This window comes from Terrabacter sp. NPDC080008, assembly GCF_040702505.1.
GTDB lineage: Bacteria > Actinomycetota > Actinomycetes > Actinomycetales > Dermatophilaceae > Terrabacter.
The window spans coordinates 1-111,999 of sequence record NZ_JBFBLC010000008.1 but is presented as its reverse complement, the minus strand read 5'-3'; the positions used below and the strand labels follow the sequence as shown (position 1 = coordinate 111,999).

Here is a 111,999-nt window from a genome sequence, read left to right as displayed (position 1 = left end):
CACCATCGACGCGTCATCGGTGACGTCCATGGCGAACGGGATGACGCCACGCGGCTCGAGCGAGGCCATCCGCTCGACGCGGCGGGCGACGGCATACACCGTCCACCCCGACTCGACGAGGTGCAACGCGATGGACTCGCCGATCCCGGACGACGCGCCGGTGACGAGGGCAACCTTGGTCATGTCGTCACCGTATGCGGCCACGCGCGTCTCGCAAGCCCCGCTCCTCTGCGCCCTCCCGACCCCACCCCCAACCGTCGAGAGGCCACGAGTGGCCCACCGTCACACGTCGAGAGGCCAGTCCTCCTGAGGGAGAACTGGCCTCTCAACTCTGTCCTGTGGGCCAGACGTGGCCTTTCGACGGTGTCAGTAGGGCCAGACGTGGCCTTTCGACGGTGTCAGGAGGGCCAGACGTGGCCTTTCGACGGTGTCAGCGCGGGGCGGCCTGGGCGGCGGCCTGCTCGGCGAGCCGGGCGTTCTGCCGGTCCACGAGGTAGGCGGCGCCGAGGTCGTCACCGACCGACGAGAGCAGCCGGATGTCGACCGCCTCGTGCCGCTCGGCGACCGTCGGCTCGACCGTGGTGAGCACGGTGCGGGAGTCGCGCTCGGCCACGGCCGTGGCCAGCTCGCGCTTGAGCGCCTCGTCGAGCACTCCGCCGTCGGCCCTGGCGCGCGCCGCGACCTCCACCGCGAAGCGCTCCGTCTCGGCCGCGAGGGCCGGGTCCTCGGTGGTCAGCATGCGGGCGGTCCGGTGGAGCAGCGCCGCACCGGCGTCGAGATCGCCGTCGCCGATCCTGGTGACGGCGCGGGTCAGCAGCGGTCGGTCGCCGCGCAGTGCGGAGTCGGCGAGCAGACCCAGGCGCAGGCCGAGCAGGCGCTCGTGCGTACGCGTGTTGCCGGCCTCGCGGCCGAGCGGCACCTTGAGCTCCTCGTCGGCCGACTGCGACAGCGTGTCGAGCAGCTCGACGCCGGCCTCGTCGGCCGTGTGGACGGTGTCGCGCAGCGGCACCTCCTTGATGAAGAGCGCGGCGAGCAGCGCGAGGGCAAAGGGCGCCAGGCCCCAGACGAACACCGTGTGCAGCGAGTCGGCGAGGCCCTGCTTGACACCGTCGGCGATCTGCGGCGGCAGCTTGGCCAGAGCCGAGGGGTCGAGGACCGACCCGGCGCTGATCTGCTGGCCCGAGGACTGCATCTGCTTGACCACCGACGCGGGCAGGTGCGAGGCGATGTTCGCAGCCAGGCCGCTCGTCATGATCGTGCCGAAGACGGCGGTGCCGACCGTGGAGCCGACGTTGCGGAAGAACTGCGTCGACGCGGTGGCGACGCCGAGGTCCTTGCGCTGGGCGGAGTTCTGGATGATCAGGGTGAAGACCTGCAGTGCCATGCCGAGCCCGACACCGAAGACGATCATCGACAGCGTCAGGTCGGTCTGGCTCGAGCCGTAGTGCAGCTGGGTCAGCAGCCAGAAGCCGACGCCCATGATGAGGATGCCCGCGATGGTCTGCAGCTTGTAGCGGCCGGTCTTGGTGATGACGAGGCCGGCGACGATCGACAGCCCGATCATGGCGACCGACATCGGCATGAGGATCAGCCCCGAGTTGGTGGCCGAGGCACCGAGCACACCCTGCGCGTAGACGGGCAGGTAGATCATCGCGCCGAACATCATGACCGAGACCATGAACGCCGCGATGTTGCTGAGCGTGAAGAGCGAGCTCTTGAACAGGCGCAGCGGCAGCACGGGCTCGACGGCCTTGCGCTCGATGGCGATGAAGGCGACGAGCGCGACGATGCCAGCGGCATACATCCCGATGATGGCGGGGGAGCCCCAGTCGAGGGTTGTGCCGCCGAGCGAGGTGGGCACGAGCAGCAGGATGAGCGTCAGTGACAGCACGCCGATGCCGGCCTTGTCGACGACGGTCTCGCGCGGCTTGTGCTCGAGGTGCAGGAAGCGGCTGATGCCGAAGAAGGCGAAGACGCCGACCGGCAGGGTGATGAAGAAGAGGTAGCGCCAGCCCCAGTTGTCGGTGACGAAGCCGCCGACCAGCGGGCCGAGGATCGAGGAGAGCCCGAAGACGCCGCCCATGAGGCCCTGGTACTTGCCGCGCTGGCGGGGCGGGATGATGTCGCCGATGATCGTCTGCGACAGCGGCATCAGGGTGCCCATGCCGGCGCCCTGGATGGCGCGGGCGCCGATCAGCCACCAGAAGTTCTGGGCGAAGCCCGACAGGACGGAGCCCGCCATGAAGACGACGAGGCCGCCGAGGTAGAAGCCGCGCCGGCCGTAGAGGTCGCTCATCTTGCCGACGATCGGCACGGTGATCGCGCTGACGAGCATCGCGGCGGTGGCGAGCCAGGAGTAGTGGTCGATGCCCCCGAGCTCGGCGACGATGCGCGGCATGGCCGGGCCCACGATCGTCTGGCTGATCGAGGCGACGAGCATGCCGAGCATGAGCGCGATGAAGATGTTGCGGGTCGATGAGTCGAGCCCCGCCTTTGCGGGCTGGGACGCCGGCCCCGCGGTCACGGCTGCAGGCTGCGAATTCGATGGCATGGACCTGAGAATACGCGGTTCGTGCAGTCACTGCAAAATTGCAGCCACTGCACCTAGGTGTGGCACCATGGAGGCATGAGCACGGACCTGCTGCCGGACGAGGCGTGCGGCCTGCGTGAGCGCAAGAAGCGCGAGACCCGCCGCGCGCTCAACCTCGCCGCCCTTGACCTCGTCGAGGAGAGGGGCTTCGCCGCCGTCACCACCGAGGAGATCGCGGCCCGCGCGGGCGTCAGCGCCCGCACCTTCTTCAACTACTTCCCCTCGAAGGAGGCCGCCGTCATCGGCAGCACGAGCGAGGAGCTCGAGTCGTATGCCGCCGCGGTCGAGGAGGACGTGCCCGGTGAGCCGCCGATCAGGTCACTCCACCGCATCATCTCCGGGATGCTCGCCCCCGCCTCCGTGGACCCGGCGCTGCGCGCCAAGCGCCGCCGGGTCCTCCTCGGGGAGCCGTCACTGGCCCCGGCGCTGGTCGGCAACAACATCCGCATCGAGAACGCCCTGACGGCGGCGCTCGAGCGGCGGCTCGGTCTCGCCCCCGGCGCCTCGCTCGAGCCGCGCCTCACGGTGGCGCTCGCGATCGCCGCGGTGCGCGCCTGCATCGAGCACCAGCAGAACGGCGGGGAGGGCGAGCTCGAGCACAACATCGACCTCGCCTTCGACCGCGTCGCCGCCGGCGTGCACTGACGGTCAGCCGCCGAAGCCCAGCCGCGGGAACCTCAGCGCTGCAGGGCAGCTCCCGCGTGCGTGATGCACGTGCGCGCGGCCGGCCGGGCCCGCAACCGCTCGTCCGCGATGTCCTCGCCGCACACCTCGCACCGTCCGTAGGTGCCGTCGTCGATCCGCGCCAACGCCGCGTCGATCTCGGCCAGGTGCCGCTCGGCCTGGGTGATCAGGGCCGCGATCTGGGTGCGCTCGTAGGCGATGGTCGAGCCCTCGGGGTCGTGCTCGTCGTCGCCGATGTTGGCCTCCGACGCCTCGACGACCTCGTCGAACTCGCGCCGCAGCCCGGCGATGCGCTCCACCTCGTTGGTGCGGTCCGACGCCAGCTCCGGCCCCAGCTCCGCCGCGAGTGCGGCCGTCCTCGTGCTCATGTCCCCATCGTCCTCCACTCCGCCGTCCTCGGCGGGCACGACCCGGAACGAGTGGCACAAAGCACGTGACCGGACGCGCCGGACCTCACGAGACGGTGATCCGCCCGCCCGCCCGGCCCTCGGGCAGGATGAGCGCATGAGCGACCCCAGCGGAGTGGTCTTCCCCCTCGACCCGGCGTCCGGACGCCGTAGCACGACGGCAACCGGCCGCGCCGTCGTCGCCGACGCCCTGCACGCCGTCGACCCCGTGGGTGCCGCCTCCGCCGAGCGCGAGACGAACTGGCGCCAGGGCTACCTGCCGCACTTCCGCCGCCTCGTCGAGGCCGGGCTCACCTCGCCCGACGCCGCCTGCGACATCGCGCGTCGCGGCCTCAGCTCGCTCCACGACCGGATGCGCTGGGTCGACGCCGCCGGTGACCAGTCGCTCGAGGCGGCCTTCGCGGACGCGCACGGGTCGTCTGGTCCCCTCCGCTCGGAGACGATCCGTGGCCAGGGCGAACGGGAGCGGGCCCTCACGGTGCCGTATGCCGGCCAGCGCCTCTCCGGGGACGCGCTCCGTCGCCGCCTCGACCTCTGGGTGGAGGCGGGCACCGTCGAGCCGTCGTGCGCCGAGGCCGTCGGCCGCGTCGTCGACAACCCCGACTGGCTCGACCTGTCCGACCGCACCGTGGTCGTGCTCGGCGCCGCCGCCGAGATGGGGCCGCTGCGCTCGCTGCTGCGCTGGGGCGCCGACGTCGCGGCGGTCGACCTGCCCCGCCCCGACCTGTGGGGCCGGCTGCTCGAGGACACCCGCCGTCTCGCCGGCTCGGTGACCGTCCCGGTCCGCGCCGGCGACGAGCCACTCGCGGCCCGCGCCGGCGGTGACCTCGTCCACGAGCTCGGCGCCGTCACCCGCTGGGTCGCGGCCCTCGAGGGGCCGCTGGTGCTCGGCAACTACGTCTATGCCGACGGCGAGACCAACGTCCGGGTCTCCACCGCCGTCGACGCCCTGACGCAGCAGGTCGTGGAGGCCAAGGGCCGGGAGGACGTCGCCCTGGCCTTCCTCGCCACCCCGACCGACGTCTTCGCGGTCCCGGGTGCGGCCGTCGAGCGGTCGGTCGACAGCTACGCCCACCGGCGCACCTCCAAGCTGCTCCGCGTCCCGCTGCGGACGGTCAGCGGCGGCCGGCTGCTGCGCCGCAACTACGTCCCGGGCCAGGACCCGGGCATCAACGACAGCGTCGTGCTGCAGCAGGGCCCCAACTACCTGCTCGCCAAGCGGCTCCAGCGGTGGCGCGCGACGGCATACCGCGCCGACGGCGGCCTCGTCTCCTTCAAGGTGGCGCCGCCCACGCGTACGCGGTCGGTCCTGAAGAACCGCGCGCTCGCGGCTGCCTATGCCGGCGCGCACCGCTTCGGCGTCGAGGTCTTCGAGCCGGGCACCGCCAACACGCTCATGGCGGCACTGCTCGTCCACGACCTGCGCACCGGCTCGCCGACCCAGCCCGCGCCGTGGCAGGACGAGGCGTATGCCGCCGCGCACGGGGGGCTGTGGACATGCGCCTACGACCCCCGCAGCGCCCTCGGGATCGCCGCGCTCCTCGGGCTCGGCGCCGCCCGCTGACGGCGGGCCGCCGCGTCGAGCCGGACGGCATGTGGCGCCTGTCACCCGGAGGCTGAATGCTGTCCTCCATGGGTGAGCGAGTGGCGCAGCAGCCGCGCGTGGACCGGTCGCGGGCGCGCGGCCTCGGCGCGCCCGGCCTGCCCCGCACGCTCGTCCCGGCCCTGCTGGCCGCGATCGCCTATGTCGACCCCGGCAACTTCGGCGTCAACATCACCGCCGGCTCCGAGCACGGCTATGCGCTCGTCTGGGTCGTGGTGTTCGCGAGCTGCTCGGCGATGGTCATCCAGTACCTCGCGGCCAAGCTCGGCATGGTCACCGGCAAGAGCCTCGCCGAGCACAGCTCCGAGCGCTTCCCGGGCATCGGGCGGGTGCTGCTGTGGCTGCAGGCCGAGCTCGTCGTCGTCATGACCGACCTCGCCGAGATCGTCGGCGGCGCCATCGCCCTGCGGCTGCTCTTCGGGATGCCCGTGATGGCGGGGGCGGTCTGCGTGACCGGCTTCAGCCTCGTGGTGCTCGCGCTGCGGATCCGCGGCCGCAGCCAGTTCGAGTCGGTCGTCCTCGTGCTGCTCGCGGTCATCCTCGCGGCGCTGGCCTGGCAGGTCGCCATCGCCGACGTCGACAGCGCCGCGCTGCTGCGTTCGCTCGTCCCCGGACCGCTCGACTCCTCGGCCGCCCTGCTGGCCGTCGGCATCGTCGGGGCGACGGTGATGCCGCACGCCCTGCACTTCCACTCCGCCGCCTCCCGAGGCCCCGACGCAGCCCTCGGCGGTCCCGCCACGAGTGAGGAGCGCCTGGGGCAGCGCCTGCGGGCCGGCCGACGCACCGTGCGCAGCGTCGTGATCGCGATGGCCGTCGCCGGCGCCGCCAACGTCAGCCTCGTCGTCCTCTCCGCCGCCCTGCCGGCAGGCTCGGGGGCGAGCATCGAGAGTGCGTATGCCGCCCTGTCGGCCCACGCTGGCCAGCTCGCCGCCACGGTCCTGGCCGTCGCGCTCCTCGCCTCCGGCCTGGCCTCGACGCTCGTCGGCGTCCAGACCGGTGACATCGTCTTGCAGGGCTTCGTGCGCCGACCGATCGCCCCGCTGCTGCGCCGGCTCCTGGCCGTCCTGCCGACCCTGCTCGTGCTGTGGCTGGGCGTCCAGCCGACGGACGCCCTCGTCTGGAGCCAGGTGGTGCTCTCGTTCGCGCTGCCGGGCACCCTCGTGCCGCTGCTGCTCTTCACGCGCGACCGCCGTCTCATGGGCGGCCTGGCCAACCACTCGGCGACCACGGCCGTCGCGGCCCTCATCACCGCGGTCATCGTCGGCCTCTGCGCCTACCTCGTGGTCACCGGCCTCTGACCCGACCTCGAGCCGAGCTCTGGGAGCCCGCGGGACGGCATACGCCCTCACACCCGTCGGAACGGCGTGTGGGAGAGTGGCGCACGAACCGCTGCGACGTCGCACGAGGGAGGTGGGCATGTCGGCCAGACTCGTTCCCCCGGGAGCCAGGGAGCTGCCCGCGCTCACCGAGCTGCGCCTCGAAGTGCGCGCCTTCCTCGCCGAGCAGGTCGCCGCGGGGGCGTTCGTCCCGCACGTCGACACATGGCTGACCCGATGGGACCGCGACTTCACCCGCGAGCTCGGCCGCCGCGGCTGGCTCGGCATGGTCATCCCCACCGAGTACGGCGGGCAGGGACGCACCTATCTCGAGCGCTTCGTGATCACCGAGGAGCTGCTCGTCGTCGGTGCCCCGGTGGCCGCGCACTGGATCGCCGAGCGCCAGATCGGCCCGTCGCTGCTGCGCTACGGCACCGAGGAGCAGAAGCAGGCGTTCCTGCCGGGGATCAGCCGCGGCGACATCGTCTTCGGCATCGGCATGAGCGAGCCCGACTCGGGTTCCGACCTGGCAAGCGTGCGCACCCGCGCCGAGCGTGTCGAGGGCGGCTGGCGGCTCACGGGCACGAAGGTGTGGACCTCCGGCGCCCACGAGGCCGACGCGTTCTTCGCGCTCGCCCGCTCGGCACCGCTCGACCCCGACCACCGTCACGCCGGCCTCAGCCAGTTCATCGTCGACCTGCACGCGCCCGGCGTCACGATCCGCCCGATCATCTCGATGGGCGGCGACCACCACTTCAACGAGGTGCACCTCGACGGCGTGCTCATCCCCGACGACCGGGTGCTCGGCGAGGTCGGCCAGGGGTGGAGGCAGGTCACCTCCGAGCTCGCCTACGAGCGCAGCGGCCCCGAGCGGGTGCTCTCGACGTTCCAGCTGCTCGCTGCGGCCGCGCAGGCCATGGACGACGGCCGCCTGCCCTCCGACCCCGGCCTCGGCCGGCACGTCGCCCGCGTCGCGGCACTGCACCACATGTCCTTCGCGGTCTCCACCGCGCTCGAGGCGCACGCCGACGCCGACACGGCGGCCGCCGTGGTCAAGGTCCTCGGCACGACCGAGGAGGGCGACATCGCCGACTACGTCGACACGCTGACCGCCTCCGGCTGGGCCCTCGACGACGAGCTCGACACGCTGCTGCACGCCGCGATCCTCCAGCGGCCGGGCTTCACCCTGCGCGGCGGCACCAACGAGATCCTGCGCGGGGTCATCGCGCGAGGGCTGGGGATGCGCTGATGGCCGAGCACCACGACCTGTCCGAGCTGGCCGCCGCCACGACCCCCGACCCCGACCTCGTCGCGGTGCTCGAGGAGCTCTTCAGCGACTACCGCGCGACCCGGGCCACGCCGACCGCCGTCGTCGACCTCGACCGTGACCTCTGGCAGCGGCTCGAGGAGCTCGGCCTGACCCGACTCACCGGCACCGAGGCCGCCGGTGGCAGCGGGGGCGGCTGGGTCGACGCCGCCGCGCTGCTCGGTCTCGCCGCCGCAGCCGCGGCACCGGTGCCGCTCGCCGAGCACGACGTCCTCGGTGGGTGGCTGCTCGAGGCGGCCGGCCTGCCCAACGAGGGCGGCATCCGCACCGTATGCCGTCCCGACCCGTCCGGGGTCGCCCTCAACGTCACGTGGGCCCGGGACTCGAGCCGCATCGTGGCCCTGTGGGAGGACCGCGACGAGTGGCGGGTCGCCGACGTGCCCGTCGACCGGGTGGCCGTCGAGGAGCGCCGCAACCTCGCCGGGGAGCCCAGCGACACGGTCGAGTTCGACCTCGACGACCTCGAGGCGGGCACCGTCGTCGCGCACGAGATCGGCGAGCAGTTCCACCTGCGCGGGGCCCTCGCCCGTTGCGCCCAGGTCACCGGCGCCATGGAGCGGGTCGTCGAGGTCGTCCTGACCCACGTGCGCGAGCGCCAGCAGTTCGGCCGCCCGATCGGCCGCTTCCAGGCGGTGCAGCACCTCGTGGCCGACCTCGCCGCCGAGACGGCGCTGGCCCGCACGGCCACCGACGCCGCCGTCGCCCGGGCGGCGGCCTCCGACTGGCGCGACCCCGGCATGCTCTTCGCCGTCGGTGTCGCCAAGTCGTGCGTCGGGCACGCGGCCTCGGTCGTGGTCCGCGGCTCGCACCAGGCGCTCGGCGCCATCGGCACCACGCTCGAGCACGAGCTGCACACCCTGACCCGGCCGATCCTCGCCAGGCGCAGCGAGTACGGCTCGCTGCAGGACTGGGACGAGACCCTGACCGCGCTGGCCTCCTCGGCCGGCCACGACCGGCTGTGGACCCTCATCACCACCGGCCGGGCCAAACCGGCGAAGGAGATCCGCCCATGACCGAGGTCCGCTACGAGACCCGCGACGGGGTGGCCGTCATCACCCTCGACGCGCCCGAGCGCCGCAACGCCCTGTCGGTCGAGATGTCCCGCGAGCTGATCGACGCCGCCCGCACCGCCGAGGCCGACGAGTCGGTCGGGGCGGTCGTCGTCACCGGCGGTGCCCACTTCTGCGCCGGGGCGGTGCGCAGCGTGCTCGCCGACACCGGCCGCGACCCCGTCGAGGACGAGGCCTACCGCAACCTCGAGACCGTCTACGCGGCGTTCACCACCGTCGGGTCGATCGCGGTGCCGACCGTGGCGGCCGTCCGCGGCGCCGCCGTCGGGGCCGGGCTCAACCTGGCCCTCGCCACCGACCTGCGCATCGTCTCGCGCACCGCCCGCCTGCTGCCCGGCTTCGCCCAGATCGGCATCCACCCCGGCGGTGGCCACTTCACCCTCATCGACCGTGTCGCCGGCCGCGAGGCCGCGGCCGCGCTCGGCCTCTTCGGCGAGGAGGTCGACGGGGAGCGCGCGGTGGCCCTGGGACTGGCGTGGGCGGCATACGACGACGGGGACGTGCTCGACCGGGCGACAGAGCTCGCCGCCCGCGTCGCGAAGGACCCCGCGCTGGCCCGGCGGACGGTCACCAGCTTCCGCCGGGAGACCGCCCCCGGCGGCATGCCGTGGGACGTCGCCGTGGAGCTCGAACGCTCGCCACAGATGTGGTCGCTCCGCCGCAAACACGGCGCCTGACACCCCGCGAGTCCCGAACCCGGCATTTCGTCCGGGTGGGGGGCGTAGTGCGAGTATGGGGAGGTTGCCCGTCCCCGACCGACAAGGAGCACCCGTGCTTGCGTCCTACCGACCTCTGTTCGAGGTACCGGGGGCGCGCCGCTTCATCGCCGGGGGAATGGTCGCGCGCACCGCGGGCTCGATGTTCGCCGTCTCGGTTGTGGCCATGGTCTCCGCACGCACCGGCTCGTACGCGCTCGCCGGTGCCGTCGTGGCGGTCGGCATGGTCTCGCTCGCGCTCTGTGCACCGTTCCTCGGCCGGCTGGTCGACCGCTACGGCCAGCGCCGCATCGCGATCCCGTTCTTCCTCTGGTCCGGCTTCTGGGTCGTGATGACGCTGCTGGTGTCGTGGCGCGGCTGGCCCTCGTGGCTGCTCTTCATCACCTTTCCGCTGTGCGGCGCGATCCCGAACCTCGGCACCATGGCCCGCGCGCGCTGGTCGCACATCTTCGCGAGCGACCCGAAGAACCTGCACGCCGCCATGTCGTTCGAGCAGGTGATGGAGGAGCTCACCTTCGTCATCGGGCCGGTCCTCGCGATCTGGCTGTCGACCGCCCTCTTCCCCGAGGCCGGCTTCCTCTTCGCAGCGATCGCGTATGCCGTCGGCGTGCTCGTCTTCGTCTCCGCCCGCTCCACGGAACCGCCCGTCGTGCCGCACCACGAGCGGCCCACCGAGCACGCCTACACCGTGCCGGGCCTCGTCCCGCTCGCGTTCATCATGGTCATGACCGGGGCGATCTTCGGGGTGAACGAGGTCGTCACGCTCGCCGTCTCGAAGGAGTTCGGCGCCGCCAGCGCCGCCGGCGGCATCCTCGCGCTGTATGCCGTCGGGTCCGCCACCGCAGGCCTCGTCTTCGGGCACGTCTCGCACGGGCGCAGCCTCGTCAAGCTGCTCGTCGCCGGGACCTTCGGCATGGCGGTGCTCGAGATGCCGGTGCTGCTCGCGCCCAACCCGTGGGCCCTGGCCGGCCTCATGCTCGTCGCCGGCATGGCGACGGCGCCGACCCTCATCACGACGATGAACCTGATCGAGCGCATCACGCCCAAGGCGCAGCTCAACGAGGGCATGACGATCGTGCTGACCGGGATCATCGTCGGGGTCGCGGCCGGCTCCGCCGTCTCCGGCGTGGTCGTCGACCATGTCGGTGCCCAGCACGGCTACTGGGTCGCGATCATCGCCGGTGCGTTCGCCTTCGTCATGGCGCTCGGCACCCGCGCCTTCCTCACCCGGCGCGAGCTGCACACCCTCCGCTGACACCCGTCGAGAGGCCAGAGTTCGCGGGTCCCGTCGCGTCGAGAGGCCACGTCTGGCCCTTCTTCAACCGTCGAGAGGCCACGCTTGGCCCCTCTTCAACCGTCGAGAGGCCACGTCTGGCCCACCTCGGCCGGTCGAGAGGCCACGTGTGGCCGGCTCGCGCCCGGCACGCCCGATGACCGTGATGAGTCAGCACATGGTCCTGCGTCTGGTGTGGTGGTCACCCCACCAGACGCAGGACCATGACGCACACCACCCGCCGCTTCACGGTGGGCACGGCGCAGACCGGGCCACCCGGCATACGCCCTCGGGGTGAAGCGTCGAAAGGCCACTTCCCAAGGGCGGGAAGTGGCCTTTCGACTGATGCCAAGGGGCCAGTCGTGGCCTCTCGACGGGTGGAGCGAGGGGTCAGTGCCCGGCGGGGACCGCCACGGCCTCGTCCTCGGGGGCGTTCGCCGCACCCGGCTTGGGGCCGAGGTCGACGTGCGGGAGGAACAGCGAGGCGATGAAGGCCAGCACGAGCACGCCCGCCGCGACGACGAACACGGTCGACATGGCGTCGGAGAACCCGACGAGGAACGGCCGCGCCAGGCGCGGGTCGAGCTGGTTGATGAACGAGCTGTCCGACAGGGCCGAGCCGCCCATGCCGCCACCGGCGCCGCCCGAGTGCTGGGCCGCCTGCATCGACTGGATGAAGGCCTTGTTGGTGGCCGGGTCGCCGCCCGTCGGGTTGCGCAGCGCCGCCTGGAACTGCGCCGTCGGGGCGATGCTCCGCATGGCGTCGCCGATCTTCGTGCCGGCCTGCGAGAACAGGATGGAGAGGAAGACCGCGGTGCCCAGGGTGCCGCCGATCTGACGGGTGAAGGTCGCCGACGACGTGGCCACGCCGATGTCGCGACGGTCGACGGCGTTCTGCACGGCGAGGGTCAGCGGCTGGAAGTTGAAGCCCAGGCCGATGCCGAAGAAGAACATCCCGATCATCGTCTTCCACAGCGGGGTGTCGGCCCCGACGTAGTGGAAGCCGAAGAGCGAGAGCACGAGGATGGCCGCGCCGATGATCGGGAAGTGCCGGTAGCGGCCGGTGCGGCTGATCATCTGGCCCGAGAACACCGAGCCGGCCATGATGCCGAGGGTCATCGGCAGCAGCTGCAGGCCGGCCTCGGTGGGCGTCGAGCCCTTGACGATCTGCAGGTAGAGCGGGATCGCCGCGAGGCCACCGAACATGCCCATGCCGATGAAGACCGAGCTGACCGAGGCGGCCGCGATGGTCCGGTTGGTGAAGAGGCGCAGTGGGATGAGTGCCTCCTCGCCCATGGCGCGCTCGACGACGAAGAAGGACACGAGGCCGACGACGCCGATGACGTAGCAGAGGATCGACTGGCCGGAGCTCCAGCCCCAGTCGCGCCCCTGCTCGGCCACGATGAGCAGCGGCACGAGGGCCACCGACAGGCTGAGCGCGCCCCAGTAGTCGACGCGGTGGTCGCGGCGGGTGTGGCGCAGGTGCAGCGTGCGGGACACGACGATGAGGGCAGCGATCGCGATCGGCACGTTGACGAGGAAGACCCAGCGCCAGCCGGTGACGCCGAGCAGCGTGCTCTGTCCGGCGAAGAAGCCGCCGATGACCGGGCCGAGGACGCTCGAGGTGCCGAAGACCGCGAGGAAGTAGCCCTGGTACTTCGCGCGCTCCCGCGGCGGGACGATGTCGCCGATGATCGCGAGGGCGAGCGAGAAGAGACCGCCGGCACCGATGCCCTGGACGGCGCGGAAGGCCGCGAGCGAGGGGATCGACCAGGCGAGCGTGCACAGCATGGAGCCGATCGTGAAGATCGAGATGGCGAAGATGAAGAGCTTCTTGCGCCCGTAGATGTCGCCGAGCTTGCCGTAGAGCGGCGTCGCGATCGTGCTCGTGATGAGGTATGCCGTCGTGACCCAGGCCTGTCCGGCGAGGTCGTTGAGGTCGTCGGCGATGACGCGCATGGCGCTCGCGACGATCGTCTGGTCGAGCGCGGCGAGGAACATCCCCAGCATCAGACCGATGAGGATGGTGATGATCTCCCGGTGGGAGAGCGCCGGCGCGCCCGCCCGGGCGTCGGCTGGCGACGGTTCGGCGGTGGTGTCGGACATGTCAGTCCTCTTTCTGCTTCAGGTCCTTGGTGGCGTGAAAGGGCATGGGGGGCGACGCTGCACCCCTGTCCCTGAGGTGGGCGTCGAGCGCGTCGCCGAGCTCGCGCAGGCGGGTGACGAAGTCCGCGGTGGCCGGGCCGTCCCAGTGGCGCAGCAGGCCCTGGAACCAGGCGGCGCGACCGTCCTGGATGCGCACGAGCGCCTCGTGGCCGGTGTCGGTCAGCGACACGACCCAGGCGCGTCCGTCGTTGGGGTCGGCGCTCTTCTCGAGCAGACCGCTCGTGACGAGGGCGCTGACCTGGCGGCTCACCGTCGAGACGTCGTTGTGCAGCGTCGCGGCGAGCTCGGAGATGCGCACGGTTCCCGCGCCGGCGACGACGAAGAGCACGGGGTATGCCGTGACGTCGACGCCGTCCTCGAGGCGGGGGGCGGTGTGCTTGGCGGCGACCAGCAGCTTCTGGACGCGCAGCAGCCCGAGGAACACCTCGTTCGCGTCGTCCTTGCTGACCCCCACGGCCACCCTCCCGTCCATCTATTTGCTTGCAGCATGCAAGTATTTGGCTGGTGAGTGGTTCTTGTCAACTTCGATGTACAACGTTTGTCGAAGGTGTCGCACGGCCCGGCTTCTCGTATGGTTCTGCGTGCTCGCACCATCGGGGAGGTGCAAGGATTGCCGTGAGCCTGATCCGCCCGACAGAGCGCGGCGCAGGACCCGAGTTGCAGGAGTGCCATGACGAGCGACGTCCCCGTCGACCCGACGATCAACGATGCGTTCCATCGCATGTCGGCGCTGATCTATGCCGGTGCCGACTCGGGGTCGATCCACCGCTCGCTCGTCGACTGTGCCGCGCACCTCGTCGAGGGCTGTGACCGCGCGTCCCTGCTCCTGCGCACCCGTGACCGGTTCGTCACCGCGGCGAGCACCGATGCCATCGCCCGTCGCATCGACCAGATCGAGATCGAGATCGGCGAGGGCCCCTGCGTCGACGCGATCGTCTCCGAGGCCTACCAGCACGACGCCGACCTGACCGACGCCACGAGCCCCTGGCCGCGCTTCACCGAGCGCATCGTCGCCGAGACGCCGGTGCGTTCGGCGATCGGCTACCGGCTGCTGCTCGACGGCGACAAGGTCGGCGCCCTCAACCTCTACTCCGACACCCCGGGCGCGCTGACCGGGCGCTCCGCCGACTCCGGCGCGGTGATCGCCTCGTTCGCGTCGGTCGCCCTGATGGCCATCCGGGCTCGTGAGGAGGCGGCGACGCTGCGTCAGGGTCTGCAGAGCAACCGCGAGATCGGCAAGGCGGTGGGCCTGCTCATGGCGGCCCACCACATCTCGGGCGAGGAGGCGTTCGAGCTGTTGCGCACCACGTCGCAGGAGCTCAACATGAAGCTGGCCAAGCTCGCATCGCAGATCGTCGAGGGGCAGGAGTCCCAGTTCGCGCCGTCCGGCGAAGCCCCGTCGAGCATCAGCGCGGGCGGCGCCGCGGACGCCGGCTAGTCAGCCGCCGTCCACGGCCCCCGCACGCGACCAGAATCAGCTGTGGGTGACCCCGTCGGCGGAGAGCTGTCCCCGCAGCGCGTCGAGGGTGCGCCGCAGCAGGCGGCTCACCTGCATGGCGCTCAGTCCCATCTCCTCGGCGATCTCGGCCTGCGTCATGTCGCCGGTGAAGCGCAGCTCGACGAGCCTGCGGTCGCGGGGTGAGAGCCGGTCGAGGGCGGTGCGCACGACGATGCCGTCGTCGAGCCCCGGGTCGGAACCCGGGTCGCCGTGGGCGTCGAGCATGTCGAGCACGGGCCGCCCGCCGTCGCTGGTCGTGGCGTCGAGCGAGGCCGGGCGCAGGTTGCTCGCCGCGACCTGCGCCTCCTTGACCGAGGCCAGGCTGAGGTTCAGCTCCTCGGCGAGCTCGCCGGCGTCCGGGTCGTGGCCCAGTCGCTGCTCGAGGTCCGAGCGGGCGTCGGTGACGAGCTGGCGCCGCTCCTGCAGGTCGCGCGGCGGGCGCACCAGCCAGCCGTGGTCACGGAAGTGGCGGCGCAGCTCGCCGGTGATGGTGGGTGTCGCGTAGGCGCCGAACTCCGTCGGCTGGGAGAGGTCGAAGCGCGAGATGGCCTTGAGCAGGGCCAGGAAGGCGACCTGCTCGAGGTCGTCCCGGTCCAGGCCCTTTCCCGAGTAGCGGTGGGCGAGCGCGCGTGCGAGCGGCATGTGCAGCAGCGTCACGGTCTCGAGAGCGGCGGCGCGGGCGGAGCTGGACTCCGATGTGCGCACCTGCTCGATGAGTTCTCTGGTGCGCGCATCCTTGCGCGGACCCGTGGATGGGTCGGTCATGTCTTCTCCGATGACTCGGATCTTGCCGAAGCGGCGCTGGCTTGACCGACTCCTCATGACGCTAGGCGCTCTGCGTCCAATACACAAGGCAGCGGGGCGAACGCAAGTACCCCGGCTCTGGTGTTACGCGCGCGGGTCTGGCCGCGCGCTCCGTCAGTGCGTCACGACGACGAGAGCATCGAGCAGCGTGCGCGCGATGCCGTCGTCGCCCGTCACGGCGTAGTGGATCTCGCTGGTGGGGCGGCGCCCCGCGGCCCTGCGGGTCAAGGCGTCGGTCGTCAGCTGGATGCTCGTGACGTCGAGCTGCTCGTCGCCCTCGGGGCGGTCCTGTCCGCTGAAGAGCTCCTCGCCGTAGGGGCGCCCGTCCTCACCGACGCAGATGCGCACTCCTCCGCGAGCGACGACGGGGCCGGTCACGTCGAGGACGACCGCGTGGCCCGGGCCGATGTCGGCGACGCGGGAGGCGATGCGCGGCAGGGCCGCGAGGATGTCGGCGGTGAAGACGGCCGCACTGGCGGAGTCGAGGTTGCCGGGGCGGTCGAGCGCCGCCCGGATGTCCTGCTCGTGCACCCAGGCGTCGACGATGCGTCGGTGCAGGTGCTCGCCGAAGGTCGTGTCGGGGCCGAAGAAGCCGCCGATGACCGTGTCGACGTCCGCCTCGGACGCGCGCAGCTCGGCCATCCGGCGGGGGTGGAACTCCGCGAGCTCGGCCACCACGTCCCGGCCGGTGACGCCGCGCCGCGCCTCGACGTCGACCTCGACGAACCGGGCGAAGTCGCTGCGCAGGTGGGGGTAGTCAGGCACCTTGAGCTGCGGCCGCGGCAGCCCGGAGAAGGACTTCTCGGCACCGACGACGTGAGCGATCTGGTCCTTGACCGTCCACCCCGGGCACTCGGTCTGCAGGTCGAAGTCCTCGTCGCGGCAGGAGTAGCCGAGGTCGATGATCGCCCGCACGGTGTTGTCGAAGGCGTCGATCAGTCCGTTGCGGTCGTCGGGGGCGGCCGGGTGCATGGGCATGTCTTCACACTACTTACCCTTGAGACATGCCAACCCTGCAGCGAGACGGCTTCGTCGGTCCGCGAGGGGAGCCTGCCGGACGGGGCGCGACCTCGTCACGGGCGCTGCTTCCGGTCGCGGCCGTCGTCGTCACGGCCCTGCTCGCCAGTGTCGTCGCTGCGCGCTTCACCGGGGCGGCGAACCCGCTGCCTGCCGGCTTCACCGACGCAGGCCCGGTGGTGCGCTGGGCCCTGCCGCTGGTCCGCGCTGTGCACGACGTCGCCGCCTCCCTCACCATCGGCTCGCTGCTGCTCGCCGCCACCATGATCCCCGGCCGTACGCGTGCCGAGACGGCGTCCCTCGACGAGCCGCGCCGCGCCGCCGCCCTGCGCCTCGCGACGGTGGCCGCGTTCGTGTGGGCGGTCGCCGGGGCCGTCGGCGTCGTCTTCACCTTCGCCGACGCGGCCGGCATGCCGGTCAGCGCCCCTGGGTTCGGGGCGCAGCTGACCGGGTCGGTGTGGTCGATCGAGCCGCTGCGGGTGGGGCTGATCAGCACGGTGACAGCGGCCGTGGTGGCCTCGGTCGCAGCCGTCGCGCGCGGGCGCCTGGTCACCTTCGGGCTCGCGGCCCTCTCCGCGTTCGGGCTGCTCGTGCTCGGGCTGGCCGGTCACGCCGGTGGCTCCGCGGACCACGAGACCGCGGTCAACGCCATCGCGGTGCACCTGCTCGCCGCGGCCGTCTGGGTCGGGGGGCTGACCGCTCTCGTGGTGCTGCACCGCCGGCTCGGTGTGGCGCTGGGCATCACCGCCCGGCGCTTCTCCACGGTCGCGCTGTGGTGCTTCGTCGCGCTGGCCGTCTCAGGCGTCATGTCTGCGTCCACCCGCCTCGGCTCGTGGTCCGACCTCACCACCCCCTACGGGGTGCTCATCCTCATCAAGGTCAGCGCACTGGTGGTGCTGGGCGTCGCCGGGGCCTGGCACCGCAGGTTCACGCTGGATCGCATCGACGCCGTCGACGCCGCCGGTTCGTCCAGCAGCCGCCTCTTCCTGCGCCTCGCGGTGGCCGAGACGGTGGTCATGGGCATCGCCTTCGGCGTGGCCACAGCGCTCGCGCGCAGCCAGCCCCCCGTGCCCGAGATGGAGCCCGACCCGACCCCGGCGCTGTCCCTCACCGGGTTCCCGGCGCCCCCGGCGCCAACCGCACTCGCATGGCTGACGGCGTGGCGCGTCGAGTGGCTCTTCCTCGCCACGGGCGTGCTCGCCATCGGCCTCTACCTCGTGGGCGTCGTGCGGCTGCACCGTCGCGGCGACCGCTGGCCCGTGCTGCGCACGCTCAGCTGGATCGTCGGCTGGCTGCTGTTCGTCTACGCCACCAACGGCGTTCTCGGCATCTACGGCCGGGTCGCCTTCTCGTGGCACATGACGCTGCACATGCTCGAGGCCATGGTGCTGCCCATCTTCCTCGTCCTTGGCGCGCCGGTCACCTTGGCGCTGCGTGCGATCAAGAGCCGCCGGGACGGCACGTTCGGGCCACGGGAGCTGCTGCTGGCGGCGGTCCACTCGCGGTTCCTCGCCGTCCTCGGCAACCCCGTCGTCGCGGCCACGCTCTTCTTCACCAGCCTGGTGGCCTTCTACTGGACGGGCCTGTTCCAGCTGGCCCTGGAGACGCATACCGGGCACCTGCTGATGACCGCGCACTTCGTGCTCACCGGCTACCTCTTCGTGTGGAGTCTCGTGGGCATCGACCCGGGCCCGAAGAAGTGGAGCCCACCGCTGCGCCTCGTGGTGCTCTTCGCGACGATCTCCTTCCATGCGTTCTTCGGCATCGCGATGGTCACCGGGGAGACTCTGCTCGCGGGCGACTTCTTCCGGGCGATCTCGATTCCGTGGGTCCACGGGCTGCTGGCCGACCAGCGCTACGGCGGCGGCGTCGCCTGGGCCATCGGCGAGGTGCCCAGCCTCGTGCTGGCGCTCACCGTCGCCGTTCAGTGGTTCGGCCGCGACCAGGCCGAGTCGGTCCGTCGCGACCGGCGGGCCGACCGTGACGGCGACGCCGAGCTCAACGCGTACAACGAGCATCTCGCCGCCCTCGCGAAGCGGGATGCCGGACCGTCGCGCTGAGCGCCCCGGCGTAGGTGCGGTGACGCGGCCGTATGCGTGCGCCTCGCGCGTGCCGGACTGACCTTCTCGCCGAATCCTCTACTACGAAGCGTAGTGTTCGAGGTGAGGAGGACATATGCCGCAGCGACGAGCCAGCCCCAAGTGCCCGATCCGGCTCGGCGAGCCGTGCACGCTCTGCGTGCCGGGAGCCACTGGGCCCCACGACTGCGGCCTCGTCTACCTGGTCCGCAGCGACCCCGATCTGCGCGAGGAGCTGGCTGCACGACGGCGCAAGCGGCACGCCCAGCGGGCCGACTAGGGCAGGCTGAGACCGACTGACGCCGGAGCCGCCGGGCGTGTGAGAGTTGCCCCATGAAGGTTGCGCTCATCCAGCTGGCCTACGGCGACGAGGAGTCCGCCGCCGACCGCACCGCCCGCGTCGCCGACCTCGTGCGCGCCCAGGCGGGCCACGACCTCGTCGTCCTGCCGGAGCTGTGGTCGGCCGGTGGGTTCGACTACCCGGCGTGGGCCGAGCGCGCGGAAGCCCTCGACGGACCGGTCGTGCAGGCGCTGGCCGCGGCGGCCCGCGACGCCGGGGTCACGCTGCACGGCGGGTCGATCATCGAGCGGGGCGAGCCGGCCGCCGGCGGCGACGCGCGGGGGCTGTGGAACACCAGCATCGTCTTCTCGCCCGACGGAGAGCTCGTCGCCACCTACCGCAAGATCCACCGCTTCGGATTCGGCGAGGGCGAGCCCAGCCTGCTCGACGCCGGCGACCAGCTCGTCGTCGTCGACGTGCCCGTCGCCTCGGGCGGCAATGTGCCCGTCGGGCTCTCGACCTGCTACGACCTGCGCTTTCCCGAGCTCTACCGGCGCCTGCTCGACCGGGGCGCCGAGGTCTTCGCGATCCCCGCGGCCTGGCCGCGCCGGCGCGTCGGCCACTGGACGCTGCTGGGCCAGGCCCGCGCCGTCGAGAACCAGTGCGTCGTGCTCCAGTGCAACACCGCCGGCACCCACGCGCGGCACGAGATGGGCGGCCACTCGCAGGTCGTCGACGCCATGGGGAAGGTTCTGGCCACCGCCGGCCTTGACGAGGAGGTGCTGAGCATCGACATCGACACCGCCGCGACGCACCAGTGGCGTCGCGACTTCCCCGTGCTCCCCGACCGGAGGCTCTCGTGACCGCCGAGTCCACGACCAGCGGGCTGCGGGCGCGCGTCCGGGTCCGCGCCCCCGAGCTCGTTGGGCGCGGCTGGCTCAACACTGGCGGCCGGTCACTCTCGCTCGCCGACCTGCGCGGCCGCGTGACCGTCCTCGACTTCTGGACCTTCTGCTGCGTCAACTGCCTGCACGTCCTCGACGAGCTGCGCCCGGTCGAGGCGCGGTTCCCCGACGCCCTGACGATCATCGGCGTGCACTCGCCGAAGTTCGAGCACGAGGCCGACGCCGACGCCCTCGCGGCCGCCGTGGAGCGGTATGCCGTCCACCACCCCGTGCTCGACGACCCCGAGCTCGTGACGTGGAAGGCGTATGCCGCCCGCGCCTGGCCGACGCTCGTCGTGCTCGACCCGGAGGGCTATGTCGTCGCCTCGATGTCGGGGGAGGGCCACGGTCCGGGCCTCGCCGCGCTCGTCGCCGAGCTGATCGAGGAGCACCGCGCCAAGGGCACGCTCCAGCCCGGCGACGACCCCTATGTCCCGCCGCCGGCGCCCGACACCGCGCTGCGCTTCCCGGGCAAGGCGGTGGCGCTGCCCGACGGGTCGTTCGTCGTCAGCGACACCGCCAACCACCAGGTCGTCCACCTCGAGGACGACCTCGAGACCGAGCGGGCGCGCTGGGGTGGTGCCGGCGTGTTCAACGAGCCGCAGGGCGTGCTGCCCCCGGGGGCGGAGCTGTCCGAGCGACTCGGCGTCGACCTGCTCGTGGCCGACTCGGTGAACCACCAGCTCAAGGGAATCCGCTTCTCCGACGGGTCGGTTCACGCCCTGGCCGGCACCGGCTCGCAGCTGCGTGAACGCACCGGCGGAGGTCCGGCCCTCGAGCAGCCGCTGTCGACGCCGTGGGACCTCGCCTGGCTCGGCGACCGGCTCCTCATCGCGATGGCCGGCACCCACCAGCTGTGGGCCTGGACCCCCGGTGACACCGTCGAGGGCGGCCGCGTCGAGGTGGTCGCCGGGACCTCCAACGAGGGCCTCGTCGACGGCCCAGGACCCGAGGCGTGGTTCGCCCAGCCCTCGGGCCTGACGACCTCTGCCTCCGGTGACCGCGTCTGGGTCGCCGACTCCGAGACCTCCGCGCTGCGCTCGGTGACGACCGGCCCCGACGGCGCGCTGGTCGTCGAGACCCACGTGGGCACAGGCCTCTTCGACTTCGGTCACCGTGACGGCGACGCCGCTGGTGCCCTTTTCCAGCACCCGCTCGGCGTGACCGAGCTGCCCGACGGCACGGTGGCAGTCAGCGACACCTACAACGGCGCGCTGCGCCGTTTCGACCCTTCGTCGGGTCAGGTCTCCACCCTTGCCCAGGGGCTCGCGGAGCCGAGCGACGCCGTCGTCGAGACCGACCCGGACACCGGTGAGACGCGCCTGGTCGTCGTCGAGTCCGCCGCCCACCGGCTGACCCGGGTGCCGCTGCCGAGCGACGCCCAGCGCGTCGACGGGCCCGCCCACCGCACCCAGCGACCGGCCACGCCGCTGCCGGCCGGCGAGGTCGCCCTCGAGGTGACGTTCGTGCCGCCACCCGGCCAGAAGCTCGACCGCCGCTGGGGCGACCCGACCCGCCTCGACGTCTCGGCCACCCCCGACGCGCTGCTCGTCTCCGGCGCGGGCCGGGCCGAGGGCCTGACCCGCACGCTCGTGCTGCGCGAGGGCATCGGCTCCGGCACGCTGCACATCTCGGTGCAGGCGGCCGCCTGCGACGGTGACCCGGTCACCGGCGAGGTGCCCGAGCACGCGGCCTGCCACCTGTTCCAGCAGGACTGGGGCATCCCGGTCGTGCTCGACCCAGCCGCCGGTGCCACACTGACACTCGACCTGCGCGGGGTCCACGCCGGGGAGTGACCCGACCGAACCCCGGCGACCTCGATTGGAGAAGGTGGCAGACGTGGCGCGACAGGCATCCGGCGGACGCTCCTTCCTCTCGCTGCTGTGCGGGCTGCTCGCCGTCGTGCTGCTCCCCGTGGCGCTCGTCGGCTTCTGGGCCTCTGTGCTGCTCACCCGCACCGACGTCTTCGTCCAGGAGCTGCAGCCGGTCGTCGCCAAGCCGCAGGTGCAGCAGGCCCTCGCCGACGGCGTCGTGAACGGCGTGCTGTCGGCGGTCCAGCTGCAGCCCGCCATCGAGAAGGCGCTCGAGGTCCCGCTCCGCACGGAGGCGACCCAGCTCGTCGCGAGCCCCCAGGTCGCGACCGCGTGGACCTCGGCGCTGCGCGCCGTGCACACGCAGTTCATCGCGGTCATGCAGGGTCGGGGGAGCACCGAGCTCGACGACCAGGGACGGGTCGCGATGCGGGTCGCCATCCCGATACCGGCGCTGACCTCCACCCTCGAGCAGGCCGGGGTGCCCAACGCCGCGGCGATCGCTCCGGTGGTGACGATCCCCCTCGTCAAGGCCAGCGACCTGCAGACGGCGCAACGGGCATACCGCGTGGCCGACGCCTGGGGGCCGTGGGCTCCCGTGGTCGTCGCCGTCCTCGCGCTGCTCTCGATCGCGCTCGCCCGCCGTTGGCGCACGGCCACGACCCTCGTCGCCCTCGGCTGGATCGCCGCATCCGCCGCGCTGGCGCTGGTCGTCATGGTCGCGCGCGAGCCGCTCATGCGCCGCGTCGGGCAGCAGGTCGCCCGCACCGTCGCCGACGCCGCCTACGGCCTCGCGGCCCGCAACCTCTACTACGAGATCGCCATCGCCGTCGGGGTCGCCGTCGTCATGCTCGTGGTCTCGGCGGTCAGCCTCGCCTTCGGCCGCCGGCAGCGCTGACCGGCCGCTGGTCGCAGGCGGCACCCCGCGGGTATGTGAACCGCAGGCATGTGACGAAGCATGCCCTCACCAAGGAGGCCTCATGGGTATCGGACTCGGGATCTTCCTGCTCGTCGTCGGTGCCATCTTCTTCTTCACCAACATCGACTCGAGCGTGCTCAACCTCAGCAGCAGCACGGGCAACACGATCGGCGTCATCCTCATGGTCGCCGGCGCCCTGGCGATCATCCTGGCGCTGGTCATCAACGCCCAGCGCACGCGCACGCAGCACACCGTGGTCACCGACCGTCGAGGCGGTCCTGACGTCGTCGAGCGCGTGGAGCGCCGCGACGACATCGTGTGAGGTAGGCCGCAGGGCGGCGGCCTGAGCAGCGGGACTCATCTGCTCGGGCCGCCGTTCGTGCTTCCATCGCGCTGTGCGCCCACCCCGATCCGGCCCCGCGTCTAGTGCAATGCCCCGCTCGGCGTCTGCCGTGGAGGCTGCCACCCCGGCCGACCGGGACCGCTGGGTCGACACGCTGCGGGTGGGCTCGCTGCTCGTCGTCGTCCTCGGCCACTGGCTCATGGTCGCCCTGACGCCGGACGGCCGGATCACCAACGCACTGGCCGTCGTGCCGGCCCTGCAGCCGCTGACGTGGCTGCTGCAGGTGATGCCGCTCTTCTTCCTCGTCGGCGGGGTGGCCCACGCGCACACCCTCGAGTCCCTCGAGCGGCGCTCGCCGTCCGGCCGAGGACGGTATGCCGCGTTCTTCCGCAGGCGCGCGACCCGCCTGCTGCGACCCACCCTCGCCTTCCTCGCGGTCTGGGTCGCGATCGGGGTCCTCGCCGATCTCTCCGGCCTGACCTCGCGCCCGGGAGACGCCGGACGCCTGGCGCGCGACGCGCTCGTCACGGTGCCTCAGCTGCTGTGGTTCGTCGGCATCTACCTCGGGGCGTGCGCCTTCGCCCCGCTCATGCGACGCCTGCACCGGTGGTGGGGTCTCCGGGTGGTCGCCGTCCTGGTGGCGCTCGCCGTCGTCGTCGACGTGGTGCGCTTCGGTGGCGGTCCGGAGCTCGTCGGCAACCTCAACTTCGCGCTGGTCTGGCTCGCCCTGCACCAGCTCGGATTCGCCTGGCGCGACGAGCTGCTCACGACCGGCAGGGGGTGGGCGATGGCGGTCGCCGGCTACGGGGCCATGGGTCTGGCCGTCGCGCTCGGGCCCTATCCGACGTCGATGGTGGGCCTGCCCGGTGAGGCGGTCTCCAACATGGCGCCGCCGACGGCCGCGCTGCTCGCGCAGGGAGTCGGCATCTGCGGACTCGCCGTGGTGCTGCGTCCGGTGATGGCTCGCGTGCTGTCACGGCCTCCGGTGTGGCGCGGTGTCGTGGTGGCGGGCCCCTTCGCGATGACCGCCTTCCTGTGGCACCTGACCGCCCTGATGACGGTGCTGCTTGGGATGAGTGCTCTCGATGTCAGCCAGCCCCCGATCGCATCGGCAGCCTGGTGGCTGAGCAGGCCGCTGCTCTTCGCGGTGCTCGCCGCGGTGACCACCGTGCTGGTAGCGCTGTTCGTCCGCTTCGACCGCGCCCCGCGTCCGGAACCGGCTGCGCTCGAGGGGCGCCGGTGGGTCGACCCGTTGGCGGCGGCGTCCGCGGCGGTGCTCTTCTTCGGGATCCTCATGGTCTCGATCGTCGGCGTCGACGTGCTCGGCAACCGCCCGGTCTTCTTCCTCGTCGGCGACGTGACACCCGTCGTCGGCTTCGCCGTCCTGGCCATCGGCCTGCTCCTGCTCCGCGCCACCCGCCCCCGCGGCCCGCGCATCGACTGAGGGCTTGGACCAGGCGCCGAGCCCGGCCAGAAACTCGATGGCACGGCGGGCGACATCGCGCCTACCGTCGGGACATGGAGGTCACGCGCATCGACCTGCGCGACGACGACGAGTGCGCCCGCGCGTACGACGTCATCGTCGCGAGCAGGGCGCACGAGCGTCCTTGGTTCGAACCGCCCTCTCTCGCAGAGACGCTCGTCGAGTGGCGGCACGTCGACGAGGCGGAGCCGATGGAGCTGTGGGGCGCACGAGACGGCTCGGAGCTCGTGGGCGTGGCGACGCTCTGGCTGCCGATGACCGACAACGTCACCATGACCTGGGCCGACGTCCAGGTGGCGCCGGGACACCGGCGCCGCGGTGCCGGCACCGCGCTCGTGGAGCGCCTCGTCGCCCGCGCCCGCGAGGAGGGCCGAGCCACCGTGCTCGTCGAGTTCCACGTCCCGCCGGACTCGGACGGGCACGGCTACCGGCGCTTCGCCGAACGGCACGGCTTCGTGCTGGGCAACATCGAGGTCGTCCGCCACCTCGAGCTGCCCGTGGCCGCCGCGCTGCTCGACCGGCACGCCGCGCAGGCGCGACCCCGCTGGGACGGCGCCTACCGCCTCGAGACGCACGTCGGCGGCGTGCCCGACCACCTGGTCGCCTCGCTCTGCGACATCATGAACCAGCTGGCGGTCGACGCGCCCTCGGGTGAGATCGACTTCGAGGAGGAGTCGCTGACGCCGGCCCGCTACCGGGAGTACCTCGACGTCGAGAAGGCGCAGGCCCGCGTACGCCTGACCACCGTCGCCGTCCACGAGGCGAGCGGGCGCGTGGTCGCCTACACCGACCTCGTCCTTCCTGCCGGTGCGCCCGGGACCGCCTGGCAGTGGGGCACGCTCGTGCAACGCGAGCATCGCGGGCACCGCCTCGGGATGGCGCTCAAGGTGGAGAACCTGCGCCGCCTCCAGCGTGACCACCCCGAGCGCCGGCGGGTGGTCACCGGCAACGCCGACACCAACTCGTGGATGGTCTCGATCAACGAGGCCCTCGGCTTCCGGGTCGTCGAGCTCTGCCCGGCCTACCAGCGCTCCCTGGCCTGACGGCATACGCCCTCGGGGAGAGCGCCGAGTGCCCACCCCCCGCATCGGGGGATGGGCACTCGGGCAGGTGGCGCCGGTCAGAAAGCCGACTCGGGCACGTCCATGAGGTCGTTGTCGGTGGCCTCGGCGATGGCGCGCTCGGCAGCCAGGCGCGGGAGGACGTTCTTGGCGTAGAACGACGCCGCCGCCACCTTCCCGCGGTAGAAGTCGGCGTCCTTGCCTGAGGCAGCGCCGTCGAGCGCCTTCTGGGCGACCTCGGCCTGGCGCAGCAGCAGCCAGCCGACGACGAGGTCACCGGCGGCGAGCAGCAGGCGCGTGGTGTTCTGGCCGACCTTGTAGAGGTTGGCCGGGTCGCCGCCCGTGCGCGGGTCGCTCTTCATGAGGTCGCCGATCATGTGGCCGACGATGCCCTGGACGTCCTCGAGGGCCCGGCCGAGGAGCTCACGCTCGCGGTCGAGCGAGCCGCCGAGGTCCTTGGCGAACTCCTGCATCTGGCCGGCGACGAGGCCGAGCGCCTGCCCCTTGTCGCGCACGATCTTGCGGAAGAAGAAGTCGAGGCCCTGGATCGCGGTCGTGCCCTCGTAGAGGGTGTCGATCTTCGCGTCGCGGACGTACTGCTCGACGGGGTAGTCCTGCAGGAACCCCGAACCGCCATAGGTCTGAAGGGATTCCGTGCCGAGCAGCACCCACGCGCGCTCGGAGCCCAGGCCCTTGACGAGGGGGAGCAGCAGGTCGCTGACGCGGTTGGCGAGCTCGGCCGGCGAGCCCTTCTCGAGCGGCACGGTCGGGTTGCCGGCCTGCGCCTGGTTGACGGCGTCCTGCTGGCTCGCGGCGTAGATGACGAGCGCACGCAGGCCCTCGGCGTACGCCTTCTGCAGCATGAGCGAGCGCCGCACGTCGGGGTGGTGCGTGATGGTCACCCGCGGCGCCGTCTTGTCGGTCATCTGCGTGAGGTCGGCGCCCTGGACGCGCTCCTTGGCGTACTCGAGCGCGTTGAGGTAGCCGGTCGAGAGGGTGGCAATCGCCTTGGTGCCGACGAACATCCGCGCGTTCTCGATGACCTTGAACATCTGCGCGATGCCGTCGTGGACGTCGCCGAGGAGGGTGCCGACGGCGGGCTCGTGCTCGCCGAAGGTGACCTCGCACGTCGTGGAGACCTTGAGGCCCATCTTGTGCTCGACATTGGTGACGTGGGCGCCGTTGCGCTCGCCGAGCTCACCGGTCTCGAGGTCGACGTGGAACTTCGGCACGATGAAGAGCGACAGGCCCTTGGTGCCGGGGCCGGCGCCCTCGGGGCGGGCGAGCACGAAGTGCACGACGTTGTCGACGAGGTCGCTCTCGGCGCTCGTGATGAAGCGCTTGACGCCGGTGATGTGCCAGGTGCCGTCGGGCTGCTGGACGGCCCTGGTGCGGCCGGCGCCGACGTCGGAGCCGGCGTCGGGCTCGGTGAGCACCATCGTGGTGTGCCAGGCCTTGTCGACGATGTGCTTGGCCAGCTTCTTCTGGTCCTCGGTGCCGAGGTGGAAGAGGAGGTTGGCGAAGGAGTAGCTCGCGGTGAACATGTGCACGGCCGGGTTGGCGCCACAGACCATCTCGGCCACCGACCAGCGCAGCGACGCCGGAACGACCATGCCGCCGAGCTCGGCCGGGACGTCGAGGTTGCCCCAGTCGCCGTCGACGTAGGCGCGGAAGGACTTGCGGAACGACTCCGGCATCGTCACCGTCTGGGTGGCCGCGTCGTAGACCGGCGGGTTGCGGTCGCTGTCGAGGAGGCTGTCGGCCAGCTCGTTCTCGGCGAGGCGCGAGACCTCGTGGAGGATGTCCTTTGCGGCGTCGACGTCCACGTCGGCGTAGATGCCCTGACCCAGGACCTCCTGGCGGTCGAAGACCTCGAAGAGGTTGAACTCGAGGTCGCGCACGTTGCTCTTGTAGTGGCCCATCGGGGGACCCTCCGCGTTCTTCTCGCTCGTGCGGCCGCGCCGTCGCCGGCGGGCGCGCGAAGTTACTGGCCGGTTACCTCCATGATGCTACCGGCCAGTAATGCGCGCAAGGACAGGGAGGTATGCCGAAGGGCCCGGTCGCAGTGACCGGGCCCTTCGTCTGGAGCAGGCGGCACGAATTGCACGTACGTCTTCCTTCTGGAAGAAGGCTGTTCTGCTACTGAACTACGCCTGCGAGGCGTCGCCTACCGTAGCAACAGCCGGACCAGTCGTCCAAAACGCGCGCCGCCCGGCGCGGCGCCTAGGAACCGTCGCGCACGCGGCGGGCGAAGGCGGACGAGCGCAGCTGCAGCTCCTCGACCCGACGGGCCACGAGCGCCACCGGGTCGAGGCCGCCCTCCATGCTGTTCGGCAGCCGCCGCACGTGCGTCGAGCAGCTGAAGTCGGTGTGCACCAGGGTGCCGAGGCTGTTGCCCTCGCGGCCGGCGGCGCCGGCGCGCCTGGCCGTGAAGAGCTTGACGTCACTCGTGGCGATGACGTCCTCGCACCAGGCACACATCGCGCTGGACTTCCGCGTCCGCTCGGAGGCCCGCAGCAGGAAGCCGACGGGCTCGTCGTCGACGGGCACCACGGCATACGCGCGTTGCGGGTTGCTCCGGTCGGTCCAGCCGAGGTAGTCCAGCGACTCCCAGCGGTCACCGAGCCGCTCGAGGTCGGGCAGAGGTGCCTGCTTCGCCTCGCGACGGCTCGCGTTGATGAAGGACGCGCGGATCTCTTGCTCTGTCAGGGGTTTCACGGTCGTGCTCCTCGTCGGTTCGCGGGCATGACCGGATGGCCGGTCAGCCGGGAGTGGGGTGGGGGAGGGCGCGAGCCGCTCTGCCGGCCATGGTGGCCACCACCCTCTCCGGCCCTCGACGTAACAGTCGGTCCGGGCCTGCACACTGACGAGTCACCGCGCGCCACGCGCGGCCGGGTCCATCGTGCGCCCCTATTGGCGCCCCGGTCCACCCCTTTCGCCCGGTCCGTCGGAGGGCGCGTATGCCGTCCGCCACCTCTTGGGCGTCGGGACGCCCGGCGACGTGCCCGGGTTGGGCACCGTTTGTCCCGGCAACAGTTGCCGATATCCAGCGATGACCTATGGTTCACGGCCCCGCTCTGCCACCGTCGTGAGTGCTCATCGACCGGGGTCTTCCCCGGTCGGCCCGCGGCACGCCGAGTCCTGTCCGCCGTCGGGGCAGTCAAAGCATCACGTGGACAGGATCGGGAGACCCACTTCTGGGCCGGCAAGGACCGGTCCTCGGGGTGAAGCCGCCATGCGCGGCCGGGCTACCTCCGCCCGAACCCGACAGCTCATCTCGAAGGCGTGGGAAGGAACCCGACCATGCCCGCTACTACCCCTGCACGCCCTCCACGCAGTCTCCGACAACTTCGCTCGCTCGCCCTGACACCGCTGCTCGCCGCCGCCCTGCTCCTCGGACTGGGCGGCGCTCCTGTGTCCGGCACCGCTGCCTCCACTGGCTCGACCGGCTCCCCACCGGGATCGACGTCCGTGTCGGCGGTCACGGTCCACGCCACGCCGGCCTACGCGGTGCCGTTGCGCACCCAGGGCCTGCGCCTCACGGCCGCCCAAGTCGGCAAGTGGTACCGCTGGGGGGGCGCCGGCCCGACGTACTTCGACTGCTCCGGCCTCGTCTACTACGTCTTCCACACCCGGCTGCACCAATACCTGCCGCGCACGGCGAACGCTCAGCGCCTCGCGACGATCCGGATCGCCAAGGCGAACATCCTCCCCGGTGACCTCATCTTCTTCATGTCGGGCGGCCGGGCCTACCACGTCGGCGTCTACGCCGGTTCCGGCAAGGTGTGGCATGCGCCCCGTCCGGGCCAGCGCGTCCAGCTCTCGAGGCTCTGGACCACCGCCTGGGTCGCCGGCCGGGTCCGCTGACTCAACGACCAGCGCGTCCGGTGTCTGGACCCCACCCGCCAGGCACCGGGCGCGTGAAACCCCGCCGTTCGGACGTACGGCCGCTCAGGTCAGCGGCGCTCGCAGGTCCCAGCCGTCGAGGATGGCCTGAACCGCCCGGCCTGCGGACTCGTTGACGACGACAGGGGCGGCGAGGTTGACGGACGTGCCCGAGTCGCCGGGGGTGGCCACGACGAGGATGCGGGCGCGGTCGTCGGGCTCGAGGCCGACCTGCGTGCTGGCCGCCGTGACCTCGGGGACGTAGTCGGGCAGGTAGAGGGCGGCCTCGAGCAGGAAGAGGCGCACGTCCGGGGCGTCCTGCGGCTGCAGGCTGTAGACGCCGTCGGCCCCCTCCACCGGGTCCAGCTCGTAGACGGTGTGCGGGTCCAGGCCCGGCATCGGCTGCTCGAACAGCAGGGTGCTCATCGCAGGAACTCCGTCAGGCTCGGCTGGAGGACCTTCGCGGTGACGGCGAGGGCCGCCTGGTAGGCGGTCTGCTGCAGCTGCAGGTCGAGCACCGCCTGACCGAGGTCGACGTCCTCGATGGCCGTGCGCCGGGAGGTGAGCGATGTCGTGGCCTCGGTCGTGGCCTGGCTCGCGCGGTCGAGCAGCGCCGACCGGGTGCCCACCTCCGAGCGGGCGCTGACGACCGTGCTCATCGCGGCGTCGAGGGCCCCGAGCCGGGACGTCGGGTCGGTGCCGGCCCGCAGGTCGGCAGCGATCCCGTCGAGGACCGAGAACGCGGACGTCGCGCCGGTGCCGAAGACCGCGCGGCCGTCGGCGTCCACGGGGACGCTCTGGTCGGCGGAGATGCGGCGCGTCACGCTGCCGGGCGAACCGTTGAAGGTCGGTGGAGTCCCGTCGGTGAAGGCGGCCTCGGCGTCGGAGGTGCCGGCGAAGACGTTGCGCCCGAGGTAGCGGGTGTTGGCCGAGGCGAGCAGGTCGGCGCGCAGACCGTCGACGACCGAGGCGAGGGCGTCGCGGGCGTCCTGCGTCAGTGAGCCGTTGCCGCCCTGGATGACCGCGTCGCGGACCTGGCGCAGGACGCCGGTGGCGCCGTCGAGCGCCGAGTCGATGGTGCGCAGCCAGCCGGTGCCGTCGGCGATGTTGCGCTGGAACTGGCCCCGGGCGGCGAGCTCGGCGCGGACGCGCAGCGCCTCGCCGGTGCCGACGGGGTCGTCGGACGGGCGCGAGATGCGGGCGCCGGAGGTGGCGGTCTGCTGGGCGGCGGACAGCCGCGACTGCCGCTCGCCCAGCGCGCGCTGCGCGGCGAGGGACATCGACTGGTCGGTCACACGGATCATGGTCAGCGTCCTACGCTTCCGGTGCGGTTGATGAGGGTGTCGAGGGCTTCGTCGATGGCGCTGAGCACGCGGGCGGCCGCCTGGTAGGCGTGCTGGGCCGCCATGAGCCCCACGCTCTCCTCGTCGAGGCTCACCGATGCGCCCGAGACCTGGGCCTGCTTGGCGTTGCCGGCGGCGGTGTCGGCGATGGTGGCCTGCTGCGTCGCCGCGCGGGAGGCGCTGCCCGTGGCCGTCACGAATGCAGCCCACTGCGCGTCGGGCGATGCGCTCCCGCGGGAGAGCTGGGCGATGGCATCCGCGGTGGAGGAGTCGAGGGCACCTGACCCGACCGCTCCGGTCGCGATGCCGTCGGCGCTCGTGGGCACGACCGAGAGCCCACGGGCCGGCGGCTGCGTGGGGTCGAGGCGGAAGAAGTCGAGGCCGGTGGCGCCGGTCGGGGTCTGACCGCCGCGGTGGACGGCGTTGACGGACGAGGCGATCGACCGGGCGAGCGCGTCGTAGGAGGCCGCGGCCTCGGCGATGGCGCCGCCCGTGCCGTCCGCCTGCGCGGGCGCGAGGACCGAGAGGGCTCCGGCGATGGTGCCGCCCTCGAGCCCGACCTCGTGGCCGGGCTGGTCGGCCCACTCCAGCCGCGGCGGCGACGCGGCGGCGCCGTCCAGCGCACTCGCCCCCACCACGGCGACCGAACGGGCACTGTCGCCCCGGACGAGGGCGTTGCCTCCGAGGTAGACGGTGACCGTGCCATCGGGCTCGTCGCGGACCGCCGCGCCGGCGAGGGAGGAGATCGACTCGGTCAGTCTGGCGCGTGCGTCCACCAGCTCGTTGGGGGAGCCGCCCTGCGCGACGGCCGACCGGATCTGCTTGTTGAGGGCCGCCACCTGGGCGGCCGCGTCGTTGAGGGAGGAGACCATGCCCCGTGCGTCGGTCGCGGTGTCTGCCCACTGAGTCTCCAGGGCCGTGCGGCCTGTCGACAGCGTCGTCGCGACCTGGCCGGCCGCGCTGAGCAGGGCACTGGACGCTCCCGGGTCGCCCGGCCGGTTGGCCACGTCGTGCCAGGCCGACCAGAACGCGGTCAGGCGGGCGGAGAGCCCGTCGGTGCCCGGCTCGCGAAGGGTCGACTCGACGCGGCCGAGGGCCGACGACCGCTGGGCGAGGTAGCCGGCGCTCGACGCGGTCAGGCGCACCGACGCGTCCATCAAGGCGCTGCCGAGCCGGGCGGTGCGGTCGACGGAGACACCCTGACCGGCCTGCACACCGGTGGCCCCCGCCCAGCCCTGAGCGGGAGCGCTGATCGAGGACTGCTCGATGCGCTGGCGGGTGTAGCCGTCGGTGCCGACGTTGGCCACGTTGTGCCCGGCGACGTCCATCGCCTGCTGGGCGGCGGACAGCCCCCGGTAGGCGGTGCCGAGTGGGCCGAAGGTGCTCATCGTGGCCTTTCGAGGTGGGCGGGTCGTCGTGGTGGGTCGGGAGGTGCGGGCGGAGCTCGTGGTCGGGGGTGCGGTCAGAGGTCGCGGTCGAAGAGGTGCGCTTCGCCCGAAGAGGCCGCCCGCCCTCGCGCGTCGTACGTGGTGCCCGACGTGAGGTCGGTGGCGGCGAGCGTCTCCTGCGTCGAGCGGGCGGCGGCCCGTAGGAACTGCGCATTCGCATCGCGGAGCGCCCGGATGGTCGCGGACTGCTCGGTCATGGCGGCCAGGTGAGCGGAGAGGATCTCGGACCAGGCCCCGTCGGGGGCGCCGGCCGCGAGGTCGCGCAGCGTCGCGTCGGCAGGGAGTGACCACTCGTGGGCCACCGTGGCCGCCGCAGCAGCGCGCTCCAGGCCGGCGGCCCTGAGCCGCTCGAGCACCTGCTCCACCTCGCGCGTCGCGTGCGAGATCCACCGGGTCCGGCCGGCGGTGAGCAGCAGCTGCTCCTCCTCGAGCTTGAAGGTCAGCAGGTCCAGCAGCTCGCGCTCGTGCCACAGCCGGGCCGAGAGGTCCGAGACCGTTCCCACGTGGCTGTCTCCTCGCGTCAGCAGGGTCGCGCTGTCCATGGCTGGCTCCCCCTCCCGGAGATGTCGTGGACCGGCGCCTCGTGCCCGGTCAGTCTCCTCTATCGGCAGCGGTTCACGGCCGATTAGCCACGTGGTAAAGGCGGGGTAAAGCGAAGAATCTCCCGATCCGCGCTAACGCCGTCGGGATACCCGCCGATAGGAGCGGCTGAGGGCCCACGGACGGGCCCGGCAGCACCCACACCATTCATGGAGGAACCACGATGGCTCTGACCGTCAACACCAACCTGTCTGCCATGCAGGCGTACCAGAACCTCAGCCGCACCTCGGCGAGCATGGCCAGCTCGATGTCCAAGCTCTCCAGCGGCCTGCGCATCAACACCGCGGCCGACGACGCCGCCGGCCTGACGATCTCCGAGGGCCTCAAGGCCCAGGTCAACGGCTTCGGCGTGGCCGCCCGCAACGCCCAGGACGGCATCAACGTCGTCCAGACGGCGGACGGCGCGCTGGGCGAGGTCCACTCGATCCTGCAGCGCATGCGCGACCTCGCGGTGCAGGGCGCGAACGACTCGAACAACGCCGACTCTCGCGCAGCCATCCAGAAGGAAGCCGACGCCCTTGGTGCGGAACTCTCCCGGATCTCAGAGTCGACGAACTTCAACGGCATCAACCTCTTCCAAGGCGGGGCGACCAAGGGACCGGCGACCCTGAACTTCCAGATCGGCGCTGCTAGCGACGCCGCATCCCAGATCGCCGTCAACACGGTGGATCTGGGGACCGCCCTGACGAAGGTCGTCACGCTCACGGGTGGATCAGTCGTTTCGGCCGCCGCCGGTTTCGATGTCACCGACAGCACCAAGGCGCAGACCACGATCGGGAACATCGACGACGCGATCAAGAACGTCTCGACCGGCCGATCCGACCTCGGAGCCCAGCAGAACCGCCTCAGCCACGCGATGAACATCGCGAACATCGCGGCGCAGAACCTCGCGGCGTCGCAGTCGCACATCACCGACACCGACATGGCGGCGGAGATGGTCAACTACACGAAGTCCAACATCCTCTCGCAGGCCGGCACGGCGATGCTCGCCCAGGCCAACCAGTCCAGCCAGGGGATCCTCAAGCTCCTCGGCTGAGCAGGCTTGAACAGCCACGGGATCTAGCCGCCGGTGGCCGGGGACACTACCCCCGGCCGCCGGCGGTGCCCAGCCCCCACCCAAACGACAAGGCCGAGCGGCGCCCAACGTCCGCATACGGCCTCGCGCCCGATCAAGGAGCACCTCGTGGGAGTCTCGGTCAACGGCCTGGGCAGCGGCCTCGACATCACCTCGATCGTCAACTCGCTCATGGCGGCCGAGGCCCTGCCGCAGCAGCAGCTGAAGCAGGCGCAGAGTGACCAGCAGAGCCTGATGACCGTGCTGCGCACCCTCAACACCAAGGCCGCAGCCCTCGGCACGCTCGCCGCGAAGCTGGCGCTGCCGGCAGCGTTCAACCCCCTCACCGCCGCGTCCACCACCACCGGCATCACCGCGACCGCCGGCACCTCGGCCACCGGCGGCAGCTTCGACCTCACCGTGACGCAGCTGGCCCGCACCCAGGTCGACGTCACGGCGCAGCTCGGCGCGTGGCCCACCGACGGCACCGGCGCGCCCGCCACCCTGACCCTCGTCGACAGCGCAGGTGCCAGCACCGAGATCACCCCGGCGAGCGCCTCCCTCGACGACGTCGTCTCGGCCGTCAACGCCTCCGGCGGTCCCGCGCGGGCGCTCAAGGTGGCCGCCGGAACGGACGCCACCGGCGCCCCGCTCTACCGGCTCCAGCTGACGTCCACCCGTTCGGGAGCCGCCGGGTCCTTCGGCGCCTTCGAGGGGACCGCCGCCCAGGTGACCGCCGGCACCGCCACCGACCTGATGAGCCGCGCGGGCGCCGCCGTCGTCTCGCCCGCCCAGGACGCGAAGGCCCTGCTGTATGCCGGCACGCCCGCCGAGCAGGTCATCACTTCGGCGACCAGCACCTTCACCGACGTCGTGCCCGGTGTGTCGGTCACCGCCACCGCGGCGGGAGTCGGCACGGCCACGACGATCACCGTCAGCGCCGACACCGCGGCAGTCGCCAAGCAGGCCGGTGACCTCGTGACCTCCGTCAACGACCTGCTCGGTGCCATTGCGTCCAACACCAAGGTCTCCACGACCTCGGGTGCGACCGGCGTCTCGTCGGCTCAGGGCGGACTGCTCACCGGCGACTCGACCGTCCGCTCCATCAGCACCGCGATCACGGACGCCGTCTACCGGCCGACGAGCAACGGCCGCTCGCCCTCGGAGATCGGGATCGTCATCCAGCGCGACGGCACCTTCACCTTCGACCAGGACAAGCTCACCGCTGCTCTCGCCGCCGACGCCCCGGGCACCCGCGCGGCGTTGTCCGAGATCGCGGGGCGCGTCGCGACCGCCGCGAACAACGCCTCGGCGCCCGCGAGCGGCTCCATCAGCCAGCTCATCGCCGGTCGCCAGTCCGTGTCCAACGACCTCGGGACGCGCATCGCGACCTGGGACCAGCGCCTGGCCGACCGGCGCACGCAGCTGCTCGCGGTCTACAACGCCATGGACACGGCGCTCGGCACCCTGAAGTCCCAGCAGTCCTGGCTCACGAGCCAGATCGCCGGGCTCCCCAGCTTCGCCCCGCAGAACTCCAAGTGAGGACCGACGCGTGACCACCCCAGCCCATGCCGCCCAGGCCCGCCAGCAGTACGCCCGGGACGCGGTCCTGTCGGCGAGCCCGGCGCGGCTGCTGACCATGCTCTACGACCGGCTGCTGCTCGACCTGCGCCGGGCCGAGGCCGCCCAGGAGGCTGCCGACTGGCAGACCGCGAGCGACCAGCTGCTGCACGCCCAGGACATCGTGCTGGAGCTGTCCACGAGCCTGCGGCCCGAGCTGTGGGACGGAGCGGACGGCCTGCGCGGCATCTACGAGTATGTGCGGATGGCGCTGGTCAGTGCCAACATCCACCGCGACGTCGCCCGCACGCGCGAGGCCATCCGGCTGCTGACCCCGCTGCACGAGGCTTGGCACGCCGCGGCCGGCACGGCCCAGGCGCCGGCTCCGGCCGGCGCCGAGCGGACGGTGCACGTCGTTGGCTGAGAGCTGGGAGGTCGTCCTGGAGCGCCTCGGGTCCGAGCTGGCCGCCCTCGAGCGCGAGCTGGCGCAGCAGGCGCCACCCTCGGAGTCGACGGTCGCTGCCGCACAGCTGGCCACCTGGGTGCCGCCCCGAGGTCTCGGCCCGCTGCCGGACCACCTGCTCGGACAGGCACGCGCGCTCGCGGAGGCGCAGGCCCGCGTCGCGGCGCAGCTCGACGCGCTGCGGATGTCGGTGGTGCACCACCTGACGGCCCTGCGGACCTCGGCCCCGTCGCCCCAGCAGGCACCCGTGTTCGTCGACGTGCGGGGCTGAGGCCCTAACGTCCCGGCACCGCCTGCCGATAGTCCCCGTCGAGCACGGATTGCTCGCTGCATCAGGCCACGGATCGGCCGCCTCCCTCGCACGACCTGCAGGAGAACCGTGCTCGAATCCGTGACGTCCGCCGCGCTCACGAGTGCCCTCGACGGCCTCACCCAACGTCAGCGCGCCATCGCGGACAACATCGCCAACGTCAACACGCCCAACTACCACGCGCAGCGCGTCCAGTTCGAGCAGGCGCTCGCCGCGTCGGTGGAGTCCGGCGACGGCCGCGCGGCCTCGACGACGTCGCTCTCCGCCGAGCCGACGCGGACGAACGGCAACAACGTCAACCTCGACACCGAGACCCTGTCGAACATCGACACGGTGCTGCGCTTCCAGTTCGCGAGCCAGGCGATCAGCGCCCAGTTCGCCGGGGTGCGCGCCGCGCTGAGGACGAGCTGATGACCTTCGACGCGATCGGCATCGCCGGCACCTCCCTCACCGTGCACCGCAAATGGCTCGACGCCGTGGCGGACAACCTCGCCAACATCAACACGGCCGCGCCCACGAGCGGCCCGGCGTTCCAGGCCAGGTTCGTCGAGGCGCAGGCCGGCGCGGGCACCTCCGGTGTCTACGTGAAGGGGATCCGCGAGGGCGACGCCACCGGGCGCCTCGTCTACGAGCCGGACAACCCCATCGCCGACGCGGAGGGCTACGTGCGCTACCCCGACATCGACATGGGGGAGCAGATGGGCTCGCTCATCATGGCCCAGCGCGGCTACCAGGCCAACGCGCAGGTCGTCGACCGCGCCCGCTCGATGTACGAGGCGGCGCTCCAGATCGGAAGGCCGTCATGAGCATCACCCCGATCAACCCCATCGGCCCCGTCGGGCCGGTCCTCTCCACCGTGGCCCCCGCGCCCGCTGCGGGGGCCACCGGCAGTGGCTTCGCCTCGTCGCTCGCCGGTGCGGTCGACGACCTGCAGCAGCTCCAGTCGACGTCGAACCAGCTGGCGGTCCAGGCGGTCACCGGCAGCCTCGATGACGTGCACACGGCGACGCTGGCCGCCACGCGCGCCCAGGTGACCCTCGAGGTCGCGGCGGCGATCCGCAACAAGGGTGTCGACGCCTTCAACGAGATCATGAGGATGCAGGCCTGATGCCCCCGTTCGTGACGTCCGCGGCCTCGCGTCTCGGCGCGACCGTCAAGGGTTTCACCGCCGGCCAGCGCACCGTCGCCGCGATCGGCGTGGCCGTGCTCGTGCTCGGCGTGGTCGCGCTCACCAGCTGGCTGAGCCGGCCGAGCTACACCCCGCTGTTCAGCGGGCTGTCCGGGGCCGACGCCAGCGCCGTCGTGCAGCAGCTCGGCAAGGACGGCGTGTCCTACCAGCTGAGCGACGGTGGCTCCACGGTGCTGGTGCCGCAGGAGAGCGTCTACGACGAGCGGCTCAAGGCGGCCGCTGCTGGACTGCCGGCCGCACCGGCCTCCGGTTACTCGCTGCTCGACAAGATGGGGGTCACCTCCTCGGAGTTCCAGCAGAACGTCACGTACAAGCGGGCGATCGAGGGTGAGCTCGGGACGACAATCTCGCACCTGCAGGGCGTGCAGACCGCGACCGTGCAGCTCGCCATCCCGGAGAAGACCGTGTTCACGTCCGAGAAGGTCGACCCGACCGCCTCGGTGTTCGTGCAGACCCTGCCGGGCCAGACCCTGTCGCCCGACCAGGTGGACGCCATCGTGCACCTCACCTCGGCCGCCGTGCCCGACCTCAAGGCCTCGAACGTCTCGGTCGTCGACGCGACGGGCGCCGTGCTGTCGGCGGTCGGCCTCGGCACGGGGGGCTCCGGGGCCAAGCAGGCCAGCGAGTACCAGCAGCGCACCCAGGCCTCCGTCCAGGCGGTGCTCGACAAGGTGCTCGGCCCCGGCAACGCCACCGTCGCCGTCACCCCGGAGCTCGACACGAACTCGGCCCAGCAGACCTCCGAGACCTTCGCCGGCGTGAAGAACGCACCCCCGCTCAGCCAGTCGACCACGACGGAGAAGTACCGCGGGACCGGCGGCTCCAACATGTCCGGAGTGCTCGGCCCCGACAACATCGCGGTGCCCGGCGGCGCCGGCGGCAACGGCACCTACGACTCCACCAAGGACACCCGGGACAACGCCGTCAACAAGGTCACCGAGGAGCGCACGATCCCCGCCGGCAACCTCAAGCGCCAGTCGGTGTCCGTCGCGGTCAGCGCAGCGGCCGCCCGCAACCTCAATGTCCAGAACCTCACAAACCTCGTGTCGGCGGCGGCCGGCATCGACGCCAAGCGCGGCGACGTGCTCTCCATGCAGGTGATGCCCTTCAGCACCGCGGCGGCCGACCAGGCCAAGGCCGCGCTCGCGGCGCAGCAGGCACAGGACGCGGCGCGCGCCAGCCAGCAGCTGGTCACCACCCTCGTCTGGGCCGGCGTGCTGGTCCTCCTCGCCGTCCTCGGCCTGATCCTCTGGCTGCGCGCCCGGCGCCGGGCCGAGCGTGAGCCCGTCGACCTCGACGGTGAGCTGCTCGACGACGACCTGCGGGCCATCGAGTCCGGCCAGCCGGACGTGGCCGACCCGACCATGGTGCTGCCGGTCCTGAAGGTGACGCCCGAGCCTCCGGTCGTGCCCGAGCTGCCGGGGCCGAGCGAGGAGGTGCTCGACGCCGAGCGCCGCCGCGCCCAGGTCAACCAGCTGGGGGCGTCCGAGCCGCTCAAGACGGCCGAGCTGCTGCGGGCCCTCATGGACGAGCGGCAGCCGGTATGACCCTCGCCCCGAGCCCGGTGCTGGCCACCTCCAAGCACCTGACCGGCACCCAGAAGGTCGCCATCGTGCTCATGCAGATGAGCACCGAGAGCGCCGCTGCGGTCATGGGCCACTTCAGCGACGCCGAGGCCGAGGACATCGCCGCCGAGATCGTGCGCCTCAGCCGGGTCGACCCGGCGGTGTCGGAGGAGGTCATCGCCGAGTTCCACGGGCTGGCCGTGTCCGGGCGCCGGGCGACCCTCGGAGGACGCGACTTCGCGGCCGGTCTGCTCGAGTCGTCGTTCGGCCCCAACCGCGCCGCCGGGGTCATGGATCGCCTGGCCTCCACCATGGCGGGCAAGTCCTACGACTTCCTCGACAGCGTGGACCCCTCGCAGCTGCTGAGCCTCCTCGACGGCGAGCTGCCCGAGACGATCGCGCTGGTGCTGGCGCACCTGAGGCCCGAGCAGGCGTCCAACGTCATCGCCGGGCTCGGGACGGCACGCGCCGCGGACGTCGCCCACGCCGTCGCGACGATGGGCACCCCCACGCCCGAGGCGGTCCGGGTCGTCGCTGACAACCTTCGGGCCCGCACCGGCGCGGCCGTGTCGGCAGGGCCGCGCCAACAGCGGGCCCTCGGCGGCATCCAGCCCCTCGTCGACATCATCAACCGCTCCGACGCCGCCACCGAGCGCGCCGTCCTCGAGGCGCTGGCCCAGCGCGACCCGGTCCTGGCGGAGGAGGTGCGCTCGAAGATGCTCACCTTCGCCGACATCGTCAAGCTCGAGCGCAAGGACGTGCAGCTCGTCCTGCGCGGGCTGGACGCGGCGGTGCTGGCGCGGGCCATGAAGGGCGCCCCGCAGCCGGTGCACGACACCATCGTCGGCAACATCTCGGACCGCATCCGGGAGATCCTCGAGTCCGAGCTCGCGGCGCTCGGGCCGGTGCGCGCCTCGGAGGTCGAGGAGGCGCGCGCCGACATCGTGCGGTCGATCCGCGACCTCGAGGAGGCCGGCACCATCACGCTGCGCCGTGCCGAGGAGGACGACCTTGTCTACTGACACGTGGTCGCCCACGCTGCAGCCGGTCGTCTTCCCGGCCGTCGACCCGGGAGGCGAGTCCGAGGGCTGGACGCGCGGCCACGCCGCCGGGTATGCCGCCGGGCTGCGTCGCGCCGCCGAGGAGCTGGCCGTGTGCCGGGCCGAGCTCACCGCCGAGCACGCGGCCGTCGTCGCGGCCGAGCGGGCCCGGGGCGACCGCGCCGTCGCCGCCCTGGAGGCCGCCGCTCGGGCCTTGGAGGCGCGCACGGCGCCGGTGCTCGACGGCGCCGACCGCGAGATCCTCGCTGCAGCGCTCTCCATCGCCGAGGCCGTCCTCGGGTGCGAGCTGTCGGACGCGCCCCACGCCGCCCGCGCGGCCCTCTCCCGGGGGCTCTCCGAACCGGACGCCGACGCCGTGTTGCGGGTGCGCCTGAACCCGGAAGACTTTGGCCTGCTTGCCGACTCGGTCACCGCGTCGCGGGTCGAGCTGGTGGCCGACCACGGCCTGGCGCGCGGTGACGCCGTCGCGGTCTACCCCGAGGGCGAGCTCGACGCGCGGATCGGCTCCGCCCTCGCGCGCGCCCGGTCGGCCCTCACGCGGACGTCGCCGTGAGGGGTCTCGCCGAGGTCGTCGCCGCCGCGTCGCCCGAGCGCGTCGGCACGGTGACGGCCGTCCGCGGGCTGGCCCTCGAGGTGGCCGGGCTGCCGTGCGCCGTCGGCGACCACCTCGAGGTCGCGGCCGACGGCGTCGGTGCGACCCGCGCCGAGGTGGTGGCCTCGGCCCGCGGTGTCCTGACCTGTATGCCGCTCGGTCCGCTCGCGGGGATGCGCGTCGGCCAGCCGGCGCGGGCAGTGCGCGGCGGCCACCGGGTGCCCACCGGTCCTGCCCTGCTCGGCCGGGTCCTCGACGCGCTCGGGCGCCCCATCGACGGGCGCGGACCGCTCGTCGCGCCCATGGTGGCCTCCTCCGAACGCGCCCCCGCCGCCATGGAACGCGCGCGGATCCACACCCCCCTGCCCACCGGCATACGGGCGCTCGACACCCTCGTCACCCTCGGCCGCGGCCAGCGCATCGGGCTCTTCGCCGGCTCGGGCGTCGGCAAGTCGTCGCTGCTGTCGATGATCGCGCGCGGGAGCGAGGCGCAGGTGTGCGTCATCGCGCTCGTCGGCGAGCGCGGCCGCGAGGTCAGGGAGTTCCTCGAGGACGACCTCGGGCCGGAGGGGCTGGCCCGCTCCGTCGTCGTCGTGGCCACCTCCGACGAGCCGGCACTGGTGCGGCTCCGCGCCGCCGACACCGCCACGAGCATCGCCGAGTCCTTCCGCGCCGAGGGCGCGCACGCTCTGCTGATGATGGACTCGCTGACGCGAGTGGCCATGGCGCAGAGGGAGATCGGGCTGTCGGCGGGGGAGGCACCGGCGACCCGTGGCTACCCGCCGTCGGCCTTCGCGGTCCTCGCGCGGCTGCTCGAGCGCGCCGGCACCGCCCGCACCGGCTCCGTCACCGGGATCTACACGGTGCTCGTGGACGGCGACGACCACAACGAGCCGGTGGCCGACACCGCCCGCTCGATCCTCGACGGGCACGTCGTCCTCGACCGCAAGCTCGCCGTCGTGGGGCACTACCCGCCGATCGACGTGCTCGGCTCCATCTCGCGCGTCGCCACGAAGGTCAACCCGCGGGAGCGCACCGCGGCAGCCACCGACCTGCGCCGGGTGCTCGCGGCCCGCAGGAGCGCCCAGGACCTCATCGACGTCGGCGCCTACACGCGCGGGGCCAACCCGCTCGTCGACGCGGCCCTGGACCACGCGACGCCGATCGAGGTGTTCCTCACCCAGGGCCTCGACGAGCGCTCGACCGCCGAGGACGCCTGGGCGGCCCTCACCCGACTGACCACGAACCTCGGGGTGTCACGATGACCGTTCCCTTCTCCCTCGCCGGGCTGCTCCGGCTGCGCCGGCTCGAGGAGGACCAGGCAGCAGCCGTGTTCGGCGCCGCCGTCACCCGGCACGCCGGCTTCACCGCACGCACCGAACGTGCCCTCAGCGAGCTCGACCGCCTGCCGGCGGAGGTCGACGGCCTGGCCGTGCTGCACACCGCAGCCGCCGCTCGCGCGGCGTCGAGCGCGATGCTCTCCGAGCTGCGCGCGCTGTCCGATGCCGCGGCAGCCCAGCGCGACGCGGCCGAGCGGGACCTCGGGGCGGCCCGCGCCCGCACGCTCGGGCTCGAGAAGCTCGAGGCCCGGCACGGGGCCAGCGTGCAGGCGGCCGAGCTGGCCGCGGAGCAGGTCGTCCTCGACGAGCTCGGGTCGACGGCGCGTATGCGCTCGGCGGGGCGGGTGACGGGCGAGTGACCTTCACCGAGTCGCTGGGCCGCATCCAGCAGATCCAGTCGACGCTGACCCAGTTCGACCCGGCGGTGGCGGCGCCACGCACCGCGCCCGCCGGCGCGCAGCGCGGCAGCGCCATCGGGGCGGCCGGCTCGACCACCTTCGCCGACACGCTGGCCTCGGTCCTCGGGCCGGAGGCAGCGTCCGGACTGGGCGCGTCCGCCGGAGTCGGTGGCGTCGACCGCGCGCAGCCACCGGCCGGTGGGGTCACCGGCGAGGCCGTCGCGGCGGCCGCGAAGCGCTACGTCGGGGTGCCCTACGTGTGGGGCGGCACCGACCCGGCCAAGGGGATGGACTGCTCCGGCTTCGTCCAGCGCGTCTACGGCGACCTCGGCATCGACCTGCCCCGCGTCGTCGGCGACCAGATGAAGCGGGGCACCGAGGTGCCGTCGCTGGCCCAGGCCCGGCCCGGGGACCTGCTGGTGAGCCACGGCCACAACCACATCGCGATCTACCTGGGTGACGGCAAGGCGATCGACGCGCCGATGCCGGGCAAGACCATCCAGGTGCGCGACGCGTGGGAGGCCCGCGGCAACCTCACGACGATCCGGCGCATCGTGCCGCAGGCACCGCCGAACCCGTCGGGTTCGGGTGCTCTCTCGCGCCTGTCGGTTCCCTCGGCGACCGCCTCCGGTCCTGCCACGGCCGCCCTCGACGCGACGCAGCGGCACTACGCGCGGGTCATCGTCGACGAGGTCCGTGCCCGGGGGCTTCCCGCGCAGGCGGCCGTCGACGCGATCTCCACGGCTCTGCAGGAGTCGTCGCTGCGGATGTACTGGAACCCCAAGGTCCCCGGCTCCCAGGCCCTCGCGCCGGACCCGTCCGCGCGCGGCACGGACGGCCACTCCGTCGGTCTCTTCCAGCAGCAGGTGGACGGCTCCCGCTTCTCGTGGGGGACCGTCTCCGACGCCATGGACCCCCGCACCTCGACCCGGATGTTCCTCGACCGCCTCACCGCGCTTCCCGGTTGGGAGTCGATGCCCGTGGCGGCTGCCGACCAGGCCGTCCAGCGCTCGGCCTATCCCACGGCCTACGCGAAGTGGGAGTCGACGGCGCGACAGATCGTGTCCGAGCTCTACGGGGCAGGTGTCCGGTGAGCGCGCCTGCCGTCCCGGGCCTCGCTGGGCCCGCTCTGCTCGCCCCCGCCCCGTCGGGACCGGCTGCGACCGGTCCTACGGGTGGCGGCGGTGCCTTCGAGTCGGCGCTCGCCCTTCTCCTCTCCACCGGCGCGCAGCCGACCGGCGCCGGGTCCGCGGAGCGCGGTTCCACGACGCCACCGGGCGTCGCACGGTTGGTCGTCGCGAGCGCCGCCGGCTCGGACACGGCGCTCACGGATGTGATCTCCACGGGCCCCGGTGCGCCGGCGACCGTGGTACCTGGCGCCGACGACGATCACGCCGACCGCTTGGGGTTCGACACGAACGTGTCTGTGGCACAGGGGTGTCCGGCACAGGGGTGTCCGACACCTGCCGCGACCGTCGCGCTTGCGGCCGCCGTCGCGTCGGTGCACCCCGTCCCGGCGCAGCCGGCCTCGTCGACGCCCGCCCCCGCGACCGGGCCCGCGGCCTGCATGAGTGTGACGGCCGCGGTCGCCTCGGGTGCGCCGGCCGTCGCGACCATCCTCGGCGCCACGGTCGCCGCTGCCGAGCCGTCGTCCCCGACTGCCGCCGGTCCGGCCGGTCCCGTCTTGCCAAGGGCGAGCGCGTCGGGCCTCGTGCCCGGGGCCGCACCTCGGATCCCCGGTCCCTCCGCGGCCGCGGCGCCGTCGGTCGCGCAGGCCCCCGTGGCGCCCCTCCTCGCCCCGGCCGCAGTCGCGGCCGTCCCCGCACCTGCTGCCGGTGGGGACGGTCGGGGGGCGGCTGTCGCGACTGCCGTACCTCCGGCCCCGGGAGCCGGCGCCGCCGCGCCGGGCGGTCTTGCAGCCACGAGCATCGCGTCACCCCGGGCAGGCGCGCCCGCGCAACCTGCGGTGCAGGAGCCGGGAGCGCAGGCGGTGCCCACGATGGCGTCGCCGGTCGTCACCCAGGTCACCACACCGCATACGGCATCGGCGCCCGCCCCGGCCTCCCCGCCCCTTCCGCAGCAGCTGGGCGCGCCGGTGCTGCGTCTCGCCACCGGCGCGGCGGGCGAGCACGTGCTCACCGTGCACGTCGCTCCCGATCACCTCGGACCGGTCACGGTCCAGGCCCGCATCGACGCCGGTGGGGTGCGCATCGAGCTGTTCAGCCCCACCGAGGCCGGACGTGCCGCCGTGCACGCCGCCCTTCCGGAGCTGCGGCGCGACCTCGCAGGCGCGGGACTCGGGGCCAGCCTCGACCTCTCGCACCGGGATGCCCCCGCCGGCCAGCCCGCCACCGCGGACCCCGGCAGCCAGGGCGGCCAGGGCGGAGCGCTCGCGGGCCAGCGCGAGGGCTCACGGGCTCCCGAGGCGCCGACCCGGTCGACTGCCGGCGCCCACCCGCAGGCCTCGACACCCTCCCCGCACCAGCCGCTTCCATCCACGTCCCAGGTCGTCCTGGACGTCCTCGCCTGAGCCACAAGGAGATCCATGACCACCACCCCGATCGCACCCGTCGGCGCGACGAGCATCACCTCGACCGCGCCGACCCGGGTGCCCAAGCAGGCGATGGACTCGACCGTCTTCATGGACCTGCTCGTGACGCAGCTGAAGAACCAGGACCCCAGCTCGCCGATGGACACCAACGCCATGATCGGCCAGACCACGCAGCTGGCGGTCATGGAGAAGCTGAGCCAGATGGCCTCCGACAGCACGCAGGGGCTGCACGCCCAGCAGCGCGCCGCCGCAGCCGCCCTCATCGGCCGCACGGTCACCTGGGTCGACGCCGCCGGCACCTCCTCGACGGGCACGGCGACCGGCGTCTCCTTCACCGGCACCAGCCCCTCGGTCACCGTCGGCTCCGCCTCCGTACCCCTCGACTCGATCACCGGGGTCACCGGCAGCTGACGCCGGCCCCCGCCACCCGACCACCCACCTCGAAAGGCCGTCCCATGCTCCGCTCGCTCTACTCCGGCATCTCGGGCCTGCGCGCCCACCAGACCATGCTCGACGTGACCGGCAACAACATCGCCAACGTCAACACCACCGGCTTCAAGGGCTCCTCGACCGAGTTCCAGGACACCCTGTCGCAGCTGACCCAGGGCGCCGCCGGGCCGCAGGCCGCCACCGGCGGCACCAACCCCGCGCAGATCGGCCTCGGCGTGCGCGTCGCAGCCGTGACGACGTCGTTCACGCAGGGCTCGGCCCAGACCACGGGCAAGGCCACCGACATGATGATCTCGGGTGACGGCTTCTTCATGACCGACCGCGGGGGCCAGCAGTACTTCACCCGAGCCGGAGCCTTCGGCCTCGACGCGGCCGGCCACCTGGTCGGCCCCGACGGCGGCATCCTCCAGGGCTGGATGGCCGACGCGACGGGCCGGGTCAACACCGGCGCCCCGACCACCGGCCTGGTGCTGTCCCCGACGGCGATGATCCCCGCCCGCGCCACCACCGGCGTCGACGTGGGCGGCAACCTCCCGTCGGACGCCGCGGCCGGCACCACCCTGCAGCGCGACATCCAGGTCTACGACGGCAACGGCGTGGCTCGCACGCTGTCGCTGTCCTTCACCCGCTCCGCCACGGGCTGGAACGTCGCTGGGACCGACGCGTCGGGCGCCACGGGCACCGGCTCGCTCGCCTTCACCAACGGCACCCAGGCCACTCCCGGGTCGCTCACCGTCGGCGGCATCACCGTCGCGCTCGGCACCGTCACCGGCTACGCCGGCAGCAGCACCGTCGCGGCCACGGGCCAGAACGGCTACGAGGCCGGCACGCTCGAGGCGTTCAGCGTCGGCGCCGACGGCTCGCTCGTCGGGTCGTTCAGCAACGGCGTCCGCCAGGCCGTCGGCCGGGTCGCGCTGGCCCGTTTCACCAACCCCGCCGGCCTCGAGAAGGCGGGGGAGTCGTCCTACACGAGCACCGCCAACTCCGGTACCGCGCAGGTGGGCCAGGCCGGCGACGCCGGGTTCGGTGCCCTGATGGGTGGCGCGCTCGAGATGAGCAACGTCGACCTCTCCCAGGAGTTCACCAACCTCATCGTGGCGCAGCGCGGCTTCCAGGCGAACGCGCGCATCATCACGACCTCCGACCAGGTGCTCCAGGAGCTCGTCGACCTCAAGCGCTGACCCGGCGTCGCGGGGTGACGTCTGCGGGCCGGCTGCCTAACGCGGGCAGCCGGCCTGCCGATAGTCGGGGTCGGAGGCAGTGAGCAGCGCCGCCCCCCTGACAGGAACGGCCCCATGATCGCAGTCACGCGCCTGAACGGGTCGCGCTTCGCGGTGAACCCCGACCTCATCGAGCGCGTCCAGGAGAACCCCGACACCACGCTCGTCATGGTCGGCGGCACCACCTACGTCGTGCGCGAGAGCCTGACCGAGGTCATCACACTCATCGCCGACTTCCGGGCGCTCGTGCTCGCCACCGCGCAGTCGTACGCGGAGGGCGAGGCTCGCCGGCTCACCGTCGTCCCCGGGGAGCTCGACACGCCGGCATCGCCGACGCCCCTGCGCCCCACCGAACGCCAGACCGAGCGCCAGACCGACCGGCAGCCCGAGCAGCAGACCGAGCGGCAAGGAGCGCCCTGATGGATCCCTCACTCGTCATCGGACTCGTCCTCGCGTTCGGCTCCGTCGTCGCCATCGTCAGCCTCGAGGGCGCGAGCATCGGGGCGCTGCTGCTGCCGCCGCCGATGATCCTCGTGTTCGGTGCGACCATCGCGGTCGGCATCGCCGGCAACACGCTCAAGGACACGCTGCGCGCGTTCAAGGCGGTGCCGAAGGCCTTCACCAGCAAGGCCCCCGCCCCGCAGCAGAGCATCGAGCAGATCATCGCCCTGGCCGAGAAGGCGCGCGCCGACGGGCTGCTCGCGCTCGAGGCGGAGGCGTCGGAGACCAAGGACACCTTCCTCGCGCAGGCGCTGCAGAACGTCGCCGACGGGACCGACCCCGAGGAGCTGCGCATCCTCATGGAGGACCAGATCGGCACCCGGGCCCGCAGCGACCACGCCGACTCGAAGTTCTTCGCCGCGCTCGGCGGCTACGCGCCGACCATGGGCATCGTCGGGACCGTCGTGTCGCTGACGCACGTCCTCGAGAACCTCTCCGACCCGAGCACGCTCGGCCCGATGATCGCGAGCGCGTTCGTCGCGACCCTGTGGGGCCTGCTGTCGGCCAACTTCATCTGGCTGCCGCTCTCCTCGCGCATCGCGCGGCTGTCGGAGCTGGAGATCGAGCGCATGACCCTCGTCATGGAGGGGGTGCTGGCGGTCCAGAGCGGCGCCCAGCCGCTGCTCCTCGCAGAGCGCCTCCGGGCGATGGTCCCGGAGCGCGGCGGCAAGGGCGGGTCGTCGAAGGGCCGGTCCACGTCCGGGGAGAGCGTCGGGGAGGCGGCGTGAGCCGCCGCCGGACCACGCGCAAGCCACCGGAGCCGTTCCACGTCGACGAGCGCTGGGCCGTGTCCTACATGGACATGATCACGGTGCTCTTCTGCCTCTTCGTCGTCCTCTTCGCCATGTCCACGGTGGACCAGGAGCGGTTCGAGAAACTGCGCAACTCGCTCGCCACCGGCTTCGGCACGAAGGTCTCGCAGCGCATCGACACCGCCCAGGGCACGGTCGTGCCTCCCGCCCTGGCCAAGAAGGACTCGGAGGGCTTCGCCGACCTCGCGCTCGCGATCAAGGAGGTCGACCGCTTCGCCGCCATCCAGAAGCGGATGAGCGACCGGCTGAGCGCCCAGGGCCTGCAGAAGGACGTGCAGTTCCACATCGACCAGCGCGGCCTGACGGTGCGGCTGGTCGGCTCGCAGACCTTCTTCAGCCCGGACAGCTCGGCGCTGACCCCGCGCGCCAACCGGGTCCTCGAGGCCATCACCCCGGTCATCGTGTCGACCGGCCTGCAGGCCTCGGTCGAGGGGCACGCGGCCAACCTGAAGACGAACTACCCGTCCGTGTGGGAGCTGTCGGCCGAGCGCGCGACGAAGGTGCTGCGCGCCATGGTCGAGCGCGGCCACATGCCGGGGGCGCGCATCGGTGCCACCGGCTACGGGTCCTCCCGTCCGGCCAGCCGGGGGACGACCGACGCCGACTACCGCCAGAACCGTCGCGTCGACGTCGTCGTCCTGTCGGATCAGGCGGAGCAGGTCCGTGCCCTCATCCCTGAGGCGCTCAAGGCGCGCGTCACGCCCACCCGGTCCTGACGGCACGGCGGCGCCCGGGCCACCCGGCGGCATACGCCAGCGGTGGCCGTTGCACCGAGCGGCCCCAGCGCGCCCCAGCGACAGCACCCGAAGGTCAGAGCACCCTTACCGGTGCCGGACACCTGCCGATAGTGCCGCCCGTGACCATCCATGCCGTGGGCGAGCCCGCACGCCGGACCGCGGAGCCCTACGACTTCCGCCGGCCGACGACGCTCGCGCGCGAGCACAGCCGCGTCCTCGAGGCCGCCTTCGACTCCTTCGCCCGCCAGTGGGGCACCCAGCTGACCGCCAAGGTGCGCACGAAGTCGACGGCCACGACCGAGTCGGTCATCGTGCAGACCTACGACGAGTATGTCGCCTCCCTGCCGACGGTCACCTGCATGGTCCGCTGCGTCGTCGGTGACACCGCGGCCAAGATGGTCGTGCAGTTCCCGACGCCGGTGGCCCTCGGCTGGGTGGCGCGGATGCTGGGCGGCGCCTCCGACAAGCCGGGGCTCGAGCGCAAGCTGACCCCGATCGAGCACGCCCTCGTCAAGGCGCTCGTCGAGGAGGCGCTGGACGTCCTCGCGTACTCCCTCGGGCCGCTGCTGCCCGCCGAGGCGCGCGTCGAGTCGATCCAGTACAACTCGCAGTTCACCCAGGCGGCGGCACCGTCGGACCTCATGGTCGTCGTGACGTGCGGCGTGCAGGTCGGTGAGACGACCTCGGCGGTGACCTTCGCGGTCCCGGCAGACACGCTGCTGCCGCAGCTCGGCGCCGTCAACCCGGTCGCCAGCAGCGAGAACGCCCCGGAGCTGACCCGCGAGCAGGTGGCCCTGGTGCCCGTCGAGGTGGCCGTACGCCTCGCGTCCCTGGCCGTGACGCCGGCCCAGGTGCTCGACCTCGCCGTCGGGGACACCCTCCCCCTGCCGCACCACGCCCGCGAGGCGTTCCACGTCACGGTCGGCGGGCAGGACCACGCCCGCGCCATGGTGGTGCGCTCCGGCTCGCGGGCCGCGGCCCGGATCGTCTCCGTGCTGCCGTCCGCGACGCACCCCCAGGGCGTTGACGACGCCCCTGCCGAACCCGACGCCCCCGCCCCCACCCAGGAGTACCGACCGTGAGCACCGCAACCCTGGCCACCGCCGCCGAGCACCTCGTCGCGTCCCTGCCCGTCCCCGGCCTGCGCGTGCTCGGCGAGGTCGGGGCAGAGGCCGTCGTCGGACCCGCGGACGCCGTCGTCGTGTCCGCCTCGCTCGTCGGGCCCCAGCCGGCCGACCTCGTCCTCGTCGTGCTAGATGCCCGATTCGTCGCGGAGGCCGGTGGCGGGCCGGACGCGTCCGCGACGGTCGTGCTGCGGCCGGCCTTCGAGCGGGCTGCGGCAGTGCTCGGTGACGGCGTCGTCTCCGAGCTCGCGGACGGCGACGGCACCGGCCTGCTGTCCGACCCGCAGGATGCGGCCTTCTTCGAGATCTCCGACGGCACGGCGCCGTTCGGCTGGCTCGCGGTCCGGCGTGCCCCGACCGGCGCGACCGGGGTGCGGGGACCGCTGCCGGGGGCCGGCTCGGCGTTCGACGGCCGGCTGCGCCGGATCCAGGACGTCGAGATGGCCCTGACGGTCGAGATCGGGCGCACCCGGATGAGCATCCGCGAGGCCCTGTCGCTCGAGCCGGGCGCCGTCGTCGAGCTCGACCGCTCGGCCGGCGCACCCGTCGACGTGCTGCTCAACGGCCGGCGGATCGCCCTCGGCGAGGTCGTCGTCGTCGACCAGGACTACGCGGTCCGGATCTCGCGGATCCTCGACACCGCCGACGGCCGGCCCTGAATGGACTCGCTCCTGCTCGGGTTGCGCGTCGTCGTCTCCCTGGCCGCCGTCTTCGGCCTGATGTGGCTCGTGCAGCGCAAGCTGCGCGGCACGGGCGCGGCCCTGCGCACCCGGGTGCTCAACGTCGTCGCGCGCCAGAACGTCGGGCCCAAGGCCTCGGTGGTGCTCGTCGACACCGACGGCAAGCGCTTCCTGCTCGGAGTGACCGAGCACGGCATCTCCGTCCTGCACACCTCGGACGCGCCCGCGCCGACGATCCCGGATCCGCACCACGACGCGGTGGCGGGCGACGGGGCGCTCACCACCCCGGCGACGCGGCGCTCGCTGCGACACGCCTCCTTCGAGAGCGAGCTCGAGCGACAGCGCCACGACGTCCTCGACGGCCTTCCCACGGCCGAGGACCTGTCACGCTCCGCGCACGCGGCGCGGGACACGCGCGCCACCCGTGCTGGTCGCGCGGGCCGCCCGGCAGGCACAGGCTCGGTCCTGGATCCGGGCACCTGGCGGCTCGCGGCCGAGGCGCTGCGCTCCGGTCGGCGCCCGTGACCTCGCTCGTTCCCGCTGCGCGTCGCCCGGTCGCGTCTCGCCCGGTCGCTCGCCGCCTGCTCGTTCTGGCCGCCCTGGCGCTCGTCGTCGCGGGGGTGCTGCTCGTCTGGGCCGCCTCCGCCGGTCACGCGGCGACGCTGCCGATGGCGCCGAAGCCGACCCCGTCGCCGACGGGGCCCGGCGACGGCGGGATCGAGCTGAAGATCAACACCCCCGACAACGCGCCGTCCTCCGCCGTCGTCACCCTCATCGGGATCACGCTGCTGTCGGTGGCGCCGGCGCTGCTGCTGATGATGACCTCGTTCACCAAGATCTTCGTGGTGCTGGCGATGACGCGCAACGCACTCGGCCTCGCGTCGGTCCCGCCGAACCAGGTGCTCGCGGGACTGACGCTCTTCCTGTCGCTCTTCATCATGTGGCCGGTGCTGACGCACGTGAACACCGCCGCGGTGCAGCCCTATCTGACCGGCCACCTCGACTTCAGCGCCGCCCTCGCCGCGGGCGCCAAGCCGCTCTCGGGCTTCATGCTCGCCCACACGCGGCAGGAGGACATCGCCCTGATGACGCGGGCGGCCGGCATCCCCAACCCGGCCACGCCGGCGGCGACCCCGCTGCAGACGCTCATCCCGGCGTTCATGATCTCCGAGCTGCGGGCCGCCTTCATCATCGGTTTCGTCATCTTCATCCCGTTCCTCGTCATCGACCTCGTCGTCTCCTCGGCGCTGATGTCGATGGGCATGATGATGCTGCCGCCCGTCATGGTGTCGCTCCCGTTCAAGGTGCTGCTCTTCATCCTCGTGGACGGGTGGGGCCTGATCATCACGTCGCTGGTGCAGAGCTACGCCGGGGGCTCGACGTGAACGCCGCGGCCGTCCTCGACATCCTCGTCCAGGCCCTCGCCGCCGCCGCGAAGCTGTCCGCGCCGGTGCTCGTCACCTCGCTGGTCGTCGGGCTCGGCGTCTCTCTCGTGCAGTCGATCACCCAGCTGCAGGAGGTGACGCTCTCGTTCGTGCCCAAGGCGGTCGCGGTCGCGATCGCCCTCGCGGTCTCGGGCCAGTGGATGATCGCCGAGATGGTGTCGTTCACCCACGACCTGTTCGCGCGCCTGCCCAGCCTCCTCGGGACCTGAACCGGCCGTGACCATCCCCATCGACCAGGCCTGGGCCGAGGCGACGCTGCTCGCCATCGTCCGGATGACGGCGTTCCTCTTCGTCGCACCGCCCTTCTCCTACAACGCGTTTCCCGCACGCATCAAGGCGATGCTCGGGGTCGGCCTCGGTCTCGCCGTCTCCACCCGCGCCGGAGCGTCGTATGCCGGCCGCACCGACGCCGCGTTCGTCACCGGTCTCGTCGTCGAGCTCGTCACCGGCCTCGCCCTCGGCTTCCTCGTCTACCTCGTCTTCGCCGCCATCCAGTCCGCCGGGTCGCTCGTCGACCTCGCCGGCGGCTTCCAGCTCGCCCAGGCCTACGACCCGCAGAGCATGGTCAACGGCGCGCAGTTCACCCGGCTGACGCAGATGGCGGCGCTGGCGCTCCTCTTCGCCTCGGACGGCTACCAGCTCGTCATCGGCGGCCTCACCGGCACCGTGACGGCGATCCCGCTCGGGGGCGGGTTCGACCTCTCGCGCCCCGTCGAGGTGATGTCGACGGCGGTGTCCGGCATGTTCGTGGCCGCCGTCCAGGTGGCCGGCCCGCTCATGGCGGTCCTCTTCCTCGCCGACGTGGGCCTCGGGCTGCTGACGCGGGTCGCCCCGGCGCTCAACGCGTTCCAGCTCGGCTTCCCGCTCAAGATCCTCATCACCCTGGGCCTGGCCGGCGTCATGTTCCTCGCCATCCCGCGCGTCGTGTCCTCCTTGGCGCAGAACGCCGCCCGACTGCTGCTGGGGGTGGCGTGATGTCGGATGCCGGTGAACGGACCGAACAGGCCACCGACAAGCGGATGCGCGAGGTGCGCTCCAAGGGCCAGCTCTCGCGGTCGCAGGACGTCACGGCGTGGCTGGCCGTCGGGCTCGGCGCCCTGATGCTGCCCACGACGATCAGCCGTGGCGCGGACGCGAGCGCCACCCAGCTGCACGCCCTGCGCGCGGTCGCCGAGCACCCGGACCCGGCGCGTGCCGTGGCGGCCCTCGGCGACGGGCTCACCTCGATCGGGTGGACCCTGCTGCCGCTCGTCGCCGCCGTCTTCGCCGGCGTGGTCGCCGGAGCCGTGCTCCAGGGCGGGGTCCACCCCAAGCGCTTCTCGCCGTCGTTCCAGCACTTCGACCTCGTCAAGGGCATCGGCCGGATGTTCGGCAAGCAGGCGCTGTGGAGCGGGGTGAAGGCGCTCATCAAGACTGCGGTCGTCGGGCTCGTCCTGTGGATGGTCGTGCAGGACCTCGTCCCGGTGCTGCTGACGGCCGGGGGCCTCCCGGTCTCCGGCCTGCTCGCCGCCACCGGCGACGGCGTGGCCTCGCTGCTCCGCTTCGCCGTGCTGGCCGGCCTCGTCCTCGCCGCCGCGGACGTCCTCGTCGTCATGCGCCGCAACCGGAGCAAGACGCGGATGACCAAGCGCGAGGTCAAGGACGAGCACAAGACGAGCGAGGGCGACCCGCTGCTGCGCCAGCACCGGCGCTCGCGCCAGCTGTCGATGTCGCGCAACCGCATGATCGCCGCCGTCGCGGGCGCCGACGTGGTGCTGCTCAACCCCACCCACGTCGCCGTCGCCCTCGCGTACGAGCCCGGCAAGGCGGCGCCCCGGGTGGTCGCCAAGGGGGCCGGCACCATCGCGGCGCGCATCCGCGCCGAGGCGGAGGACCGCCGGGTGCCGATGGTGCGCGACGTCCCCCTCGCCCGCGCTCTGCACGCCGGCTGCGAGCTCGGCCAGGAGATCCCGGTCGAGCTCTACACGGCAGTCGCCGGCGTGCTCGCCTTCGTCATGGCGCTCAAGGCCCGCGGAGCGGCCGCCGGCGTCCACACCGTCCCCCACCGCGCGCCCGCGCGGTCGTCCCGCCCTGCCGGGCGGCCGTCGGCCGCCGGACCCACTCCCAGTCCTGGAGGAGCCACCCCGTGAACCGTGACCTCGCCCGGCTCGCCGTGCCGCTCGGCATCGTCGGCATCGTGCTCCTGCTCGTCGTGCCGATCCCGGCGGCCCTGCTCGACGTGCTCATCGTCTGCAACATCGCCCTGGCCCTCGTCATCCTGCTGACGAGCATGTTCGTCACCAAGCCGCTGGACTTCTCGGTGTTCCCGTCGCTGCTGCTCGTCGCGACGCTCTTCCGCCTCGGCCTCAACGTCGCCTCGACGCGCCTCGTGCTCGGCGACGGCTTCGCCGGCCACGTCATCGAGGCCTTCGGCAAGGTCACGGTCGGCGGCTCGCTCATCATCGGCGCCGTCGTCTTCGTCATCCTCGTCGTCATCCAGTTCGTCGTCGTCACCAAGGGCGCCGAGCGCGTCGCCGAGGTCGGCGCGCGCTTCACCCTCGACGCCATGCCCGGCAAGCAGATGGCCATCGACGCCGACCTCAACGCCGGGCTCATCACCGACGTCGTCGCCCGCGAGCGCCGGGCCCAGGTGGCCGCCGAGGCCGACTTCTACGGTGCGATGGACGGTGCCTCGAAGTTCGTCAAGGGCGACGCCATCGCCGGCATCGTCATCATCGTCGTCAACGTCGTGGGCGGCATCGCGGTCGGCATGGTGCAGCGGGGCCTGTCGATCACCGACGCCCTGAACACCTACACGCTGCTGACGGTCGGCGACGGCCTGGTGACGCAGATCCCGGCCCTGCTCATGGCCGTCTCGACCGGCATGATCGTCACCCGCTCCAACGCCGAGGCGGACCTCGGGCGCAGCGCCTCGGTCCAGCTCTCGCAGTCGCGCACGGCCCTGCTCGTCGCCGGCGGCGCGGCGATCGTCATGGCGCTGGTGCCCGGGATGCCGCCGCTGCCCTTCCTCGGGGTCGGCGCGGTCCTCGTCATCGCCTCGAGGAGGGTGCGCCCGGCCGGCGCCGCCGGCTCGTCGGAGGGGCAGGCGGCCGAGGGCGAGTCCGCCGAGCGCGACCCGAACGAGGAGATCATCGAGCGGATGCGGGTGCAGCCCCTCGAGATCCTGCTGGCCCCCGACCTCGTCGACCTCGTCGGCGGCTCCGCGGACGACCTGCTCGGCCGGGTCAAGGCGCTGCGCCACACCGTCGCCATGGACCTCGGCATCGTCATCCCGCCCGTGCGCACCCGCGACAACGTCGAGCTCCCTCCGTCGACGTACGCGATCCGCGTCGCCGGCGTGGAGACCGGCCGCGGCATCGCCCCGCCGGGCAAGCTGCTCGCGCTGGGGGAGGCACTCGACGCCCTTCCCGGCGCGTCCGTCATCGAGCCGGTCTTCGGGCTTGCCGGCAAGTGGGTGCCTGCCGAGCTGCGGCACAGCGCCGAGATGACGGGTGCGACGCTCGTCGACCGGGTCAGCGTGCTCGTCACCCACCTGTCGTCCATCGTCACGGCGCACGCCTCGCGGCTGCTGTCGCGAGAGGACGTACGCGTGCTCACCGAGGGCGTGCGCGCCGTCAGCCCCGCGACGGTGGACGAGCTGACACCCGCGCTCCTGTCGCTGGCCGAGCTGCACCGGGTGCTCCAGGGCCTGCTCGCCGAGCAGGTGCCGATCAACGACCTGACCCGCATCTACGAGGCACTGACGCTGCGCGCCAAGGTCGCCACGGACCCCGAGTCGCTCGTCGAGGCGGCGCGCGCCGCGCTCGGTCCCGCCCTCGTGGCACGGTTCGCCACCCAGGGGCACCTGCCGGTCATCACCATCGAGCCGGGCCTGGAGCAGGGACTCGTGCAGGACCTGCGGCCGGCCGAGGGCGGCACCCAGCTCGTCGTCGACCCCACCCGGCTCGACGCCGTGCTGGCCTCGCTCAGCTCGGCCGTCGCGGCCGCCGAGTCGTCCGGCAAGTCGGCGGTGCTCGTCTGCGCCCCGGTCCTGCGCCCGGCGATGCGTCGGCTGCTCCCGCCGGCCCCGCGCGGGGTGCCTGTCCTGTCGTACGCCGAGGTGACCTCGGCCGACGTCACCATCGAGACCGTCGGGGTGGTGCGCCTTGGCTCGGCAGTTCCTGCTTGAGGGGCGCTCGCTCGACGAGCTCGCTCGGGAGGCGACCCAGCTCTACGGGCCTGGCGCGCGGATCGTCCGCGCCGAGCGGGTCCTCGACGCGGGCGTCGCCGGATTCCTCGGACGACGCCACCTCGAGGTGACCGTGGAGGTCCCCGACGCGTACGCGCACGCGACCCCCGCGCCCACGCCGACGGTCCATGTGCTGGGTGACCGTGCCGGCATCCTCGCGCTGCTCGACAGTGCCGACCAGGCGGAGGACCTCGCGAACGGGCTCGACCCCGACGGGACGACCACGACCGGCAGTGTCCCCAGCCGCCCGACCCTCCCGGAGACGCCGTCGACCGAGTCCATCGGCCTGGGCGAGCTGCTCGCCCGGCTGGGGGAGCAGCGGCACGGGCGGGCCGAGGACGCGGCCGCCGCGGTGCCCGCACTCTTGCAGGCCGCCGGCGACCTCGTGCTGGTGCTCGGCCTGGCGGACTCCGCCCACGGGGTGGTCGCCACGATGGCCGCCGCCGCCCGGCAGCGAGGCGAGGCGGTGGCCGTCCACCAGGGTGGGGCCATCGGGCTCGACGACGCGTCCACCACGACGCTCGAGCGACGACGGCTCGTCACGCGCTGGGATGCGGCGGAGGCCCGGGCGCACGCGGTGGAGGCAGATGCGACGGTGCTCACGGCATACGGCCTCGGGTCCTCGTCGGCCGACCTGCCGCACCTCGAGAGCGCCAAGGCACTCGCTGCCGACCAGGTGTGGCTCGTGGTCGATGCCCGCCACAAGCCTGAGGACACGGAGACGTGGGTGCGGCGGGTGCTGGCCACCATGTCGATCGACGCGCTCGCCGTGGTCGGCGCGGGGGAGACGGCCACCCCCCAGACGGTGAACCGGCTGGGCATTCCCCTAGGCTGGCTCGACGGGCAGCCCGCGCCGAGGACGGTGCTTGCAGCAGCGCCACACACCCCGTCGGTGACATGACGACCCGCTACCCAGGGAAGGGGACACCATGCTCGTGCTGACCCGCAAACCCGGCGAGAAGATCATGATCGGCGACGGCATCGTCATCACCTTCCTCGAGAGTCGCGGCGGTGAGGGCATCCGGATCGGCATCGAGGCCCCGCGGCACCTGGAGATCAAGCGCGGCGAGATCGCCGGAGCCGTGGCCGACGCCAACCGCGAGGCGACGCAGGCGACGGCCGACGAGGTGCTGCGCGGCCTCGTGGCCCCGGCCGGTCGTGCGGCGTCGGTCCCTCAGCCGGAGGGACATACTTCCGCCGACTGAGGATCCGGCGAAAGTTTTCCTCAGGTTTTCTGCATTCCTCGGACAAAACGGACGTAAACCCACAAGATGGACACGTCTGAACCGGCCCGGGGAGGGTTGCAGCACTGCTGTGCCCGCCCGGACGTCGGTTGTTGCTTGTCGTCTGAGGGGTCCAGTGGAAAAAGCCGAGCGCAACCGTCTCGTCGTCGACAACCTCCCCCTCGTCGGCTACCTCGTCTCGGACCTGTGCGCCCGCGCCACGCACCTCTCGCGTGAGGACCTCGCCTCGGTCGGGGCGCTCGGTCTCGTGCTCGCCGCCGAGTCGTTCGACCCCTCGGCCGGAGTGCCCTTCGGCGCGTACGCGCGCCGCCGGATCACGGGAGCCCTCGTCGACGAGCTGCGTTCCCTCGACTGGGCCGGCCGCGGCACCCGCCAGCGGATCAAGGCGCTGCAGGCCATGTCGGAGACGCTCTCCGCGCGGCTCGGCCGGGCCCCGTCCCACGAGGAGATGGCCTCGGCCCTCGGCGTCACTCCCGAGCAGGTCCGTGCCGGGCTCGCCGACGCCGCGAGGACGGTCGGGCCGCTGGACGCCGCGGCCGAGGCGCTCGCAGCCGACACCGTGGCCCCGGAGGATGCGGTCCTCGAGGGCGAGCGGGTGCGCTACCTCTCGGCCGCCGTCGCCGCCCTGCCCGAGCGGATGCGCCTCGTCGTCACCGAGATCTACCTCGAAGGGAAGGCGGTCAAGGACGTCGCCGCGGCTCTGGGCCTGACCTCGTCGGCGGTCTCGCAGCAGCGCAGTGAGGCGCTGCGGCTGCTGCGCGGCGGCCTCGAGGCGCACTTCCCCGACGACGCAGCGCCCGCCTCGCGCGGTGGATCTGCCGTCCCCACCGCCCAGGCCGCCCCGCGCGCCACGACTGTCACGCCTCGTCACGCCGCGTACCTCGAGAGCCTCGGGCGAGCGACCCAGTCGCTTCGACCTGTCCCTCGAGGTGCCGGCGTGGGCGTCCTCCACCGCGCGGCCGACCCGATGTCACTCGAGGTCGCCGGCTGAGTCCGGTCCGTCGGGTCGGGAAGTCGGGGCCACCGGCCACCGGCTGCCGGACGCCCACGCGCATCGGTTCGGCCGCCTTCTCGACGATGCCGCGCGCAGTCGTGCCGCCCGTGTCGCGGGTGCATGCTCGAAGATCCGGGAGGATTGCGAGATGCATGTCGTCGCCATCGACCACCTGGACGCTCACGACGTGACCAGCTTCGGGAGCAGGGGCTTCGGCGTCATCCCGGTCGCAGCCGAGGCCCACGTCATCGTCGCCACGCTCGCCCCGGGAGGTGTCATCGCCCGTCATCCAGCGGTGGTGGACCAGGTCCTGGTCATGCTGAGCGGTGAGGCCGAGGTGTCTGGCGAGGATGCCGTCGCACACGTGCTCCGTCCGGGCTCCGCGGCTCTGTGGCGGGCCGGTGAGAGTCACGAGACGAGCAGCCGGCAGGGGATGACGGCGCTCATCGTCGAGGCCGACGGGATCGCGGCGACTCTCGCGCAAGCGGACTCCTGAGCTCGCTCGCGCCTTCGAAGCCCCGAGCCGCGCGTTCACGCCCTGATGGTCGCGACCTGGGCGCGGGCGCCCCTCGTCACTCCCGGCCGTCGGCCATCCGCAGGAGCAGCTCGCTCGCTCGCTCCAGCACCTCGCGGTCGGTCTCGTCGAGCGCCTCGAGCTGGGCGGAGATCCACGCATCGCGCCGGCCGCGGGCGTCCACCGAGAGCCGGGCACCCGCCTCGGTCGCGGCGATGAGGACGCGTCGTCCGTCGGAGGGATCACGGTCCCGCTCGGCGTAGCCGCTCGAGGTGAGGCGGTTGACCGACTGGCTCATCGACGCCGGGGTGACGCGGTAGAAGTCGCTGAGCTCGGTCAGGGTGTGCGGGCCGTACTTCTCCACCCGCGCGAGCACCTCGAGCGCGCCGTCCCCGAGGTCGCCGGGGGGCCGCTCGGAGCGCATGCGCGTGTAGAACCGGCTCACCGCGCGCTTGACGGCGAGGACGAGCTCGGCATCCGACCCCTGGCTTGAACTGGCGCCCACAAGTGCTTAGTGTACCTAAAGAAATGGTGAGCTTCACGAGAGAACGGGGCCGTCGGCGTACGCCCGGTGCAAGAGCGGGCTTCGACCGACGCCTCGTCGCACCCATGGTCCTCGGGTCGGTCCTCAACCCGGTCAACAGCTCGATCATCGCCGTCTCGCTCATCCCGATCGGGCGCGACCTCGGCGCCGCGCCCGCCCAGACGGCCTGGCTCATCTCGTCCCTCTACGTCGCCACCGCGATCGGGCAGCCGGTCGTCGGGAGACTCGTCGACGCCTTCGGCCCCCGCGTGCCCTACCTCGTCGGCACGGCCATGGTCGGGCTGGCCGGCGTGCTCGGCATGGTCGCGCCCGGCCTCGGCTGGCTCGTCGTGGCGCGCGTCATCCTGGGGATCGGGACGTGCTCGGGCTACCCGGCGTCGATGCACCTGATCCGCCGCGAGGCCGAGCGCACCGGCCGCGACTCCCCGAACGGCATCCTGACGACGCTCGCCGTGGCCAACCAGACGGTGGCCGTCATCGGCCCCACCCTCGGCGGCCTGCTCATCGGCATCGGGGGCTGGCGCGCGACCTTCGCCGTCAACATCCCGCTGTCCCTGGCCTGCCTCGTGCTCGGCTCGCTCTTCCTGCCCCGCGGGCCCGGGTCGGCGGTCGGCGCCAAGCACGATCCCGAGCGCATGGCATCCCGCGGCCGGACCGCGCGGGGGGTGATGGGAGTGCTCGGCGTCCTCGGCGTCATGCGCGGCAACCGGCCCCTCGTCCTCACCTACGTCCGGATGCTTCTGACCGCCGTCGTCAGCTACTCGGTGCTCTACGGCTTCACCCAGTGGCTCGAGGAGGGCCGCGGCCTGGAGCCGTCCCAGGCGGGCCTGCTCCTCCTGCCGATGTTCGCCACGGCGATCGTCGTGTCGACGCTGACCGGACGTCACGCAGCCGTGCGCGGCAAGCTCGTCGTGGGCGGCGTGCTGCAGGTGGTCGCCGCCGTGCTCATGCTGTTGCTCGGCGGGCAGAGCGCCATCTGGCTGCTCGTCGTCATCGTGCTGCTGCTCGGTGTGCCGCAGGGCCTGCTCAACCTCGCCAACCAGAACGCCGTCTACCACCAGGCCCACCGCGAGCGGCTCGGCGCCTCCGCCGGGCTGCTGCGCACCTTCATGTACCTCGGCGCGATCATCGCCTCGGGCGCCACCGGCCACTTCCTCGGCGCCTCCGCCGACAGCGCCGGGCTGCACGAGATCGCCGTCTTCGCCGCGCTGGCCGCCGCTCTGATGCTCGTCGTCACCCTCGTCGACCGGTCGCTCGGAGCGATCGGCCATTCCGCATCCCCGCCCGAAGCCACCACCGCCACCACCGAAGAAGACGAAGAAGAAGGAGTACGCGTGCCGCTCAGCACTCTTGACGAGGCCCCTGCCCTCGTCGTCATCGACCTGCAGAAGGGCATCCTCGCGACCCCGGCCGCCCACGACGTGAACGCCGTCGTCCAGCGCAGCGGCGAGCTCGCCGCGGCCTTCCGCGCCCGCGGCCTGCCTGTCGTCCTCGTCAACGTCACTGGTGGCGCGCCGGGCCGCACCGACGCCCAGCAGTCCGGGGCGCCGCGCCCCGCGTTCGACGACGACTTCTCCGAGCTCGTCGCGGAGCTCGACGTGCAGCCCGAGGACGAGCTCGTCACGAAGCAGACCTGGGGCGCCTTCACCGGCACCCCCCTCGAGTCGTTCCTGCGCGGTCGGGGCGTCACCCAGGTGGTGCTCACCGGCATCGCCACGAGCGCCGGCGTCGAGTCCACCGCGCGCTTCGCCCACGAGCTCGGTTTCAACGTCGTCCTCGTGGGCGACGCAATGACCGACCGCAGCGCCGCCGCGCACGACCACTCGCTGACCCACGTCTTCCCGCGCCTCGGAGAGGTGACGAGCACGGCCGACGTGCTGGCCGCGCTGCCGGAGCCGGCCCACCCGTAGCCTGCGCTCGGGCGTCGGCGTCGGCACCCGCGGCGGCGACGCGATCGCCGGTCAGATCGGAAGGCGACGGAAGACCGCCCGCGGCGTCACGACCAGGCCGGCCATGACGTACCTCATGGCCCGCGGCACCCAGACCGTCCGCGAGCCACCCGTGAGGCTGAGCGCGATCGCGTCCGCCACGTCCGACGCGTCCACGGCCAGTGGTGCCGGGCGGCGCCCGGCGGTCATCCGCGTCCTGACGAACCCGGGCCGGACCACGACGACCGAGACGCCGGTCCCGTGCAGGGCGTCGCCCAGGGCCGAGGCGAGCGAGTCCACGCCGGCCTTCGTCGAGCCGTACAGCGCTGTGGACGACCGGCCGCGGACCGCCGAGGCCGACGAGAGCACGACGACGACGCCGTGCCCCTGCTCCCGCAGGTGCTCCACCGCGGCCAGCAGTGCGGTGACCATCGAGGCGTAGTTGACGTCGACGAGGTCGGCAGCGGCCGACGGGTCCTGACGCATCGCCGCCTCGTCGGGCAGCACGCCCCAGCTCAGCAGGACGACGTCGATGTCGCCGTCTGCGTCGAACGCCGCGGCGACCACGGCCGGTGCGGACGCCCGATCCCGGGCGTCGAAGTCGAGCGCCTCGACCCTGGGTACGCCTGTGGCCGCGACCCGCTCGACAGCCGCGTCCCGCGCCGGGCCCGGTCGTCCGGCGAGGACGACGCGTTCCAACCGTCCCGTACGCGTGAGGCGGGCGAGCGTGGCCCCCGCAATGTCGCTGGTGGCGCCGAGGACGAGGACGGACTGGGGCGCCCCGAGGGAGTCGATCACAGGTGGAGCCTCCTGGAGAGGTCGGACCGGAACACGTGGTCCGGGTCGAGCTGGTCACGAAGGTGTCGCCAGTCGTCGAGACGCGGGTACATCTCGGAGAACGCAGCGGGGAGCACTCTCGAGTCCTTCGCGAGGTAGACGCGTCCTCCGGACGAGAGCACGACTGCATCGACCTCGTCGAGCACCCCTGCGGTGTCACTGCCGACGGGCAGGTCGACCGCCAGGGTCCAGCCGGGCTGCGGGAAGGACAGGGGTCCGCGGCCCTCGGCGCCGAACCGCTTGAGCACGCAGAGGAAGGTCGGCGCCCGTCGGTTCGCGAAGACGCCGATGACGCGCCGCATCGCCTCCGCGTCGCCGACGGTGCACTGGTGCTGGACCACGCCCCGTGGGCCGTAGAGGCGGTTCCAGTCCTGCACGGCGTCGAGGGGGTGGAAGAAGGTCCCGATCGGCTCGATGCTCCGCGCCAATCTCGGGGCTCTTCGGTGGTAGAGCTCGTTGAAGAGACCGACGGTCACCGGATTGAGGGGCGCCCCGGGCGCCCACCGGGGCACCGCGACCGTCGTGCCGCCCACCGGACGCCACCTGCCCTGCCGACCGTCAGGGCGTGACGCGGCGAGTGCATCGTCGCCGCCCGCGTGCTCCCCGGCGGTGACGACGCCGCGCCCCATCCGGGCCCCACGGCTGAGGCAGTCGACCCAGGCGACGCTGTAGCGGTGCGTCCGGTCCGCCTCCTCGAGCGTCTCCATGGTCTCGTCGAGCGAGGCGGTCCTCGTGGTGTCGACGACGACGTGGCCGGAGCCCACGGGCAGCAGCTGCAGGGTGACCTCGACGACGATCCCGCTGAGGCCCATGCCGCCGGGCACGGCCCAGAAGAGGTCGTCGTCCGGCGCGAGCGTGCGCACCTGTCCGCGTCCGTCGACGAGGGTCAGCGACACGACGTGGGCCGAGAGGGTGCCGTCGCGGTGGTGGTTCTTGCCGTGGACGTCCGCTGCGACGGCGCCGCCCAGCGTCACCTGGCGGGTGCCGGGCGTGACGGGGACGAACCATCCGAGTGGCAGGAGGGTGCGGATCAGCCGGTCCAGGCTGACCCCGGCGCCACACGTGATGCGTCCGGTGGACCGGTCCACCGGGCCGATCGCGTCGAGGCGGTCCAGCCGGGCGACGAGGCCGCCGGCGTTCTGCGCTGCGTCGCCGTAGCTGCGCCCGAGTCCGCGAGCGAGGACCCCCCGACGTGGTCGGCCGGCGACGAGGGTCGCGAGGTCCTCGACGGCGGCCGGTGACACCACCTCCGCCATCGTCGGTACCGTGCCACCCCAACCCGTCAGCACCTCCTGCGTCGAGGCGTGCTCCTCGACCGGTGGGCGTCTCATGTCATCGCCGCCAGCCAGAAGCAGACGGCCCACAGGGCGCCCAGCGACAGGAGCACCCGGTCGCCGGAGATCACGCCCTCCGGCTCCTGCGCGCGGCCACGGTCCACGTCCAGCGCGTAGCGCATCATCCCCACCACCAGCGGGACGACCGAGAGGGCGGCATACGTCGTCTCCACCCGCTCGCTCGCGATGCCGAACGCCCACAGGCAGTACGCCGCGACGGTCACGGCCGCCGCCATGCCGAGCACGAGGCGCAGGTAGCTCTCGGTGTAGCCGACGAGGCTGCTGCGGGTGCCCCGCTCGGGCCCTGACGTGACGAACTCGGACAGGCGCTTGCCGACCACCACGAAGAGCGACCCGAAGCCCGTGACGATGAGGAACCACGGGCTCACGGGTATGCCGGTCGCCGCCCCACCTGCGATGGCGCGCAGGAGGAAGCCGGCGGAGACCAGGACGAGCTCGATCACCGGCTCTCGTTTGAGCCGCGTCGTGTAGAGGGCGGACAGGGCGAGGTAGGCGAGGACCACCCAGCGCAGTGAGGCCGCCGGCCACGCGAGTGCCGTCGCCGCGACGGCCAGCAGGGCGGAGAGCGCCAGCGCCGAGGGAGGTGACACCCGCCCCGACGCGACGGGACGGTAGCGCTTGGTGGGGTGTCGTGCGTCTGCCGGGGCGTCGATGACGTCGTTGAGGCAGTAGCCGGCGCTCGCGGCCAGGCAGAGCGCGACGAAGGCCTGGACGGTGGCGAGCAGGACCGCGCGGTGCAGCAGTGCCCCCGCCGCCAGTGGCACGGCGGTGACGACCAGGTTCCGCGGCCAGAGCCGCGGCCGGGTCAGCTGCAGCAGCGCAACGGCCCCGGAGGGCGTGCGGGCGGCAGTCGTCGTGGCCATCAGCGCAGGGTGATGTAGAAGAAGTCGCGCTGGTCGGGGGACAGGTAGCGGTTGGTGGCGTCCGGCATCGTGGGCAGCAGGTTCTGCGCGGTCATCCCGCCACCGGGGGTGGGCAGCCAGCGGGAGAAGGCGACCATCCCGGGGTGCATGTCGAGCTCGACCGCCCGCACCGCGTGGGCGTCGACCAGGGCGTCGACGAGCACCTCGAGGGTCATGTGGTTGCCGGCGACGTAGACGAGGTTGCCCTGCGCGTCCACGCCCAGGCCGGAGCGCCAGGTGTACTGCCGCTGGTTCGCCGCCACACCCCAGGGGCCGCTGGCGTCGGCGATCCCGGGGGCCGCCGCCCCACCGTCGACCACGAGGTGGAGGTTCTGACGCACGGCTAGGACGCTCGGCGACATGGAGACGTCGCGTCCCCATGCACCGATCGCCGCCCGCCCGGTTCGGTCGATGACGACCGAACCGGCGCCTGGCTGCAGGGGTCTCGAGAAGCGGCCGTCCTCGTAGAAGCCGCCGAGGAGGTCCTTGAACCGCCAGCCGGAGTTGAAGGTCGCCACGAGCCGGGGCACGTCACCCGGTGTCACCCGAGCATTGCCCGGCCACGGCGGTCCGCCGGGCTGTGTCGTCCCCGCCACCAGGTGCGCGACGGTGTCGGCCGCTCGGATCCACGCGACGCCGGCGACGATGCTGGCGTGGGCCGGATCGGGCTGCAGGAAGGTCGTGTACATCGACGGCACGCCACGAGCGTCCACGCGGCCGGCGACCCATCGCCCCTCACCGGGGATCGGCCGCGTCCCTGTCGGGATCGTGACTGCCTCCGGAGCCGTCGAGGGGGCAGGCGGCGCCGGCGACGACGCCCCGAGTCCCGGTCCGGTCTGGGTGGCGCCCGGCCTGGGTGAGGGCGCCGTCAAGTTGGGCAGGTCGGATGCCGACGGTGGCGCGTCGGCCGGTGGGTTGCGGAACCACCAGTTCTCGACGGCATCAACGATGCCGGCACCGCCGTTGTCGCGGATCCACTCCACCGACTTGACCGTCCAGGACGCGTCGCCGGGCGTCGTCAGCGCCCTGACGTACGAGGTGCCGACCACGGCCAGCGCGAGGAGCGCCGCGACGACGGCGCTGCGTCTGACGAGGCGCCTGCGCGGGGAGCCCGGACGGCCCTCGCGGTGCGAGCGACGGACGAGTCGATGCATCATCAGGCTCACCCCTCAGCTCCGGCAGCCCTGGCCGCCATGCTGAGCAGGCCGGCTGGGAAACCGCTGGGTGTTGCCCCGCGCCTCGGGGCGGCGGCTGGCGGGTGCTGGCCGGATAGGGGACATGACCCCTTGTCATGCAAGTCCCCGCTTGCCTATCCTGTGGATGTGGCCGACGTGTACCGGGCGCTCGACGACGAGACGAGGCGCCTCATCCTCGACGAGCTCTCGGCGAGGGACGGGCAGAGCCTGTTCCAGCTGTGCACGGTCCTGACGACACGTCACGGCGTCCGCTCGACTCGTCAGGCGATCTCGCAGCATCTGGCCGTGCTCGAGGACGCCGGCCTCGTGACCAGCGAGCGCCGGGGCCGCACCAAGCTGCACTTCTTCCACCCAGGACCGCTCGAAGCCATCACCCGGCGATGGCCGACCACCCGAAGGGACGCGACATGAGGATCCAGCTGACAAGCATCTACGTCGACGACCAGCGAGCCGCCCTCGCCTTCTACACCGATGTCCTCGGCTTCACGAAGCGCCACGACGTCCCGATCGGCGAGCACTCCTGGCTGACCGTCGTGTCTCCGGACGTGCCCGACGGGCCGCAGCTGCTCCTCGAGCCGGCTGAGCACCCGGCGGTGGGGCCCTACCGCGACGCGCTCGTCGAGGACGGGATCCCGTTGGCGCAGTTCGCCGTCGACGACGTCGAGGCGGACTTCGAGCGGCTCTCGGGCCGGGGCGTCACCTTCACCCAGCCACCGACCGACGTCGGATCAGCGGTGGTCGCCGTCTTCGACGACACGTGCGGCAACCTCATCCAGCTCATCGCCCAGAAGGCGGTCCCTGCCTGAGGCGGACCGGCCGGGCGGAGACCCGCCGCCGGCCCCGGCGACCGGACCCGCGGCCTACCTCGGCCAGCGCTTGGGTGGGGTGGTGTTCCGGCGGAGGCCCTGGATGTCGGCCTGCGCCCGGCGCTGCCGACCGCGTTCGCGCAGGTGCCCGACCGCCATCGTGATGCCGAGCACCACCAGGAAGATGGCGACGATGAGGAAGAAGCCCGCCTTCATGCCGATCGGGTGGTTCTGGGCCGGGGCCAAGGCCACTCGTGCGTCGAGGCCGAGCCGGGCGATGGCCACGCTCGTCTGATGGTTCACCTCTGCATCATGCCCCCGTGGCCTGCAGCCGGCGCAGCCGCCCTGCCCGTCGCCTCCGGAAAGGGGCGCGGACGACGAAGCCGCAGGCGCCTCGGAGGACGCCTGCGGCTTCGGTGTGGAGCGAGCGACGGGAATCGAACCCGCGTATCCAGCTTGGGAAGCTGGCGCTCTACCATTGAGCTACGCTCGCCGGGCCGCCGACCGAACCCCTGACGGGGGACGTGCAAGGCGGCACGCGGCGTCAGTGTAGCCGACGCCGTGTCCGTGCAATGACCGCGACCCCGGGGGCCCACACCGTCATGGATCTCGCCAAGCAGACCGCCCTGATCGACCACGTGCGCCGGCGCGGGGGAGCCAGCTCGCAGGTGGCCGTGACCCTCGAGCAGTTCTTCGACGGCAACGACTGCGAGTGGTGCATCGCGCCGAACCGACCGGAGGACATGCCGCTCGAGACGGTGCACCGGGTCCTCGCCGACCTGCGCGACCACCCCGAGGTCCACGACGTCCGCGTCGAGCTCGACGTGCTCGAGTTCGCCGAGTTCCCCGACGACGAGTGGCCTTTCGCCAGTGGGGCAGCCGTCATCACGACCCTGGCGCCCGCGGAGGTCGACGTGCTCACGGCAGCCGCCGACACGCAGCCGAGCGGCGGTCCGGCCGCGGGCGCCGAATGGCTCGTCGACGCCCCCGCCGTCCCGGACGGCCACCACTACGTCGGGGTCTGGTGGGACTGATGGGCGACACCTCCGCGGTCGTCGTCGGGGAGCTCGAGCAGCTCACCGACGCCATCTGCTACCACGGCGAGGGGCCCGTGTGGTCGCCGTCGTGGGGCGGCCTGCGCTGGGTCGACATGCTCGCCGGCGACGTCCTGTCGCTGCGGCCCGACGGCACGGTCGACCGGGTGCACGTCGGCAAGGTCGCCGCCTTCCTGCGCCCCCGAACCAACGGCGGGTGGGTGGTCGCCACCGAGCGGGGCCTGGCGCGCGCGGACGAGGCGGACGGCATACCCACGCCGTGGTTCGACCTGTGGGACGACCCGTCCATCCGCATGAACGAGGGTGGAGTCGACAGCGAGGGCCGCCTCTGGGCCGGGACCATGGGCTACGACAAGACCGCGGGCCGCGCCACGCTCTACCGCGTCGACGCAGCCGGTGACGTGACGGTCGTGCAGCCGGACGTCACCATCTCCAACGGCATCGACCTCTCGCCGGACCACCGCCACGCCTACTACGACGACACCCCGACCGGACGCACCGACGTCTTCGACGTGGTCGAGGGCGAGCTGGTCAACCGGCGTCCGTTCGTCGGTCACGCCACCGGCGGACCGGACGGCCTGACCGTCGACGCCGCCGGCAACGTGTGGGTCGCGCTCAACGGCGCGAGCCGGGTGCGCTGCTACTCGCCGCAGGGCGGCGTGCTCGCCGAGGTCGTGCTGCCCGTGCGGCTCGTCACCGCCTGCACCTTCGGCGGCGAGGACCTGCGCGACCTCTACGTCACGACCTCACGCGAGGACCTTGAGCAACCCGAGCCGCAGGCCGGCGCGCTCTTCCGCGTCCGGGTCTCGGTGCCGGGACAGCCGGTGCGCGCCTTCGCCGGCTGAGCGGGCACCCGCGCCGGCGGCCGAGCACGTATGCCGTCCCGCTGGGCTCGCGTTATAGCCTCGTCCCGTGCTGCTCTCCGACAAGGACATCCGGGCCGAGATTGCTGCCGAGCGCGTCGTCCTCGACCCGTGGGACCCGAAGATGGTCCAGCCCTCGAGCGTCGACGTCCGGCTCGACAAGTTCTTCCGGCTCTTCGACAACCACAAGTACCCCTACATCGACCCGGCGGCCGAGCAGCCCGACCTGACCCGACTCGTCGAGGTCGGCCCGGAGGAGGACAGCTTCGTGCTGCACCCGGGGGAGTTCGTCCTCGGCTCCACGCTCGAGACCGTCACCCTGCCCGACGACCTGGCGGCGCGCGTCGAGGGCAAGAGCTCGCTCGGTCGCCTCGGCCTGCTGACGCATGCCACCGCCGGCTTCGTCGACCCCGGCTTCTCCGGGCACGTGACGCTCGAGCTGTCCAACGTCGCGACCCTGCCGATCATGCTCTACCCCGGCATGAAGATCGGCCAGCTCTGCTTCTTCCGGCTCAGCTCACCGGCCGAGAACCCCTACGGCTCGGCGACCTATGGCTCGCACTACCAGGGCCAGCGCGGCCCGACCGCGAGCCGCTCGTTCGCGAACTTCCACCGCACCCAGGTGTGAGCGCAGAGCCCGCCCCCGGCGCCGAGCCGGGCCTGCCGCCCGACGCCGACCCGGTCGCTCCGACCGACCCGGCCGAGGCTTCCCTGCTGCCCGTCCTGTCCTGGGACGCGCGGCCGGACGGTGCGACCGTCGTGGCCCTCGTCATGCACGGCGGTGCGGTCGAGGGCCTCGAGGTGAACCGGCCGTGGTCGCACGCCGTGGCCCGCCTCGTCCCGTTCGCCCGTGCCCTCAAGCGGGTGCCCGGACCGATGGCGGTCGCCCGGCTGCGCTTCCGCGTCCGCGGCTGGAACGACGACGCGATGCCCGTCGAGGACGCGAGGTGGGCGCTCGAGCAGGTGCGGACGGCATACCCCGGTGTCCCGATCGCGCTCGTCGGCCACTCGATGGGCGGCAGGGTCGCGCTCTTCGTCGGCGACGACCCGGCGGTGCGGCTCGTCATCGGGCTGGCCCCGTGGGTCGAGCCCGGCGACCCCCACCCCGGGGCGGGCACCCGGACCGTCGCCATCCACGGCGACCGTGACGTCATCTGCTCGCTGGCGCGCACCCGAGAGGCCGTCGAGCACATGCAGGCCGAGGGCCTCGATGCCTCGCTGGTGCGCATCGCACGTGCCGACCATGCGATGCTCGTGCGGTCCCGGCTCTGGACCGCGCTCGTGACCGAGGTCGTGGCGGCCACCTTCGCCCGCGAGCTGGGCAGCACGGGGGAGCCCCGTTCGGGTCCGATCGGCGCCGTCGTGGCGCAGGTGGTGCACTCCGGGGGAGTCACGGTCGACATCTGACGCGGCGCAGGGGGCGCACGACGTTGGACGAGCACCGAGGGCGTATCGCCGCAGGCGGGTACCTTGAACCCCATGATCCGCTTCGAGCGCGTGACCAAGCGGTACGACAGTGCCCCGGGCTCCGAGGGAGACGAGGCGGCCGCGGCGGTCGACGACCTCACCCTCGAGGCGCCGACAGGCAAGATCACCGTCCTCGTCGGGCCCTCCGGCTGCGGCAAGACGACGACCCTGCGCATGGTCAACCGGATGATCACCCCGACGTCCGGCACCATCACCATCGACGGCCGTGACACCGCCTCGCTCGACGTCGCCGAGCTGCGCCGCGGCATCGGCTACGTCATCCAGGCGGCCGGCCTCTTTCCGCACCGCACCGTCCTCGACAACGTCACCACGGTGCCGCGCCTGCTCGGCACCGACAAGAAGGCGGCGCGCACCCGGGCCATGGAGCTCATCGAGCGCGTCGGGCTCGACCCGGCTCTCGCCGCCCGCTACCCGGCGCAGCTCTCCGGCGGCCAGCAGCAGCGCGTCGGCGTGGCCCGGGCGCTCGCGGCCGACCCGCCCGTGATGCTCATGGACGAGCCCTTCTCGGCCGTCGACCCCGTCGTGCGCGAGCAGCTGCAGAACGAGTTCCTGCGACTGCAGTCCGAGCTCGGCAAGACCATCCTCTTCGTCACCCACGACATCGACGAGGCGGTCAAGCTCGGCGACCAGGTGGCGGTCCTGCGCGTGGGCGGCATTCTCGCGCAACTCGATTCGCCGGCGAAGCTGCTCGCCGACCCGGTAGACGACTTCGTCGCCGGCTTCGTCGGGCGTGACCGTGGCTACCGTGCCCTCTCGTTCGCGGCCGCCCCCGAGCTGTCCCTCACCGAGGAGCCGACGGTGCGCCTCGGTGCGACCGCCGACGAGGTACGGGCAGTCGGTAGGCCGTGGGTGCTGTGCGTCGGCGACCACGGCGAGCCGGTCGGCTGGGTGCGTGCTGCGGCCGTCGAGTCCGAGGTGACGCGCACCCTGCTCCACCGCGGCGGCACCGTCGCCTCCACGTCGGGCTCGCTGCGCGCCCTCCTCGACGCGGCCCTGTCATCCCCCAGCGGGCGTGGCGTCGTCGCGGACGACGAGGGGCGGCTCGTCGGGACCATCCGGGCCTCCGAGGTGCTGCCGGCCATCGAGACGCGCCGTGACGCGGGCACGCCCGAGGGGGCGACCGCCCGGTGACCTGGGCCCTGGACCACCTCGACCAGATCCTGACGCGGGCCGTGCAGCACGCGTGGCTGGCCGGGCTCCCGCTCGTCATCGGCCTCGTCGTGGCGCTGCCGCTGGGCTGGTTCGCCGTGCGCCGGCCCCGGCTGCGGGCCGTCGTGCTGACCACGACCGGGCTGCTCTACACGATCCCGTCGCTGGCGCTGTTCATCCTGCTGCCGTCGATCCTGGGCACGAAGATCCTCGATCCCGTCAACGTCGTCGTCGCGATGTCGATCTACACCGTGGCCCTGCTGACGCGCACGGTCGCCGACGGCCTCTCGTCGATCGACCCCTTCACCCGTCAGGCGGCCGTCGCCATGGGCTACGGGTCCTTCGCCCGCTTCCGCGCCGTCGACCTGCCGCTCGCGGTCCCGGTCATCGCGGCGGGCCTGCGCGTCGCAGCGGTGAGCAACGTCAGTATCGTCAGCGTCGCCTCGCTCATCGGCATCTCGCAGCTCGGCTACTTCCTCACCGACGGCTACGCCCGGTCGTTCCCGACCGAGGTGTGGGTCGGCATCGTCGCCTGCCTGCTGCTCGCACTGGTCTTCGACGTCGTCATCCAGCTGGTCTCGCGCGTGCTGACCCCGTGGACGAGGGCGGTTCCGGCATGAACGCCAACGACGTCGTCGCCTGGTTCACCGACCCGGCCAACTGGCAGGGCACCGACGGAGTGCCCAACCGGGTGCTCGAGCACCTCGTCTACACCGCGATCACCCTGCTGCTCGCGCTCGTCATCGCCATCCCGCTCGGCGCCTTCGTCGGCCACACGGGCCGGATGCGCTGGCTCGTCACCGGGGCCAACGCCGCGCGTGCCGTGCCCAGCCTGGGCCTGCTCTTCGCGGTGTCGATGTTCGTCGGCCCGCTCATCCAGAGCGACCTCGCCTTCGTCATCCCGAGCATCGCCGTGCTGGTGCTGCTCGCCATCCCGCCCCTGCTCTCGGGCACGTATGCCGGCATCGACAGCGTCGAGCCCGCTGCCCGTGACGCCGCCCGGGGCATGGGCATGACCGGGTGGCAGGTGTTCGCCCGCGTGGAGGCGCCGTGCGCGCTTCCGCTCTTCCTCAGCGGGCTGCGCAGCGCGACCCTGCAGGTCATCGCCACCGCCACCATCGCGGCCTCGGTCAGCCTCGGCGGCCTGGGCCGCTACCTCATCGACGGGCTCGCCTCGCAGGACTACACGCAGATGGTCTGCGGGTCGATCCTCGTGGCCCTGCTGGCGCTCGCGGCCGACGGCGTCCTGGCGCTGGTCGAGAGGTATGCCGTCTCGCCGGGAATCTCGGGACGTGTCCCGCGTGTTGCCCGTTCACGCACCACCTCCGCCGATCCCGACCCCCATCCCGATTCCACCGACTCGACCGGCGCCACCGGCGCCAACCGTCCGGACCCCGACTCGCGGAACTCCGCGCTCTGGGCTTCGGGCAGCACCGGACCCGCGGAGGCGACCGCCGCCACGGGGACCCCATCCGAAAGGGACCGAACATGACACGCACGCGCTTCCTCGCCGCGGGCCTCCTGCTCGCCGCCGTCGTGCCGCTGGCCGCCTGCGGTGGCGGCGGCAACAACCCGCTCGACAACTCGTCGCAGCCGGCGGGCGGTTCCACCGGGGGCGGCACCGCCGCGGCCGGCTCCGTCAAGGTCGGCTCGGCCGACTTCCCCGAGGCCGCCCTGCTCGGCGAGATCTACGCCCAGGCGCTCGAGGCCAAGGGCATGAAGGTCGCCCGCCAGTTCAACATCGGCAGCCGTGAGACCTACCTCAAGGCCATCACCGGCGGCGAGGTCGACGTGCTGCCGGAGTACACCGGCTCGCTGCTCAACTTCTACGACAAGAGCGCGAGCGTCACCAAGCCGGACGAGGTCTACGCCGAGCTGCAGAAGAAGCTGCCGCAGGGCCTGACGGTCCTCGACAAGTCGGCCGCCGAGGACAAGAACTCCCTCGTCGTGACCAAGGACACCGCGAGCCAGTGGTCGCTCAAGGCGATCCCCGACCTCGCCGCCCACCAGGGCGACCTGACCATCGGGGCCCCGCCCGAGTTCAAGACCCGCCAGCAGGGACTCGTCGGCCTGAAGTCGGTCTACAACATCACCCCCAAGGAGTTCCGCCCGCTGCAGAGCCAGGCGACGGTCGAGGCACTGAAGAACGGCCAGGTCAAGGCCGCCAACATCTTCAGCACCGACCCGTCGATCGCCGCCAACGGCTTCGTCGTGCTCGAGGACCCGAAGAGCCTCTTCGGCTCCGACAACGTCGTGCCGCTCGTCCGCTCGGACAAGGCCGACAGCCTCAAGCCGGTCCTCAATGCGGTCTCGGCCAAGCTCGACACGAAGTCCCTCGCCGACATGGTCAAGCAGGTCGTCGTCGACAAGAAGGACGCCAGCGAGGTCGCCAAGACCTGGCTGGCGAGCGCCGGGCTCTCCTGAGCCGAGCCGTCCTCGTCACGTCCAGAGGCCCCCGCGTCGGATGCGGGGGCCTCTGTCGTGCGCCGACCGCGTCGTCGTGGGTCCCGCGTCCGTCGAGCGGAGGGCACCAGCCGGGCTGACTCGGCTATGGAGGGAATGTAACACTTCCGAGAATGGTTCTCATTGCAGTCGCGAGAAACGCGACCCAGAGACCCGGAGGAGCCCCCATGGCCAAGCACAACGAGCTGCGTCCTGTCGTCACCCTGCGCTCGACGGCGGGCACCGGCTACAGCTACGTGACGCGCAAGAACCGCCGCACCGACCCCGACCGTCTGGTGCTGCGCAAGTTCGACCCGATCGTCCGCGAGCACGTCGAGTTCCGCGAGACCCGCTGACGACCGAACCCGTCACGACAGCCGGTGGCCACGTCCCTTCCGGGACGTGGCCACCGGCATACCCGAGGGTGCGTATGCCGCCGGGCTCAGCCGGCGAGGCTGCGCGCCTTGCGCGTGGGCGTCGTCTCCCGGACCGCGGGGTCGCTCACCGGCCACGACACGACGACGGGGTCGGGCACCAGCGGCGAGAAGGCCGCCATGACGTCGATGCCGTCGCGGAGCAGCTTGACCAGGCGCTCCTCGGGGTCGTCGATGCAGGCGCGGGCGATGCCGTCGACGGCCAGCGCCGCGACCTTGGCGGCGTTCGAGGGCCGCACGGCCGCGGGGTTGAACCCCATACGGGCCAGGTGGATCCGTGCCCAGCGCTCGGCCGCAGGAGAGCTCGTGAGCGCGGCGCGGGACGCTGCAGACAGGTGACCGGCGGGCCGGCCGTCCTGCTCGGCGAGCACCCGCTCGGCGTTGAGGATGGCGAGCGCCATGAGGTTCTGCCGCTCCTGTGCGGCGACCGGCAGGGCAGCCCGGGCAGCCGTCAGCAGCAGCGCCGTGGTGGCGCGCGGGTCGTCGGGATTGAGACCGACCACCTCGGGGATCATCATCACGAGCCGCTGGCGGTGGGTGTCGTCGAGCATGTCGTTGACACACCGCGCCAGGGTCGCGAGCACCGGATGAGTGCAGGTGGGGTGGTCGCTCCACCGCTCGCCGGCCAGGAACGAGGCCATCTCCATGAAGCACGCTCCCTTGCGGGGGCTGCGGTGGCGGCCGCGTGACAGCACCGGCACGCCGTCGGGAACGAAGGGGGCTCGTCGTGACATCGTCGCTCCTCGGGCTTTTCCTGAAGGATCCTGCGGGCGGGTCTTTTCATGGTGCGCCTCGATCGGCGAGTTGACCACCCCTTTGACACACCTGCCAGCCGCATACCCGCCGGCTCGCCGCCCATTCAGGCCTCCCGCCCCATTCAGGCGTCCCGGCCCGGTGACGACGAAGCCCACGGCACACGCCGGGGGTCCGGGTGTGCCGTGGGCTCGGGTCGGGTGGCCGCGCTCAGGCGACGGGGGCTGGCTCCGGGTCGGGCTGCGGCTCCGGCTGCTCCGCCTCGGCGTCCCCGTTGCCGCCGTCGCCGCGGCGGACGGCCGCGAGCAGCATCTGGGCGACGTCGACGACCTCGACCTCGTCGGTGGCCTTGCCGTCCTGGATGGCGGCGTTGAGGCCGTCGGAGAGCATCACCTTGCAGAAGGGGCAGCCGATCGCGATCCGGTCGGCGCCGGTGGCCAGCGCCTCCTCGGTGCGGTTGGTGTTGATCCGCGTGCCGAGCTTCTCCTCCATCCACATGCGGGCGCCACCGGCGCCGCAGCAGAACGACTTCTCCTTCGACCGCTCCATCTCGGCGTACTCGACGCCGGGCAGGATCTGCAGCAGCTCGCGCGGCGGGGCGTACACCTGGTTGTGCCGGCCGAGGTAGCAGGGGTCGTGGTAGGTGACCTTTGCGCCGGTGGAGGCAGCGCCGGTCTGGGCGCTCTCGCCCGGGCGGGCGACCGGCGTGAGGCGCTTCTCGCGGACCAGTCGGTTGAGCAGCTGCGTGTGGTGCAGCACCTCGTACTGCCCGCCGAGCTGCGGGTACTCGTTCTTGATGGTGTTGAAGCAGTGCGCGCAGGTGACGACGATCTTCGTCGCCCCGACCTCGTTGAGGGTCTCGACGTTCTGCTGGGCGAGCATCTGGAAGAGGAACTCGTTGCCGGCGCGGCGGGCCGAGTCACCGGTGCAGGCCTCGCCGTCGCCGAGGACGGCGAAGGAGACGCCGGCCGTGTGCAGCAGCTCCGCGACCGCGCGCGTCGTCTTCTTGGCGCGGTCCTCGTAGGCGCCGGCGCAGCCGACCCAGAAGAGGTAGTCGACCTCGTCCAGGTCTTCGACGTCCTGGCCGACCTGCTTGACTTCGAAGGGCAGGTCCTTGGCCCAGTCCATCCGCAGCCGCGGGGCCAGACCCCACGGGTTGCTGTTCTTCTCGAGGTTCTTGAAGAGGCCGTTGAGCTCGGCGGGGAAGGCCGACTCGATGAGGTTCTTGTAGCGGCGCATGTCGACGATCGCGTCGACGTGCTCGATGTCGACGGGGCACTGCTCGACGCAGGCGCCGCACGTGGTGCAGGACCAGAGGACGTCCTCGTCGATGACGGCGTCGGGCCCGTGCGGGTTGTACGCGCCGAGCGGGTTGCGGATGTCGTAGCCGGTCTCGCCGACGAGCTGCTCGGTCGCGACCGCGGCCTTCGTCTCGTCGCTGAAGCCGTCGGCCGTCTCGATGCCGCCCGCGCGCACCTCCTCGGACGCGAGCAGCCACGGCGCCTTGGCGTGTGCGTGGTCGCGCAGCGTCATGACGAGCAGCTTGGGGGAGAGCGGCTTGTCGGTGTTCCAGGCCGGGCACTGGCTCTGGCAGCGACCGCACTCCGTGCAGGTCGTGAAGTCGAGCAGGCCCTTCCACGTGAAGTCCTCGACCTTGCCGACGCCGAGCGCCGCGTCCTCGTCGAGCTCGTCGACGTTCTCGAAGTCGAGCGGCTTGCCGTCGACCTTGATCGGCTGCAGCTCGGCGAGGCTCGTGCGCCCGTCGGCGTGGCGCTTGAAGAAGATGTTGAAGAAGGCGAGGAAGCGGTGCCACGCGACGCCCATCGTCGGCTGCAGCGCGATGGTGATCATCCACGCGAAGGAGATGAGGATCTTGATCGCGGCGATGACGACGATGAGGTTCTCGATCGTGCCGACGGACAGGCCGGTGAAGAAGTTGCCGATCCAGCCGGTGAGCGGGAAGTGCAGGGCGGTGTCGTAGCCGGTGCCGGTCTCGCGGGCCAGGGTCCACTCGAGCGCTCGGAGCAGGCCGATGCAGATGGTGACGCCGAGGATCGTCAGCTCGACGTAGTAGGCCTGCCAGAAGGTCGAGCCGAAGAACCGGCTGCGGCGGCCGTCCTCGCCGGGAGCCGAGCGCGGGTGCTGCCTCTGCCGGATGGCCATGAGCACGAGGATCGAGATGAAGCCGGCGAAGGCGAAGAAGTCGGTGATCCACTCGTAGAGGAAGAAGTGGCCGATCACCGGCAGCTCGAAGGACGGCTCGAAGAGCTGCCCGAAGGCGTTGACCAGCGTGAAGAAGAGGATGCCGAAGCTGATCATCGTGAACCAGTGCGCGGCCGCGACGACGGGCAGCCGCGACATGCGGGTGTGGCCGAGGAACTCGCGGAACAGCGTTCGGGTGCGCGCGCCCTTGTCGTCGCCGCGGAACTCCGGCTGCCCGAGCCGGAACGTCGCGAGGAAGCGGTTGATCGTCTTGGCGAACAGGGCGACCGCGACGGCGGTGACGCCGAGGCACACGACGACGGCGACGATCTGGAGGGCACTCATGCCGGCGAGTCTACTGACGGGTTAACCACGAGCTCGCGAATGTGACGGCCGTCGCGACGTGACGCTCGTCCCCCTTCGTCCCCTCCGTTCCGGCACGACCCGGCACGACCCGGCACGACCGGGGCGGGACGGCATACGCCCTCTGCCCTGGGTATGCGTGGAGTGCCCGAAGGCGACCGCATGGCGGTCGCCTGGTTGGCAGGGGATAACGTCCTGTTGGAATATGCATAAGCAGGGTCCGGTTGCCGTAGACGAACGAGTCATCGACGGTTCGCCGAACCCACAGTGAAAGGGCACCCGCACATGCCGATTTACGACGACGTGACCAAGCTGGTCGGCAACACGCCGCTCGTGCGCCTCAACAAGGTGACCGACGGCGCGCAGGCGACGGTGGCGGCCAAGCTCGAGTTCTACAACCCCGCCAACTCCGTCAAGGACCGCATCGGCGTCGCCATCGTCGACGCTGCGGAGGCCAGTGGCGAGCTGAAGCCGGGCGGCACCATCGTCGAGGCCACCTCCGGCAACACCGGTATCGCGCTGGCGATGGTCGGCGCCGCCCGCGGCTACGCCGTGGTGCTGACGATGCCCGAGTCGATGAGCAAGGAGCGCCGCGCGCTGCTGCGCGCGTTCGGCGCCGAGCTCGTCCTCACCGACCCCTCGACCGGCATGAAGGGCGCGGTCGCCAAGGCCGAGGAGATCGCCGCCGAGCGCGGCGGCGTGCTGGCCCGCCAGTTCGCCAACGCGGCCAACCCCGAGATCCACCGGAAGACGACCGCCGAGGAGATCTGGAAGGACACCGACGGCGAGGTCGACATCGTCGTCGCCGGCATCGGCACCGGTGGCACGATCACCGGTGTCGGCCAGGTGCTCAAGTCGCGCAAGCCCGACGTCAAGATCATCGCCGTCGAGCCCGCCGAGTCGCCGATCCTCAACGGCGGCCAGCCCGGTCCGCACAAGATCCAGGGCCTCGGCGCCAACTTCGTGCCCGACATCCTCGACACCGAGATCTACGACGAGGTCATCGACATCGACGCCGAGACCTCCGTGAAGTGGGCGCGCCGCGCGGCCACGGAGGAGGGCCTGCTCGTCGGCATCAGCTCCGGCGCCGCCATCGCGGCCGCGGTCCAGGTCGCGCAGCGTGAGGAGAACAAGGGCAAGACGATCGTCGTGATCATCCCCTCGTTCGGCGAGCGCTACCTGTCGACCATCCTCTTCGAGGGCCTCGTCGACTGACATGAGCTCTGCACCGAAGTGGGAGCGGGAGCGGCGGACGGCCGAGCAGCCGCTGACGCTGGTGCGTGGTGACGGCGGAGCCGGCGCCGCGCACGCCGCCGAGCGCAGCGAGAGCCCGGAGCACATGTATGCCGGCCCGCTGGGTCTCGTGCGCAAGCTGGCCGACCGTGCGCTCGAGGACGTCGACGGCGCGATCGCGCGGGACCCCGCTGCGACCTCACGGCTCGAGGTGGTGCTCACCTCTCCCGGGCTGCACGCCATCTGGGCGCACCGCGGCCTGCACGAGCTGTGGAAGCGTCCGGGCGGCCGGCTGCCGGCACGGGTCCTCGCCACGGTGGCGCGCTCGGTCACCGGGGTGGAGATCCACCCCGCGGCCCGCATCGGGCGGCGCTTCTTCATCGACCACGGCATGGGTGTCGTCATCGGCGAGACGGCCGAGGTCGGCGACGACGTCATGCTCTACCACGGCGTCACGCTGGGCGGCCGGTCGCTCCAGCACGTCAAGCGGCACCCCACCGTGGGCAACCGCGTGACGATCGGCGCCGGCGCCCGCGTGCTCGGCGCGATCCAGGTCGGCGACGACGTGCAGATCGGTGCGAACTCCGTTGTCGTCAAGGACGTCCCGTCCGGAGCGGTGGCGACCGGCATACCCGCGGTGGTGCGCTTCCCGAAGCGGGACGCGACCAACCAGTGGCTCGACCCCGCCATGTACATCTGAGCGCTCCCTCTCAGAGAGCAGGGCCCCGACCGCGATCCGGCCGGGGCCCTTCGCCGTGCCCCGGGCGGCCGTGAGTGCCAGACTCCGAGGCGTGGAAGGCGCTCCCGACGAGGCGACGCGCGTCGCCGCGGCAGCGAGCGGGACGGCATACGCGGTGGTCGTGCCCGCTCCTGCACCCGGCCCCGGCAGCTGGGCCGGCGCACCGAGCGCGGCCCTCGACGACGACGGCGGGTTCGTCGTGGCCTACCGGGTACGCACCCCGGAGTCGCGCGGGAGTGCGACCGTCGTGGGTCTGGCTCCCGACGGCGAGCGCCTGACGCCGGTCGTGCGCCTCGAGAAGGAGCGCTTCGGCGCGGAGTCGCTCGAGCGGCCGGCCCTCGTGCGCACAGAGGCCGGACAGTGGCGCCTCTACGTCTCGTGCGCGACGCCGGGCAGCAAGCACTGGCGCATCGACGTCCTCGAGGCAGGAGATCCGGCTGGGCTGCAGTCCGCGGAGCCGAGAACCGCCTTCGCCGGTGACACGCAGACGGGCGTCAAGGACCCCGTCGTCCGGCGAACCGCGCGGGAGTGGCAGGCGTGGGTCTGCTGCCACCCACTCGACGTCGCGGGCGAGGAGGACCGCATGGTGACGAGGTATGCGACCAGCGAGGACGGCCTGACGTGGCGATGGCGGGGAGTCGCCCTCCGTGGCCGGGCCGGCAGCTGGGACGCCCGCGGCGCCCGCGTGACGGCAGTGCTGCCCGACGGATCCGCCACCTACGACGGGCGCGCGAGCACGGCCGAGAACTTCTCCGAGCGCACCGGCACGGCGGTGCCCGGCGCCGCACCCGGCGAGCTCCTGGCCGTGGGGGACGCCCCGGTGAGCGAGGTGCGCTACCTCGCCGTGGTGCCGCTGCCGGACCTGTCGGCGGGGTCCGGGCCGTCGGCGCCGACGGGTCGCTACCGCCTGTTCTACGAGGCGCCGCTCGCCGACGGCAGCCACGAGCTGCGCACGCGGCTGGTGACGGAGGCGCTCCCCGCGCGCGGGTGAGCGAACCCGTCGATCTGGGGACAGGGCGCCCACGGACCACCACACTGGTCGGAGAGCGACCGTCCTCCCTCACTGGTCGACATGCCTCCGGCGCACAGGTCCGGACGGGTTGGCCGACCGCGGTCTGCTCCGAGGTGAGTGATGGACAGACTGCCGGTCATCTACGTGCGCGGCTACGCCGGGACCACCGCCGGGATAAACGCACAGGTCGACGATCCCTTCTACGGGTTCAACGAAGGCGCGACCCACATCCGCGTCGGCGGGGACGGGAGTCCTGCGTACTACCAGTTCGAGGGTCCGATGCTTCGCCTCATGGCGGACGAGAACTACCGGCTGCTCGTGCGCGGCGACCAGCAGCACTACCTCGAGTCTGCCGACGACGGGTCGGTGCCACCGGAGTCCCTGTGGGTCTACCGCTTCTACGACCAGGCGGCCACCACCTTCGCCCAGCCCCCGCCGGAGGGGGTCCTTACACGACTGTGGGACCGGATCCACCAGAGCGTCACCGCCGACGGGTTCGACATCGAGGCGGCCGCCGCCGGCCTCTACGACCTCGTGATGCTCGTGCGCGCTAAGACCGGAGCCCCACAGGTGTTCCTCGTCGCGCACTCGATGGGCGGCCTCATCTGCCGCAGCATGATCCAGAAGGTGTGCGCCGAGCAGGGGCGGCTGCCGGCGAAGGAGGTCGTGGCCCGGCTGTTCACCTACGGCACGCCGCACGGGGGTATCGCCTTCGACATCGGGGCCCTCGACTGGGCGCAGGAGGCGTTCGGACCGGCCGGAGCCGACATCTTCTCGCCGCCGAAGATGTACGGCTACCTCACGCCGGGCAAGCAGTTCGGCGACCTCCCCGGTCCGGGGGACGACTGGGATCCGCAGGCGCTCGATCCTCAGGTCCTGCCTCCCTCGCGCGTCTTCTGCCTCGTCGGCACCGACCCGAAGGACTACGGCCCGTCCCAGGTCGTCGTCGGCCCCAAGAGCGACGGCCTGGTCACCATCGAACGGGCGTACGTGCGCGGCGCCCACCGGTCCTACGTCCACCGGTCGCACTCCGGGCGCTACGGCGAGGTCAACTCCGAGGAGGGCTACCAGAGCCTGCGCCGCTTCCTCTTCGGTCGCTGGGGAGCGACCATCGCGCTCCGCGGTCTGCCGGCATACCCCTCCGACATGGACACCCGGCCGGAGGCCGACCGGTGGCCGGTCTGGCAGGCGGACATGAGCCTGACGATCCGCGGGCTGCCGATCGTGCTCAGCGAGCAGCTGGCCGAGCACTGGTGTCCGATCCAGATCAACCAGGAGCTGGCGCGACACGTCGACACGGCGGACACGCCTGTGCCACTGGCGAGCACGTTCCTCATGGACCCCCGCCACGAGGCGGAGCTCGCGCTCGAGCGCCACGAGCAGGCTCGGCCCCCGGCGCATGGCGGCAGGCTGCGCTACGTCCTGACGCTCCGCGTCTTCAAGCTCGTCGAGACCACGAGCGGCTTCCTCTTCGCGGACCACCTCGAGCAGGTGCCGGAGTGGGCCGACACGCTCATCGTCGACGTGGGGCCCGGCCAGGACGGCGACGGGCTGACGGCCTGGGCCGCCTGGAACAGCGAGGTCAGCGGCCCCATCGACCTCAACGACCCGATCACCGAGGGGCTCCCCCCGGGGCGAAGGGCTGCGCTCGCGTTCGAGCCGACGGCGGACGGGCAGACCTCTCGCGTAGAGCTGCCCGACGTGGCGAAGACCCTCCAGGTCCTGGGCGACCAGGCCTACCTGAGGCTCACCGTCACCGACCGGCTCGGCGAGACGAGGCCCTGACTGCAGATGCGTGGTCCCAGGGCGTCATCCACACCAAGGACCTCCGCGCCGAGCTCGACGCCCACTGCGTCCTGCTCGTCCCCCGGCCTGCCGGCGGGACGCCGCACCCGTGGCCGCACCGGCCGCGCTGTCCGGCACGGCCGCCGAGCTCACCTTTGCGTCACGACTCGCGCGGATGGTGAGCCGGGCAATCTCGACATTCGAAACGGGACCAAGCAGATTTCCTACCAGTTGGGTGGGGAATCTCTTCCTGCAAGAGCGGTAAGTCGACAGTGAATCCCACTGTCCCAGAATCGTTTTCGCTCACCGCGACATTGCGCCACCATGTGGCAATCCACTGCCTTTCGGTGGTCTGGCGCGGTTGCCTGCTTCGTGTCCGTGTGCGTACGCTCACCACAGGTCACGAGTTCCAGTGCACAGCCCCGGCTTGCTGGACAGCAACCCTCCTCCGCGGCGGGGTGCTCCGGGTGAAGACCTGGCCGGTCGCCGATGGCGCCGGCAAGCGCGGACTCGTTGATCGGGTCCCGGAGACCCGAGGAGCAGCGATGAGCGCACGGACGACCACCCTGGTGGCCCGTCGGCACGTCGACCTGCTTCGCGTCTCCAGCGCGCTCTGTCGTCGGTGACGCACCGCTCAACTCGCGTGCACTGACGCGACCGCGGGCGGGGCGCGCCCCGGACGCACGGCGATCCCGCGTGCCGTGGCGCGCCGACGCAGACCCCTATCCACGCCACCCGTCCCCGACGGGCGTGCCCGTGTCCCCAGGAGACCCTAAGTGTCCACCACCTCCGTCCCGAGAACCGCTCAGGCGGCACCTTCCCCATCCGCTCCTGCTCCACCGCCCGCGACGGCCGTACTCACCGCCGTGCCCGACACGTCGTCCGTCCTCACCGTGGTCCCTCGTCGCACGCCGTGGACCTGGGTAGGTGTGGCGGGCGTGCTCGTCCTCGTCGCGATGTTCGTCAACGGGCTCGCCACCAACCCCGGCTGGGAGTGGTCCACTTTCGCTGCGTACTTCGCCAGCGAGACGATCGTGCGCGCCCTCGGCACCACCATCCAGCTCACCGTGCTTGGGACCGTGACGGGTTTCGCCCTCGGAGTCGTCCTCGCCGCAATGCGCCTGTCCCACAACGGTTTCCTGCGCTCGGTCGCGTGGACTTACATCTGGGCCTTCCGATCGATCCCGCTCATCGTCCAGCTGCTCTTCTGGTTCAACATCGCCTACCTCTACCAGACCATCTCTTTCGGGCTGCCCTTCGGCCCCTCGTTCGGCAGCGTCGCCACCAACGACCTGTTCGGGGCCCTCGGCGCCGCCGTCCTCGGTCTGGCACTGCACCAGGCGGCCTACGCCGCCGAGATCATCCGCGGCGGCATCCTCGCGGTCGACGAAGGCCAGCGCGAGGCAGCCGCGGCCCTGGGCATTCCGCGCCTTCGCCAGTTCACCAAAGTCGTCCTGCCTCAGGCGATGCGCTCGATTCTGCCGAACGCCGCCAACGAGGTGATCAGCCTCTTCAAGGGCACCTCGATCGTGTCGGTGCTCGCGATCCCGGAGCTCTTCTATCAGGTGCAGGTCATCTACGGGCGCAACTCCCGGGTCGTGCCACTGCTGCTGGTCGCCACCGTCTGGTACATCGTGCTGACGACCCTGCTGTCGGTGGGGCAGTTCTACGTCGAGCGGCACTTCGCCAAGGGCAGCTCCCGCACGCTGCCACCGACCCCGCTGCAACGGCTGCGCGCGCGGCTGACCGGGTACTCCGCGCGGGCCACCAGCGCCCGCAGCGGGCGCGGCCGGACGGACAACTCCGGGACGGCGGAGGTGGCCCGATGAGCCCCACCAGCACAGCCGCTCCCGTCGTCGACCTGCGCGGCGTCACGAAGTCCTTCGGCGGCCACGTCGTCCTGGACGGGATCGACCTGCGGCTCGAGGAGGGCACGGTCACCGTCGTGCTCGGCCCCTCCGGCTCTGGGAAGTCGACGCTGCTGCGCACGATCAACCACCTCGAGAAGGTCGACCGCGGCCAGGTCCGCATCAAGGACACCCTCATCGGGTACCGGCAGTCCGGAGACCGGCTGCACGAGCTGTCGGAGCGCGAGGTCCTGCGCCAGCGCAGCCGTATCGGCTTCGTCTTCCAGCAGTTCAACCTCTTCCCGCACCTGACGGTCCTGGAGAACGTGGTGGAGGCGCCCGTGTCCGCCCAGCGGCGCGGTCGCTCGGAGGTGGAGGCGGAGGCCCGGCAGCTGCTCGCCCGGGTCGGCCTGTCCGACAAGGCGGCCGCGTACCCGCGGCAGCTCTCCGGCGGCCAGCAGCAACGCGTCGCCATCGCGCGGGCCCTCGCCCTGCAGCCCGACGTCATCCTCTTCGACGAGCCGACCTCGGCGCTGGACCCCGAGCTCGTCGGCGAGGTCCTCGACGTCATCAAGGAGCTGGCTCGCGACGGGGCAACGCTGGTGGTCGTCACCCACGAGATCGGCTTCGCCCGCGAGGTCGCCGACACCGTGGTCTTCCTCGACGCCGGCCGCCTCGTCGAGCAGGGGCCACCGGCCGAGGTCCTCGACAACCCACACCACGAACGGACGCGCGCCTTCCTCGACCGCGTCCTCTGACCCTTCGCCGCACCCTGCGGCATCCACACCCCCTCACCACGACTCGCACCGCCTCGGTGCCGAGAGGAGCTCCGCCATGTCCAACCACGACTCCCGCCCCGTCCACGCCGGCCCGGTCGCGACCACCTTCAACGCATCCCGCACCAGCCGGGCCTCGACCCTGCGGCTCACGCTCACCGGCTTCGCCGCCATCGCCGCGCTGACCGCGAGCGCCTGCTCCGGCCCCGCCGAAGCCAGCTCGTCAGGCTCCGCCGCCTCAGCCCGGCCCGGCGCCGCCGCGGCAGGCATCAACACCTCGCCGGCCCAGAAGCGGGTCACCGCCACCAAGGACGAGAAGGCGGCCGCTCTTCTCCCCGCAGCGATCCGTGAGCGCGGCACCATCACGGCTGCCAACGCAGGCGCCGGCGGCGGCACCCCGCCCCTCGTCTTCACCGCCGACGACGACAAGACGGTCATCGGCGTCGAGGTCGACCTCGCCCACCTCTTCGCCGACAAGCTCGGGCTCAAGGTCCAGACGCCGGCCACGAGCTGGGAGAACGTCTTCCTCGGGATCGACTCCGGCCGCTACGACGTCGCCCTGACCAACGTCACCGTCACCGAGGAGCGCAAGCAGAAGTACGACTTCGCCACCTACCGCAAGGACGACCTCGCCTTCGAAGCGCCCAAGGGTGGAACGTGGAAGGTCACCAGCGGCAAGGACATCGCCGGCAAGACCATCGCGGTCGGCTCCGGCACGAACCAGGAGAAGATCCTCCTCGACTGGAACAAGGCCAACGTCGCGGCTGGCCTCGCCCCGGCGAACATCAAGTACTTCCAGTCGCAGACCGACTACTACCTCGCGCTCGCCTCGCACCGCATCGACGCCTACTTCGGGCCCAATCCGAGCGTCGCCTACCACGTCGCCACGGGCGGCCAGACCGAGGCGATCGGTCACTTCTCCGGCGCCGGCGCGTCCCTCCAGGGCCTGATCGCCGTCCTGACGAAGAAGGGCTCGGGCCTGGCCGCGCCGTACGCCGCCGCCATCAACTCCGCCATCGCCGACGGCAGCTACGCCAAGGTCCTGGCCCGCTGGAACCTCAGCAGCGAGGCAGTCGCGAAGTCGCAGGTCAACCCTCCCGGACTGCCGAAGACCAGCTGAGCCCGGTCGACCGCCCACGCCGCACCCGAGCCAGGAGACCAGAACCCATGAGCACCAACCCGAGCCATCCACGAGCCAGTCGCCGCGTCATCGTCCTCGCGGCCACGCTGCTGACCACCGCCACGTCACTAGCTGCCTGCGCCGACCCTGTCGCCCCAGCAGCCCAGAAGGTCGACCCCAAGGACCTCGGCGGATCCAAGGTCCTGCCCGTCGCCTTCGAAACCTCCGCGAACCAGAAGCGCCCCGTCGCCACCCCCCACCCCGAGATCGCGGCCGAGCTGCCGGCCGACGTCCGCGCCAGCGGCCGGCTCGTCATCGGCAGCGGCGGCGCCGGTGGAGGCATCCCGCCGCTGGCCTTCACCGCCGACGACAACCGCACGCCGATCGGGGTGGAGGTCGACGTCGCCCATGTGGTGGCCGATGTCCTCGGGCTCAAACCGCAGGTGGAGACGACGAGCTGGGAGAACCTCTTCATCGGCGTCGACTCCGGCAAGTACCAGGTCGCCGTCTCCAACGTCGGCGTCTCCGAGGAGCGCAAGGAGAAGTACGACTTCGCCACCTACCGCCTGGGCCTTCATGCCTTCGAGGCCAAGAAGGGCTCAGGCCTGAGCGTCCGGGGACCCGCCGACATCTCCGGCAAGAGGGTCGCCGTCGGCTCGGGCACCCTGCAGGAGGCGATCCTGCTGCGCTGGAACGCCGAGAACCAGAAGGCCGGACGCGCTCCCGCCCAGCTCGTCTACTACCAGGGCGCCACCGAGTACTACCTCGCCCTCGACTCCGGACGCATCGACCTCTACCTGGGGCCGAACCCCACCGCGACCTACCACGTCGTCACGGCCGGCAAGACCCAGATCGTCGGCACCGTCTCGTCCAGCTACCCCATTCCAGGCAAGGTCGGCGTGCTGACGAAGAAGGGCAACGGGCTCGTCAAACCGATCTCCGACGCCATCAACGCCGCCATCGCCGACGGCAGCTACGCCCAGGTCCTGAAGCGCTGGGGCCTGACGGCCGAGGCCGTCCCGGCATCCGAGGTCAACCCCGCCGGGCTCCCCAAGCCCGCCGCCACCAAGTGAGGACCAGCCATGGCATCCATCGTCACGCTCTCCGGTAGCCCGTCCGCCCCCTCCCGCACCGAGGCGGTCCTCGGACACGTCGAACGACGGCTGCGCGCCCGGGGCCACGACGTCACCCGCGTCGTCGTCCGGGACCTGCCCGCCGACGCGCTCCTGCACGCCGACGGCGCGCACCCCGAGGTCGCGGCCGTGGTGGCGGCCATCGCCGACGCCGACGGCGTCGTCGTCACCACCCCCGTCTACAAGGCGGCCTACACCGGCGTGCTCAAGGCGCTGCTCGACCTGCTGCCGCAGTACGCGCTGCGGGGAAAGACCGTCCTGCCCGTGGCGACGGGCGGCAGCCCGGCGCACGTGCTCGCCCTCGACTACGCCCTGCGGCCCGTCCTCGTCTCGCTCGGGGCCGAGCACGTCACCCAGGGCTGGTTCGTGCTCGCCTCCGAGGTCACCGTCTACCCGCAGGACGCGGGGGTCCTGCTCGCCGAGTCCGCTGCCCGCAACCTGCACCTGGTGACCGAGTCGTTCCTGACCCACCTGGCCCGGCACCGCAGCCAGCTCGTCACGGAGACCGACGACGACGTGGTCCTTCGTGTCTCACCCCGCGACGACGCCGCCGCGCCACTGCTGGAGGACCTCGTCGTCGAGTACGGGACCCGCTACGGACTCTCGACCCCGAACACCCAGCTCACCGAGGTCCCTATCACCGACTTCGACGCACCCGACGGCGCGTTCCTGGTGATCTCGCGGGCAGGCCAGACCGTCGCAGGAGGTGCCATCCGCCGTTACGACGACGAGACGGCCGAGGTCAAGAGGGTCTGGACCCACGCCCAGTTCCGCCGGCAGGGCCTGGCGCGACGGGTGCTCCACGAGCTCGAGCTCGCAGCAGTCTCACTGGGCTACAAGCGGATCCACCTCACCACCGGGCCACGTCAACCCGAGGCTCGCGCGCTCTACCTCGCCGCCGGCTACCTGCCGGCCTTCGACCTGCACGCCGACCCGGAGGCGATCGGCCCGCATGCCTTCGACAAGGAGCTGCCCCCGAGCACCAGACGCGCCGCCGCCCAGCCGGCTGGAGCCCACACACCGTCCCTGGCGGCCGGTGCGGGCGCCGGGACGCAGGTCGACGCCGCCGACTCCATCGCGCCGCCCCCGTCCTACCGGAGCTGGGGGGCGGCGTGAGCCCGAGACGGATCGTCGTCGTCGGCGGCGGCCCTCGCGCTCTGAGCCTGGTCGAACGCCTCGCCGCCAACGCCACCGACCTCGTCGCGCCGGGGGAGCGTGTGCAGGTGCACGTCGTGGACACGCACCCGCCAGGTGGCGGACGCATCTGGCGCGCCGCACAGTCCCCCCTGCTGTGGATGAACTCCGAGGCCCAGGACGTCACGGTCTTCACCGACGCGTCCGTCACGTGCGAGGGACCGGTCGTCGACGGACCATCGCTCGCGCAGTGGGCGGCCGGCGACGAGGCGAGCGAGGACGCAGCGCGGCTCGGACCCCGGTCGTTCGCACCGCGCGTCGTCCAGGCGCAGTACCTGGAGTGGGCCTGGCGGCGTACCGCAAAGACGCTGCCGCGCAGCCTCACCGTCCACGTGCACACCGACCGGGCCGTGGCACTGGAGGACGACGGGCCGACCCAGACGGTGACGCTTGCGGGCGGAGCAACGCTTGCTGCCGACGTCGTGGTCCTGGCCCAGGGCTACCTGCAGCAGGCCCCGGGCCCTGACGAGCTGCAGTTGCTGGACCGCGCGGAGCAGCACGACCTCACGTACGTGCCGGCAGGCCACACTGCGGACCTCGACCTCGACGAGCTGCGGCCGGGCGAGCCGGTGCTCGTGCGCGGCATGGGCCTGGCGTTCGTGGACCTCTTCGTCCTGCTCGGAGAGGGCCGCGGTGGCCGGTTCCGCGGCACCGGAAACGAGCTCACCTACCACCCGAGCGGCAGCGAGCCGGTGCTCCACGTCGGGTCACGTCGTGGCGTGCCATACCACGCGAAGCTCGGATACGAGGTGCGCTCCCCGGCCGACGGGCCGGCGCCGCTGCGCCACCTCACGCGTGAGCGCCTCGCCGGCATGGGGGGCGGTGCGACGGTCCTCGACTACCGCAGGCAGGTGTGGCCGCTCGTCGTGCTCGAGCTGGCGGTGGCCCACTACCGCCGGCTCTTCCACGCGCACCCCGAACGGACCCGGGGCACCTTCGAGACCCTCGAGCGGGCTCTGGTCGAGGCTCACCGGGCGGGTGACGGCCTCCCGCCCGTCGCCCGGCCCCACCTCACCGACCCCGAGGACCTCTTCGACATCGACCGCATCGACCGCCCGCTCAGGGCGGACGTCCACCCGCACACCTTGGCTTCGGAGGTGGAGCGCCTCGTGGTCGAGCACGTCACCGGTGACCTCACGCGTCGAGCCGACCCGCTGCGTTCCAGCGACCGTGCCGTCTTCGACACCCTGCTCGGCGTGTACGCCGTCCTGGCCGAGCTCGTCGTCACGGGGCGGCTGTCCGAGGAGGACCGGGTGCGCCACGTGGAGGGCCACTTCCACGGCCTGTTCTCCTTCCTCGCGAGCGGCCCCCCGCCGCGCCGGCTCGCCGAGCTGCTCGCCCTGCACCGCGCCGGGGTCGTCCACTTCCTCGGGCCCGACCTCGAGCTGTCCGTGGAGAACGGCAGGTTCGTGGCCCGATCGGGCGGCCGGGTGGTGCAGGCCCGGGCTGCCGTCGACGCACGGCTGCCGCGCCCGGACAGCAGCCTCGTCACCGACCCGCTGGTCGCCGACCTGCTCCGCGCGGGCGAGCTCCGGTCGCGACCCGTGACTGCCGCCGACGGCACCAGCCTGGGCGCCGGGCAGCTCCTCGCGGATGCGCGCGCCCGGGCGGTCCGTGCCGACGGGTCCGTGCACCACCGGCGCTTCCTGCTCGGACCAGCCGTCTCCGGCTCCGCGGGTGCCGGCGGGTTCTCCCGCCCCGGCTTCAACGCGCCGGGCTTCCGCCAGAACGACGCGGTCGCCCGAGACCTGCTCACCGTCCCGATCAGCCGTCCAGCCGCTGCACCGCGCCTGCACACCGCGCCCCCGGCGAGCGCCACGACATCCCACCACCCCGAGAGAGACAAGGACCACCGCCATGCCAGTTGAGTTCCTGGGCATCGCCGCCAACCACGACGGCACCGAGACCACCGCCCGGAGCGGCGGCGCGCTCGACCTGCCCTTCGCCACCAAGCTCGCCCGAGCCCACGAGGACAACGGCTGGGACCGCATCCTCTTCGCGTACCACTCGGGCTCACCCGACCCCGCCCAGGTCGCCGCGCACATCGCTGCCAACACCGAGCGACTCAACCTCGTCGTCGCCCACCGGCCGAACACCGCCTACCCCACGCTCACCGCCAAGACGTTCGCGACCCTCGACCACATCAGCGGGGGCCGCTTCGAGGTGCACGTCATCACCGGCGGCAGCACCGCCGACCAGGCCGCCGAAGGCGACCACCTGGACAAGGACGCCCGCTACTCCCGGACCCGAGAGTTCATCCAGATCCTCAAGCGGGCCTGGACCAGCGACGAGCCCTTCGACTTCGCCGGCGAGCACTACCGCTTCGAGAACTTCGTCGCGGACATCAAGCCGCTCCAGACCCCGCGCCCACGCATCTCCTTCGGCGGCTCCAGCCACGCGGCATACGCCGTCGGTGCCGCGGAAGCGGACGTCTTCGCCCTGTGGGGAGAGCCGCTCGCCGGCACCGCCGAGCAGATCACGACCATCCGCGAGGCTGCCGCGGCCGCGGGCAACCCGCTGCCGACGATCCAGGTCGCCTTCCGCCCCATCCTCGCCGCCACCGACGAGCTGGCATGGGAGAAGGCCGAGCGCACGCTCGGCGCCATCCACGCCCGCAGCGCGGACGGTGGGGACACGCGGGGACGCTTGCGGCGCAATGTCGCCCAGCCGGAGAACTCCGGTTCCCAGCGGCTCCTCGCCGCCGCCGGCGCAGGCGAGCGCCACGACCGGGCGCTGTGGACCGCCACCGCCGCTGCGACCGGCGGCGGCGGCAACAGCACCGCCCTCGTCGGCACTCCCGAGACCATCGCGGCCGCGCTGCTGGACTACTACGACCTCGGGGTGCGCATCTTCTCGGCCCGGGGCTACCACCTCTACGACGACGCCGTCGACTTCGGGCGCCACGTGATCCCTCTGGTGCGCGCCGAGGTCGCGCGTCGAGATGCCGAGGCGGCCGGCGCGGCCCGGCAGGAGGCCGTCGCGTGACCGCCCAGCAAGCGTGGCTGCAGTGGCGCGCCGCCCGTGAGTCGGCGCTGGCGGAGGAGCACGGGTGGCTCTCGCTGACCGGCTTCGCGTGGCTGGCCCACGAGCCGTCCGATCTCCCCGGCCTGCCCGGGCTGTGGTGGGCCGACGAGGAGGGTGCACACGTCCGGGCCGAGGATGAGGACCGGCTCGTCACTGACGTCGGCCCGGTGCTCGGCACGGCCTCCGCCGACGTCGCCGAGGGCGGCTCGCTCCACTGGCTGCGCCACGACGACCGGGTCGTCGAGCTGCTCCGGCGGGGAGCCCGCCTCGCCGTCCGCACGCGTGACCCGCAGGCCCCGGCTCGAGTCGCCTTCAAGGGCGTCCCCACCTGGGACCACGACGCCGAGTGGGTGCGGCCGGCCGCCTTCACGCCGGCGCAGGAGCCCGCGACGGTCGAGGTGGCCACCGCTCGGAGGGACCTCGTGCAGCAGGCGCGTGTCGTCGGCACCGTCGACGTCGACATCGCCGGCGTACGCCACCGGCTCAGTGCCGTGGCCGCCGGGGACGGGCTCGCTCTGCTCTTCCACGACGCCACCAACGAGGTGACGTCCGCGCCGTGGCGCACCGTCGTGACCGAGGCGCCCGACCCAGAGGGCAACCTCGTCGTCGACTTCAACCGGGCCGTCAACCTGCCGTTCGCCTTCAGCGACCACGGCACCTGCCCGGCGCCGGTCAGCGGCAACCGGATCGCGGTGGCCGTGACGGCAGGGGAGAAGCGGCCGGCATGAGGTTCTGCACGTACACGTTGCTGGACACCAGCCCGGACCCCGTCACGGGCGTGGCGCGCAGCCAGACGGAGGCGTTCGAGCACGTCGGTCGGCAGGCGCAGTGGGCCGAGGAGCTCGGCTTCGACGCGTTCGGGGTGGGGGAGCGGCACGCGCAGCGGTTCGTGTCCTCCTCGCCGCCGGTGGTGCTCGCCCACGTCGCCGCGCGCACGACGCGCATCCGTCTCATGACGACCGTCACCGTGCTGTCGCTGTGCGACCCGGTCCGGGTCGCAGAGGACTACGCGACGCTCGACCACCTCAGCGGTGGACGGCTCGACGTCGTCATCGGCAAGGGCAACGACCCGGACCAGAACGCGCTCTACGGCTACGACCTCCAGGGTCAGTGGGAACGCAACGCCGAGAAGTACGAGCTGCTCCGGCGGCTCTGGCGCGAGGAGCGCGTGACGTGGTCCGGGCGCTTCCGCCCGCCGCTCGTCGAGGCCACCACGCAGCCGCGTCCTCTGCAGCAGCCGATCCCGGTCTGGCACGGCTCGGCCAGCTCCACCGAGTCGACCGAGCTGGCGGCGCGGTGGGGTGACCCGCTGTTCTCCGCCAACGGCTTCCACCCGATGGAGAAGTACGCGGCCCTGGTCCGGCACTACCGCGAGCGGTGGGAGGCTCACGGCCACGACCCGGCCGCCGCCTTCGTCGGGGCTGGGTTCCTGGGGCTGCTGGTGGCCGACACGACCCAGGAGGCCCTGCGGCTCTACGAGCCCGCGTTCGAGGCCTTCCGGCGCTCACCCGGTGCTGTGCACAACAGGCTGCCGTTCACCACCGTCGAGGAGTACGCCCGGGACAGCTCCGCGCTGATCGGCTCGCCGGAGGAGGTCGTCGACAAGATCGGGCGCTACCACGACGCGTTCGGCCACGAGCTCTCCGGCATCTCGCTCGACGTCCCCGGGCTGCGGGAGGCCGTCACCCGACGCAGCATCGAGCGATTCTTCAGCGACGTCGCGCCCGTCGTCCGCCGCGAGCACCCGTCGCGGCAGGGAGCCGGACAGCCGACGGCCCGCGAGCCGGGTGGGCTGGGCAGCAACCCTCCCCGTGCTGGCGCCCCGGACGCTTGGGCCACGGCGACCACTCCACCGTCTCCGGCGCAGGTCGGGTGAGCCGCCCGTCGTCGCCCTGACCCCAGTTCCGCACACCGTCACGACTTCGAGGAGCCCAACAATGCCTCTCAGAACACGAACCTCCCCCATCCGCCCAGATGGTCTCACCGGCCCGCCAGCCCACGCGCAAGGTCCGCGTCAGCCGGGCACCGCAGTCGACCTCGCGGCCACCGCCAGGCACCTCGCTGGTGAGCGCACCCTGTGGGCCGGTCTGGTGGACTTCGACCCGATCAGCCGCTACTACGCGCGCGTCGCCGCCGAGAGCGACCACGAGGCGTGGCTGCTCACCTGGCTCCCCGGCCAAGGGACGGAGTGGCACGACCACGGCCAGAGCGCCGGTTCGTTCATCGTCCTGCATGGACAGCTGACCGAACGGGTCGCCACACCCAGCGGCCTGGACGGAGCACCGCAGGTCGAGAAGGGGGCCCGCCGGCTGCGGACCGGACAGCAGCGGACCTTCGGCCCCTCCTACGTGCACCACGTCAGCAACGTCGGCCCGGACCTTGCGATCAGCCTGCACGTCTACGCCCCACGCCTGACGGTCATGACGACGTACGCGGTGAGTAGCGGAAACCTGCATCCGGTGGAGGTCCAGCAGAAGGGAGTCGACTGGTGAGCACCACTGCCTCGGCCGGGGGCACCCTTCACCCGCTGCACCTCGCAGTCGCGCTGGACGGAGCCGGCTGGCACCCCGCCGCCTGGCGCGAGCCCGGCGCCCGCGCAGGCGAGCTCTTCACCGCCCGCTACTGGACCGACATCGTCACCACTGCCGAACGTGGCCTCCTCGACTTCGTCACCATCGAGGACAGCCTGACCCTGCAGTCGGAGGACCCGTTCTCGAGCGGCAGTGACTCGCGCACCGACCGGGTCCGCGGGCGGCTCGACGCCCTGCTCATCGCAGCCTTGGTCGCACCGTCCACGGAGCACATCGGCCTGGTGCCGACGGTCACGACGACCCACACCGAGCCGTTCCACGTCTCCAAGTCGATCGCCACGCTCGACCACGCGAGCCACGGCCGGGCCGGCTGGCAGGTCAAGGTGGGCGGGACGCTTGGCGAGGCCGGTCACTTCGGTCGCCGGACGCTCCCTGGCATCACGCGCGATTTCGCCACCGACCCGGTGGCCCTCGCGGCACTGCGAGAGCGGTTCGCGGAGGCGGCCGACCACGTCGAGGTCGTCCGCCGACTGTGGGACAGCTGGGAGGACGACGCTGAGATCCGTGACGTCACGACCGGGCGCTTCATCGACCGGGACAAGCTGCACTACATCGACTTCGCGGGGCCCCACTTCAGCGTCCGCGGCCCCTCGATCACGCCACGTCCCCCGCAGGGGCAGCCCGTGGTGACAGCCCTGGCCCACCACGCCATCCCCTACGAGCTGGCCGCAACGTCGGCGGACATCGTCTTCGTCACCCCACACGACGACGACCAGGCCACGGGCATCCTCGCCCAGGTCCGACAGGCCGAGCAGCGCGTCGGCCGGACCGCACCACCGCTCAAGGTCTTCGCCGACGTGCTGGTGATCCTCGACCGGACGACCGACGCAGCGCTCCGACGTCGGCGACGCCTCGACGAGGCAGCCGGGGCGCCCCTGTCCTCGGACGCCCACATCTTCACGGGAACCAGCCGCGAGCTCGCCTCCCTGCTCCAGCGCTGGCAGTCGCTCGGCTACGCCGGCTTCCGACTGCGGCTGGCCGTCATCGCGGACGACCTCGTCTCCGTCGTCGACGGGCTGGTCCCCGAGCTGCAGCGAGCCGGCGCGTTCCGGACGGCCTACGAGCAGCGCACCCTCCGCGAGCGGCTGCGCCTGCCCGTCGCCACCAACCGATACGCCAGCACCCCCGCGTGAGAAGGGAACTCCCATGACCGACCCCCGCAAGCAGGTCGTCCTCGGCGCGCACTTCCCAGGCGTCAACAACACGACCGTGTGGAGCGACCCCGCCTCCGGCAGCCACATCGACCTGGCGTCCTTCACCCACTTCGCGCAGACCGCCGAACGTGGCCGCCTCGACTTCCTCTTCCTCGCCGAGGGACTGCGCCTGCGTGAGCAACGCGGCCGCATCCACGACCTCGACGTCGTCGGCCGACCCGACACCTTCACCATCCTGGCCGCCCTCGCGGCTGTCACCGAGCATCTGGGCCTCGCCGGGACGATCAACACGACCTTCAACGAGCCCTACGAGGTCGCCCGACAGTTCGCCACCCTCGACCACCTCTCGGCGGGCCGGGCCGCCTGGAACGTGGTCACGAGCTCGGACGCCTTCACCGGGGAGAACTTCCGCCGTGGCGGCTTCCTGCCGCATGCCGAGCGCTACGAGCGGGCCGAGGAGTTCATCGCCACCGCACGCGAGCTGTGGGACTCGTGGCCGGTCGACGCGGTCCGAGCCGACGACGACCAGTTCCTCACCGACCCCACGGCGGGCTCGTTCCAGCACCGCGGCAAGCACTTCGACGTGACCGGCCGCTTCACCGTGCCCCGCAGCCCGCAAGGACATCCGGTGATCTTCCAGGCCGGCGACTCGAGCGACGGTCGGGAGTTCGCCGCGCGCAGCGCGGACGCCGTCTTCAGCCGGCACTCCAGCGCCGAGGCCGGTCGCGCCTTCTACAGCGACGTCAAGGGCAGGCTCGCGCGCTACGACCGACATGAACGCGACCTGCTCATCCTCCCGGCCGCGACCTTCGTGCTCGGCGACACCGACTCCGACGCCGCCCAACGCGCCGCCGAGGTGCGTCGTCAGCAGGTCAGCCCGCAGACCGCGATCCTGCTGCTCGAGCAGGTGTGGAACCGCGACCTGTCCGGATACGACCCGGACGGCCCCCTGCCGACGGTCGACCCCCTCGTGTCGGACGAGACGTCGATCGTGCGAGGGCGCGCGCGCCAGGTCAGTGACCCGTTCGCCGAGGCAGCCCGATACCGCGCCGTGGCCGAGGCCAAGGGCCTGAGCATCCGCGAGACCGTCATCGAGCTCACGGGTCGTCAGACCTTCGTCGGTTCGCCCGAGTCGGTCGCCGCCGCAATCGTCGACGCCGTGGCAACCGAGGTCAGCGACGGCTTCATTCTCGTGCCCCACATCACCCCCGGTGGCCTCGACGGGTTCGTCGAAGACGTGGTGCCGCTGCTGCAGGAGCGCGGCGTGCTCCGGCACGACTACACGTCCGGCGCCACCCTGCGCGACCACCTCGGCCTGCCGCCGGCTCGACCGGCAACCGACTGGGCCGCGTGGGCGTCCTCCCGAGAGACGGTCACGGTCGGGGCCGCCGGGCCTGACGTCAGGGAGACAGCATGACGAGACGAGACGCCCGCGTGGTGGAGCTCATCGACAACCCGCGGGTCGGGTCGCGCACCCGGGTTCTGGCCGACGCCGTCGTGAATGCCATGGGGCAGACGCTGCCCATCGTCGGGGCCTCACCCACGGCCGGCATACCGCCCGATGAGCCATTCGTCATCGACCTCGGCGCCGACGTGCCGGCGCCAGCCGTGGTGCTCCTCGGCGCCGGGGTGGCCGACCAGGAGCACGACATCCGGCTGTGGATGAGGACGTATGCCGGCGCCCTGGCTGCGACTGTCAGCGGCGCCTCCCAGCGAATCGGTGCCCGGACGTGAGCAGCGCTGGCGTCACCCTGCACTGGTTCCTGCCCACGGCCGGGGACAGCCGCCACCTGTTGAACCACTTCCACGCTGCACCGACCCGCGGCACCGGCACCGCAGACTTCCGGGCGCCCAGCCTGGAGCATCTCGGCCAGATCGCCCGCGCCGCGGACCAGCTCGGGTTCACCGGGGTCCTGACCCCGACCGGGACCTGGTGCGAGGACGCGTGGCTGACCAGCGCCGCCCTGGCTGGGCAGACACGCCGGCTGCGGTTCCTCGTGGCCTTCCGGCCGGGGCTCATCTCGCCGACCCTCGCCGCGCAGATGGCGGCGACGTTCCAGCGGCAGAGCGGCGGCCGGCTCCTGCTCAACATCGTCACCGGCGGCGACGACCTCGAGATGCAGCGCTTCGGCGACTGGCTCGACCACGACGAGAGGTACGCCCGCACCGAGGAGTTCATCCGGGTGCTCCGCGGCGCCTGGGGTGCGACCCCACTCGACTTCGAAGGCGAGCACTACCGGGTCGCTGGAGCCACAACCGCCGGTAGGCCCGACCCGTTGCCTGACATCTACTTCGGCGGATCGTCCGCGCCTGCGATCGAGGTCGCGGGACGGGTGGCCGACGTCTACCTCACATGGGGTGAGCCGCCGCACCTGGCCCGCGAGAAGATCGAGAAAGTCGGTGCCGTCGCGGCCACCGTCGGACGCACGCTGCGTTACGGCATACGGCTCCATGCCATCACCCGGGACACCGCGCAGGAGGCGTGGGCGGTGGCCGACCGGCTGCTTGCCCGCCTCAGCCCCGATGCCATCGCCAAGGCGCAGGCGCAGCTCTCGGCCAGCGGCTCGGTGGGACAGCAGCGCATGGTCGCGCTGCACGAGGGCCGCACCGACCGGCTGGAGATCTCCCCGAACCTCTGGGCTGGGGTGGGGCTCGTGCGTGGGGGAGCCGGTACCGCGCTCGTCGGCAGCCACGAGGAGGTCGCCGAGCGAATCGCGGAGTACCACGAGGAAGGGTTCGATGAGTTCATCCTCTCCGGCTATCCGCACCTCGAGGAGGCCTACCACGTCGCCGAGGGGCTCATGCCCGCGCTGCGCCGCCGCGGCCTGCTCGGGGATACTTGAGGCCGCGTTCCGGTCGTCGCCAGGGACAAGGACGGTTTCTCCGGAAGTGCACACCCACCTGTCGTTGCGCCGACGAATCCCCTCGAGGTGGACATGACTGATCCGACCCTGTCGCCTCCGTCGCCGGAGGTCACCTTCGCGCCCTCGGCGGGGCGCACGTTGGGCGTGGAGTGGGAGCTGGGGCTCCTGGATCCCGTCACCCTCGACCTGACCTCACGCGCCGACGAGCTGCTGGCCCAGGCCAACGCGGCCGACGACGACACCCACGCGCGACCGACCAAGTCGCACTCCACCGTCACCAAGGAGCTGCTGCGCAACACGGTGGAGATCGTCACCGGGGTCTGCGAGAACGCCGAGGAGGCGTCGGCCGACCTCACCGGCGGGCTGCACATGGTGCAGGCGGCGGCAGCGGAGCTGGGGGTCCTGCTCTACGGCGGCGGAGCGCACCCGTTCGCCCGCTGGGAGGACCAGCAAGTCACCGAGGGCCAGCGGTACGCCACCCTGATCGACCGCACCCAGTGGTGGGGACGCCAGATGGTGATCTTCGGGGTGCACGTCCATGTGGGCGTCACCTCGGCCGCCAAGGTATGGCCGCTGATCAACGCCCTGCTCACCTACCACCCGCACCTGACGGCCCTGTCGGCGTCCTCGCCGTACGGGTCCGGGGCCGACACCGGCTACGCGAGCAACCGCACGATGCTCTTCCAGCAGCTGCCGACGGCCGGGCTGCCGTTCCAGTTCGAGACGTGGGCGCAGTACCGCCGGTACCTGCACGACGTGCACACCACCGGCGTCATCACCGACGCCAGCGAGCTGCGCTGGGACATCCGCCCTTCCCTGCGCCTGGGCACCATCGAGGTCCGCGCCTGCGACGGCCTCTCCCGCCTGGCAGACGTGGCGGCCGTCGCCGCTTTCGTGCACTGCCTCGTCGCGTACCTGGAGGACCAGCTCGACGAGGGTGTGCTCGACCGCCCGTTGCCGCCGTGGCACGTGCAGGAGAACAAATGGCGTGCCGCCCGCTACGGGCTCGACGCGATCGTCATCCGAGACGCCGACAACACCGAGGTCCACGTCGTCGACGACATCCACGACCTGCTCGAGCAGCTGCAGCCGACCGCCAGCAGGCTCGGTTGCACCCGCGAGCTCGCCGGCATCGAGGACATCCTGCGCGACGGTGCCGGCTACCAGCGGATGCGCGAGGCGGTCGCGGCCGAGGGCGCCGGCGATCTCCGTGCCGCGGTGAAGGCGATGCTGGTGACTTAGGGTGACGCAGTCTCGGAAAGGTGGGGGCGCCCTGGAAGGGTGATCAGGGGCTCACGCGCCGACGCGCGCCAATCTCGGGGGCAACGGCTGACTGGTCGTGCTGGGCGAGAGAGGTCTCTCAGTACGCGACGCTCATGTGCGCGCGGTGTCGCGTGGGGCGTTCGATCTCGTCGACGATCGCCGCGGCGAAGTCCGCGCCCGAGATGGTGGAGCCGCCGTCCTCGTCGAAGAGCGCGACATCGTCGCCCACCCTGAAGCGGCTGGTTCGCTCGCCGGGCGCCCACGCGCCGTAGCTGGCCGCGGGGCTGACGAAGACCCAGTCCAGCTCCTCGGGGGACTCCTCGGCGAGCAGGACCCGGGTCGCCTCGCCCTCCATTGCCTCGTCGCGGAACTCCTCGGGAATCTCGCCCTCGACGAAACGCGGCGCACCGGGCGCGGGACGCAGCGAGCTGAAGCCGCCCACTTGGATGTACCGCGCCCCGGCCGCGGCCGACTCGCGGGCCAGGCCGCGGTAGACCTCTACGAGCCGGCCCGACATGTCCCCGCGAGGCGACAGCGCCGCCACCACCGCGTCGGCCTCCGGGATGACCCGCTCGGCGACCTGTTCGGCGGCGCCGGTCTCGTACCGGACGCCTTCGATGGGTTCCTGCGGCTCGGACCGGCTCACCGACACGACGTGGTGGCCGCGCGCGGATGCCTCCCGTGCGATGTTGCTGCCGGTGAAGCCTGTGCCCCCGAAAACGACGATCGTAGCCATCATGATCTCCTCGCGCGCGAGACTGGTTGAGGTTTCAAGTTACATTCAGCGCGGGAAGTGGTCGACATGCGCGGGCGCTCGGTCCACACCAGCTGAGGAATCCACGTCCTCATCCTCTCGGGCATCGTCAGTCACGCTGAAGGGGAGGCCGTCGTTGGCGCTCTCACCCACGGCCTGACCGCGGGCAGGCGGTGGGTGAGGAGATGAGGCACCCGGGCGGCGTGTCAGGCCTGCGTCCGATGGGCCCGCACTCCGGCGGTGAGGAAGTGCCGCACGGCCGGGACGACTTGGTTCGGGAACTCGTCCTGGGGGCTGTGGCCGGCCTCGTCGACAAGCAGGAGCTCGGCGTGGCGGAGCCCGGCGACCAGCTCCTGCTGGCAGTCGGGTGGGAAGACGAAGTCCTCTCGTCCGGCGATGACGAGGGTCGGCGCCGTGATGTCGCCGAGTCGGTCGGTGACCGACCAGCCGGGCAGGAGAGTGCGTCCCGCGAACTGCAGCGGCGCGGGCCGCATCCGGGAGCGCCAGCCGCCTGTTGCCAGCTCTCGGAGCAGGGCCCGCCAGCCGTGGTGAGGCATGTAGGCGCTGCTGATGCGCAGGAAGATGGGCAGGTACTCGGGCCGCTCGAACTCGCCGGTGAACCACCGTCGGACCAGCTCGGCCTTCGCCGCCCCGTAGCCGCGCTGTGCGAGCAGGCGCGGGGCGTTCTCGCGGGCCCAGTGGGCGTCGGCGCCGGTGTCGAGGAGCACCAGTCCGGAGACGCGGTCCGGGTATCTGAGGGCGTACTCCAGGGCGACGTGTCCGCCGAACGAGTGGCCCAGGACGGTCCACTCCTCGAAGCCGAGATGCTCGCGCAGGGCATCGGCGTCGGCGGTCAGGTTCTCCCACGTCATGGACGAGACGGTCGGGCCGGTCGAGCGCCCGTTGCAGCGGTGGTCGTAGAAGATGAGGGTGTGCTCGTCGGCGAGCCGGCGGAACGCGCCCATGGTCCACAGGTCAGCGCTGGGACCGCCGTGCATCAGGACGAGTGGTTCGCCGTGGCCGACCACGTCGACGTAGAGGTCGACGTGGCGTAGCCGGACGTAACGGGGCCATGTCTTGCAGTGCAGGAGTAGCGACATGACCGAGTTCCCTTCGAGATCAGTGTGTTTGGTGGGCGCTCGACCTGCGGGTCAGTCGCGCGACCCCTCCCGCGACGGTGGCGGCAGCGAGCCCTGCACCGAGCAGCCGGCGCGGGTTGTGTGTGTCACGCCGCTTGTCGAAGCCCATGAGGTCAAGCCAGAGCCGGCCCACTCTGCCCCCGTCGTCCGTCGTCGCGAAGACCACCGGCAGGGTGCCCATGCCAACCGAGGAGAAGTCCACCCGGAACGCATACGGGTCCTTCGGATCGTCCGGGTGCAGCACCATGCCTCGGCGCAGGGCGGGGACGGGGGTGAGGGGTTTGAGGACGAGACGACGCCCCTCCACGACGACCTCCGCGCCGGCGCCCATGAGGGCTCTGGTGAAGAGGTTCGTCACCATGCCCGGTGTGGGGGCGTACCAGCCGCAGAGTTCGGCCCAGACGTCCGGCCGCGGCGTGATGTCGTGGCGTATCGGGTCCTGGGGCAGGGCGAGGAGCTCGCGCAGCACCGCGCCGACGACCTCGACGGGTGCTCCCCGGCCGCTCAGCCCGCCGGTGTTGGCGAGGGCCAGGACTCCTGTCCCGGCGCTGGGGGCGAGCGCCATCGCGGACAGGAAGCCGGAGACCACGCCGTCCTTGGCGGCGACGCGACGCCCGTCCTCCGCGGCGAGGTCGAACCCCAGCCCCATCCCCGGCAGGCGCGGGTCCGGCTGGTAGTGCGGAGTGAACAGCTGGGCCACGGTCGCGGGGTCCAGGATCCGCCCGCGCGGACCGGAGCCACCCTCCAGGAGGCAGCGCAGGTAGCACGCCAGGTCGGCCGCGGTGGAGTAGAGGCCACCGCCCCCGGGCGTGGGCACCTCCCTCACCCGAGCCGGCACAAGTCCGCGTCGTCGCAGGACGTAGCCGGTGGCCAGCCCGGGGCTCACCCGATCCGAGCGGGTCAGGTCGGTGTGCTGCATCCCGAGCGGGTCGAGGACCCGGTCCCGCAGGTACTCGCGCAGGGCCTGCCCCGAGACGTCCTCGACCAGCTGGCCGAGGGCGGCGAAGCCGTGGTTGCTGTAGACCCACTTGGTGCCGGGGTGGACCTCCTGCGGGATCCCCCTGCGGTAGTAGACCCCCAGCGGCTGCACCCGCCGTGCCTCGACGCCGGCGCCCGAGACCGGTCGGAGCAGGTCCGACAGGCGCAGCCAGTAGCCGACGCCTGAGGTGTGGGTGAGCAGGTGGCGGACGGTGGCAGGCCCCAGGCCGGGCCGTTCCGGACGCAGTCGGACCGTCGCGAGGTAGTCGTCAGCGGGGGCGTCGAGGTCGATGCGGCCTTGCTCGCAGAGCTGCATGACGGCGACCGCGGTGAAGGTCTTGGTGAGCGAGCCGACGCGGAAGACGGTGTCCGCCGTGACCGGCGAGCCGGTCGTCACGTCCGAGACACCGTGGCAGTGGAACCAGGTGCGCTCACCGGGGCGCACGACGGCGACCGCCAGTCCCGCGGTCGGCCAGCGGTCGAGAGTCCGCCCGACGGCGCGTTCCAGAGCCACGTCACCGGTGCCCATGGGCTCAAGCCTCGGGACGGCGGTGGCGGCGGGACAGGGCCGTTGGTCCCTGTCGGCCGGTGGCCGAGCGGCTGGACGCTGGAGGTCAGGCCGCTGGGAGGTGGTGTGGTGCCGGTCGAGAGGTTGAGTGCCGATGACAGTCTCCTGCTGCTTTCGGACGGGCGGTGGCCGCAGGACGTCGGGGTCGTCGCCGTGGTCGAGGGCGGCACGCTGCGCGACGGGTCGGGACGCCCTCGTGTAGAGGCCGCCCGGAAGGCGGTCTGGCACGGGCTGGACGCTGTCCCGCGCCTACGGCAGGTGCTTCGCGTGCCACCGCGTGTTCTCGGCGGCCCCTACTGGGTCGACGACCCCTCCTTCGACCTGGACCACCACGTACGAGTCGCGCCACCGCTGGCGTCCGGAGACGACGCCGACCTGCTGACAGCCATCGAGCGGATCAGGAGCCGTCGGCTCGACATGCGCCGCCCGCTGTGGGAGCTCTGGCTGCTCCCCGGCTTCCGCGACGGGCGCCTGGCGCTGTTCGTGCGGATGCACCACGTCGTGGCCGACGGAGTGGCGGGCCTTGCCACTCTGGCGACGCTGCTCAGCGACGAAGCCTCGGAGCGGCCTGCCCGTGCGGGGGAGTGGTCACCACGGCCGGCGCCATCCCGCGGCGAGCTCCTCCATGACAGTCTGCGATCGCGCAGCCGGGCCCTGCACGGCGCCATGCAGGCTGCGGCGCATCCCCGCGCCAGCTACGCGTCGGCTACGCAGCTGTGGCACGGCATACGTGGGCTCGTCACGGGGGCACCCGGGCCAGTGACGAGTCTCGGCGGGCTCGTGGGCCCGCACCGTCGGCTGGCTGTCGTGCGCGCCCAGCTCGAGGACGTCGCGGCTGTCGCTCACAACGCGCACGTCACCGTCAACGACGTGCTTCTCGCGATGATCGCCGGTGGGGTGTCCGCGCTGCTGCGGAGCCGCGGCGAGCCCGTCGACGGGCTCGTGGTGCCGGTCCTCGTGCCCGTCTCGCTGCGGCGGCCGGACCACCAGGCGGGGCTCGGCAACCGCATCTCCCAGATGGCCGTCGGGTTGCCGGTGGGAGAGGCCGACCCCGTCGCGCGCCTGCGCCGGATCAGCGCGGGCACGACGAGCGCCAAGGCTTTGCCGCACCCGTCGATGGGGGCGGTCTTCAGCAACCGGCTGCTCGGCGCGCTCCTGCTCCGACTCGTCATCCGAAAGAGGATCAACCTACTCAGCGCCGACATCGTCGGGCCCAGCCGGCCGCTCTCCTTCGCCGGCGCCACCGTCCGCGACGTGTTCCCGCTGGTCAACCTCCTGGGCGACGTGACCCTCGGCGTGGGAGCCATCTCGTACGCCGGCCGTTTCGAGCTCCTCGTCGTGGCGGATGCCGATCTCCATCCCGACGTCGCAGTCCTCGCCTCGGGTGCTGCTGCGGAGCTTGCCTCGCTCGTCGCGCGCGTCGCACCCCACTGTCGAGCACGCTCAAGGCAGGGAGCGGAACCCGTCGGGGTCCCGCACTTGCAACCAACCCACAAGGGGATTGAGTGACCGGCCGCCAAGCATGTCCCGTCCGACGTGCGGTGATCGGCACGACCCACGCCGGCGGCTGGAAGATCGGGACCCGCATGCCCGCATGGTACGGATGCGACACACCGTTCACCGGAGATCGGCATGATCGAGCAACCTCTCCGAGCGGATGGCGTTGTCGGAGCCACGGCCTAAGGTGCCCGCCATGACGACCTCAGGTGCCGCCATTGTCGAGCTGCGACGGGTGGCCTGGGTGACCGATGTTTCGAGACCCGGTGACATCGTCGGGGCGGCCTACTCGGCGGCCAAGCGTGCCGACGACAGCCTCGTCGAGTCCGCAGCGACCCAGTTGCGACCCCACGGTGTCGCGTGCCTAGCGGTGTATCCGGGCTTGGTGCGGACCGAGGGCGTCATGCAGTTCGCCGAACATCTGGACCTGACCGGGTCGCAGTCGCCGGAGGGTGTGGGCCGTGCGATCGCCGCGATGGCCGATGATCCCGAGCTGATGGCGCTGTCGGGGCGCCCGGTCTCTGTAGCGAAGCTCGTGCTGCGTTATGGCGTGGACGCCACCAGGTAGTCCTACCCGCCGGACCATGGGTCTTTCCCGTTGCGGCATGAGAGGTAAACGCCGCACGCTGTTGAGCAGGCACCCATTCGCGTCGGTGTCGTAGAAAGGGCCTGCCTCCCAACAACGGCGGAGTCCTGAGCGGCCCGTCCGAACCATCACGACCGAGCCCGGCTGTTCCCCGGTGCGGCTCCCGTATCGGGGATTCTGGCGCGACGAGACGTGCGGAGGAGGACGCTGAAGGAGACGGGGTCTCACTGCCGACAGGGATGGAGTGGTGTCATGACGACGCACCAAGGGAGCCTCGCCCTCCTCCAGGACGAGGTGGCGCAGCGGCTGCTGCAGTCTCCGCGACCGGCACGGCTTGCCTACCTGTGGACGGACGGCACGCCTCGGCTGGTGCCCATCGGGTTCCACTGGAACGGAACGGAGGTCGTCTTCGGCACGCCGCCGGACTCGCCGAAGACCAAGGCTCTGCATGATGGCGCTCGAGTCGCGGTGTCGATCGACACGGACGAGATGCCGTACAAGGTGCTTCAGATCCGCGGGTCGGTGCGGATGGACACCGTCGAGGGGGTGGCGCCCGAGTATGAGGCCATGTGCCGGCGCTCCCTCGGTGAGGAGCAGGCGCAGGCGTGGCTGGGCAACCTCCGCGCGATCACCTCGCACATGACCCGAATCTTCGTCACGCCCGACTGGGTGGCTGTGCTTGACTTCGAGACCCGTTTCCCGAGTGCGGTCGAGCGCGCGATGGAGGCGGCGGCCAACGCGTGACCCTGGGCGCCAAGGGCCGGCGATGCTAGCGGTCACCACTGCCCCATCCAGGTGGGTAGGGACAAGCGGCACTCGCAAAACGCATCATCACCGACACCAGGGCGGCGGTCTCGATCCTGGCAGCCCTTGTTCGATCGGGACTATGGTGGCGAGTCCGCCTTTCAGGACGCGTCGGGCTTGATGTTTTGGTTGACCCTGAAGAGGTTGTTGGGGTCATATGCCCTCTTGATGCGGGCCAATCTGGAGTAGTTGTCGCGGTAGCTCGCTTGGACCCGCTCCTGGCCTTCGTCCATCATCATGTTCACGTATGCGCCCCCGGCCGAGTATGGGTGCAGCGCCTCGAAGTAGTCGATGGACCAGCGCCGGACGCTCTCGGCGTCTGGTGGCTCGGGACCGACCCCGGCGTACACAGATCCCCATGTCGCGTCGCGATAGGCCCACGCCGTGTCGCTGGGCCCGACGTCGTGCGCGGCCCCGTCGATGGGGTACAGGTGCATGGTCGACACGCTGGTCGGCAGCGCCGATCCGAAGCGCTGGTGGATCTCGACCGCAGCGTCGGGGACGGTGTTGACGAAGTCGGCCCGCCAGTACCACTGCTGCCCCTTGGGGTAGAGCGCGTCAAAGGCGCTTTGCATCGCAGCGTGCGGCATCGCGGCCACGCCGTGCAGCAATGGTTCCGGGACGCTGTCCAGCAGCGGCGCCATCGACTGACGGGCACCGTCTTCGTCGCCGATGCAAGCCCAGACGACTGCGCACACCGGACGCAGGTGGAGCTCCTCCGGAAACGGTGGCCCGGGAGGAACGGTGGTGTAGGCGAAGAAGCCGTTGAGCGACCGAGGTGCGTCTGGGAGGAAGTCGCGGTACGCCTTCAGCACCTGTTCGCCCTGGTCGATGTCCCAGAAAGTGGGGCCGGCGGCGAAGCGTGAGACGTCGTTCAGCTTGAAGGTGAACGAGGTCACGATCCCGAAGTTGCCACCTCCGCCGCGGAGAGCCCAGAAGAGGTCGGGTTCCTCCGTGGCGCTGGCGCGGACCCTGCGTCCGTCGGCGAGCACAACCTCAGCCGCAAGCAAGTTGTCGATCGTCAGGCCGTAGGCGCGGGTCAAGTGTCCGAGGCCGCCGCCGAGGGTCAAGCCGCCGACGCCGGTGGTGGAGATGATTCCGCTCGGAACGGCGAGCCCGTAGGCGCTGGTTGCCTGATCCACCTGGCCCCAGGTGCACCCGCCGCCGACCCGCACGGTCCTGGCATCGGGATCGACCTCGACGGCATCGAGGCCCGCGAGATCGATCACGAGGCCCTGGTCACACGTGCCGAGCCCACCGCCGTTGTGACCGCCTCCGCGGACCGCGAGAAGCACGTCGTGCTCGCGCGCGACGTTGACCGCCAGCACGACGTCGGCTTCGGTTCGTGCTTGCGCGATGAGGGCGGGTGACTTGTCGATCATGCCGTTGTAGACCCGCCTCGCCGTGTCGTAGCCAGGATCGTCAGGGCCGATCGTCGACCCGGTGAACCCAGCCAGTGCCGACCTCAAAGCCTCCGTGGATGTCATCGTGTCTGCTCCTTTCCGGGCACGGGCCAAGGGTCATTACGCATGCGGTTGGTGACCCGCTCTCTCGACGGTAGGCGTGCTTGGACGGGTCTGGGTGCGAACAACGAGGAGCCGCCCTGAAGGTCCGGTACCTCCTTGGACCTCGCAGCCGACAGGATCCGGACGAGCCCCGCATAGGTGCTCTGAGTGGTACGCCGAAGGAGACGAAAGATGCCGAACGACAAGCGCAGTCACATCGAGTGCCCCAAGCGCCGCGATAGCCGGGACAAGACACAGCAGGCCGAGGGCCGGCTCCCTGAGCAGGTCGACACCGATCAGCACGCGGAGCTGCTGGGACGTGGGCATCAATCCGCAGGAGTTGCGCGGTGGCGCCGGAGGGCTCGCTGGCATCGGCGACAAACTCGGCTTTCAGTGTGGGCATGGACAGGTCGAGCATCAGCCTCGCAGTGAAGGCGGGTCATCGGCTCCCAGAGGGCAGCGGTCATCCGACAGCGATCGCCCGTCAGCGCAAACAGGCGCTTATCCGCGGCTGCCGTCAGGCGTGAAGTTCGGGCGTACGACAAAGCGCGGCGGCTGTTGCAACGACTGGCCGACGACGCAGTACCGCTCCACTGACTTCGCCAACCGCGCGAGTTCCTGCTCACTGGCGTCGGTGTCGAGCACAGCGGTGACCACGATGTCGGTGACACCAACCGGGACGGTCCTGTCGACGCCGAGGGTCCCGCGGGCATCGAAGCAGCCCTCGGCCCGGAGGACGGCGGACCGGATCTCAAGACCCATCGCGGTGGCGACGCTGCGTAACGTGCCCCCCGTGCAGGCGAGCAGCGCCTGGAGCAGCATGTCTCCGCTGCACGCGTCGCTGCCATCGCCGCCGGTAGCCGGGTGCAGCCCCGCCCGGACGGGACCGGCCCAGCCGTCGACGGTGGCGGTGATCCCCTTGTCGCGGAGATCCCCTCGGGCCCCGATCGGGGTCACCGCCATGGTCGGGTCGTCCCGGTACTTCTGTTTGAGCGGCTCCTGCAATGCGCGGAGCTGGGTCGCTTTCATTCGCCGAGTCTGGCACCGGCCGCTGGGTCTGTCAGACACAGCCGCGACGCCGCCCTTCGTGGAAGGCCTTGTCCAACTGCACGCGGCAGGCGGGGACGTATCGACAGTCGTCGCCGACCGTCCGCTTCTCGGCCTGACGCATCGTAAGAAGGCGCAGGTCAGTGCGGGGGCGGATGTTCGATGGTGCACAATGGCTCTCCACTGGAGGGCTCGCATAGTGGCCGAGTGCGGCGGTCTTGAAAACCGCTATGGGTTCATAGCCCATCGTGGGTTCGAATCCCACGCCCTCCGCCACTCGTCGGCGTAGCCGCCTCCTTGGCGGAGGGCCGCTCGATTCGAGGAGGAGCGAGGGACGAGCGACGGAGTCCCACGCCCTCCGCCACCGCTAGGGCGTCCGGGCATGAAAAAAGGGGCTCCGGAGATCCGGAGTCCCTTCGTTTTCATGCGCTCCACCGTGTAGCGGGTGAAGTGGTCAGACGTCCTCAGAGAAGGCCGAGCCTCTCCTCATACGTCGTGCTGGAGTTGTACTGACCGACCGGCAGTGACCTGGACGGACGGTTCATGGCCGCGAAGAACGACACGATGTACGACATTTTCTGTATTCAGTTTCCTTGTGACAGAGCCTTGGTCACCTCTCGACCGCGACTCGGTGGTCGACCGTCGTTGCGGGACGATCGGGACCGGCCGACCATCCGCGACCCTGCCGGGAGCTTGGCCGGGCCGCGGATGACGTCTGCAGGACAATGGTAACAGTTCGGCAACCATGCTCCATCACACCATTGACCAGGGAGCGGGTGCGTGAGATACGAGGGTGTGATCAGACACGGAGGCCACGAGCCGACGCCCGAGACCGCCGAGATCCTGGCCCGCATCGCCCCTGTGCAGCTGCCCTCCGCGAGCCCGCTCGTCCTGCGCGGTCACCGGTTCGACGCCGCCTCGCCGGCGGTGATGGCGATCGTCAACCGCACCCGCGACTCCTTCTTCAGCGGCAACCGCCATGCCGACCTCGAGTCGGCCAAGGCAGCGCTGCGCGCCGCCGTCGAGCAGGGCGCGGACCTCGTCGACGTGGGCGGGGTGCGCGCCGGCCAGGAGGGCGAGGTGGTGGACGCCGACGAGGAGGTCCGCCGCGTGGTGCCCTTCCTCGAGTGGGCCCGGAGCGAGCACCCCGAGATCGTGCTCAGCCTCGACACCTGGCGCTCCGAGGTGGCCCGTGAGGCGACCGGGGTGGTCGACCTCGTCAACGACACGTGGGCGGGGCATGACCGCGACCTCGTCCACGTCGCCTCCGAGATCGGCGCCGGCTACGTCATCTCACACACCGGCGGTCTGCCGCCGCGCACCGACCCCGTCGACGTCAGCTACGGCGACGACCCGCTCGACGTCGTCCGGGACGTCGTGCAGGTCCTGGCCCGCGGTGCCGGCGTGGCCGAGCGGGCCGGCATACCCAAGGAGCGCATCCTCGTCGACCCGACCCTCGACTTCGGCAAGACGACGGCCAACTCGCTCGAGGTGCTGCGCCACACCGCCGACGTCGTCGCCCTGGGATACCCAGTGCTGCAGGCGATCTCGCGCAAAGATTTCGTGGGGGAGACGCTCGACCTGCCCGCGGAGGAGCGCCTCGAAGGATCGCTCGCGGCGACGGCAGTGGCCGCGTGGCTCGGTGCCACCGTCTTCCGGACGCACGACGTGCGGGGGACGCGTCGGGCCCTCGACATGGTCGCCACGATCCGCGGCGACCGCCCCCCGCGCCTCGCCGTGCGAGGGGTGCCACGTGACCGTTCGGCGAACGAGGACTGAACGCCGAAACTGGGCTGCGATCCACCGGGACGACCGCCCGGTAGTCTGCTAGGTTCGTCGCGGTTGCAGTTGCAGTTCCTCGCAGTCGAGCAGGCGCCCGTCATCCGCAACGATGACGGGATTTTGTTATCGACGGCGGTGGGTTCGCCCGCCGAGTGGAGTCAAAGCGGCGACTTGGGATGCGCGAGGTGCGTCGTTCCACACGCTAAAGAAGGAAGAGTTACCCGTATGGCACAGGGCACCGTCAAGTGGTTCAACGCTGAGAAGGGCTTTGGCTTCATCGCCCAGGACGGCGGCGGCCCCGACGTTTTCGTCCACTACTCGGCCATTCAGTCGAACGGCTACCGTTCGCTGGACGAGGCGCAGCGAGTCGAGTTCGAGGTCACCCAGGGCCCCAAGGGCCCGCAGGCCGACGCAGTTCGCCCGCTCTGATCAACTCGAGATCAACGCAACGAGCGACACCAACCACAGTCGTTTGTGACAAAGCCCCCGGCCACCGGCCGGGGGCTTTGTTGTTGCCCGGGTCTGCCTGGCGCTCGCAGCCGACGCTCGCCGCCGGCCCACGTCCCCGGACCCCGCGAGGCCCGAGGACGTGTGCCGCTCAGCAGGTCTCGTAGGGATCGGCCGTCGGGCTCGGCTTGGGCGTCGACGTCTTCGTCGGGCTCTTCGTCGAGCTCGTCGTCGGGCTCGTCGTGGGGGTGGAGTCCGGCGTCGGGTTGGTCTTCGGCGGGGCGATCGCCTTGGCGATGAGCTGCCTGATGAGGTCGTAGTCGGGGCGGCTGTAGTTGGCCTGGGCCGAGTTCAGCGAGGTGCTGCTGATCTTGGACTTCTGGACCCGCTCGACGAGCGTCACGAACGCCGGCAGGTTCTGCACCGGGATGTCGGTGTAGATGTTGTCCTTGAGGATGCTGGCGATCTCGGGGTACTTCGAGACCATCTGCGCCGGGTTGACCTGCTTGACGATCGCCTGCACGACGCAGCGCTGGCGCATCTGGCGGTGGGTGTCGTCGTCGGCGGCGCGGGTGCGGGCGTACCAGAGGGCGTGCCAGCCGTCGAGGTGCTGGAAGCCGGGGTCGAAGTAGCCCTTGACGCCGAAGAGGCGCCCGCTGGCGTCGTGCTCGCCGCCGATCGTCAGCTTCGTGCCGTAGGCGGAGAGCTTGACGTTCATGTCGATCCCGCCCATGGCGTCGATGAGGCGGGAGAACCCGTGCAGGTCGATGACGACCATCTGGTCGACGGTCAGCCCGGTGATCTGCTCGACGGCGCCGCGCAGCTCGATGCGGCCGGGGGTGTCGCCGGACGGGTAGGCACCGGGGTGCGCCTTCGCGTAGTTCTCGGCATCCATGTAGAGGTTGGTCAGCATGCACTGGCCTGCGCCCTGGTCGCAGGTGCTGTCGGGCGAGCCGAAGTAGCCAGAGGGGTAGATGGCGCGCAGCGGGCTCTTGGGCGCGAGAGGCGCCTTGAGGAGGTTGCGCGGCAGCGAGAAGAGGGAGGTGCGGCCGGACTTGGTGTCGATGCTGGCCAGGATCATCGAGTCGGTGCGCATGCCGACGCGGTCCGAGCCGGCGTCGGAGCCCAGCAGCAGGATGTTGACGCGGGCCTGCTCGGCCCACGGGTCGTCGCCCTGCGCCACCTGGGCGCCGCCGTGGCCGGTGGTGGGGCCGACGCCGAAGACCTTCGAGACGGTGCTCTGGGTGATCGAGGCGTACTCGGCGACCTTGAACGAGGAGCCTGCGACGAGGAACACCATCAGCGTGGTGAAGGCTGCGAGCACGCGGGTGCGGGCGCGATCGAGCCGGTTGGGGCGTGCCTGCACGGCGGTGAGGATGATCGAGCCGCACCAGAGGATGCCGCCGACGACGAGGACGACGGCGATGGCCTGGAGCAGGCTGGGGCGCGCCACCACCGACAGGGCGGTGTTGGTCAGGCCCGTGCGCATGACGTAGTAGCCGCCGACGACGATCGCGGCGAGAGAGACTCCCAGCAGCGCCCAGCCGACGATGCGGCTGCGGGTCTGCGTGAGCCCTGCCCCGGGCAGGACCGTGCCGAGCGCGGTGAGGCCGAGAGCGCGGCGGAAACCTGAGGTGCGTTCGCGCCGCAGCGCCTCGCGGGTCGGTGCAACCGGGCCGCGCGCGTTCGGGTACGTCATGGGTTCCTCTCTGGTCGGCAGCTGTTCACGTGCCGCCCGGACATTGTGCCTTGCGAACCTGATATGTGCGGCATCCGTGTGGGTATGGTGTCGCACTCCACGTCGGCCCCGGTTTTGGCGGGGCGCTCGGCTGCCGGTAGCCTGTGCTGGCCCGTGCATCCGACGCCGCTCCGGTGGCCCGGTCGTGGGCACGGAGGTGTCGCATAGTGGCCTAGTGCGCCCGCCTGCTAAGCGGGTTGAGGATAAAACCTCTCGCGGGTTCAAATCCCGCCACCTCCGCACCGGAAATGCCGAATGCCCCCGAGCTCGCTCGGGGGCATTCGGCATTTCACCCTGCGGAGGCGGCGAGATGCTGGGAGGAGCGGCTGGTCGGGGCGAGGAACGAGCCACGACCAACGCCACGGCTCCCGCCACCTCCGCACTGGAATGCGGGCCGCCAACTT

The 111,999-nt window shown here is 71.9% G+C and carries 112 protein-coding genes, 4 tRNA genes and 2 riboswitches (1 of these 118 only partly in view); of the genes, 87 read left to right on the top strand and 29 right to left on the bottom strand.

Going from position 1 to position 111,999, the window contains the following annotated elements; genetic code table 11:
• Nucleotides 1-183, bottom strand: partial view of an oxidoreductase gene (locus AB0316_RS19525; protein WP_366274817.1) — the start only. It extends 639 nt beyond the left edge of the window; only the first 183 of its 822 coding nucleotides appear in the window; its start codon is at nt 181-183; the stop codon falls past the left edge of the window.
• A gap of 247 nt (nt 184-430) precedes the next feature.
• A complete protein-coding gene (locus tag AB0316_RS19520; protein WP_366274816.1) occupies nt 431-2,524 on the bottom strand; it encodes an MDR family MFS transporter in 2,094 nt (697 codons plus the stop codon).
• 102 nt (nt 2,525-2,626) lie between these two features.
• On the opposite strand from AB0316_RS19520, the gene AB0316_RS19515 reads away from it, so the two are divergent.
• Entirely contained in the window at nt 2,627-3,235 is a 609-nt protein-coding gene (locus AB0316_RS19515) for a TetR family transcriptional regulator (protein WP_366274815.1), read from the top strand.
• A gap of 32 nt (nt 3,236-3,267) precedes the next feature.
• Here AB0316_RS19515 and AB0316_RS19510 read toward each other — a convergent pair whose 3' ends face one another.
• Complete coding sequence (locus tag AB0316_RS19510; protein ID WP_366274814.1) at nt 3,268-3,642, bottom strand: TraR/DksA C4-type zinc finger protein; 375 nt, start codon at nt 3,640-3,642, stop codon at nt 3,268-3,270.
• Between the two features lie 136 nt (nt 3,643-3,778).
• Between AB0316_RS19510 and AB0316_RS19505 the strand changes: the two genes are divergently transcribed.
• From AB0316_RS19505 to AB0316_RS19480, 6 genes are all read left to right on the top strand, one after another.
• Nucleotides 3,779-5,245, top strand: coding sequence for a hypothetical protein (locus tag AB0316_RS19505; protein ID WP_366274813.1), 1,467 nt, complete (start codon nt 3,779-3,781; stop codon nt 5,243-5,245).
• Nucleotides 5,246-5,313: 68 nt separating this feature from the next.
• Nucleotides 5,314-6,582 (top strand): Nramp family divalent metal transporter, encoded by a 1,269-nt coding sequence (locus tag AB0316_RS19500; RefSeq protein ID WP_366274812.1) that lies wholly within the window; start codon nt 5,314-5,316, stop codon nt 6,580-6,582.
• A gap of 118 nt (nt 6,583-6,700) precedes the next feature.
• Nucleotides 6,701-7,849, top strand: coding sequence for an acyl-CoA dehydrogenase family protein (locus tag AB0316_RS19495; RefSeq protein ID WP_366274810.1), 1,149 nt, complete (start codon nt 6,701-6,703; stop codon nt 7,847-7,849).
• Nucleotides 7,849-8,940, top strand: a complete 1,092-nt coding sequence (locus AB0316_RS19490; RefSeq protein WP_366274809.1) for an acyl-CoA dehydrogenase family protein — start codon at nt 7,849-7,851, stop codon at nt 8,938-8,940. Before AB0316_RS19495 ends, AB0316_RS19490 begins: the two co-directional genes overlap by 1 nt.
• Nucleotides 8,937-9,674, top strand: a complete 738-nt coding sequence (locus AB0316_RS19485) for an enoyl-CoA hydratase-related protein (protein ID WP_366274808.1) — start codon at nt 8,937-8,939, stop codon at nt 9,672-9,674. Before AB0316_RS19490 ends, AB0316_RS19485 begins: the two co-directional genes overlap by 4 nt.
• Nucleotides 9,675-9,768: 94 nt before the next feature.
• Nucleotides 9,769-10,968 (top strand): MFS transporter, encoded by a 1,200-nt coding sequence (locus tag AB0316_RS19480; protein ID WP_366274807.1) that lies wholly within the window; start codon nt 9,769-9,771, stop codon nt 10,966-10,968.
• A 408-nt stretch (nt 10,969-11,376) separates the two neighbouring features.
• On the opposite strand, the gene AB0316_RS19475 is transcribed toward AB0316_RS19480, so the two are convergent.
• Both AB0316_RS19475 and AB0316_RS19470 read right to left on the bottom strand, forming a co-directional pair.
• Nucleotides 11,377-13,092: an MDR family MFS transporter gene (locus AB0316_RS19475; RefSeq protein WP_366274805.1), complete on the bottom strand. Its 1,716-nt coding sequence runs from the start codon at nt 13,090-13,092 to the stop codon at nt 11,377-11,379.
• 1 nt (nt 13,093) lies between these two features.
• The gene (locus AB0316_RS19470; protein WP_366274804.1) at nt 13,094-13,606 is read right to left on the bottom strand and encodes a MarR family winged helix-turn-helix transcriptional regulator; all 513 of its coding nucleotides are present in this window, start codon (nt 13,604-13,606) and stop codon (nt 13,094-13,096) included.
• Between the two features lie 216 nt (nt 13,607-13,822).
• Here AB0316_RS19470 and AB0316_RS19465 point away from each other — a divergent pair, with 216 nt between their 5' ends.
• Entirely contained in the window at nt 13,823-14,590 is a 768-nt protein-coding gene (locus AB0316_RS19465; protein ID WP_366274802.1) for a GAF and ANTAR domain-containing protein, read from the top strand.
• A 36-nt stretch (nt 14,591-14,626) separates the two neighbouring features.
• Here AB0316_RS19465 and AB0316_RS19460 read toward each other — a convergent pair whose 3' ends face one another.
• Nucleotides 14,627-15,415 (bottom strand): sigma-70 family RNA polymerase sigma factor, encoded by a 789-nt coding sequence (locus AB0316_RS19460; protein ID WP_366274800.1) that lies wholly within the window; start codon nt 15,413-15,415, stop codon nt 14,627-14,629.
• 153 nt (nt 15,416-15,568) lie between these two features.
• A complete protein-coding gene (locus AB0316_RS19455) occupies nt 15,569-16,432 on the bottom strand; it encodes a maleylpyruvate isomerase family mycothiol-dependent enzyme (protein WP_366274798.1) in 864 nt (287 codons plus the stop codon).
• 26 nt (nt 16,433-16,458) lie between these two features.
• Between AB0316_RS19455 and AB0316_RS19450 the strand changes: the two genes are divergently transcribed.
• From AB0316_RS19450 to AB0316_RS19415, 8 genes are all read left to right on the top strand, one after another.
• On the top strand, nt 16,459-18,531 hold the full coding sequence (locus tag AB0316_RS19450; RefSeq protein WP_366274797.1) for a cytochrome c oxidase assembly protein: 2,073 nt from the start codon (nt 16,459-16,461) through the stop codon (nt 18,529-18,531).
• A gap of 115 nt (nt 18,532-18,646) precedes the next feature.
• Nucleotides 18,647-18,829, top strand: a complete 183-nt coding sequence (locus AB0316_RS19445; RefSeq protein WP_366274795.1) for a DUF6767 domain-containing protein — start codon at nt 18,647-18,649, stop codon at nt 18,827-18,829.
• A 53-nt stretch (nt 18,830-18,882) separates the two neighbouring features.
• On the top strand, nt 18,883-19,692 hold the full coding sequence (locus tag AB0316_RS19440) for a carbon-nitrogen family hydrolase (protein ID WP_366274794.1): 810 nt from the start codon (nt 18,883-18,885) through the stop codon (nt 19,690-19,692).
• Nucleotides 19,689-21,569, top strand: a complete 1,881-nt coding sequence (locus AB0316_RS19435) for an NHL domain-containing thioredoxin family protein (protein WP_366274793.1) — start codon at nt 19,689-19,691, stop codon at nt 21,567-21,569. Before AB0316_RS19440 ends, AB0316_RS19435 begins: the two co-directional genes overlap by 4 nt.
• A gap of 43 nt (nt 21,570-21,612) precedes the next feature.
• Nucleotides 21,613-22,482 carry a hypothetical protein gene (locus tag AB0316_RS19430; RefSeq protein ID WP_366274792.1) on the top strand — a complete coding sequence of 290 codons (870 nt, stop codon included), beginning with the start codon at nt 21,613-21,615 and terminating at the stop codon, nt 22,480-22,482.
• Between the two features lie 82 nt (nt 22,483-22,564).
• On the top strand, nt 22,565-22,825 hold the full coding sequence (locus AB0316_RS19425) for a DUF6458 family protein (protein ID WP_366274791.1): 261 nt from the start codon (nt 22,565-22,567) through the stop codon (nt 22,823-22,825).
• A 130-nt stretch (nt 22,826-22,955) separates the two neighbouring features.
• Nucleotides 22,956-24,290, top strand: coding sequence for an acyltransferase (locus tag AB0316_RS19420; protein WP_366274790.1), 1,335 nt, complete (start codon nt 22,956-22,958; stop codon nt 24,288-24,290).
• Between the two features lie 74 nt (nt 24,291-24,364).
• A complete protein-coding gene (locus AB0316_RS19415) occupies nt 24,365-25,372 on the top strand; it encodes a GNAT family N-acetyltransferase (RefSeq protein WP_366274789.1) in 1,008 nt (335 codons plus the stop codon).
• Between the two features lie 77 nt (nt 25,373-25,449).
• Here AB0316_RS19415 and AB0316_RS19410 read toward each other — a convergent pair whose 3' ends face one another.
• From AB0316_RS19410 to AB0316_RS19400, 3 genes are all read right to left on the bottom strand, one after another.
• A complete protein-coding gene (locus AB0316_RS19410) occupies nt 25,450-27,312 on the bottom strand; it encodes an acyl-CoA dehydrogenase (protein WP_366274788.1) in 1,863 nt (620 codons plus the stop codon).
• A 161-nt stretch (nt 27,313-27,473) separates the two neighbouring features.
• Nucleotides 27,474-27,547: transfer RNA gene (locus tag AB0316_RS19405), tRNA-Gly, on the bottom strand.
• A gap of 66 nt (nt 27,548-27,613) precedes the next feature.
• Entirely contained in the window at nt 27,614-28,108 is a 495-nt protein-coding gene (locus AB0316_RS19400; RefSeq protein WP_366274787.1) for an FBP domain-containing protein, read from the bottom strand.
• A 404-nt stretch (nt 28,109-28,512) separates the two neighbouring features.
• Nucleotides 28,513-28,688, top strand: a riboswitch (cyclic di-AMP (ydaO/yuaA leader).
• A gap of 173 nt (nt 28,689-28,861) precedes the next feature.
• Here AB0316_RS19400 and AB0316_RS19395 point away from each other — a divergent pair.
• Nucleotides 28,862-29,257: a C40 family peptidase gene (locus tag AB0316_RS19395; protein ID WP_366274786.1), complete on the top strand. Its 396-nt coding sequence runs from the start codon at nt 28,862-28,864 to the stop codon at nt 29,255-29,257.
• An 84-nt stretch (nt 29,258-29,341) separates the two neighbouring features.
• On the opposite strand, the gene AB0316_RS19390 is transcribed toward AB0316_RS19395, so the two are convergent.
• The 4 genes from AB0316_RS19390 to AB0316_RS19375 all read right to left on the bottom strand — a co-directional run bounded on the left by AB0316_RS19390 (nt 29,342) and on the right by AB0316_RS19375 (nt 32,608).
• Nucleotides 29,342-29,701 carry a flagellar assembly protein FliW gene (locus AB0316_RS19390; RefSeq protein WP_366274785.1) on the bottom strand — a complete coding sequence of 120 codons (360 nt, stop codon included), beginning with the start codon at nt 29,699-29,701 and terminating at the stop codon, nt 29,342-29,344.
• Complete coding sequence (gene flgL, locus AB0316_RS19385; protein ID WP_366274783.1) at nt 29,698-30,579, bottom strand: flagellar hook-associated protein FlgL; 882 nt, start codon at nt 30,577-30,579, stop codon at nt 29,698-29,700. Before flgL ends, AB0316_RS19390 begins: the two co-directional genes overlap by 4 nt.
• A 2-nt stretch (nt 30,580-30,581) precedes the next feature.
• Complete coding sequence (gene flgK, locus AB0316_RS19380; RefSeq protein ID WP_366274781.1) at nt 30,582-32,006, bottom strand: flagellar hook-associated protein FlgK; 1,425 nt, start codon at nt 32,004-32,006, stop codon at nt 30,582-30,584.
• A 74-nt stretch (nt 32,007-32,080) separates the two neighbouring features.
• The gene (locus AB0316_RS19375) at nt 32,081-32,608 is read right to left on the bottom strand and encodes a flagellar protein FlgN (RefSeq protein WP_366274780.1); all 528 of its coding nucleotides are present in this window, start codon (nt 32,606-32,608) and stop codon (nt 32,081-32,083) included.
• A 221-nt stretch (nt 32,609-32,829) separates the two neighbouring features.
• Between AB0316_RS19375 and AB0316_RS19370 the strand changes: the two genes are divergently transcribed.
• From AB0316_RS19370 to AB0316_RS19220, 31 genes are all read left to right on the top strand, one after another.
• Nucleotides 32,830-33,702 (top strand): flagellin, encoded by an 873-nt coding sequence (locus AB0316_RS19370; RefSeq protein ID WP_366274779.1) that lies wholly within the window; start codon nt 32,830-32,832, stop codon nt 33,700-33,702.
• A 147-nt stretch (nt 33,703-33,849) separates the two neighbouring features.
• On the top strand, nt 33,850-35,262 hold the full coding sequence (gene fliD, locus AB0316_RS19365; RefSeq protein WP_366274778.1) for a flagellar filament capping protein FliD: 1,413 nt from the start codon (nt 33,850-33,852) through the stop codon (nt 35,260-35,262).
• 10 nt (nt 35,263-35,272) lie between these two features.
• On the top strand, nt 35,273-35,704 hold the full coding sequence (gene fliS / locus AB0316_RS19360) for a flagellar export chaperone FliS (RefSeq protein ID WP_366274777.1): 432 nt from the start codon (nt 35,273-35,275) through the stop codon (nt 35,702-35,704).
• Entirely contained in the window at nt 35,697-36,014 is a 318-nt protein-coding gene (locus tag AB0316_RS19355) for a hypothetical protein (RefSeq protein WP_366274776.1), read from the top strand. The genes fliS and AB0316_RS19355 overlap by 8 nt, the downstream gene beginning before the upstream one ends.
• Nucleotides 36,015-36,122: 108 nt before the next feature.
• A complete protein-coding gene (flgB, locus tag AB0316_RS19350; RefSeq protein WP_366274774.1) occupies nt 36,123-36,464 on the top strand; it encodes a flagellar basal body rod protein FlgB in 342 nt (113 codons plus the stop codon).
• The gene (locus AB0316_RS19345) at nt 36,464-36,859 is read left to right on the top strand and encodes a flagellar basal body rod C-terminal domain-containing protein (protein WP_366274772.1); all 396 of its coding nucleotides are present in this window, start codon (nt 36,464-36,466) and stop codon (nt 36,857-36,859) included. Before flgB ends, AB0316_RS19345 begins: the two co-directional genes overlap by 1 nt.
• Nucleotides 36,856-37,161: a flagellar hook-basal body complex protein FliE gene (gene fliE, locus AB0316_RS19340; protein ID WP_366274771.1), complete on the top strand. Its 306-nt coding sequence runs from the start codon at nt 36,856-36,858 to the stop codon at nt 37,159-37,161. Before AB0316_RS19345 ends, fliE begins: the two co-directional genes overlap by 4 nt.
• Nucleotides 37,161-38,789: a flagellar basal-body MS-ring/collar protein FliF gene (gene fliF, locus AB0316_RS19335; RefSeq protein WP_366274770.1), complete on the top strand. Its 1,629-nt coding sequence runs from the start codon at nt 37,161-37,163 to the stop codon at nt 38,787-38,789. Before fliE ends, fliF begins: the two co-directional genes overlap by 1 nt.
• Nucleotides 38,786-39,829 (top strand): flagellar motor switch protein FliG, encoded by a 1,044-nt coding sequence (fliG, locus tag AB0316_RS19330; RefSeq protein ID WP_366274769.1) that lies wholly within the window; start codon nt 38,786-38,788, stop codon nt 39,827-39,829. The genes fliF and fliG overlap by 4 nt, the downstream gene beginning before the upstream one ends.
• Complete coding sequence (locus AB0316_RS19325) at nt 39,819-40,421, top strand: FliH/SctL family protein (protein ID WP_366274768.1); 603 nt, start codon at nt 39,819-39,821, stop codon at nt 40,419-40,421. The genes fliG and AB0316_RS19325 overlap by 11 nt, the downstream gene beginning before the upstream one ends.
• A complete protein-coding gene (locus tag AB0316_RS19320) occupies nt 40,418-41,725 on the top strand; it encodes a FliI/YscN family ATPase (protein ID WP_366274767.1) in 1,308 nt (435 codons plus the stop codon). Before AB0316_RS19325 ends, AB0316_RS19320 begins: the two co-directional genes overlap by 4 nt.
• Nucleotides 41,722-42,159, top strand: a complete 438-nt coding sequence (locus AB0316_RS19315) for a flagellar export protein FliJ (protein WP_366274766.1) — start codon at nt 41,722-41,724, stop codon at nt 42,157-42,159. Before AB0316_RS19320 ends, AB0316_RS19315 begins: the two co-directional genes overlap by 4 nt.
• A complete protein-coding gene (locus tag AB0316_RS19310) occupies nt 42,156-43,292 on the top strand; it encodes an NlpC/P60 family protein (RefSeq protein WP_366274765.1) in 1,137 nt (378 codons plus the stop codon). The genes AB0316_RS19315 and AB0316_RS19310 overlap by 4 nt, the downstream gene beginning before the upstream one ends.
• Before the next feature lie 905 nt (nt 43,293-44,197).
• The gene (locus AB0316_RS19305) at nt 44,198-44,728 is read left to right on the top strand and encodes a flagellar hook-length control protein FliK (protein WP_366274764.1); all 531 of its coding nucleotides are present in this window, start codon (nt 44,198-44,200) and stop codon (nt 44,726-44,728) included.
• Nucleotides 44,729-44,743: 15 nt separating this feature from the next.
• Nucleotides 44,744-45,160 (top strand): flagellar hook capping FlgD N-terminal domain-containing protein, encoded by a 417-nt coding sequence (locus tag AB0316_RS19300; protein WP_366274763.1) that lies wholly within the window; start codon nt 44,744-44,746, stop codon nt 45,158-45,160.
• A gap of 44 nt (nt 45,161-45,204) precedes the next feature.
• Nucleotides 45,205-46,380 (top strand): flagellar hook protein FlgE, encoded by a 1,176-nt coding sequence (locus AB0316_RS19295; RefSeq protein WP_366274762.1) that lies wholly within the window; start codon nt 45,205-45,207, stop codon nt 46,378-46,380.
• Nucleotides 46,381-46,494: 114 nt separating this feature from the next.
• Nucleotides 46,495-46,839 (top strand): flagellar FlbD family protein, encoded by a 345-nt coding sequence (locus AB0316_RS19290; protein WP_366274761.1) that lies wholly within the window; start codon nt 46,495-46,497, stop codon nt 46,837-46,839.
• The gene (locus AB0316_RS19285; RefSeq protein ID WP_366274760.1) at nt 46,839-47,648 is read left to right on the top strand and encodes a MotA/TolQ/ExbB proton channel family protein; all 810 of its coding nucleotides are present in this window, start codon (nt 46,839-46,841) and stop codon (nt 47,646-47,648) included. Before AB0316_RS19290 ends, AB0316_RS19285 begins: the two co-directional genes overlap by 1 nt.
• Nucleotides 47,645-48,448 carry a flagellar motor protein MotB gene (locus tag AB0316_RS19280; RefSeq protein WP_366274758.1) on the top strand — a complete coding sequence of 268 codons (804 nt, stop codon included), beginning with the start codon at nt 47,645-47,647 and terminating at the stop codon, nt 48,446-48,448. Before AB0316_RS19285 ends, AB0316_RS19280 begins: the two co-directional genes overlap by 4 nt.
• 140 nt (nt 48,449-48,588) lie before the next feature.
• Nucleotides 48,589-49,551 (top strand): flagellar motor switch protein FliM, encoded by a 963-nt coding sequence (locus AB0316_RS19275; RefSeq protein ID WP_366274757.1) that lies wholly within the window; start codon nt 48,589-48,591, stop codon nt 49,549-49,551.
• The gene (fliN, locus tag AB0316_RS19270) at nt 49,548-50,252 is read left to right on the top strand and encodes a flagellar motor switch protein FliN (RefSeq protein WP_366274756.1); all 705 of its coding nucleotides are present in this window, start codon (nt 49,548-49,550) and stop codon (nt 50,250-50,252) included. The genes AB0316_RS19275 and fliN overlap by 4 nt, the downstream gene beginning before the upstream one ends.
• Nucleotides 50,253-50,798 carry a flagellar biosynthetic protein FliO gene (gene fliO, locus AB0316_RS19265; protein WP_366274755.1) on the top strand — a complete coding sequence of 182 codons (546 nt, stop codon included), beginning with the start codon at nt 50,253-50,255 and terminating at the stop codon, nt 50,796-50,798.
• The gene (fliP, locus tag AB0316_RS19260) at nt 50,795-51,658 is read left to right on the top strand and encodes a flagellar type III secretion system pore protein FliP (protein WP_366274754.1); all 864 of its coding nucleotides are present in this window, start codon (nt 50,795-50,797) and stop codon (nt 51,656-51,658) included. The genes fliO and fliP overlap by 4 nt, the downstream gene beginning before the upstream one ends.
• Nucleotides 51,655-51,927: a flagellar biosynthesis protein FliQ gene (fliQ, locus tag AB0316_RS19255; protein WP_366274752.1), complete on the top strand. Its 273-nt coding sequence runs from the start codon at nt 51,655-51,657 to the stop codon at nt 51,925-51,927. The genes fliP and fliQ overlap by 4 nt, the downstream gene beginning before the upstream one ends.
• Nucleotides 51,928-51,934: 7 nt before the next feature.
• Entirely contained in the window at nt 51,935-52,693 is a 759-nt protein-coding gene (locus tag AB0316_RS19250) for a flagellar biosynthetic protein FliR (protein WP_366274751.1), read from the top strand.
• Nucleotides 52,693-53,847 carry an EscU/YscU/HrcU family type III secretion system export apparatus switch protein gene (locus tag AB0316_RS19245; protein ID WP_366274750.1) on the top strand — a complete coding sequence of 385 codons (1,155 nt, stop codon included), beginning with the start codon at nt 52,693-52,695 and terminating at the stop codon, nt 53,845-53,847. Before AB0316_RS19250 ends, AB0316_RS19245 begins: the two co-directional genes overlap by 1 nt.
• Nucleotides 53,844-55,886, top strand: a complete 2,043-nt coding sequence (locus tag AB0316_RS19240; protein ID WP_366274749.1) for a flagellar biosynthesis protein FlhA — start codon at nt 53,844-53,846, stop codon at nt 55,884-55,886. The genes AB0316_RS19245 and AB0316_RS19240 overlap by 4 nt, the downstream gene beginning before the upstream one ends.
• Nucleotides 55,864-56,847 carry a hypothetical protein gene (locus AB0316_RS19235; protein ID WP_366274747.1) on the top strand — a complete coding sequence of 328 codons (984 nt, stop codon included), beginning with the start codon at nt 55,864-55,866 and terminating at the stop codon, nt 56,845-56,847. The genes AB0316_RS19240 and AB0316_RS19235 overlap by 23 nt, the downstream gene beginning before the upstream one ends.
• A gap of 28 nt (nt 56,848-56,875) precedes the next feature.
• A complete protein-coding gene (locus AB0316_RS19230; RefSeq protein ID WP_366274746.1) occupies nt 56,876-57,151 on the top strand; it encodes a carbon storage regulator in 276 nt (91 codons plus the stop codon).
• A gap of 154 nt (nt 57,152-57,305) precedes the next feature.
• Complete coding sequence (locus AB0316_RS19225) at nt 57,306-58,181, top strand: sigma-70 family RNA polymerase sigma factor (protein ID WP_366274744.1); 876 nt, start codon at nt 57,306-57,308, stop codon at nt 58,179-58,181.
• Between the two features lie 151 nt (nt 58,182-58,332).
• Nucleotides 58,333-58,680: a cupin domain-containing protein gene (locus tag AB0316_RS19220; RefSeq protein ID WP_366274743.1), complete on the top strand. Its 348-nt coding sequence runs from the start codon at nt 58,333-58,335 to the stop codon at nt 58,678-58,680.
• Nucleotides 58,681-58,756: 76 nt separating this feature from the next.
• Here the strand turns inward: AB0316_RS19220 and AB0316_RS19215 are convergent, their stop codons facing one another.
• Nucleotides 58,757-59,203 carry a MarR family winged helix-turn-helix transcriptional regulator gene (locus AB0316_RS19215; protein ID WP_366274741.1) on the bottom strand — a complete coding sequence of 149 codons (447 nt, stop codon included), beginning with the start codon at nt 59,201-59,203 and terminating at the stop codon, nt 58,757-58,759.
• 104 nt (nt 59,204-59,307) lie between these two features.
• Here AB0316_RS19215 and AB0316_RS19210 point away from each other — a divergent pair, with 104 nt between their 5' ends.
• Nucleotides 59,308-61,152, top strand: a complete 1,845-nt coding sequence (locus tag AB0316_RS19210) for an MFS transporter (protein ID WP_366274739.1) — start codon at nt 59,308-59,310, stop codon at nt 61,150-61,152.
• Nucleotides 61,153-61,203: 51 nt separating this feature from the next.
• Here the strand turns inward: AB0316_RS19210 and AB0316_RS19205 are convergent, their stop codons facing one another.
• Genes AB0316_RS19205 through AB0316_RS19190 form a run of 4 tightly spaced genes read right to left on the bottom strand, consistent with a single transcriptional unit; the run spans nt 61,204 to nt 65,421 of the window.
• A complete protein-coding gene (locus AB0316_RS19205) occupies nt 61,204-61,968 on the bottom strand; it encodes an SDR family NAD(P)-dependent oxidoreductase (RefSeq protein ID WP_366274737.1) in 765 nt (254 codons plus the stop codon).
• The gene (locus AB0316_RS19200; protein ID WP_366274736.1) at nt 61,965-63,338 is read right to left on the bottom strand and encodes an FAD-binding oxidoreductase; all 1,374 of its coding nucleotides are present in this window, start codon (nt 63,336-63,338) and stop codon (nt 61,965-61,967) included. Before AB0316_RS19200 ends, AB0316_RS19205 begins: the two co-directional genes overlap by 4 nt.
• On the bottom strand, nt 63,335-64,225 hold the full coding sequence (locus AB0316_RS19195; protein WP_366274734.1) for a decaprenyl-phosphate phosphoribosyltransferase: 891 nt from the start codon (nt 64,223-64,225) through the stop codon (nt 63,335-63,337). The genes AB0316_RS19200 and AB0316_RS19195 overlap by 4 nt, the downstream gene beginning before the upstream one ends.
• Nucleotides 64,225-65,421 (bottom strand): hypothetical protein, encoded by a 1,197-nt coding sequence (locus tag AB0316_RS19190; protein WP_366274733.1) that lies wholly within the window; start codon nt 65,419-65,421, stop codon nt 64,225-64,227. The genes AB0316_RS19195 and AB0316_RS19190 overlap by 1 nt, the downstream gene beginning before the upstream one ends.
• Nucleotides 65,422-65,586: 165 nt before the next feature.
• Between AB0316_RS19190 and AB0316_RS19185 the strand changes: the two genes are divergently transcribed.
• Complete coding sequence (locus tag AB0316_RS19185; RefSeq protein WP_366274731.1) at nt 65,587-65,871, top strand: metalloregulator ArsR/SmtB family transcription factor; 285 nt, start codon at nt 65,587-65,589, stop codon at nt 65,869-65,871.
• Complete coding sequence (locus tag AB0316_RS19180) at nt 65,868-66,266, top strand: VOC family protein (protein WP_366274730.1); 399 nt, start codon at nt 65,868-65,870, stop codon at nt 66,264-66,266. Before AB0316_RS19185 ends, AB0316_RS19180 begins: the two co-directional genes overlap by 4 nt.
• A 54-nt stretch (nt 66,267-66,320) precedes the next feature.
• On the opposite strand, the gene AB0316_RS19175 is transcribed toward AB0316_RS19180, so the two are convergent.
• Both AB0316_RS19175 and AB0316_RS19170 read right to left on the bottom strand, forming a co-directional pair.
• Nucleotides 66,321-66,569: a hypothetical protein gene (locus AB0316_RS19175; RefSeq protein WP_366274729.1), complete on the bottom strand. Its 249-nt coding sequence runs from the start codon at nt 66,567-66,569 to the stop codon at nt 66,321-66,323.
• Nucleotides 66,570-66,685: 116 nt separating this feature from the next.
• Nucleotides 66,686-66,759 (bottom strand) — tRNA-Gly (locus AB0316_RS19170).
• 79 nt (nt 66,760-66,838) lie between these two features.
• Here AB0316_RS19170 and AB0316_RS19165 point away from each other — a divergent pair.
• The 9 genes from AB0316_RS19165 to rpmG all read left to right on the top strand — a co-directional run bounded on the left by AB0316_RS19165 (nt 66,839) and on the right by rpmG (nt 73,619).
• Nucleotides 66,839-67,300, top strand: a complete 462-nt coding sequence (locus AB0316_RS19165; protein ID WP_366274728.1) for a hypothetical protein — start codon at nt 66,839-66,841, stop codon at nt 67,298-67,300.
• Nucleotides 67,300-68,166, top strand: a complete 867-nt coding sequence (locus AB0316_RS19160) for an SMP-30/gluconolactonase/LRE family protein (RefSeq protein ID WP_366274726.1) — start codon at nt 67,300-67,302, stop codon at nt 68,164-68,166. The genes AB0316_RS19165 and AB0316_RS19160 overlap by 1 nt, the downstream gene beginning before the upstream one ends.
• Nucleotides 68,167-68,233: 67 nt before the next feature.
• The gene (gene dcd / locus AB0316_RS19155) at nt 68,234-68,812 is read left to right on the top strand and encodes a dCTP deaminase (RefSeq protein WP_366274725.1); all 579 of its coding nucleotides are present in this window, start codon (nt 68,234-68,236) and stop codon (nt 68,810-68,812) included.
• Entirely contained in the window at nt 68,809-69,591 is a 783-nt protein-coding gene (locus AB0316_RS19150) for an alpha/beta hydrolase (protein ID WP_366274724.1), read from the top strand. The genes dcd and AB0316_RS19150 overlap by 4 nt, the downstream gene beginning before the upstream one ends.
• Before the next feature lie 72 nt (nt 69,592-69,663).
• The gene (locus AB0316_RS19145; protein WP_366274723.1) at nt 69,664-70,803 is read left to right on the top strand and encodes an ABC transporter ATP-binding protein; all 1,140 of its coding nucleotides are present in this window, start codon (nt 69,664-69,666) and stop codon (nt 70,801-70,803) included.
• Complete coding sequence (locus AB0316_RS19140) at nt 70,800-71,441, top strand: ABC transporter permease (protein ID WP_366274722.1); 642 nt, start codon at nt 70,800-70,802, stop codon at nt 71,439-71,441. Before AB0316_RS19145 ends, AB0316_RS19140 begins: the two co-directional genes overlap by 4 nt.
• Nucleotides 71,438-72,313, top strand: a complete 876-nt coding sequence (locus AB0316_RS19135; RefSeq protein WP_366274721.1) for an ABC transporter permease — start codon at nt 71,438-71,440, stop codon at nt 72,311-72,313. The genes AB0316_RS19140 and AB0316_RS19135 overlap by 4 nt, the downstream gene beginning before the upstream one ends.
• Nucleotides 72,310-73,245 carry an ABC transporter substrate-binding protein gene (locus AB0316_RS19130; protein WP_366274720.1) on the top strand — a complete coding sequence of 312 codons (936 nt, stop codon included), beginning with the start codon at nt 72,310-72,312 and terminating at the stop codon, nt 73,243-73,245. Before AB0316_RS19135 ends, AB0316_RS19130 begins: the two co-directional genes overlap by 4 nt.
• Before the next feature lie 206 nt (nt 73,246-73,451).
• Nucleotides 73,452-73,619, top strand: a complete 168-nt coding sequence (gene rpmG / locus AB0316_RS19125; protein ID WP_366274719.1) for a 50S ribosomal protein L33 — start codon at nt 73,452-73,454, stop codon at nt 73,617-73,619.
• A gap of 86 nt (nt 73,620-73,705) precedes the next feature.
• On the opposite strand, the gene AB0316_RS19120 is transcribed toward rpmG, so the two are convergent.
• On the bottom strand, nt 73,706-74,431 hold the full coding sequence (locus AB0316_RS19120) for a hypothetical protein (protein WP_366274717.1): 726 nt from the start codon (nt 74,429-74,431) through the stop codon (nt 73,706-73,708).
• A gap of 229 nt (nt 74,432-74,660) precedes the next feature.
• Entirely contained in the window at nt 74,661-76,997 is a 2,337-nt protein-coding gene (locus AB0316_RS19115; RefSeq protein ID WP_366274715.1) for a heterodisulfide reductase-related iron-sulfur binding cluster, read from the bottom strand.
• A 303-nt stretch (nt 76,998-77,300) separates the two neighbouring features.
• On the opposite strand from AB0316_RS19115, the gene cysK reads away from it, so the two are divergent.
• From cysK to AB0316_RS19015, 20 genes are all read left to right on the top strand, one after another.
• Complete coding sequence (cysK, locus tag AB0316_RS19110) at nt 77,301-78,230, top strand: cysteine synthase A (RefSeq protein ID WP_366274713.1); 930 nt, start codon at nt 77,301-77,303, stop codon at nt 78,228-78,230.
• A gap of 124 nt (nt 78,231-78,354) precedes the next feature.
• Nucleotides 78,355-78,948 (top strand): serine O-acetyltransferase, encoded by a 594-nt coding sequence (gene cysE, locus AB0316_RS19105; RefSeq protein WP_366274842.1) that lies wholly within the window; start codon nt 78,355-78,357, stop codon nt 78,946-78,948.
• A gap of 91 nt (nt 78,949-79,039) precedes the next feature.
• On the top strand, nt 79,040-79,978 hold the full coding sequence (locus AB0316_RS19100; RefSeq protein ID WP_366274711.1) for a hypothetical protein: 939 nt from the start codon (nt 79,040-79,042) through the stop codon (nt 79,976-79,978).
• A 141-nt stretch (nt 79,979-80,119) separates the two neighbouring features.
• Entirely contained in the window at nt 80,120-81,784 is a 1,665-nt protein-coding gene (locus tag AB0316_RS19095) for a hypothetical protein (protein WP_366274709.1), read from the top strand.
• Between the two features lie 398 nt (nt 81,785-82,182).
• Nucleotides 82,183-82,295: riboswitch (SAM riboswitch) on the top strand.
• Between the two features lie 34 nt (nt 82,296-82,329).
• The gene (locus tag AB0316_RS19090; protein WP_366274841.1) at nt 82,330-82,410 is read left to right on the top strand and encodes a putative leader peptide; all 81 of its coding nucleotides are present in this window, start codon (nt 82,330-82,332) and stop codon (nt 82,408-82,410) included.
• A gap of 240 nt (nt 82,411-82,650) precedes the next feature.
• The gene (locus tag AB0316_RS19085; protein ID WP_366274708.1) at nt 82,651-83,613 is read left to right on the top strand and encodes an amino acid ABC transporter permease; all 963 of its coding nucleotides are present in this window, start codon (nt 82,651-82,653) and stop codon (nt 83,611-83,613) included.
• Nucleotides 83,610-84,389, top strand: a complete 780-nt coding sequence (locus AB0316_RS19080; protein WP_366274707.1) for an amino acid ABC transporter ATP-binding protein — start codon at nt 83,610-83,612, stop codon at nt 84,387-84,389. Before AB0316_RS19085 ends, AB0316_RS19080 begins: the two co-directional genes overlap by 4 nt.
• Before the next feature lie 76 nt (nt 84,390-84,465).
• On the top strand, nt 84,466-85,527 hold the full coding sequence (locus tag AB0316_RS19075) for an ABC transporter substrate-binding protein (RefSeq protein WP_366274705.1): 1,062 nt from the start codon (nt 84,466-84,468) through the stop codon (nt 85,525-85,527).
• Nucleotides 85,528-85,574: 47 nt separating this feature from the next.
• Complete coding sequence (locus AB0316_RS19070; protein ID WP_366274703.1) at nt 85,575-86,600, top strand: transporter substrate-binding domain-containing protein; 1,026 nt, start codon at nt 85,575-85,577, stop codon at nt 86,598-86,600.
• A 9-nt stretch (nt 86,601-86,609) separates the two neighbouring features.
• Nucleotides 86,610-87,776 (top strand): NADPH-dependent FMN reductase, encoded by a 1,167-nt coding sequence (gene ssuE, locus AB0316_RS19065; protein WP_366274701.1) that lies wholly within the window; start codon nt 86,610-86,612, stop codon nt 87,774-87,776.
• Nucleotides 87,773-89,722, top strand: coding sequence for an FAD/NAD(P)-binding protein (locus AB0316_RS19060; protein ID WP_366274700.1), 1,950 nt, complete (start codon nt 87,773-87,775; stop codon nt 89,720-89,722). Before ssuE ends, AB0316_RS19060 begins: the two co-directional genes overlap by 4 nt.
• Complete coding sequence (locus AB0316_RS19055) at nt 89,712-90,839, top strand: LLM class flavin-dependent oxidoreductase (RefSeq protein WP_366274699.1); 1,128 nt, start codon at nt 89,712-89,714, stop codon at nt 90,837-90,839. The genes AB0316_RS19060 and AB0316_RS19055 overlap by 11 nt, the downstream gene beginning before the upstream one ends.
• Complete coding sequence (locus AB0316_RS19050) at nt 90,836-91,606, top strand: DUF1684 domain-containing protein (RefSeq protein WP_366274697.1); 771 nt, start codon at nt 90,836-90,838, stop codon at nt 91,604-91,606. Before AB0316_RS19055 ends, AB0316_RS19050 begins: the two co-directional genes overlap by 4 nt.
• Nucleotides 91,603-92,754: an LLM class flavin-dependent oxidoreductase gene (locus AB0316_RS19045; protein WP_366274695.1), complete on the top strand. Its 1,152-nt coding sequence runs from the start codon at nt 91,603-91,605 to the stop codon at nt 92,752-92,754. The genes AB0316_RS19050 and AB0316_RS19045 overlap by 4 nt, the downstream gene beginning before the upstream one ends.
• A gap of 61 nt (nt 92,755-92,815) precedes the next feature.
• On the top strand, nt 92,816-93,370 hold the full coding sequence (locus tag AB0316_RS19040; RefSeq protein WP_366274694.1) for a cysteine dioxygenase family protein: 555 nt from the start codon (nt 92,816-92,818) through the stop codon (nt 93,368-93,370).
• Nucleotides 93,367-94,602 (top strand): LLM class flavin-dependent oxidoreductase, encoded by a 1,236-nt coding sequence (locus AB0316_RS19035; RefSeq protein ID WP_366274692.1) that lies wholly within the window; start codon nt 93,367-93,369, stop codon nt 94,600-94,602. The genes AB0316_RS19040 and AB0316_RS19035 overlap by 4 nt, the downstream gene beginning before the upstream one ends.
• Before the next feature lie 13 nt (nt 94,603-94,615).
• Complete coding sequence (locus AB0316_RS19030) at nt 94,616-96,040, top strand: NtaA/DmoA family FMN-dependent monooxygenase (RefSeq protein WP_366274691.1); 1,425 nt, start codon at nt 94,616-94,618, stop codon at nt 96,038-96,040.
• Nucleotides 96,037-96,357, top strand: coding sequence for a hypothetical protein (locus AB0316_RS19025; protein WP_366274689.1), 321 nt, complete (start codon nt 96,037-96,039; stop codon nt 96,355-96,357). Before AB0316_RS19030 ends, AB0316_RS19025 begins: the two co-directional genes overlap by 4 nt.
• Nucleotides 96,354-97,466 (top strand): LLM class flavin-dependent oxidoreductase, encoded by a 1,113-nt coding sequence (locus tag AB0316_RS19020; RefSeq protein ID WP_366274687.1) that lies wholly within the window; start codon nt 96,354-96,356, stop codon nt 97,464-97,466. The genes AB0316_RS19025 and AB0316_RS19020 overlap by 4 nt, the downstream gene beginning before the upstream one ends.
• A gap of 93 nt (nt 97,467-97,559) precedes the next feature.
• Nucleotides 97,560-98,729 carry a glutamate--cysteine ligase gene (locus AB0316_RS19015; protein ID WP_366274685.1) on the top strand — a complete coding sequence of 390 codons (1,170 nt, stop codon included), beginning with the start codon at nt 97,560-97,562 and terminating at the stop codon, nt 98,727-98,729.
• A gap of 118 nt (nt 98,730-98,847) precedes the next feature.
• On the opposite strand, the gene AB0316_RS19010 is transcribed toward AB0316_RS19015, so the two are convergent.
• The 3 genes from AB0316_RS19010 to AB0316_RS19000 all read right to left on the bottom strand — a co-directional run bounded on the left by AB0316_RS19010 (nt 98,848) and on the right by AB0316_RS19000 (nt 102,150).
• Nucleotides 98,848-99,486 carry an NAD(P)H-binding protein gene (locus AB0316_RS19010; protein WP_366274683.1) on the bottom strand — a complete coding sequence of 213 codons (639 nt, stop codon included), beginning with the start codon at nt 99,484-99,486 and terminating at the stop codon, nt 98,848-98,850.
• A 224-nt stretch (nt 99,487-99,710) separates the two neighbouring features.
• Nucleotides 99,711-100,604 carry an alpha/beta hydrolase gene (locus tag AB0316_RS19005; RefSeq protein ID WP_366274681.1) on the bottom strand — a complete coding sequence of 298 codons (894 nt, stop codon included), beginning with the start codon at nt 100,602-100,604 and terminating at the stop codon, nt 99,711-99,713.
• Nucleotides 100,605-100,623: 19 nt separating this feature from the next.
• Complete coding sequence (locus AB0316_RS19000) at nt 100,624-102,150, bottom strand: serine hydrolase domain-containing protein (protein ID WP_366274679.1); 1,527 nt, start codon at nt 102,148-102,150, stop codon at nt 100,624-100,626.
• Here AB0316_RS19000 and AB0316_RS18995 point away from each other — a divergent pair.
• The 3 genes from AB0316_RS18995 (at nt 102,031) to AB0316_RS18985 (ending at nt 105,016) form a co-directional block, all read left to right on the top strand.
• On the top strand, nt 102,031-103,698 hold the full coding sequence (locus AB0316_RS18995) for a wax ester/triacylglycerol synthase domain-containing protein (RefSeq protein WP_366274677.1): 1,668 nt from the start codon (nt 102,031-102,033) through the stop codon (nt 103,696-103,698). The two genes, AB0316_RS19000 and AB0316_RS18995, sit on opposite strands and share 120 nt — an antisense overlap.
• Nucleotides 103,699-103,882: 184 nt before the next feature.
• Nucleotides 103,883-104,254 (top strand): SDR family NAD(P)-dependent oxidoreductase, encoded by a 372-nt coding sequence (locus tag AB0316_RS18990; protein WP_366274676.1) that lies wholly within the window; start codon nt 103,883-103,885, stop codon nt 104,252-104,254.
• A gap of 270 nt (nt 104,255-104,524) precedes the next feature.
• Nucleotides 104,525-105,016 (top strand): pyridoxamine 5'-phosphate oxidase family protein, encoded by a 492-nt coding sequence (locus tag AB0316_RS18985; protein WP_366274674.1) that lies wholly within the window; start codon nt 104,525-104,527, stop codon nt 105,014-105,016.
• A gap of 161 nt (nt 105,017-105,177) precedes the next feature.
• On the opposite strand, the gene AB0316_RS18980 is transcribed toward AB0316_RS18985, so the two are convergent.
• Both AB0316_RS18980 and AB0316_RS18975 read right to left on the bottom strand, forming a co-directional pair.
• Nucleotides 105,178-106,563 (bottom strand): FAD-binding oxidoreductase, encoded by a 1,386-nt coding sequence (locus tag AB0316_RS18980; RefSeq protein WP_366274673.1) that lies wholly within the window; start codon nt 106,561-106,563, stop codon nt 105,178-105,180.
• Nucleotides 106,564-107,082: 519 nt separating this feature from the next.
• Nucleotides 107,083-107,610: an OsmC family protein gene (locus tag AB0316_RS18975; RefSeq protein ID WP_366274672.1), complete on the bottom strand. Its 528-nt coding sequence runs from the start codon at nt 107,608-107,610 to the stop codon at nt 107,083-107,085.
• 203 nt (nt 107,611-107,813) lie between these two features.
• On the opposite strand from AB0316_RS18975, the gene AB0316_RS18970 reads away from it, so the two are divergent.
• The 3 genes from AB0316_RS18970 (at nt 107,814) to AB0316_RS18960 (ending at nt 109,839) form a co-directional block, all read left to right on the top strand.
• Nucleotides 107,814-107,904: transfer RNA gene (locus AB0316_RS18970), tRNA-Ser, on the top strand.
• Between the two features lie 519 nt (nt 107,905-108,423).
• The gene (gene folP, locus AB0316_RS18965; protein ID WP_366274671.1) at nt 108,424-109,407 is read left to right on the top strand and encodes a dihydropteroate synthase; all 984 of its coding nucleotides are present in this window, start codon (nt 108,424-108,426) and stop codon (nt 109,405-109,407) included.
• A 228-nt stretch (nt 109,408-109,635) separates the two neighbouring features.
• Complete coding sequence (locus tag AB0316_RS18960) at nt 109,636-109,839, top strand: cold-shock protein (RefSeq protein ID WP_013491183.1); 204 nt, start codon at nt 109,636-109,638, stop codon at nt 109,837-109,839.
• A 169-nt stretch (nt 109,840-110,008) separates the two neighbouring features.
• Here the strand turns inward: AB0316_RS18960 and AB0316_RS18955 are convergent, their stop codons facing one another.
• Nucleotides 110,009-111,556, bottom strand: coding sequence for an LCP family protein (locus AB0316_RS18955; protein WP_366274669.1), 1,548 nt, complete (start codon nt 111,554-111,556; stop codon nt 110,009-110,011).
• A 192-nt stretch (nt 111,557-111,748) separates the two neighbouring features.
• Between AB0316_RS18955 and AB0316_RS18950 the strand changes: the two genes are divergently transcribed.
• A tRNA-Ser gene (locus AB0316_RS18950) sits at nt 111,749-111,835 on the top strand.
• Nucleotides 111,836-111,999 lie beyond the last annotated feature (164 nt).

Excerpts from the sequence above, each read along its gene's own strand:
- AB0316_RS19040 (WP_366274694.1), top strand. The coding sequence starts at position 92,816 with ATGCCTCTCAGAACACGAACCTCCCCCATCCGCCCAGATGGTCTCACC.
- AB0316_RS19135 (WP_366274721.1), top strand. The coding sequence starts at position 71,438 with ATGAACGCCAACGACGTCGTCGCCTGGTTCACCGACCCGGCCAACTGG.
- AB0316_RS19120 (WP_366274717.1), bottom strand. The coding sequence starts at position 74,431 with ATGTCACGACGAGCCCCCTTCGTTCCCGACGGCGTGCCGGTGCTGTCA.
- AB0316_RS19390 (WP_366274785.1), bottom strand. The coding sequence starts at position 29,701 with ATGAGCACCCTGCTGTTCGAGCAGCCGATGCCGGGCCTGGACCCGCAC.
- AB0316_RS18980 (WP_366274673.1), bottom strand. The coding sequence starts at position 106,563 with ATGACATCCACGGAGGCTTTGAGGTCGGCACTGGCTGGGTTCACCGGG.
- AB0316_RS19515 (WP_366274815.1), top strand. The coding sequence starts at position 2,627 with ATGAGCACGGACCTGCTGCCGGACGAGGCGTGCGGCCTGCGTGAGCGC.
- AB0316_RS19460 (WP_366274800.1), bottom strand. The coding sequence starts at position 15,415 with ATGACCGACCCATCCACGGGTCCGCGCAAGGATGCGCGCACCAGAGAA.
- AB0316_RS19445 (WP_366274795.1), top strand. The coding sequence starts at position 18,647 with ATGCCGCAGCGACGAGCCAGCCCCAAGTGCCCGATCCGGCTCGGCGAG.
- AB0316_RS19375 (WP_366274780.1), bottom strand. The coding sequence starts at position 32,608 with ATGGACAGCGCGACCCTGCTGACGCGAGGAGACAGCCACGTGGGAACG.
- AB0316_RS19495 (WP_366274810.1), top strand. The coding sequence starts at position 6,701 with ATGTCGGCCAGACTCGTTCCCCCGGGAGCCAGGGAGCTGCCCGCGCTC.
- AB0316_RS18990 (WP_366274676.1), top strand. The coding sequence starts at position 103,883 with ATGACGACCTCAGGTGCCGCCATTGTCGAGCTGCGACGGGTGGCCTGG.
- ssuE (WP_366274701.1), top strand. The coding sequence starts at position 86,610 with ATGGCATCCATCGTCACGCTCTCCGGTAGCCCGTCCGCCCCCTCCCGC.
- cysE (WP_366274842.1), top strand. The coding sequence starts at position 78,355 with ATGTATGCCGGCCCGCTGGGTCTCGTGCGCAAGCTGGCCGACCGTGCG.
- AB0316_RS19115 (WP_366274715.1), bottom strand. The coding sequence starts at position 76,997 with ATGAGTGCCCTCCAGATCGTCGCCGTCGTCGTGTGCCTCGGCGTCACC.
- AB0316_RS19295 (WP_366274762.1), top strand. The coding sequence starts at position 45,205 with ATGCTCCGCTCGCTCTACTCCGGCATCTCGGGCCTGCGCGCCCACCAG.
- AB0316_RS19190 (WP_366274733.1), bottom strand. The coding sequence starts at position 65,421 with ATGATGCATCGACTCGTCCGTCGCTCGCACCGCGAGGGCCGTCCGGGC.
- AB0316_RS19000 (WP_366274679.1), bottom strand. The coding sequence starts at position 102,150 with ATGGGCACCGGTGACGTGGCTCTGGAACGCGCCGTCGGGCGGACTCTC.
- AB0316_RS19305 (WP_366274764.1), top strand. The coding sequence starts at position 44,198 with ATGGCGTCGCCGGTCGTCACCCAGGTCACCACACCGCATACGGCATCG.
- AB0316_RS19210 (WP_366274739.1), top strand. The coding sequence starts at position 59,308 with ATGGTCCTCGGGTCGGTCCTCAACCCGGTCAACAGCTCGATCATCGCC.
- AB0316_RS19370 (WP_366274779.1), top strand. The coding sequence starts at position 32,830 with ATGGCTCTGACCGTCAACACCAACCTGTCTGCCATGCAGGCGTACCAG.
- AB0316_RS19510 (WP_366274814.1), bottom strand. The coding sequence starts at position 3,642 with ATGAGCACGAGGACGGCCGCACTCGCGGCGGAGCTGGGGCCGGAGCTG.
- AB0316_RS19015 (WP_366274685.1), top strand. The coding sequence starts at position 97,560 with ATGACTGATCCGACCCTGTCGCCTCCGTCGCCGGAGGTCACCTTCGCG.
- AB0316_RS19025 (WP_366274689.1), top strand. The coding sequence starts at position 96,037 with ATGACGAGACGAGACGCCCGCGTGGTGGAGCTCATCGACAACCCGCGG.
- AB0316_RS19075 (WP_366274705.1), top strand. The coding sequence starts at position 84,466 with ATGTCCAACCACGACTCCCGCCCCGTCCACGCCGGCCCGGTCGCGACC.
- AB0316_RS19455 (WP_366274798.1), bottom strand. The coding sequence starts at position 16,432 with ATGCCCATGCACCCGGCCGCCCCCGACGACCGCAACGGACTGATCGAC.
- AB0316_RS19200 (WP_366274736.1), bottom strand. The coding sequence starts at position 63,338 with ATGAGACGCCCACCGGTCGAGGAGCACGCCTCGACGCAGGAGGTGCTG.
- AB0316_RS19230 (WP_366274746.1), top strand. The coding sequence starts at position 56,876 with ATGCTCGTGCTGACCCGCAAACCCGGCGAGAAGATCATGATCGGCGAC.
- AB0316_RS19485 (WP_366274808.1), top strand. The coding sequence starts at position 8,937 with ATGACCGAGGTCCGCTACGAGACCCGCGACGGGGTGGCCGTCATCACC.
- AB0316_RS19500 (WP_366274812.1), top strand. The coding sequence starts at position 5,314 with ATGGGTGAGCGAGTGGCGCAGCAGCCGCGCGTGGACCGGTCGCGGGCG.
- AB0316_RS19245 (WP_366274750.1), top strand. The coding sequence starts at position 52,693 with ATGTCGGATGCCGGTGAACGGACCGAACAGGCCACCGACAAGCGGATG.
- AB0316_RS19440 (WP_366274794.1), top strand. The coding sequence starts at position 18,883 with ATGAAGGTTGCGCTCATCCAGCTGGCCTACGGCGACGAGGAGTCCGCC.
- AB0316_RS19080 (WP_366274707.1), top strand. The coding sequence starts at position 83,610 with ATGAGCCCCACCAGCACAGCCGCTCCCGTCGTCGACCTGCGCGGCGTC.
- AB0316_RS19195 (WP_366274734.1), bottom strand. The coding sequence starts at position 64,225 with ATGGCCACGACGACTGCCGCCCGCACGCCCTCCGGGGCCGTTGCGCTG.
- AB0316_RS19045 (WP_366274695.1), top strand. The coding sequence starts at position 91,603 with ATGAGGTTCTGCACGTACACGTTGCTGGACACCAGCCCGGACCCCGTC.
- AB0316_RS19220 (WP_366274743.1), top strand. The coding sequence starts at position 58,333 with ATGCATGTCGTCGCCATCGACCACCTGGACGCTCACGACGTGACCAGC.
- AB0316_RS18960 (WP_013491183.1), top strand. The coding sequence starts at position 109,636 with ATGGCACAGGGCACCGTCAAGTGGTTCAACGCTGAGAAGGGCTTTGGC.
- AB0316_RS19090 (WP_366274841.1), top strand. The coding sequence starts at position 82,330 with ATGAGCGCACGGACGACCACCCTGGTGGCCCGTCGGCACGTCGACCTG.
- AB0316_RS19130 (WP_366274720.1), top strand. The coding sequence starts at position 72,310 with ATGACACGCACGCGCTTCCTCGCCGCGGGCCTCCTGCTCGCCGCCGTC.
- cysK (WP_366274713.1), top strand. The coding sequence starts at position 77,301 with ATGCCGATTTACGACGACGTGACCAAGCTGGTCGGCAACACGCCGCTC.
- AB0316_RS19005 (WP_366274681.1), bottom strand. The coding sequence starts at position 100,604 with ATGTCGCTACTCCTGCACTGCAAGACATGGCCCCGTTACGTCCGGCTA.
- AB0316_RS19095 (WP_366274709.1), top strand. The coding sequence starts at position 80,120 with ATGGACAGACTGCCGGTCATCTACGTGCGCGGCTACGCCGGGACCACC.
- AB0316_RS19425 (WP_366274791.1), top strand. The coding sequence starts at position 22,565 with ATGGGTATCGGACTCGGGATCTTCCTGCTCGTCGTCGGTGCCATCTTC.
- AB0316_RS19415 (WP_366274789.1), top strand. The coding sequence starts at position 24,365 with ATGGAGGTCACGCGCATCGACCTGCGCGACGACGACGAGTGCGCCCGC.
- AB0316_RS19410 (WP_366274788.1), bottom strand. The coding sequence starts at position 27,312 with ATGGGCCACTACAAGAGCAACGTGCGCGACCTCGAGTTCAACCTCTTC.
- flgL (WP_366274783.1), bottom strand. The coding sequence starts at position 30,579 with ATGATCCGTGTGACCGACCAGTCGATGTCCCTCGCCGCGCAGCGCGCG.
- AB0316_RS18985 (WP_366274674.1), top strand. The coding sequence starts at position 104,525 with ATGACGACGCACCAAGGGAGCCTCGCCCTCCTCCAGGACGAGGTGGCG.
- AB0316_RS19505 (WP_366274813.1), top strand. The coding sequence starts at position 3,779 with ATGAGCGACCCCAGCGGAGTGGTCTTCCCCCTCGACCCGGCGTCCGGA.
- rpmG (WP_366274719.1), top strand. The coding sequence starts at position 73,452 with ATGGCCAAGCACAACGAGCTGCGTCCTGTCGTCACCCTGCGCTCGACG.
- AB0316_RS19010 (WP_366274683.1), bottom strand. The coding sequence starts at position 99,486 with ATGGCTACGATCGTCGTTTTCGGGGGCACAGGCTTCACCGGCAGCAAC.
- AB0316_RS19165 (WP_366274728.1), top strand. The coding sequence starts at position 66,839 with ATGACCGCGACCCCGGGGGCCCACACCGTCATGGATCTCGCCAAGCAG.
- AB0316_RS19315 (WP_366274766.1), top strand. The coding sequence starts at position 41,722 with ATGACCGTTCCCTTCTCCCTCGCCGGGCTGCTCCGGCTGCGCCGGCTC.
- fliE (WP_366274771.1), top strand. The coding sequence starts at position 36,856 with ATGAGCATCACCCCGATCAACCCCATCGGCCCCGTCGGGCCGGTCCTC.
- AB0316_RS19450 (WP_366274797.1), top strand. The coding sequence starts at position 16,459 with ATGCCAACCCTGCAGCGAGACGGCTTCGTCGGTCCGCGAGGGGAGCCT.
- AB0316_RS18975 (WP_366274672.1), bottom strand. The coding sequence starts at position 107,610 with ATGAAAGCGACCCAGCTCCGCGCATTGCAGGAGCCGCTCAAACAGAAG.
- fliG (WP_366274769.1), top strand. The coding sequence starts at position 38,786 with ATGACCCTCGCCCCGAGCCCGGTGCTGGCCACCTCCAAGCACCTGACC.
- flgK (WP_366274781.1), bottom strand. The coding sequence starts at position 32,006 with ATGAGCACCTTCGGCCCACTCGGCACCGCCTACCGGGGGCTGTCCGCC.
- AB0316_RS19300 (WP_366274763.1), top strand. The coding sequence starts at position 44,744 with ATGACCACCACCCCGATCGCACCCGTCGGCGCGACGAGCATCACCTCG.
- fliF (WP_366274770.1), top strand. The coding sequence starts at position 37,161 with ATGCCCCCGTTCGTGACGTCCGCGGCCTCGCGTCTCGGCGCGACCGTC.
- AB0316_RS19145 (WP_366274723.1), top strand. The coding sequence starts at position 69,664 with ATGATCCGCTTCGAGCGCGTGACCAAGCGGTACGACAGTGCCCCGGGC.
- AB0316_RS19180 (WP_366274730.1), top strand. The coding sequence starts at position 65,868 with ATGAGGATCCAGCTGACAAGCATCTACGTCGACGACCAGCGAGCCGCC.
- AB0316_RS19475 (WP_366274805.1), bottom strand. The coding sequence starts at position 13,092 with ATGTCCGACACCACCGCCGAACCGTCGCCAGCCGACGCCCGGGCGGGC.
- AB0316_RS19030 (WP_366274691.1), top strand. The coding sequence starts at position 94,616 with ATGACCGACCCCCGCAAGCAGGTCGTCCTCGGCGCGCACTTCCCAGGC.
- AB0316_RS19465 (WP_366274802.1), top strand. The coding sequence starts at position 13,823 with ATGACGAGCGACGTCCCCGTCGACCCGACGATCAACGATGCGTTCCAT.
- AB0316_RS19345 (WP_366274772.1), top strand. The coding sequence starts at position 36,464 with ATGACCTTCGACGCGATCGGCATCGCCGGCACCTCCCTCACCGTGCAC.
- fliO (WP_366274755.1), top strand. The coding sequence starts at position 50,253 with ATGGACTCGCTCCTGCTCGGGTTGCGCGTCGTCGTCTCCCTGGCCGCC.
- AB0316_RS19160 (WP_366274726.1), top strand. The coding sequence starts at position 67,300 with ATGGGCGACACCTCCGCGGTCGTCGTCGGGGAGCTCGAGCAGCTCACC.
- AB0316_RS19490 (WP_366274809.1), top strand. The coding sequence starts at position 7,849 with ATGGCCGAGCACCACGACCTGTCCGAGCTGGCCGCCGCCACGACCCCC.
- AB0316_RS18955 (WP_366274669.1), bottom strand. The coding sequence starts at position 111,556 with ATGACGTACCCGAACGCGCGCGGCCCGGTTGCACCGACCCGCGAGGCG.
- AB0316_RS19290 (WP_366274761.1), top strand. The coding sequence starts at position 46,495 with ATGATCGCAGTCACGCGCCTGAACGGGTCGCGCTTCGCGGTGAACCCC.
- AB0316_RS19055 (WP_366274699.1), top strand. The coding sequence starts at position 89,712 with ATGCCAGTTGAGTTCCTGGGCATCGCCGCCAACCACGACGGCACCGAG.
- AB0316_RS19070 (WP_366274703.1), top strand. The coding sequence starts at position 85,575 with ATGAGCACCAACCCGAGCCATCCACGAGCCAGTCGCCGCGTCATCGTC.
- AB0316_RS19285 (WP_366274760.1), top strand. The coding sequence starts at position 46,839 with ATGGATCCCTCACTCGTCATCGGACTCGTCCTCGCGTTCGGCTCCGTC.